At 73.6% G+C, this 113,064-nt stretch carries 104 protein-coding genes and 1 pseudogene (2 of these 105 only partly in view); 63 read left to right on the top strand and 42 right to left on the bottom strand.

What is annotated here, in order from left to right:
• Window positions 1-891: the 5' end (the start) of a hypothetical protein gene (locus DER29_RS28600; RefSeq protein ID WP_233600195.1), read on the bottom strand. Its footprint begins 891 nt before the window's first position; 891 of the gene's 1,782 nt are visible here — the first part of the coding sequence; its start codon is at window positions 889-891; its stop codon lies off the left edge, out of view.
• A gap of 433 nt (window positions 892-1,324) precedes the next feature.
• Window positions 1,325-2,806: an aminopeptidase P family protein gene (locus tag DER29_RS28605; RefSeq protein ID WP_121400736.1), complete on the bottom strand. Its 1,482-nt coding sequence runs from the start codon at window positions 2,804-2,806 to the stop codon at window positions 1,325-1,327.
• A 228-nt stretch (window positions 2,807-3,034) separates the two neighbouring features.
• On the opposite strand from DER29_RS28605, the gene asnB reads away from it, so the two are divergent.
• Complete coding sequence (gene asnB, locus DER29_RS28610) at window positions 3,035-4,996, top strand: asparagine synthase (glutamine-hydrolyzing) (protein WP_121400737.1); 1,962 nt, start codon at window positions 3,035-3,037, stop codon at window positions 4,994-4,996.
• A gap of 117 nt (window positions 4,997-5,113) precedes the next feature.
• Here asnB and DER29_RS28615 read toward each other — a convergent pair whose 3' ends face one another.
• Both DER29_RS28615 and DER29_RS28620 read right to left on the bottom strand, forming a co-directional pair.
• Window positions 5,114-6,232 (bottom strand): lytic polysaccharide monooxygenase, encoded by a 1,119-nt coding sequence (locus DER29_RS28615; protein WP_121400738.1) that lies wholly within the window; start codon window positions 6,230-6,232, stop codon window positions 5,114-5,116.
• 270 nt (window positions 6,233-6,502) lie between these two features.
• Window positions 6,503-6,877, bottom strand: a complete 375-nt coding sequence (locus tag DER29_RS28620) for a nuclear transport factor 2 family protein (protein ID WP_121400739.1) — start codon at window positions 6,875-6,877, stop codon at window positions 6,503-6,505.
• A gap of 65 nt (window positions 6,878-6,942) precedes the next feature.
• On the opposite strand from DER29_RS28620, the gene DER29_RS28625 reads away from it, so the two are divergent.
• Window positions 6,943-7,878, top strand: a complete 936-nt coding sequence (locus DER29_RS28625; protein WP_121400740.1) for a PfkB family carbohydrate kinase — start codon at window positions 6,943-6,945, stop codon at window positions 7,876-7,878.
• Between the two features lie 25 nt (window positions 7,879-7,903).
• Here the strand turns inward: DER29_RS28625 and DER29_RS28630 are convergent, their stop codons facing one another.
• Window positions 7,904-8,731, bottom strand: a complete 828-nt coding sequence (locus tag DER29_RS28630; RefSeq protein WP_121400741.1) for an MBL fold metallo-hydrolase — start codon at window positions 8,729-8,731, stop codon at window positions 7,904-7,906.
• Window positions 8,728-9,138: a thioesterase family protein gene (locus DER29_RS28635; protein WP_370040727.1), complete on the bottom strand. Its 411-nt coding sequence runs from the start codon at window positions 9,136-9,138 to the stop codon at window positions 8,728-8,730. Before DER29_RS28635 ends, DER29_RS28630 begins: the two co-directional genes overlap by 4 nt.
• Window positions 9,139-9,232: 94 nt before the next feature.
• Here DER29_RS28635 and DER29_RS28640 point away from each other — a divergent pair, with 94 nt between their 5' ends.
• Window positions 9,233-10,267: a phosphatase PAP2 family protein gene (locus tag DER29_RS28640; RefSeq protein ID WP_121400743.1), complete on the top strand. Its 1,035-nt coding sequence runs from the start codon at window positions 9,233-9,235 to the stop codon at window positions 10,265-10,267.
• Window positions 10,268-10,282: 15 nt separating this feature from the next.
• On the opposite strand, the gene DER29_RS28645 is transcribed toward DER29_RS28640, so the two are convergent.
• From DER29_RS28645 to DER29_RS28655, 3 genes are read right to left on the bottom strand one after another with little or no spacing between them, the layout of a single operon-like run.
• Complete coding sequence (locus DER29_RS28645; protein ID WP_121400744.1) at window positions 10,283-11,716, bottom strand: PH domain-containing protein; 1,434 nt, start codon at window positions 11,714-11,716, stop codon at window positions 10,283-10,285.
• A complete protein-coding gene (locus DER29_RS28650) occupies window positions 11,713-12,252 on the bottom strand; it encodes a PH domain-containing protein (RefSeq protein ID WP_121400936.1) in 540 nt (179 codons plus the stop codon). The genes DER29_RS28645 and DER29_RS28650 overlap by 4 nt, the downstream gene beginning before the upstream one ends.
• A 22-nt stretch (window positions 12,253-12,274) precedes the next feature.
• Window positions 12,275-12,505: a hypothetical protein gene (locus DER29_RS28655; RefSeq protein WP_121400745.1), complete on the bottom strand. Its 231-nt coding sequence runs from the start codon at window positions 12,503-12,505 to the stop codon at window positions 12,275-12,277.
• Window positions 12,506-12,779: 274 nt separating this feature from the next.
• Here DER29_RS28655 and DER29_RS28660 point away from each other — a divergent pair, with 274 nt between their 5' ends.
• From DER29_RS28660 to DER29_RS28690, 7 genes are all read left to right on the top strand, one after another.
• Window positions 12,780-13,886 carry a MoxR family ATPase gene (locus DER29_RS28660; RefSeq protein WP_121400746.1) on the top strand — a complete coding sequence of 369 codons (1,107 nt, stop codon included), beginning with the start codon at window positions 12,780-12,782 and terminating at the stop codon, window positions 13,884-13,886.
• Window positions 13,865-14,869 carry a DUF58 domain-containing protein gene (locus DER29_RS28665; protein WP_121400747.1) on the top strand — a complete coding sequence of 335 codons (1,005 nt, stop codon included), beginning with the start codon at window positions 13,865-13,867 and terminating at the stop codon, window positions 14,867-14,869. Before DER29_RS28660 ends, DER29_RS28665 begins: the two co-directional genes overlap by 22 nt.
• Window positions 14,866-15,816, top strand: coding sequence for a VWA domain-containing protein (locus DER29_RS28670; RefSeq protein WP_121400748.1), 951 nt, complete (start codon window positions 14,866-14,868; stop codon window positions 15,814-15,816). The genes DER29_RS28665 and DER29_RS28670 overlap by 4 nt, the downstream gene beginning before the upstream one ends.
• Before the next feature lie 648 nt (window positions 15,817-16,464).
• Complete coding sequence (gene fabG / locus DER29_RS28675; protein WP_121400749.1) at window positions 16,465-17,169, top strand: 3-oxoacyl-ACP reductase FabG; 705 nt, start codon at window positions 16,465-16,467, stop codon at window positions 17,167-17,169.
• Between the two features lie 56 nt (window positions 17,170-17,225).
• Window positions 17,226-17,993 carry an enoyl-ACP reductase FabI gene (gene fabI / locus DER29_RS28680; RefSeq protein WP_121400750.1) on the top strand — a complete coding sequence of 256 codons (768 nt, stop codon included), beginning with the start codon at window positions 17,226-17,228 and terminating at the stop codon, window positions 17,991-17,993.
• 100 nt (window positions 17,994-18,093) lie between these two features.
• Window positions 18,094-19,155: a ferrochelatase gene (locus DER29_RS28685; protein ID WP_121400751.1), complete on the top strand. Its 1,062-nt coding sequence runs from the start codon at window positions 18,094-18,096 to the stop codon at window positions 19,153-19,155.
• Window positions 19,156-19,204: 49 nt separating this feature from the next.
• Window positions 19,205-19,984, top strand: coding sequence for an HAD-IIA family hydrolase (locus DER29_RS28690; RefSeq protein ID WP_121400752.1), 780 nt, complete (start codon window positions 19,205-19,207; stop codon window positions 19,982-19,984).
• Between the two features lie 7 nt (window positions 19,985-19,991).
• Here DER29_RS28690 and DER29_RS28695 read toward each other — a convergent pair whose 3' ends face one another.
• On the bottom strand, window positions 19,992-20,786 hold the full coding sequence (locus tag DER29_RS28695) for a hypothetical protein (protein ID WP_121400753.1): 795 nt from the start codon (window positions 20,784-20,786) through the stop codon (window positions 19,992-19,994).
• 239 nt (window positions 20,787-21,025) lie between these two features.
• On the opposite strand from DER29_RS28695, the gene DER29_RS28700 reads away from it, so the two are divergent.
• Window positions 21,026-21,835, top strand: a complete 810-nt coding sequence (locus DER29_RS28700) for a DUF3097 domain-containing protein (protein ID WP_121400754.1) — start codon at window positions 21,026-21,028, stop codon at window positions 21,833-21,835.
• A gap of 70 nt (window positions 21,836-21,905) precedes the next feature.
• Here the strand turns inward: DER29_RS28700 and DER29_RS28705 are convergent, their stop codons facing one another.
• Window positions 21,906-23,222 carry a serine hydrolase gene (locus DER29_RS28705; RefSeq protein WP_121400755.1) on the bottom strand — a complete coding sequence of 439 codons (1,317 nt, stop codon included), beginning with the start codon at window positions 23,220-23,222 and terminating at the stop codon, window positions 21,906-21,908.
• Window positions 23,223-23,333: 111 nt separating this feature from the next.
• On the opposite strand from DER29_RS28705, the gene DER29_RS28710 reads away from it, so the two are divergent.
• From DER29_RS28710 to DER29_RS28730, 5 genes are all read left to right on the top strand, one after another.
• Window positions 23,334-23,807: an NfeD family protein gene (locus DER29_RS28710; protein WP_088999430.1), complete on the top strand. Its 474-nt coding sequence runs from the start codon at window positions 23,334-23,336 to the stop codon at window positions 23,805-23,807.
• A 4-nt stretch (window positions 23,808-23,811) separates the two neighbouring features.
• Window positions 23,812-24,918, top strand: coding sequence for an SPFH domain-containing protein (locus DER29_RS28715; protein ID WP_121400756.1), 1,107 nt, complete (start codon window positions 23,812-23,814; stop codon window positions 24,916-24,918).
• 148 nt (window positions 24,919-25,066) lie between these two features.
• The gene (locus DER29_RS28720; RefSeq protein ID WP_121400757.1) at window positions 25,067-25,861 is read left to right on the top strand and encodes a hypothetical protein; all 795 of its coding nucleotides are present in this window, start codon (window positions 25,067-25,069) and stop codon (window positions 25,859-25,861) included.
• Between the two features lie 180 nt (window positions 25,862-26,041).
• The gene (locus tag DER29_RS28725) at window positions 26,042-28,258 is read left to right on the top strand and encodes a transglycosylase domain-containing protein (protein ID WP_121400758.1); all 2,217 of its coding nucleotides are present in this window, start codon (window positions 26,042-26,044) and stop codon (window positions 28,256-28,258) included.
• 137 nt (window positions 28,259-28,395) lie between these two features.
• A complete protein-coding gene (locus DER29_RS28730) occupies window positions 28,396-28,959 on the top strand; it encodes a dihydrofolate reductase family protein (RefSeq protein WP_121400759.1) in 564 nt (187 codons plus the stop codon).
• 17 nt (window positions 28,960-28,976) lie between these two features.
• Here the strand turns inward: DER29_RS28730 and DER29_RS28735 are convergent, their stop codons facing one another.
• Window positions 28,977-30,848 carry a thiamine pyrophosphate-requiring protein gene (locus tag DER29_RS28735; RefSeq protein ID WP_121400760.1) on the bottom strand — a complete coding sequence of 624 codons (1,872 nt, stop codon included), beginning with the start codon at window positions 30,846-30,848 and terminating at the stop codon, window positions 28,977-28,979.
• 115 nt (window positions 30,849-30,963) lie between these two features.
• Between DER29_RS28735 and DER29_RS28740 the strand changes: the two are divergent.
• Window positions 30,964-31,801, top strand: a pseudogene (locus tag DER29_RS28740) (TrmH family RNA methyltransferase).
• 73 nt (window positions 31,802-31,874) lie between these two features.
• Window positions 31,875-33,326, top strand: coding sequence for an argininosuccinate synthase (argG, locus tag DER29_RS28745; RefSeq protein ID WP_121400762.1), 1,452 nt, complete (start codon window positions 31,875-31,877; stop codon window positions 33,324-33,326).
• 98 nt (window positions 33,327-33,424) lie between these two features.
• Here argG and DER29_RS28750 read toward each other — a convergent pair whose 3' ends face one another.
• Window positions 33,425-34,423: an NADP-dependent oxidoreductase gene (locus DER29_RS28750; RefSeq protein WP_121400763.1), complete on the bottom strand. Its 999-nt coding sequence runs from the start codon at window positions 34,421-34,423 to the stop codon at window positions 33,425-33,427.
• Between the two features lie 107 nt (window positions 34,424-34,530).
• Between DER29_RS28750 and DER29_RS28755 the strand changes: the two genes are divergently transcribed.
• Window positions 34,531-34,932, top strand: a complete 402-nt coding sequence (locus DER29_RS28755; RefSeq protein ID WP_233600197.1) for a MarR family winged helix-turn-helix transcriptional regulator — start codon at window positions 34,531-34,533, stop codon at window positions 34,930-34,932.
• Between the two features lie 112 nt (window positions 34,933-35,044).
• Here the strand turns inward: DER29_RS28755 and DER29_RS28760 are convergent, their stop codons facing one another.
• The 3 genes from DER29_RS28760 to DER29_RS28770 all read right to left on the bottom strand — a co-directional run bounded on the left by DER29_RS28760 (window position 35,045) and on the right by DER29_RS28770 (window position 36,890).
• Window positions 35,045-35,617, bottom strand: coding sequence for a hypothetical protein (locus DER29_RS28760; RefSeq protein WP_121400765.1), 573 nt, complete (start codon window positions 35,615-35,617; stop codon window positions 35,045-35,047).
• A gap of 291 nt (window positions 35,618-35,908) precedes the next feature.
• Window positions 35,909-36,097 carry a DUF397 domain-containing protein gene (locus tag DER29_RS28765; RefSeq protein ID WP_121400766.1) on the bottom strand — a complete coding sequence of 63 codons (189 nt, stop codon included), beginning with the start codon at window positions 36,095-36,097 and terminating at the stop codon, window positions 35,909-35,911.
• Window positions 36,084-36,890: a helix-turn-helix transcriptional regulator gene (locus DER29_RS28770; RefSeq protein WP_370040734.1), complete on the bottom strand. Its 807-nt coding sequence runs from the start codon at window positions 36,888-36,890 to the stop codon at window positions 36,084-36,086. Before DER29_RS28770 ends, DER29_RS28765 begins: the two co-directional genes overlap by 14 nt.
• A gap of 332 nt (window positions 36,891-37,222) precedes the next feature.
• Here DER29_RS28770 and DER29_RS28775 point away from each other — a divergent pair, with 332 nt between their 5' ends.
• The 5 genes from DER29_RS28775 to DER29_RS28785 all read left to right on the top strand — a co-directional run bounded on the left by DER29_RS28775 (window position 37,223) and on the right by DER29_RS28785 (window position 40,610).
• Window positions 37,223-37,402 carry a hypothetical protein gene (locus DER29_RS28775; protein ID WP_121400767.1) on the top strand — a complete coding sequence of 60 codons (180 nt, stop codon included), beginning with the start codon at window positions 37,223-37,225 and terminating at the stop codon, window positions 37,400-37,402.
• Window positions 37,402-37,650, top strand: a complete 249-nt coding sequence (locus tag DER29_RS28780; RefSeq protein ID WP_121400768.1) for a flavin reductase — start codon at window positions 37,402-37,404, stop codon at window positions 37,648-37,650. The genes DER29_RS28775 and DER29_RS28780 overlap by 1 nt, the downstream gene beginning before the upstream one ends.
• A gap of 418 nt (window positions 37,651-38,068) precedes the next feature.
• Entirely contained in the window at window positions 38,069-38,278 is a 210-nt protein-coding gene (locus DER29_RS33965) for a hypothetical protein (protein ID WP_148710112.1), read from the top strand.
• 14 nt (window positions 38,279-38,292) lie between these two features.
• Window positions 38,293-38,493, top strand: coding sequence for a hypothetical protein (locus DER29_RS33970; RefSeq protein WP_148710113.1), 201 nt, complete (start codon window positions 38,293-38,295; stop codon window positions 38,491-38,493).
• A gap of 98 nt (window positions 38,494-38,591) precedes the next feature.
• On the top strand, window positions 38,592-40,610 hold the full coding sequence (locus DER29_RS28785; protein ID WP_370040736.1) for a PucR family transcriptional regulator: 2,019 nt from the start codon (window positions 38,592-38,594) through the stop codon (window positions 40,608-40,610).
• A 195-nt stretch (window positions 40,611-40,805) separates the two neighbouring features.
• On the opposite strand, the gene DER29_RS28790 is transcribed toward DER29_RS28785, so the two are convergent.
• A complete protein-coding gene (locus DER29_RS28790; protein ID WP_121400770.1) occupies window positions 40,806-42,155 on the bottom strand; it encodes a hypothetical protein in 1,350 nt (449 codons plus the stop codon).
• Window positions 42,156-42,245: 90 nt separating this feature from the next.
• On the opposite strand from DER29_RS28790, the gene murD reads away from it, so the two are divergent.
• Window positions 42,246-43,592, top strand: coding sequence for a UDP-N-acetylmuramoyl-L-alanine--D-glutamate ligase (gene murD, locus DER29_RS28795; RefSeq protein WP_121400771.1), 1,347 nt, complete (start codon window positions 42,246-42,248; stop codon window positions 43,590-43,592).
• Between the two features lies 1 nt (window position 43,593).
• Here the strand turns inward: murD and DER29_RS28800 are convergent, their stop codons facing one another.
• From DER29_RS28800 to DER29_RS28810, 3 genes are all read right to left on the bottom strand, one after another.
• On the bottom strand, window positions 43,594-44,139 hold the full coding sequence (locus DER29_RS28800; protein ID WP_233600198.1) for a DUF6114 domain-containing protein: 546 nt from the start codon (window positions 44,137-44,139) through the stop codon (window positions 43,594-43,596).
• A 1-nt stretch (window position 44,140) separates the two neighbouring features.
• Window positions 44,141-44,770: a DUF6230 family protein gene (locus DER29_RS28805; RefSeq protein WP_121400772.1), complete on the bottom strand. Its 630-nt coding sequence runs from the start codon at window positions 44,768-44,770 to the stop codon at window positions 44,141-44,143.
• 177 nt (window positions 44,771-44,947) lie between these two features.
• On the bottom strand, window positions 44,948-45,721 hold the full coding sequence (locus DER29_RS28810; RefSeq protein ID WP_233600199.1) for a TetR/AcrR family transcriptional regulator: 774 nt from the start codon (window positions 45,719-45,721) through the stop codon (window positions 44,948-44,950).
• A 378-nt stretch (window positions 45,722-46,099) separates the two neighbouring features.
• On the opposite strand from DER29_RS28810, the gene DER29_RS28815 reads away from it, so the two are divergent.
• Window positions 46,100-46,795, top strand: coding sequence for a Tat pathway signal sequence domain protein (locus tag DER29_RS28815; RefSeq protein WP_121400774.1), 696 nt, complete (start codon window positions 46,100-46,102; stop codon window positions 46,793-46,795).
• On the opposite strand, the gene DER29_RS28820 is transcribed toward DER29_RS28815, so the two are convergent.
• Window positions 46,783-47,853: a hypothetical protein gene (locus DER29_RS28820; protein WP_233600200.1), complete on the bottom strand. Its 1,071-nt coding sequence runs from the start codon at window positions 47,851-47,853 to the stop codon at window positions 46,783-46,785. The two genes, DER29_RS28815 and DER29_RS28820, sit on opposite strands and share 13 nt — an antisense overlap.
• 166 nt (window positions 47,854-48,019) lie before the next feature.
• Between DER29_RS28820 and DER29_RS34300 the strand changes: the two genes are divergently transcribed.
• Both DER29_RS34300 and DER29_RS28825 read left to right on the top strand, forming a co-directional pair.
• The gene (locus DER29_RS34300) at window positions 48,020-48,172 is read left to right on the top strand and encodes a hypothetical protein (protein WP_158619089.1); all 153 of its coding nucleotides are present in this window, start codon (window positions 48,020-48,022) and stop codon (window positions 48,170-48,172) included.
• Window positions 48,173-48,189: 17 nt separating this feature from the next.
• Window positions 48,190-49,680: a CoA-acylating methylmalonate-semialdehyde dehydrogenase gene (locus tag DER29_RS28825; protein ID WP_121400938.1), complete on the top strand. Its 1,491-nt coding sequence runs from the start codon at window positions 48,190-48,192 to the stop codon at window positions 49,678-49,680.
• Here DER29_RS28825 and DER29_RS28830 read toward each other — a convergent pair.
• Entirely contained in the window at window positions 49,652-51,190 is a 1,539-nt protein-coding gene (locus DER29_RS28830) for an acyltransferase (RefSeq protein WP_121400775.1), read from the bottom strand. The two genes, DER29_RS28825 and DER29_RS28830, sit on opposite strands and share 29 nt — an antisense overlap.
• Window positions 51,191-51,385: 195 nt before the next feature.
• Between DER29_RS28830 and ngcE (DER29_RS28835) the strand changes: the two genes are divergently transcribed.
• From ngcE (DER29_RS28835) to DER29_RS28845, 3 genes are all read left to right on the top strand, one after another.
• Window positions 51,386-52,804: an N-acetylglucosamine/diacetylchitobiose ABC transporter substrate-binding protein gene (ngcE, locus tag DER29_RS28835; protein WP_121400776.1), complete on the top strand. Its 1,419-nt coding sequence runs from the start codon at window positions 51,386-51,388 to the stop codon at window positions 52,802-52,804.
• Window positions 52,805-52,875: 71 nt separating this feature from the next.
• On the top strand, window positions 52,876-53,784 hold the full coding sequence (locus DER29_RS28840; RefSeq protein WP_101411517.1) for a carbohydrate ABC transporter permease: 909 nt from the start codon (window positions 52,876-52,878) through the stop codon (window positions 53,782-53,784).
• A 62-nt stretch (window positions 53,785-53,846) separates the two neighbouring features.
• Window positions 53,847-54,683, top strand: coding sequence for a carbohydrate ABC transporter permease (locus DER29_RS28845; RefSeq protein ID WP_121400939.1), 837 nt, complete (start codon window positions 53,847-53,849; stop codon window positions 54,681-54,683).
• A 326-nt stretch (window positions 54,684-55,009) separates the two neighbouring features.
• Here DER29_RS28845 and DER29_RS28850 read toward each other — a convergent pair whose 3' ends face one another.
• Complete coding sequence (locus DER29_RS28850) at window positions 55,010-55,996, bottom strand: N-acetylglucosamine kinase (RefSeq protein WP_121400777.1); 987 nt, start codon at window positions 55,994-55,996, stop codon at window positions 55,010-55,012.
• Between the two features lie 191 nt (window positions 55,997-56,187).
• On the opposite strand from DER29_RS28850, the gene DER29_RS28855 reads away from it, so the two are divergent.
• The 5 genes from DER29_RS28855 to DER29_RS28875 are packed head-to-tail and all read left to right on the top strand — an operon-like array spanning window position 56,188 to window position 61,213.
• Window positions 56,188-57,150 (top strand): MurR/RpiR family transcriptional regulator, encoded by a 963-nt coding sequence (locus DER29_RS28855; RefSeq protein ID WP_121400778.1) that lies wholly within the window; start codon window positions 56,188-56,190, stop codon window positions 57,148-57,150.
• The gene (locus DER29_RS28860) at window positions 57,147-57,896 is read left to right on the top strand and encodes a sugar isomerase domain-containing protein (RefSeq protein WP_121400779.1); all 750 of its coding nucleotides are present in this window, start codon (window positions 57,147-57,149) and stop codon (window positions 57,894-57,896) included. The genes DER29_RS28855 and DER29_RS28860 overlap by 4 nt, the downstream gene beginning before the upstream one ends.
• A gap of 25 nt (window positions 57,897-57,921) precedes the next feature.
• Window positions 57,922-59,358 (top strand): N-acetylglucosamine/diacetylchitobiose ABC transporter substrate-binding protein, encoded by a 1,437-nt coding sequence (gene ngcE, locus DER29_RS28865; protein WP_121400780.1) that lies wholly within the window; start codon window positions 57,922-57,924, stop codon window positions 59,356-59,358.
• A gap of 20 nt (window positions 59,359-59,378) precedes the next feature.
• Entirely contained in the window at window positions 59,379-60,287 is a 909-nt protein-coding gene (locus tag DER29_RS28870; protein WP_121400781.1) for a carbohydrate ABC transporter permease, read from the top strand.
• Entirely contained in the window at window positions 60,287-61,213 is a 927-nt protein-coding gene (locus tag DER29_RS28875) for a carbohydrate ABC transporter permease (protein WP_121400782.1), read from the top strand. Before DER29_RS28870 ends, DER29_RS28875 begins: the two co-directional genes overlap by 1 nt.
• Window positions 61,214-61,223: 10 nt before the next feature.
• Here the strand turns inward: DER29_RS28875 and DER29_RS28880 are convergent, their stop codons facing one another.
• Together DER29_RS28880 and DER29_RS28885 are read right to left on the bottom strand one after the other, a co-directional pair.
• Window positions 61,224-62,954 carry an ABC transporter ATP-binding protein gene (locus DER29_RS28880; RefSeq protein ID WP_121400783.1) on the bottom strand — a complete coding sequence of 577 codons (1,731 nt, stop codon included), beginning with the start codon at window positions 62,952-62,954 and terminating at the stop codon, window positions 61,224-61,226.
• Entirely contained in the window at window positions 62,951-64,747 is a 1,797-nt protein-coding gene (locus DER29_RS28885) for an ABC transporter ATP-binding protein (protein WP_121400784.1), read from the bottom strand. The genes DER29_RS28880 and DER29_RS28885 overlap by 4 nt, the downstream gene beginning before the upstream one ends.
• A 159-nt stretch (window positions 64,748-64,906) precedes the next feature.
• Here DER29_RS28885 and DER29_RS28890 point away from each other — a divergent pair, with 159 nt between their 5' ends.
• Window positions 64,907-66,580, top strand: a complete 1,674-nt coding sequence (locus DER29_RS28890; RefSeq protein ID WP_370040740.1) for a bifunctional 3'-5' exonuclease/DNA polymerase — start codon at window positions 64,907-64,909, stop codon at window positions 66,578-66,580.
• Between the two features lie 15 nt (window positions 66,581-66,595).
• On the opposite strand, the gene DER29_RS28895 is transcribed toward DER29_RS28890, so the two are convergent.
• Entirely contained in the window at window positions 66,596-67,009 is a 414-nt protein-coding gene (locus DER29_RS28895; RefSeq protein WP_121400786.1) for a helix-turn-helix domain-containing protein, read from the bottom strand.
• Between the two features lie 80 nt (window positions 67,010-67,089).
• Here DER29_RS28895 and DER29_RS28900 point away from each other — a divergent pair, with 80 nt between their 5' ends.
• The 4 genes from DER29_RS28900 to DER29_RS35655 all read left to right on the top strand — a co-directional run bounded on the left by DER29_RS28900 (window position 67,090) and on the right by DER29_RS35655 (window position 70,149).
• Window positions 67,090-67,902: an NAD(P)H-binding protein gene (locus tag DER29_RS28900; protein ID WP_121400787.1), complete on the top strand. Its 813-nt coding sequence runs from the start codon at window positions 67,090-67,092 to the stop codon at window positions 67,900-67,902.
• Window positions 67,903-68,096: 194 nt separating this feature from the next.
• On the top strand, window positions 68,097-68,690 hold the full coding sequence (locus tag DER29_RS28905) for an NTP transferase domain-containing protein (protein WP_121400788.1): 594 nt from the start codon (window positions 68,097-68,099) through the stop codon (window positions 68,688-68,690).
• 109 nt (window positions 68,691-68,799) lie between these two features.
• A complete protein-coding gene (locus DER29_RS28910; protein WP_121400789.1) occupies window positions 68,800-69,327 on the top strand; it encodes a hypothetical protein in 528 nt (175 codons plus the stop codon).
• A gap of 318 nt (window positions 69,328-69,645) precedes the next feature.
• Window positions 69,646-70,149, top strand: a complete 504-nt coding sequence (locus DER29_RS35655; protein WP_233600201.1) for a hypothetical protein — start codon at window positions 69,646-69,648, stop codon at window positions 70,147-70,149.
• Between the two features lie 18 nt (window positions 70,150-70,167).
• On the opposite strand, the gene DER29_RS28920 is transcribed toward DER29_RS35655, so the two are convergent.
• The 3 genes from DER29_RS28920 to DER29_RS28930 form a co-directional block, all read right to left on the bottom strand.
• A complete protein-coding gene (locus DER29_RS28920; RefSeq protein WP_088999461.1) occupies window positions 70,168-70,977 on the bottom strand; it encodes a metal-dependent hydrolase in 810 nt (269 codons plus the stop codon).
• 208 nt (window positions 70,978-71,185) lie between these two features.
• Window positions 71,186-72,517, bottom strand: a complete 1,332-nt coding sequence (locus DER29_RS28925; RefSeq protein WP_121400790.1) for a glycosyltransferase family 4 protein — start codon at window positions 72,515-72,517, stop codon at window positions 71,186-71,188.
• Window positions 72,518-72,656: 139 nt separating this feature from the next.
• On the bottom strand, window positions 72,657-74,600 hold the full coding sequence (locus tag DER29_RS28930; RefSeq protein ID WP_121400791.1) for an amylo-alpha-1,6-glucosidase: 1,944 nt from the start codon (window positions 74,598-74,600) through the stop codon (window positions 72,657-72,659).
• 42 nt (window positions 74,601-74,642) lie between these two features.
• Here DER29_RS28930 and DER29_RS28935 point away from each other — a divergent pair, with 42 nt between their 5' ends.
• From DER29_RS28935 to DER29_RS28945, 3 genes are all read left to right on the top strand, one after another.
• Entirely contained in the window at window positions 74,643-77,351 is a 2,709-nt protein-coding gene (locus DER29_RS28935) for a glucosidase (protein ID WP_121400792.1), read from the top strand.
• A gap of 208 nt (window positions 77,352-77,559) precedes the next feature.
• Window positions 77,560-78,138 (top strand): TetR/AcrR family transcriptional regulator, encoded by a 579-nt coding sequence (locus DER29_RS28940; protein WP_233600202.1) that lies wholly within the window; start codon window positions 77,560-77,562, stop codon window positions 78,136-78,138.
• A gap of 135 nt (window positions 78,139-78,273) precedes the next feature.
• Window positions 78,274-78,981, top strand: coding sequence for an HAD family hydrolase (locus DER29_RS28945; RefSeq protein ID WP_121400794.1), 708 nt, complete (start codon window positions 78,274-78,276; stop codon window positions 78,979-78,981).
• Window positions 78,982-79,459: 478 nt separating this feature from the next.
• On the opposite strand, the gene DER29_RS28950 is transcribed toward DER29_RS28945, so the two are convergent.
• Together DER29_RS28950 and DER29_RS28955 are read right to left on the bottom strand one after the other, a co-directional pair.
• Complete coding sequence (locus DER29_RS28950) at window positions 79,460-79,735, bottom strand: hypothetical protein (protein WP_121400795.1); 276 nt, start codon at window positions 79,733-79,735, stop codon at window positions 79,460-79,462.
• A 49-nt stretch (window positions 79,736-79,784) separates the two neighbouring features.
• Window positions 79,785-80,216, bottom strand: coding sequence for a hypothetical protein (locus DER29_RS28955; protein WP_121400796.1), 432 nt, complete (start codon window positions 80,214-80,216; stop codon window positions 79,785-79,787).
• A 219-nt stretch (window positions 80,217-80,435) separates the two neighbouring features.
• Between DER29_RS28955 and DER29_RS28960 the strand changes: the two genes are divergently transcribed.
• The gene (locus tag DER29_RS28960; RefSeq protein WP_121400797.1) at window positions 80,436-80,912 is read left to right on the top strand and encodes a hypothetical protein; all 477 of its coding nucleotides are present in this window, start codon (window positions 80,436-80,438) and stop codon (window positions 80,910-80,912) included.
• 43 nt (window positions 80,913-80,955) lie between these two features.
• Here the strand turns inward: DER29_RS28960 and DER29_RS28965 are convergent, their stop codons facing one another.
• Window positions 80,956-81,534 carry a DsbA family protein gene (locus tag DER29_RS28965; protein WP_121400798.1) on the bottom strand — a complete coding sequence of 193 codons (579 nt, stop codon included), beginning with the start codon at window positions 81,532-81,534 and terminating at the stop codon, window positions 80,956-80,958.
• Window positions 81,535-81,766: 232 nt separating this feature from the next.
• Here DER29_RS28965 and DER29_RS28970 point away from each other — a divergent pair, with 232 nt between their 5' ends.
• Genes DER29_RS28970 through DER29_RS28985 form a run of 4 tightly spaced genes read left to right on the top strand, consistent with a single transcriptional unit; the run spans window position 81,767 to window position 86,151 of the window.
• Window positions 81,767-83,056 (top strand): ABC transporter substrate-binding protein, encoded by a 1,290-nt coding sequence (locus tag DER29_RS28970; protein ID WP_121400799.1) that lies wholly within the window; start codon window positions 81,767-81,769, stop codon window positions 83,054-83,056.
• A 46-nt stretch (window positions 83,057-83,102) separates the two neighbouring features.
• Window positions 83,103-84,101 (top strand): carbohydrate ABC transporter permease, encoded by a 999-nt coding sequence (locus DER29_RS28975; protein ID WP_121400800.1) that lies wholly within the window; start codon window positions 83,103-83,105, stop codon window positions 84,099-84,101.
• A gap of 1 nt (window position 84,102) precedes the next feature.
• Window positions 84,103-84,936: a carbohydrate ABC transporter permease gene (locus tag DER29_RS28980; protein WP_121400801.1), complete on the top strand. Its 834-nt coding sequence runs from the start codon at window positions 84,103-84,105 to the stop codon at window positions 84,934-84,936.
• Between the two features lie 9 nt (window positions 84,937-84,945).
• Window positions 84,946-86,151 (top strand): ABC transporter ATP-binding protein, encoded by a 1,206-nt coding sequence (locus DER29_RS28985; RefSeq protein ID WP_121400940.1) that lies wholly within the window; start codon window positions 84,946-84,948, stop codon window positions 86,149-86,151.
• Between the two features lie 60 nt (window positions 86,152-86,211).
• Here DER29_RS28985 and DER29_RS28990 read toward each other — a convergent pair whose 3' ends face one another.
• Together DER29_RS28990 and DER29_RS28995 are read right to left on the bottom strand one after the other, a co-directional pair.
• Entirely contained in the window at window positions 86,212-86,946 is a 735-nt protein-coding gene (locus DER29_RS28990) for a YsnF/AvaK domain-containing protein (RefSeq protein WP_121400802.1), read from the bottom strand.
• A 171-nt stretch (window positions 86,947-87,117) separates the two neighbouring features.
• Window positions 87,118-88,227 (bottom strand): winged helix DNA-binding domain-containing protein, encoded by a 1,110-nt coding sequence (locus DER29_RS28995; protein WP_121400803.1) that lies wholly within the window; start codon window positions 88,225-88,227, stop codon window positions 87,118-87,120.
• A 129-nt stretch (window positions 88,228-88,356) separates the two neighbouring features.
• Here DER29_RS28995 and DER29_RS29000 point away from each other — a divergent pair, with 129 nt between their 5' ends.
• The 3 genes from DER29_RS29000 (at window position 88,357) to DER29_RS29010 (ending at window position 89,944) form a co-directional block, all read left to right on the top strand.
• Window positions 88,357-88,752 (top strand): DUF4190 domain-containing protein, encoded by a 396-nt coding sequence (locus DER29_RS29000; RefSeq protein ID WP_121400804.1) that lies wholly within the window; start codon window positions 88,357-88,359, stop codon window positions 88,750-88,752.
• Between the two features lie 68 nt (window positions 88,753-88,820).
• Entirely contained in the window at window positions 88,821-89,579 is a 759-nt protein-coding gene (locus tag DER29_RS29005; RefSeq protein ID WP_121400805.1) for a HipA family kinase, read from the top strand.
• A complete protein-coding gene (locus tag DER29_RS29010; RefSeq protein WP_121400806.1) occupies window positions 89,576-89,944 on the top strand; it encodes a DUF3037 domain-containing protein in 369 nt (122 codons plus the stop codon). Before DER29_RS29005 ends, DER29_RS29010 begins: the two co-directional genes overlap by 4 nt.
• A 213-nt stretch (window positions 89,945-90,157) precedes the next feature.
• Here the strand turns inward: DER29_RS29010 and DER29_RS29015 are convergent, their stop codons facing one another.
• Entirely contained in the window at window positions 90,158-90,646 is a 489-nt protein-coding gene (locus tag DER29_RS29015; RefSeq protein ID WP_121400807.1) for a GNAT family N-acetyltransferase, read from the bottom strand.
• A 116-nt stretch (window positions 90,647-90,762) separates the two neighbouring features.
• Here DER29_RS29015 and wrbA point away from each other — a divergent pair, with 116 nt between their 5' ends.
• Window positions 90,763-91,380, top strand: coding sequence for an NAD(P)H:quinone oxidoreductase (gene wrbA / locus DER29_RS29020; protein ID WP_121400808.1), 618 nt, complete (start codon window positions 90,763-90,765; stop codon window positions 91,378-91,380).
• Window positions 91,381-91,490: 110 nt separating this feature from the next.
• Here the strand turns inward: wrbA and DER29_RS29025 are convergent, their stop codons facing one another.
• Complete coding sequence (locus DER29_RS29025; protein WP_121400809.1) at window positions 91,491-93,431, bottom strand: anthranilate synthase family protein; 1,941 nt, start codon at window positions 93,429-93,431, stop codon at window positions 91,491-91,493.
• A 253-nt stretch (window positions 93,432-93,684) separates the two neighbouring features.
• Here DER29_RS29025 and DER29_RS29030 point away from each other — a divergent pair, with 253 nt between their 5' ends.
• The 3 genes from DER29_RS29030 (at window position 93,685) to DER29_RS29040 (ending at window position 98,117) form a co-directional block, all read left to right on the top strand.
• Entirely contained in the window at window positions 93,685-95,064 is a 1,380-nt protein-coding gene (locus DER29_RS29030; protein WP_121400810.1) for an FGGY family carbohydrate kinase, read from the top strand.
• Window positions 95,065-95,280: 216 nt separating this feature from the next.
• The gene (locus DER29_RS29035; RefSeq protein WP_233600203.1) at window positions 95,281-97,698 is read left to right on the top strand and encodes a nitrate- and nitrite sensing domain-containing protein; all 2,418 of its coding nucleotides are present in this window, start codon (window positions 95,281-95,283) and stop codon (window positions 97,696-97,698) included.
• Window positions 97,699-97,703: 5 nt separating this feature from the next.
• Window positions 97,704-98,117 carry a roadblock/LC7 domain-containing protein gene (locus DER29_RS29040; protein ID WP_197697869.1) on the top strand — a complete coding sequence of 138 codons (414 nt, stop codon included), beginning with the start codon at window positions 97,704-97,706 and terminating at the stop codon, window positions 98,115-98,117.
• Window positions 98,118-98,216: 99 nt separating this feature from the next.
• Here the strand turns inward: DER29_RS29040 and DER29_RS29045 are convergent, their stop codons facing one another.
• Window positions 98,217-99,686, bottom strand: coding sequence for a GH1 family beta-glucosidase (locus tag DER29_RS29045; RefSeq protein WP_121400812.1), 1,470 nt, complete (start codon window positions 99,684-99,686; stop codon window positions 98,217-98,219).
• Window positions 99,687-100,646: 960 nt separating this feature from the next.
• Here DER29_RS29045 and DER29_RS29050 point away from each other — a divergent pair.
• A complete protein-coding gene (locus DER29_RS29050) occupies window positions 100,647-103,538 on the top strand; it encodes a glycoside hydrolase family 48 protein (protein ID WP_199729600.1) in 2,892 nt (963 codons plus the stop codon).
• Window positions 103,539-103,825: 287 nt separating this feature from the next.
• Here the strand turns inward: DER29_RS29050 and DER29_RS29055 are convergent, their stop codons facing one another.
• Window positions 103,826-104,518 (bottom strand): DUF3159 domain-containing protein, encoded by a 693-nt coding sequence (locus DER29_RS29055; protein WP_121400814.1) that lies wholly within the window; start codon window positions 104,516-104,518, stop codon window positions 103,826-103,828.
• 84 nt (window positions 104,519-104,602) lie between these two features.
• On the opposite strand from DER29_RS29055, the gene DER29_RS29060 reads away from it, so the two are divergent.
• Window positions 104,603-105,490: a phosphatase PAP2 family protein gene (locus DER29_RS29060; RefSeq protein ID WP_121400815.1), complete on the top strand. Its 888-nt coding sequence runs from the start codon at window positions 104,603-104,605 to the stop codon at window positions 105,488-105,490.
• A 4-nt stretch (window positions 105,491-105,494) separates the two neighbouring features.
• On the opposite strand, the gene DER29_RS29065 is transcribed toward DER29_RS29060, so the two are convergent.
• Entirely contained in the window at window positions 105,495-105,947 is a 453-nt protein-coding gene (locus tag DER29_RS29065; protein WP_121400816.1) for a YbhB/YbcL family Raf kinase inhibitor-like protein, read from the bottom strand.
• Window positions 105,948-106,018: 71 nt separating this feature from the next.
• On the opposite strand from DER29_RS29065, the gene DER29_RS29070 reads away from it, so the two are divergent.
• Window positions 106,019-106,729: a maleylpyruvate isomerase N-terminal domain-containing protein gene (locus tag DER29_RS29070; RefSeq protein ID WP_121400817.1), complete on the top strand. Its 711-nt coding sequence runs from the start codon at window positions 106,019-106,021 to the stop codon at window positions 106,727-106,729.
• Between the two features lie 118 nt (window positions 106,730-106,847).
• Here the strand turns inward: DER29_RS29070 and DER29_RS29075 are convergent, their stop codons facing one another.
• Genes DER29_RS29075 through DER29_RS29085 form a run of 3 tightly spaced genes read right to left on the bottom strand, consistent with a single transcriptional unit; the run spans window position 106,848 to window position 109,234 of the window.
• Window positions 106,848-107,732 carry a DUF1028 domain-containing protein gene (locus DER29_RS29075; protein WP_121400818.1) on the bottom strand — a complete coding sequence of 295 codons (885 nt, stop codon included), beginning with the start codon at window positions 107,730-107,732 and terminating at the stop codon, window positions 106,848-106,850.
• A 9-nt stretch (window positions 107,733-107,741) separates the two neighbouring features.
• Entirely contained in the window at window positions 107,742-108,506 is a 765-nt protein-coding gene (locus tag DER29_RS29080; RefSeq protein ID WP_121400819.1) for an ABC transporter permease, read from the bottom strand.
• The gene (locus DER29_RS29085; RefSeq protein ID WP_121400820.1) at window positions 108,503-109,234 is read right to left on the bottom strand and encodes an ABC transporter ATP-binding protein; all 732 of its coding nucleotides are present in this window, start codon (window positions 109,232-109,234) and stop codon (window positions 108,503-108,505) included. The genes DER29_RS29080 and DER29_RS29085 overlap by 4 nt, the downstream gene beginning before the upstream one ends.
• A gap of 111 nt (window positions 109,235-109,345) precedes the next feature.
• Here DER29_RS29085 and DER29_RS29090 point away from each other — a divergent pair, with 111 nt between their 5' ends.
• From DER29_RS29090 to DER29_RS29105, 4 genes are all read left to right on the top strand, one after another.
• Window positions 109,346-110,509, top strand: a complete 1,164-nt coding sequence (locus tag DER29_RS29090; protein WP_121400821.1) for a sensor histidine kinase — start codon at window positions 109,346-109,348, stop codon at window positions 110,507-110,509.
• Window positions 110,506-111,150 carry a response regulator transcription factor gene (locus tag DER29_RS29095; protein ID WP_121400822.1) on the top strand — a complete coding sequence of 215 codons (645 nt, stop codon included), beginning with the start codon at window positions 110,506-110,508 and terminating at the stop codon, window positions 111,148-111,150. Before DER29_RS29090 ends, DER29_RS29095 begins: the two co-directional genes overlap by 4 nt.
• 175 nt (window positions 111,151-111,325) lie before the next feature.
• The gene (locus DER29_RS29100; RefSeq protein WP_121400823.1) at window positions 111,326-112,300 is read left to right on the top strand and encodes an LLM class F420-dependent oxidoreductase; all 975 of its coding nucleotides are present in this window, start codon (window positions 111,326-111,328) and stop codon (window positions 112,298-112,300) included.
• Window positions 112,297-113,064, top strand: the 5' portion of a protein-coding gene (locus tag DER29_RS29105) for an SDR family oxidoreductase (protein ID WP_121400824.1). The gene runs 24 nt beyond the window's last position; only the first 768 of its 792 coding nucleotides appear in the window; its start codon is at window positions 112,297-112,299; the stop codon falls past the right edge of the window. The genes DER29_RS29100 and DER29_RS29105 overlap by 4 nt, the downstream gene beginning before the upstream one ends.

Consider the following 113,064-nt stretch of genomic DNA (forward strand, 5'->3'; position numbering starts at 1 on the left):
CTTGCCGTAGTTGGCGATCGCGCCGCCGTTGCCGCTGGCGCTGTTGCGGGTCAGGGTGGTCTTCTCGAGGTAGGCGCGGCCGCCCTTCTCGACCAGCAGCGCACCGCCGTCCTCGCCCTTGTCCTTGTCCTTGTCGTTGTGGTCGCGCGAGGAGTTGGTCGAGACGTTGGCTCCGCGGGACTTGAGCGCGGAGGCCAGGAGGTCCTTCAGCCGCTCCTTCTGCTCCTCGCCCTTGTCGTCCTTCTTGTCCTCGTCGTCGGCGGCCTTGCCGTCCTTGAGGGTCAGGTCCTTCAGGGTCAGGTCACCGCCGTCGGCGACCTTGAAGATCCGAAACGCGTCCTTGGAGTCCCGCTTGATCGTCGCGCCCTGACCCTTGATGGTGATCTCCTGCTTGATCACTGGCAGGCCCGTGCGGGACTTCTTGTCGTTGTCCTTCTTGCCGTCGTGCTTCTTGTCGTCCTTGTTGCCGTCGTCGAACTCGTCGAGTTCGTAGGTGCAGTCCTTGGCAAGCTTCAGGGTGCCCCCGTGACCACGGTTGAGCAGATCGATGGCCTCGACCAGGTCCTCCTCGTCACAGTCCACCTCCCTGACCCGGTCCCCGTCCTTGCCGTCCTGACCGCGCTCACCCCGGCCCTTGCCGTCCTGACCGCGCTCACCCCGGCCCTCGTCGTCCCAGGCATGGTTGTCCCAATCGCCGACGTTGGGGCCCTTGCCGCCCTGCTTGTCGGCACCGACGTGGGACTTCTCGTCGTCAGCCTTGCCGGCGTCGCTGACGGGCTGCTTCGTGGACGATTGCGCGCCCGAGGTTCTATCGGGGCCACCGGGCTTGTCGTCACGAGCGGCCAGGCCGCCCAGTGCTGCCAAGCCGACCACGCCGGTCAGTCCGGCCACGCCGGCAGCCACCCAGAGTTTGCGCCGCCCTGTACTCGGTGTGGCCGCGGTAGCCCAATCGTCGGGAGTCGTTTGGTTGTTGGACATCAGAGCCTTCCGCCCTTTCCTGCTACCAGACGGGGCCGCACCGCATCAGGCGGCGCGACCAGCTACAAATCGGTTGTAGCCTCTAACGCCCACCGTATGAGAACGATCCTCGCGATGTGGACTTATCCGAGAAAACCCCGCATTTCGCTCAGGTCTCGCCAGGTACTCGCAACCGATCGGGGTCGACAGGAAGGGGCGTGACCAGCACAAACGCCCCTGCGGGCAACGAAGGGCCCTCCCGCGAAGGCGGGTTCTAGCGATCCCCGCAACACCCTGGATTTCAGGGAGTTGCGGGGATCGTGTGGTTCGAGGACTTGAAAGGTGAGGTTCTTCGAGGCGTACGGGGTCAGCCGGGCAAGCGGGGACCGGCCTCGCGCTGCTCGGCCAGCCAGGTCTCCACCTCGTCGGCGGCACGCGGCAGCCCGGCGGAGAGGTTCACCGCGCCGGTCGCGGTGACCAGGATGTCGTCCTCGATCCGGACGCCGATCCCGCGCAGCTCCTCGGGAACCAGCTCGTCCTCCGGCTGGAAGTAGAGCCCGGGCTCGACGGTGAGCACGTAGCCCTCGCCCAGCGTGCCGTCCCGGTACTTCTCCTTGCGGGCGTTCGCGCAGTCGTGCACGTCGAGGCCGAGCATGTGGCTGGTGCCGTGCAGCGTCCAGCGCCGGTACACCGTCGACCTGCCGTCCATGGCCTCGTCGACGCTGCCCGGCAGCAGGCCCAGGTCGGACAGCGCCTGGGCGAGCACCCGCATCGAGGCCAGGTGGACCTCCCGGAACGCCACGCCGGGCCGGATGGCGTCGATGCCGGCCTGCTGCGCGGTGTGCACGGCGTCGTAGACCTGGCGCTGCAGCGGGGTGAACCGGCCGTCGACCGGCAGCACCCGCGTGACATCGGCGGTGTAGAGGTTGCGGTTCTCCACGCCCATGTCCATCAGCAGCAGCTCGCCCGGCCGCGTCGTGCCGTGGTTGTGCACCCAGTGCAGGATCGTGGCGTGCTCGCCCGCGCCGACGATCGAGCCGTAGCCGACGTCGTTGCCGTCGTGTCGGGCGCGCAGCGCGAAGATCCCCTCCAGCAGCCGCTCCGACACGCCCCGGTCCGCCGGCAGCGCCCGGGCCACGTCCTCGAAGCCCCGGACGGTCGCGTCGACCGCGTCCTGGAGCTGGGCGATCTCCCACTCGTCCTTGACCAGCTTCAGCTCCGAGATGGCGATCGCCAGCTCCCGGTCGCGGGCCGGCTGGCCCTCGGCGCGGTGGCCGTCGTACGGGCGCACGGCCGCGTCCACCCGCCCGTCGAAGCCGCGCAGCACCCGGGTGCGCCCCGGCGCCAGGTCGGCCAGCGTCGCGTCCAGCTCGGTCAGGTCCGCCGTGGGCAGGCCCAGCTCGGTCGACTTCTCGGCCAGGGTGTGCCGCCGGCCGACCCACAGCTCGCCATGCCGGCTGCGGAAGAACTCGTCGGTCCGCCGCGACGAGCGGGGCCGCATGTGCAGGGTGGCGTCGTGGCCCGACCCGTTCGGCCGCAGCACGAGCACGCCGTCAGGGTCGTGGTCGCCGGTCAGGTAGGCGAAGTCGCTGCCCGGGCGGAACGGGTGGTCGGTGTCGTTGGCGCGTACCTTCTCGCCACCGGTGGGGATCACCAGGGTCTCGCCCGGGAAGGCCGCCGAGAGCGCGGCCCGTCGCTTGGCGTGGTTCGGCACCTCGGGTCGCGGGCCGACCGGCAGGGTGGTGTCCCGCCAGCCCTGCCGCATGAACGCCAGGAACGCCTCGGGGAAGTCCGGGTCGTGAGACTCGGTGCCGTCCGCCGGCCGGCTGTCGGTACGTCCCTCGGTCATGCTCCGCTCCCTCCGCGTCTTCGCAGGTCAGACGGTACCGCGCGGCGCCGGGGCCCGACCGGGCCCCGACGGTGGCGGGTGCCGTAGGCGACGGATGCCACCCGTACGCGCCGTCCGCCGCCCCGGCCGGGCTCCGGACGCGGTCCCGGCCGGCCGCGTGGCGTCGCGGCGGGGGAGAGCCCAGCGGTGCCGCGACGGCCGCTCGGGCCGCGTGGAAAGATGACGACCATGTGCGGACTCCTGGCCTTCTTCAGTGCGCGCGGCGACGCCGCCGCCCACCGCGACAACATCGCCGGGGCGTTGGAATGCCTGCACCACCGCGGACCGGACGAGACCGGTGTCGAGGTGGTCGGCGACGCCTCCGGCCGGTACGCGGACGGGGTGTTCGCGCACAAGCGGTTGGCGATCATCGACGTGGCCTCCAGCCAAGAGCCCCTGTCCTACGCGAACGGGCGCTACCTGCTCACCTTCAACGGCGAGATCTACAACTACATCGAGCTGCGCGAGGAGCTGATCCGGACCTTCGGCGCGCAGTTCGCCACCGCCGGTGACGGCGAGGTGATCGTCGCCGGCTACCACTTCTGGGGCGAGCAGGTGCTCACCCGGCTGCGCGGCATGTTCGCCTTCGTCATCTGGGACCGGCAGGAGCGCCGCGCGTTCGGCGGCCGGGACTACTTCGGCATCAAGCCGCTGCACTACCTGGAGACCGCCGACGGCCTCTACCTGGCCTCGGAGAAGAAGGCGCTGCTGCCCTTCGCCCACTCCAACTACCAGGGCGACGCCGGCATCGACACGGCCAACCTCAGCCACTACCTGACCCTTCAGTACGTGCCCGAGCCCGGCACCCTGCACAAGGGCATCAGCCGGATCGGCTCCGGCGAGTACCTGACCTGGACCCCGGGCGGGCGCATCGACGTGCGCCGGTGGTACCGGCCGGTGTTCCGGCCCACCCCGGTCGACGACGAGCAGCGGCTCTACCACGAGATCCGGGAGACGCTGCGCGAGAGCGTCCGGATGCACATGCGCTCCGACGTGCCGGTCGGCTCGTTCCTCTCCAGCGGCATCGACTCGACCGCCGTGGTGGCCCTGGCCCGGGAGTTCAACCCGAACATCCTCACCTTCACCGTGGGCTACGACGTCCCGGGCTACTCGGAGATCGACGTCGCCCAGGACTCGGCCCGGCACCTCGACGTGACCACCATCCCGACCAAGATCGGGCCGTACGACATGATCGAGGCGCTGCCGAAGATCGTCTGGCACCTCGACGACCCGGTGGCCGACCCGGCCCTGGTGCCCCTCTACTTCGTGGCGAAGAAGGCCGCCGAGCACGTCACCGTGGTGCTCTCCGGCGAGGGCGCCGACGAGTTCTTCGGCGGCTACACCATCTATCGCGAGCCGCTGTCGTTGAGTTCCGTCAACGGGCTGCCCGACGGGGTGCAGAAGGGGCTGCGGGCGGTCTCCAAGGCCATCCCGCAGGGGGTGAAGGGCAAGAGCTTCCTGGAGCGCGGCACCACCCCGATCGAGCAGCGCTACTACGGCAACGCCCGGATGTTCACCGAGGAGGAGAAGCAGCACCTGCTGCGCCGCTACGACCCCTCGGTCCGCTACACGGACGTCACCGCGCCCATCTACGCCGAGTGCACGGAGCTCGACGACGTCACCAAGATGCAGTACGTCGACCTCTACACCTGGCTGCGCGGCGACATCCTGGTCAAGGCCGACCGGATCTCGATGGCCCACTCGCTGGAGGTGCGGGTGCCCTTCCTGGACCGGGCGGTCTTCGACGTGGCGTCCAGGATCCCGGTGGACCTCAAGCTCCCGCCCCGCTCCGACGCCACCAAGTACGCGATGCGCCAGGCGCTGCAGGGCGTGGTGCCGCCGGCCATCGTCAACCGCAAGAAGCTCGGCTTCCCGACCCCCACCCGGGTCTGGCTGCGCGGCGAGATGTACGAGTGGGCCCGGCACGTGCTGTCCACCTCCGGCGCCGGCGACCTGCTCGACCTGTCGTACGCGATGCGGCTGCTGGAGGAGCACAAGCGGGAGGAGGCCGACCACTCCCGCAAGGTGTGGACGGTGCTGATCTTCTGCATCTGGCACGCCATCTTCGTCGCCAAGACCCTCGACCCGGGCATCCAGCGCAACCAGTCCGCCCTGCTCACCAAGCCCGTGGTCGGCTCCATGGTCCGCTGACCCCGGCCCCGCCCGGCGGCCCGCTGTCGATCAAGAGGTTTGCGTCTCCGGAAGCGTTCCCGGAAGACGCAAACCTCTTGATCATTTCAGGGGGCCGGGGGCCGGGTGGGCAGCGTGTCAGCGGCCGGAGCAGGTGACCGTGGGCAGGGTGTTGGTGCCGTTGGTGGTGGCGACGAAGCCGAAGGTCGTGGTGCCCTCCGGGGCTATCGTGCCGTTGTACGGCGCGTTGGTCACGGTGACCGAGGAGCCGGATCCGCTCAGCGTGCCGCTCCACAGGCTGTTGATGGTCTGCCCGCTGGGCCACGTCCAGTTGGCCGTCCACCCCGACCAGGTCGACGCGCTGTGATTCATGATCATGACCTCGCCCTGGAAGCCGCCCGACCAGGTGCCGACCACCTTGAAGACCGGCATGCAGTCACCGCTGTGCGGCGGCGGCGTGGTCGGGTTCGGCGGCGGGGTCGTCGGGTTGGGCGGGGGCGTGGTGGGGTTCGGCGGGGGAGTGGTCGGGTTGGGCGGCGGCGTGCCGCCCGGGCCGACGCCGGTGACCTCGCCGTTGCCGCCGTCGAAGGTGACGTCCGAGCAGCCGAAGAAGTTCTCCTGGCTGTCGGAGCGCACCCAGCGCGAGTAGATGAGGTGCCGCCCGCTCTTGTTGGTGGGCAGGTTGCCGCTGAAGTAGTAGTGCCCGTCGTTGGTGCCGCTCGAGCCGCGCTGCGGCGGGTTGGTCACCGTCAGGAACGGCTCCTCCAGGTCGCTCCAGGCCAGCGGGCGGTCCGGGCTCCAACTGTCCTTCGTGACGTAGAAGTAGAACGTGCCCGGGTGGTGGGCCCAGTTGCTGTAGCGGAAATCCATCCGGGCCCCGGCCGTCAGGTGGGTCAGCGGCCAGTCGGTGCGGGCCAGGTCGTAGCCGGCGAAGCCCGGGTTGCCGCCGCTGCACAGCTTGCCGTCCGGGATGAAGCCGACGGTCCGGCCGCCGGCGTCGGAGCGCAGCACGCTGAACCAGTTGTAGAGCGAGTTGGCCCCGCTCTGGGCCACGGCGGCGGAGCAGGCGGGGTTGTTCGGCTTGATCTCGCCGGTGCTGGTGAGGCCGTCCTTCCAGCAGAGGTAGGTGCGGCTGCCGGGGGCCATCGGGGTGCCGTGCGCGGCGGCGGGGTCAGGCCCCGCCGTCAGGACGACGGCACCCGCGAGAAGGGTCGCGGCCGCGGTGAGCAACGCGGCCGTACGCGATCGGTGGGACACGGGTTCTCCTCACTCGCGGGACGCGGGCGTCCCACGGGCAACGCGCGGGGGCAGCTCCGGCCGCCCCGCTGCGACGCGGGTAAGACGGTCGCGGCGGACGTGCCCGGCGCGGATGGCCGGCGTACGTGCGCCGTCGGCGGCCCGACTGGCGGGCCGGTGCCCTCGCGTGGATGTGAACCCGGCGCCGGCGGCGCGGCAGCCCCCGCACCGCCCGGCAAGCGCCATCCCACCACGGACGACGACGGTGCGCAATAGTCGTTGCTCGATGTGTCAGTAACGCTCGGCGAGGTGCTCGCGGCCGGCCGGCGGCTCGTAGGGCTCGGGCCAGAACTCGGTGACCTCGCGGACCAGACCGGCCTCGTCGAGGTCGAAGAAGCTGGTGGCCGCGAGCCGCGCGCCCTCGTGGGCGCAGGTGATCCAGGTGGCGGCGTGCCGGCCCGCGCCGACCGCCCGGGTCACCGTGAGGTGCCAGCCGTCGGGGTACTCCCGGTTGAACCGCACCACCGCGGAGCGGCCGGTGATCCGCTCGCGGGTCTGCGGCAGGTGGTAGACGACGTCGTCGGCGAGCAGCCGGCCGAAGGCCGCCCAGTCCCGCGCCTCGCACGCCGCCCAGTAGGCCAATACGGTGGCTTCAGCGCTCGTCACGGCCCGTACTGTGCCAGCCTGGTGCGACAAGATCGGTCGGCGCGCGCCGTGGACGGAGGACCGGAATGGGATACGCGGTGGTGCTCGGCGAGGCACTGGTCGACCTGCTCGACACCGAGCGCGACGGCGAGCCGGTCTACCGGCAGGCCGTCGGGGGCGGGCCGCTGAACGTGGCGGTTGCCGTCGCCCGGCTCGGCGGCGCGGTGCAGTTCGTCGGGTCGCTCGGCGACGACCTCCTGGCCGGGCGGATCCGCGACTTCCTGACCGGCGCGGGCGTCGGCCTGGCCGGGGCGGTCACCGTCCCCGCGCCGACCGCGCTGGCGGTGGCCACCTTCGCCGGTCCCGAGCCCGACTTCCGGTTCTACGGCGAGCCGCCCTCCTACGGCCTGCTCGGCCCCGACGACCTCGACGCCGAGCTGGTCGGGGGCGCCGGCGTCGTCTACTGCGGGTCGATCGTGCTGCTCCAGCCACCGGTGCTGGCCGCCGCGCGCCGGGCCTGGGGGCTCGCCTCCGGGCTGCGGGTCTTCGACCCGAACGTCCGCCCCCGGCTGCTCGACGGGCCGGCCGCCCTGGCCGGGCTGCGCGAGGTGGTGGCCGAGTTCGCCGCCGGCGCCCACCTCGTCAAGCTGAGCGCCGCCGACGCGAAGCTGCTCTACCCCGGCGAACCAGAGGAGGGCGTGGCGGCGTACCTGCGGGAACTCGGCGCCGGCACCGTGGTGGTCACCCTCGGCGCCGCCGGCGCGGTGCTCGCCGCCGCCGGTGCCGATCCGGTACGCGTACCCGCGCCGAAGGTCGACGCGGTGGACGCCACCGGCGCCGGCGACTCGGTGATGGGCGCGCTCATCGCGGACCTGCTGGTCGACGGCGAGCCCACCGACCCGGCGGCCTGGCCCGGGCGGGTGGCGTTCGCGCTGCGGGTCGCCGGCCTGGTCTGCGAGTCGCCGGGCGGCGCGACCGCCATGCCCACCCGCGCCGAGGTCCTCGCCCGCTTCGCCCGCTGACCCGCCCCCGCCGCGATCACGCGCGTCAGGCGGTGCCGTCGAGTTCGGCGTAGCCGCGGCGGGCGGCGTACAGGGCGGGACGGGCGCCGAAGGGCGCCTCGGCGGCGACGCGCTCGGGTGGTGCGCCGCCGGTGTGCCCGGCGCGGATGAGCCAGGCCAGCTCGACGAGCTGGGCGTGCTGGGCGCGGACGAACCCGGCGTCCACCGGGTCCCCGTGCCCCGGCACCACCACGGTGGCCGGGGTTGTCATCCGCAGCAGCTCCGCCACCGTGTCGGGCCACTGCAGCGGGTACGACTCCTCGAAGGCGGGCGGGCCGCTCTGCTCCACCAGGTCCCCGGCGACCAGCACGTCGGCGTCCGGCACGTGCACCACCAGGTCACCGGCGGTGTGCCCCCGGCCGGGATGGCGCAGCACCACCCGCCGGCCGCCCACGTCGAGCACGGTCTCCCCGTGCACGGTGTGCGTCGGCGCCAGCAGCGTGGTCCCGGCCACCTCCCCGGCCAGCGCGGGATGCTCGTCGCGCAGCTCCTCGTACGCCTCCCGGAGCAGTCGGTCCGGCTCGCGCATCGCCTCGGCGGCGATCTCGTGCGCGTAGACCGGGCGGGGCGGGTCGGCGGCGAGGGTGGCGTTGCCGAAGCAGTGGTCGAAGTGGTGGTGGGTGTTGACCACCGTCCACGGGGCGGTGGTGACCGCCCTGGCCGCGTCGGCCAGCGCGGCGGCCTGCCCGGCGGTGGAGAGCGTGTCGACCAGCAGCGCGGCCCCGTCGCCGACGACGAGGGTGACGTTGACGTGCAGCAACGGCTCGCGCAGCACGTGCACCCCGTCGGCGACCGCCACGAAGCGGGCGGTCACGACGACCGCGCGGCGCGTTCCACGAAGCGCTGCCGGTCGACCAGCACCCGCTCCACCCGGCCCTCGGCGACCGTCTCGTCGCCGTCGCTGACGCTCACCTCGAAGTGCAGCCGCCGCCCGTCGACCGCGGTCAGCCGCGCCTGCGCCACCACCGTGCGCCCCACGGGGGTGGCGGCCCGGTGGTCGAGCTCGACCCGGGTGCCGACGGTGGTCGACCCGCCGGGCATCCGGGCGGCGGTGGCCGCCACCGTGGCCGCCTCGGCGAGGGCGAGCACGCGGGGCGTGCCCAGGACGGGCACGTCCCCCGAGCCGACCGCCTCGGCGGTGTCGGTGTCGGTGACGGTCAGCTCCACCCGGGCGGTCAGGCCCGGGGTCAGCGCGGACTCCGGCTGCTCCTGCATGGTCAAAGCCTAGACGAGACGGCACCGGGCGGCGGGCGGCCCGCGAGGGACCGGTGGTCGGCGTCGGTCGATGCCGTCCGCGCCGTTAACCTTGACCGCGATGTCTGTCGCGACCGACCCCCAGCCCCCCGCCCGGACCGAGCCGCCCGCCTCGCCCGACGGCGGGCGTCGCCGTGTGGTCGCGATGACGGTGTGGGGGGTCGCCTTCGTCGCCGGCTGGCTCGGCATCGGCCTGCCGACCGACCCGGCGTACGCGTTCCTGTGGATCTGGGCGGCGACGGTCGCCTGGAACAGCAGCCGGCCGTGGCGCAGCCACCTGCGCTTCGCGCGGGACTGGGTGCCGGTGGTGCTGCTGCTGGCCGTCTACAACCTGTCCCGGGGCTTCGCCGACAACGGCGCCACCCCGCACGCGTACGAGCTGATCGTCGCCGACCGGGTGATGTTCGGCTGGGCGACGGGCGGGCAGGTGCCGACGACCTGGCTCCAGGAGCACCTCTACCGGCCCGAGGTGCACTGGTGGGACGTCGCCGTCAGCTGGGTCTACTTCTCCCACTTCGTGGTGGCGCTGGCCGCCGCGGCGGTGCTCTGGCTGCGGGACCGGGGGCGGTGGGCGGCCTTCATGCGCCGCTGGGGCTTCCTCTGCGCCACCGGCCTGATCACCTACTTCCTCTACCCGGCCGCCCCGCCCTGGTGGGCGGCGCAGAACGGGCTGCTGGAGGAGGTCGCCCGGATCTCCACGCGTGGGTGGAAGGCGTTCGGCATGCACGGCGCAGGCAACCTGCTCAACGCCGGGCAGATCGCCTCCAACCCGGTGGCCGCGATGCCCTCGCTGCACACCGCGTTCGCGCTCTTCGTGGTGCTGTTCTTCCTGCGGCAGACCCGCCGCCGCTGGTGGCCGCTGCTGCTGGCGTACCCGCTGGCGATGACGTTCACCCTGGTCTACTCGGGCGAGCACTACGTCATCGACGTGCTGGTCGGCTGGGCGTACGTCGGGATGACCTTCCTCGCGGTCGGCCTGGCCGAGCGCTGGTGGGCGGCCCGCCGGGCCCGCCGGGCCCCGGCGGAGGAGTCCGACGCCGCGCCGACCGATCCGCCGGCGTCGGCCGAGCCGCCGCCGGTGACGGCGACCCGCTGACCGGGCCGGGCGGGGTCAGCCCGCCCGGCGGGCGGCGTGCGCGCGGGCCGTCAGCTCCGCCGCCAGGGCCCACGCCTCGGTGACATCCCGGTCCCGGGCGGCCGCGCCGGCGCCGCCGGCGGTGTCGGCGTGCACCGTGGCCAGCCGCAGCCGCCGCTGCGCCGGCCCCTGCACGACCCGCACGCTCTGGATCCGGGCGTACGGCACGAGCGCCAACTGCCGGGTGAGCAGGCCGGAGCGGACGGCGAAGACCCGGGCGTCGAGCCCGGCGCCGAGCACGCCCCGGCTCAACGGGTTGAGCCAGCGGGCCCGCGTCGGTGGCGGGCTCAGCGGCAGCGCGGCCAGCCGCACCCCGGGCAGCACCTCGGCCACGATCGCCTCGCCGGTCGCCAGGTCACCGACGGGGAGCAGGCGGTCCGGCCGGTTGCGCTCGTCGGCCTCGCCGGCGGAGTAGCCGGCCACCTCCAGGCGCAGCCGCAGCCAGCCCTTGACCCGCCACAGCAGCGGCCAGGTCACCCCGACGGCCTGCACCCGGTCCAGCGGCACGGTCTGCGCGCGGGTCTCCAGCAGCCCGTTGCGGATCCGCAGCGTGCCCTCGTCCCGGGCCAGCCGGAAATTCCAGTCGTCGAGCACCCGCCGTACCGGTTGCAGCAGTACCCCGGCCATGGCGGTGAGGGTGCTCGCCACCGCGATGAACGACCAGGAGTCCTCGGAGAGGAACTGCGCCACCACGAACACCACGCCGAACGGGATCAGAAACGCCTGCGGGGTCAGCAGCTGGCTGACCAGCAGGTCGTTGTTGCCCACGGCGTGCAGCGGCCGGCCGGGCGGCGGCGCCGGCGTGCCCGGCGGACCCGCGGTCACCCCGGGCGGCGGCGCGCTCGTCTCGGCCGCGACCCGCCCGGCGATCGCGAGCAGGCGCTGGCGCAGCGCGGTCGCCTCGGCGACGCTCAGGTAGGCCAGCGGCGCCTCCGTCTTGCCCCCACCCACCACCTCCAGCCGCAGCTCGGCCAGGCCGGTGAGCTGGGCGAGCAGCGGGCGGACCACCTCGACGGCCTGGAGCCGCTCCAGCGGGATCGCCCGGGTACGCCGCCAGAGGAGCCCCTCGTACACCCGCAGCTCGCGGCCCACCACGTGGTAGCCGGTGTAGTACCAGCTCACCACGGCCAGCACCGTGGCGCCCAGGGCCAGCACCACCGCCATGAGGGCGAACCAGCCGAAGCCGACCCGTGACAGCGTCGACCACGACAGCCCGGCGATCACCACGACCAGGGACTTGGCGCCGTGCAGGGCGGGGCTGAGCGGATGCAGCCGCTGCCGCGGCTCGGCGCCCCCCACCGGCCCGGCAGGCCCCGCCGCCGCGACGTGCCCGGCCGGCTCCGGTGGGGCGCCGGGTTCCGCCGGCGTCGGCCCGGGGCGGTCCGTGCCCCGGGCGGCCGGGTCGTTCACAGGCCCTCCGCCCGGTCCTCGCCCAGCGCGGTGAGCCGGTCGCGCAGCCGGGACGCCTCCGCCGGGCGCAGCCCGGGCACCCGGGCGTCGCTCGCCGCCGCGGCCGTGTGCAACTGCACGGTGGCGAGCTTGAACGCGCGCTCCAGCGGCCCCGCGCTGACGTCGACGAACTGCATCCGTGAGTACGGCACGATGGACAGCCGCCGGACCAGCAGCCCGTGCCGGACCAGCAGGTCGTCCTCCCGCTCCGCGTAGCCCCAGGCCCGTACGGCGCGGACGATCGTCACGGCCCGCAGGACGCCGAAGAGCAGCACCGCGCCGAGTGCCGCGCCGAGGTACCCGCTGCCGCTGACCGCCCAGCCGACGCCCAGCCCGAGGGCGAGGACGACCAGCACCATCGCCAGGCGGATCAGCTCCACCCAGATCAGGTCGGCCGAGATCGACTGCCAGCGGACGGTGTCCGGCCACGGCTCCAGGGGGCCCGCCGGCGGAAGGGGTGGCGCCGGCGGCGGGCCGGCGGACCCGTCACCGCTCACCGGGGACATCCGTTGTGCGCGCTCACCCTTCGAGCGTAGGCGATCCGGGCGCCGGTACGACCTCCCGGAGAAAGCCACGGGCGTCGAGGAAGTCACCGAGGGTGGCGCGGTGCGCGGTGCACGCGAGCCAGGTCTTGCGCCGGTCGGGGTCGTGCAGCCGGGGATTGTTCCACCTGAGCGCCCAGTGGGCGGGGGCACGACAGCCGCGGGACGAGCAGACCAGCGGCTCGTCGGCGGGGAGGGGGCTGCTCATCCCGGCCAGTCTAGGGCGGCGGCACCGGAGGTTTGAGCGCCGGGCGGCCACGGGGGGAGCCGCCCGGCGACGGGTGAATGGTACACGCGCCGGGCCCGTCCCTGTCCACCCGTGAGCGGCGATTCCGTACCGCGCGACGGCGTGGCGGGCCCGGGACACGGCATCGGGGACGGGGCGGCGAGAATCGGCTTCTCCCCACCTCGGCACTCAGCCGGGCATGCGAGTCTTGATACGCACCACGCCGCGCGACAACCGATCATGCTGTGGAGGACCGGTGGCCCAGCCGACCACGCCCGACGCCCCGACGCCGAACGGGACGGGCCCGGAGACACCCGAGCCGGTGACCACGCCGGCCGAGGACGCGACCCTGCTCGAGCGGGCGCTGTTCGAGATCAAACGGGTGATCGTCGGGCAGGACCGGATGGTGGAGCGGATGTTCGTCGCGCTGCTCGCGCGGGGCCACTGCCTGCTGGAGGGCGTGCCGGGGGTGGCGAAGACCCTCGCGGTGGAGACCCTCGCGAGGGTGGTCGGCGGCTCCTTCGCCCGGGTGCAGTTCACCCCCGACCTGGTGCCCGCCGACATCATGGGCACCCGCATCTACCGGCAGTCGAGCGAGAAGTTCGACGTCGAGCTGGGCCCGGTGTTCGTCAACTTCCTGCTCGCCGACGAGATCAACCGGGCGCCGGCCAAGGTGCAGTCGGCGCTGCTGGAGGTGATGAGCGAGCGGCAGGTCTCCATCGGCGGCGAGACCCACCGGGTGCCCGACCCGTTCCTGGTGATGGCGACGCAGAACCCGATCGAGCAGGAAGGGGTCTACCCGCTGCCCGAGGCCCAGCGGGACCGCTTCCTCATGAAGATCGTCGTCGGCTACCCGACCGACGCCGAGGAGCGGGAGATCGTCTACCGGATGGGGGTCGCCCCGCCGCAGCCGGCGCCGGTCTTCACCACCCCCGACCTGATCGCCCTGCAACGCAAGGCGGACCAGGTCTTCGTGCACAACGCCCTGGTCGACTACGCGGTCCGGCTGGTGTTGGCCACCCGCGCCCCGGCGGAGCACGGGATGCCGGACGTCGCCCAGCTCATCCAGTACGGGGCCAGCCCGCGCGCCTCGCTCGGCCTGGTCCGGGCCACCCGCGCGCTGGCGCTGCTGCGCGGCCGGGACTACGCCCTGCCGCAGGACGTGCAGGACATCGCGCCGGACATCCTGCGCCACCGGCTCGTGCTCAGCTACGACGCGCTCGCCGACGACGTGCCCGCCGACCACGTGGTGCACCGGGTGATGTCCACCATCCCGCTGCCCTCGGTCGCGCCCAGGCAGCAGGCCAGCCCCACGCCGACCACCGCGCCACCGGGCGCCGGTTGGCCCGGGCAGCGCCCGTGACCTCACCCGCCCGTCGGCCTGCCGACGTCCCCTCGGACCGCACCGAAGCCGTCCTGTCGCGGCTGCAACTGATGGTCACCCGCAAACTCGACGGCCTGCTCCAGGGCGACTACGCCGGCCTGCTGCCCGGGCCGGGCAGCGAGGCGGGGGAGTCCCGGGAGTACCGCCCCGGCGACGACGTACGCCGGATGGACTGGCCGGTCACCGCCCGCACGACGATGCCGCACGTGCGGCGTACGGTGGCCGACCGGGAACTGGAGACGTGGCTGGCGGTGGACCTCTCGGCGAGCCTGGACTTCGGCACCGGCCGGTGGCTCAAGCGCGACGTCGTGGTGGCCGCCGCGGCGGCGCTGGCCCACCTGACCGTCCGGGGCGGCAACCGGATCGGCGCGGTGATCGGCAGCGGCGGCGGCGCGGACGCGCCGGCCCGCCGGTGGCGCGCCGCGCCGCCGGTCGCCGGGCCGGACGTCTACACCCGGCTGCCCGCGCGCTCCGGGCGCAAGGAGGCCCACGCGCTGCTGCGGGCGATCGCCGGCACCGAGATCCGCCCCGGGCGCAGCGACCTGGGCACGCTTGTCGACATGCTCAACCGGCCGCCCCGGCGGCGCGGCGTGGCGGTGGTCATCTCCGACTTCCTCGCCCCGCCGGACCGGTGGGCCCGGCCGCTGCGTAAGCTGCGCGTCCGGCACGACGTGGTGGCGATCGAGGTGGTCGATCCCCGGGAGCTGGAGCTGCCCGACGTCGGGGTGCTGCCGGTGGTCGACCCGGAGACCGGCGAGCTGCACGAGGTGCAGACCGCCGACCCGCGGCTGCGCCACCGCTACGCCGAGGCGGCGGCCGCCCAGCGGGCGGAGATCTCCGCGGCGCTGCGCGGCGCGGGTGCGGCCCACCTGCGACTGCGTACGGACCGAGACTGGCTGCTCGACATGGTGCGTTTCGTGGCCGCGCAGCGGCACGCGCGCACCAGGGGGACGACACGATGATCCGCTTTCTGCAACCGTGGTGGCTGCTGGCCGTGCTGCCGGTGCTCGCCCTCGCCGCGCTCTACGTCTGGCGGCAGCTGCACCGCCGGGCGTACGCGATGCGGTTCACCAACGTGGACCTGCTGCGCACCCTGGCGCCGAAGGGGCTGGGCTGGCGGCGGCACGTGCCCGCCACGGCGTTCCTGCTCTGCCTGCTGGTGCTGGCGACCGCGCTGGCCCGGCCGTCGGTCGACACCCGGGAGCCGCTGGAGCGGGCCACCGTGATGCTCGCCATCGACGTGTCGCTGTCCATGCAGGCCGACGACGTGGCGCCGAACCGGTTGGAGGCGGCGCAGGAGGCGGCCAAGCAGTTCGTCGGCGAGCTGCCGGAGAGCTACAACCTGGGGCTGGTCTCGTTCGCCAAGTCGGCGAACGTGCTGGTGCCGCCGGGCAAGGACCGCGACGCGGTGACCAGCGCGATCGACGGGCTGGTGCTGGCGGAGGCGACGGCGACGGGGGAGGCGGTCTTCACCTGCCTGGAGGCGATCCGGTCGGTGCCGGCGGACGGCGCGGCGGGGATCCCGCCGGCCCGCATCGTGCTGCTCTCCGACGGGTACCGCACCTCGGGCCGGTCGGTGGAGGAGGCGGCCGCGGCCGCGCAGGCGGCGAACGTGCCGGTCTCCACCATCGCATTCGGCACCGACTCGGGGCAGGTGGACATCGGCGGTCAGCTGCAACGGGTGCCGGTGGACCGGCTGGCCCTGGCCGACCTGGCCGAGGCCACCGAGGGCTACTTCTACGAGGCGGCGTCGGTGACCGAGCTGAAGCAGGTCTACCAGGACATGGGCAGCTCGATCGGGTTCCGCACGGAACCCCGCGAGGTCACCCAGTGGTACGCGGGGGTGGCCCTGCTGCTGGCGCTCTGCGCCGGCGCGCTCAACCTGCTGTGGTCCTCGCGGATGCTCTGACCCGCGAGGCGGGGCCGGTGGCGGTCAGTGCGCGCCGCCGCCGGCCAGGACGAAGACGACGGCCACCCAGACGGCGGCGAGGGTGAAGCCCAGCGGGGCGACGTAGCGGCTCATGGACGGCTCCGGGTGGCGACTGGACGGTCCGCGCGTGCGGGGGCGGACCGCAGGGGGTGGATCAGGACGCGCACACGAAGTCGTGACCGGGCGGCTCCCGGCGACCGCCCGGGCGACGGGCGGCGCGGCGCGGTCGTCCGGCGCGGGGCCGGTGACCGGGCGGAGGCGGGGAGCGGAGCTGGGTCAGCTCACCTGCTGAGTCGTGGCTCAGCGGGGCTGACGTTCGGCCCGGCCACGACTGGGAGGATCGCTATCTCGCACAGCGATCACCTCCTGCGGTCGGCGGGGCCCGGAAGCGGACCGTACGGCCCGCAAACGCGGATCATCGTACACCCGCCGGTCGCCGTCGCCGCACTCGGCCGAGCGGCCGGACGGGCCTCGTCCGAGGGGCCCGTCACCCGGACGGCGGGGGCGGGGCGCGGGCCGGTGCCGGGCGACGCCGCGCCGGCCCGGACGTGCCCGCCGTTAGCGCTTACCTGCCGGTAACGCCTAGGCTCCGACCGACCGGGAGATCACTGAACTACAGGGGGAACCGTGGCCCGTACCGTCCTGGTGACCGGCGGCAACCGGGGGATCGGCCTGGCCATCGCGCAGGCCTTCGCCAAGCAGGGCGACCGGGTGGCGGTGACCCACCGCAGCGGCGACGCGCCCGAGGGGCTGTTCGGGGTCCGCTGCGACGTGACCGACTCCGCGTCGGTCGACGCGGCGTTCACCGCGGTCGAGGCCGAGCTGGGGCCGGTGGAGGTGCTCGTCGCCAACGCCGGGATCACCGACGACACGCTGCTGCTGCGGATGTCGGAGGAGCAGTTCACCCGCGTGCTGGACACCAACCTGACGGGCGCGTTCCGGTGCGCCAAGCGCGCCTCGGGCAAGATGCTGCGCGCGAAGTGGGGCCGGATGATCTTCATCTCCTCGGTGGTCGGCCTCTACGGCAGCCCCGGCCAGGTCAACTACGCGGCGAGCAAGGCCGGCCTGGTGGGCGTGGCCCGCTCGATCACCCGCGAGCTGGGCAGCCGCAACATCACGGCCAACGTGGTCGCGCCCGGCTACGTGGAGACCGACATGACCGCGGGCCTGCCCGAGGACCGCAGGACCGAGTACCGCAAGGCCATCCCCGCCAACCGGTTCGCCCAGCCGGACGAGATCGCGGGCGTGGTCACCTGGCTGGCCGGCGACGCCGCCGGCTACGTCTCCGGCGCCGTCATCCCGGTCGACGGCGGCCTCGGCATGGGCCACTGATCAAGCGGCACCGGCCACTGACAAGCGGTCACTGAGAACTACGGAGGAATCCCTGCATGTCCGGACTGCTCGCCGGTAAGCGGCTGCTGGTCACCGGCGTCATCACCGACGCCTCGATCGCCTTCTCGGTGGCGAAGCTCGCCCAGGAGAACGGGGCGCAGGTCGTGCTCACCGGCTACGGCCGGCTCTCCCTGGTGGAGCGGATCGCCAGGCGACTGCCCGAGCCCGCCCCGGTGATCGAGCTGGACGTGACCGACGCCGACCACCTCGCCGGGCTCGGCGACCGCGTGCGCGAGCACGTCGACGGCCTCGACGGGGTGGTGCACTCCATCGGCTTCGCCCCGCAGAGCTGCCTCGGCGGCGGCTTCCTCGACGCCCCGTGGGAGGACGTGGCGACCGCGCTGCACGTCTCCACGTACTCCTACAAGTCCCTGGCCATGGCGGCGCTGCCGCTGATGTCCGCCGGCGGCGCGGTGGTCGGCCTGACCTTCGACGCCACGAAGGCGTGGCCCGTCTACGACTGGATGGGCGTGGCCAAGGCCGGGCTGGAGTCCGCCTCCCGCTACCTGGCGCTGCACCTGGGCAAGCAGGGCATCCGCAGCAACCTGGTCGCCGCCGGGCCGCTGCGCACCATCGCCGCCAAGTCGATCCCCGGCTTCGACCAGTTCGAACAGGCCTGGGCCGATCGCGCGCCGCTGGGTTGGAGCCTCACCGACCAGGAGCCGGCCGCGCGGGCCTGCCTGGCGCTGCTGTCCGACTGGTTCCCGGCCACCACCGGCGAGATCGTGCACGTCGACGGCGGTTACCACGCCATCGGCGCCTGAGGGGAGGGGGCCCCTCCGACCGCCCGCCGCGCACCATCGCCGGACGGGCGGCATCAGGGGGGCCCGCCCGGCGGGCACGGCCACCGGGGAGAATGGGGTCATGGCGTACGACGCGGTGGTCCTGGTGTCCTTCGGCGGACCGGAACGGCCCGAGGACGTGATGCCCTTCCTGCAGAACGTGACCCGGGGGCGGGGCGTGCCGCCGGAGCGGCTGGCGGAGGTTGCCGAGCACTACCAGCACTTCGGTGGCGTCTCGCCGATCAACCAGCAGTGCCGGGAACTGCTCGCGGCGGTCCGGGAGGACTTCGCCGCCAACGGCGTCGACCTGCCCGTCTACTGGGGCAACCGGAACTGGGACCCGATGCTCGCCGACACCGTGGCGCAGATGCGCGACGACGGCGTCACCCACGCCCTGGCGTTCGTGACCAGCGCCTTCGGCGGCTACTCCTCCTGCCGGCAGTACCAGGAGGACATCGCCGCCGCCCGCGCTGCGGTCGGCCCCGACGCCCCGTTGATCGACAAGCTCCGCCAGTTCTGGGACCACCCCGGCTTCGTCGAGCCGCACGCCGACGCGGTGCGGGCGGCGCTGGGCCGGCTCGATCCGGCGAAGCGGAGCGGCACCCGGCTGGTGTTCACCGCGCACTCGGTGCCGAACTCGATGGCCGCCAACGCCGGCCCGCACGGCGGCCGGTACGAGGCGCAGCTCGCCGAGGTCGCCCGGCTGGTGCACGCCGCGGCCGCCCCGGACCTGCCCTGGGACCTGGTCTGGCAGAGCCGCTCCGGCCCGCCGCAGGTGCCGTGGCTGGAGCCGGACGTCAACGACCACCTGCGTACGCTGGCCGAGGCCGGCACCACCGCCGTGGTGGTGAGCCCGATCGGGTTCGTCTCCGACCACCTGGAGGTGGTGTGGGACCTGGACACCGAGGCGCGCCAGACGGCCGGGCAGCTCGGGCTGGACTTCGTCCGGGCGGCCACCCCCGGCACCGACCCCCGGTTCGTGGCGATGGTCCGCGAGCTGATCCGGGAGCGGACCGAGCCCGACGGGGTCGCCCTGCGCCGCCGCCTCGGCGAGCTGCCCATGTGGGACACCTGCCCCACGGTGTGCTGCGTCCCGGCCCGCCGCCCCGCCGCCGCCCCGGAAGCCGGGAACCCGGCCTCCTGACCGCCGCGCCGGCCCCGCCGGCGGCCCGACACCCCTGGAACGAGTGACGATGCAGGACCGCAAGCCGGTGGAGAGCTGGCTGACCGACATGGACGGCGTGCTGGTGCACGAGGGCCAGCCCGTGCCCGGGGCACCGGAGTTCGTCTCCCGGCTGCGCGCCTCCGGCAAGCCGTTCCTGGTGCTCACCAACAACTCGATCTACACGCCCCGCGACCTCACCGCCCGGCTGAGCCGGATGGGCCTCGACGTGCCGGAGCAGGCGATCTGGTCCTCCGCGCTGGCCACCGCCCAGTTCCTGGCCGACCAGCGCCCGGGCGGCACCGCGTACGTGATCGGGGAGGCCGGGCTCACCACGGCGCTGCACGCGGTCGGCTACGTGCTGACCGACTTCGCCCCGGACTACGTGGTCCTGGGCGAGACCCGCACCTACAGCTTCGAGGCGATCACCAAGGCGGTCCGGCTGATCAACGACGGGGCCCGGTTCATCTGCACCAACCCCGACGTGACCGGCCCGTCGGTGGAGGGCGCGCTGCCGGCCGCCGGCTCCGTCGCCGCGATGATCTCCAAGGCGACGGGGATCGAGCCGTACTTCGTCGGCAAGCCCAATCCGATGATGATGCGCTCGGCGCTGAACACGATCAACGCGCACTCCGAGACGACCGCGATGATCGGCGACCGGATGGACACCGACATCCTCTGCGGGCTGGAGGCCGGGCTGGAGACGATCCTGGTGCTGACCGGCATCAGCAGCCGCGCCGAGGCGGAGCGCTACCCGTACCGTCCGTCGCGGATCGTCGACTCCGTCGCCGACCTGGTCGACGAGATCTGACCGGCGTTCAGGGCCGCAGCGGGGCGTTGCAGGCGGCCACCAGTGCCTGCCGGCAGGCGGTGGTCAGCGGGCGCAGCGCGGCGTCGCGCTGCTGGGCCTCGTAGTTGTTGATCGCGCCGCCCGGCGCGGCGTGCCCGGCCAGCGCGAGCACCCGGTCGAGCACGGCGGCCCGGGCGAAGAGCCGCCGGGCGCGCGGGTCGAAACCGGGCGGCAGGTCGGTGCCGCCGTCCGGCCGGCGCAGCGCCTCCAACGCCCCGGCCAGCTCGGGTCGCCACTGGGCGACGTCCAACCGGGTCAGCGCGGCGGTCGTGTCGGCCAGGGCCACCGCCAGCTCGGCCTCGGCCTCGGCCGCGCCGGGCAGGGCGAGGGAGGCGGCCGGGGCGTCGGCCGGCAGCGGGTAGACCCGCCAGAGCACCGTCTCGAAGGTGTCGCCGGAGCCGGACGTGTGCGTGCGCACGTGCGGGATCAGCCCGAGCCCTCCGGCGACGACCGCCTCACCGGCGACCAGCGCCGCGCCGGCGAAGTCACCCGGCCCGGGCAGCCCGCGCGGATCACCGGGAGCGGGCAGCACGAGCCGGATCTCGTCGGGCGAGAGCTTCGCGAGGGTGGGCAGCGCCTGGGGCAGGGGAACGTCGGTCCAGGTGCCGGGCGCGTCGGCGACCAGGTGCTCCTCGTCGCCGGCGATGGCGTCGGCGACCTCGTCGAAGGGCACCAGCCCGGCACGCCACGCGCGTACCCAGGCAACGAACCGGCTCGACCGGCGCGGTGTGAGAGTGGCCGCGCCCGCTGCGGGGGTGGACATGCCGAAAGGGTACGTGGTCACCGCCGCCCCTGTCTCGACTGCCGCTCCGACTGTCCGCAGCCCCGTCGATCATGCATCGCCCACCCCGTCGATCATGCAGTTGTGGCGGGCGGATCGTCAATCTCTGCCCCTTTTGCGGGGCACCACAACTGCATGATCGCCGCGGCGGGGGGTGGGGAGGGGCGGGGTGGGCGGCGTGTCGGGTGCGGGGGGCGGGGTGGGGGGTTAGCTTGATCGGCATGGGGCGGTACGCGGACGATGTGCTGGCGGGGGACTGGCGGCGGCGGAAGGTCACGCCCGAGGTGGACGCCGAGCCGGACCTCGTGGTCGAGGACGCCGACTCCGGCTTCTGCGGGGCGGTGGTCGGCTTCGAGGCAGGCGCGGTGGTGCTGGAGGACCGGCACGGACGCCGGCGCAACTTCCCGCTGCTGCCGGCGGCGTTCCTGCTCGACGGGCGGCCCGTGACGCTGCGCCGGCCGACCCGCGCCCCGGTGCCGGCCGCCAGCCGCCGCACCGCCTCCGGCTCGATCGCCGTCGACGGCGTACGCGCCCAGGTCGCCAAGGCCAGCCGGATCTGGGTGGAGGGCATCCACGACGCCGCCCTGGTCGAGCGGATCTGGGGCGACGACCTGCGCATCGAGGGCGTGGTGGTGCAGCCGCTGGACGGCATCGACGCGCTCGACGCCGAGGTGCGCGACTTCGCCCCGGGCCCCGGCCGGCGCCTCGGCGTGCTCGTCGACCACCTGGTCGCCGGCTCCAAGGAGAGCCGGATCGTCGCGAAGGTGACCTCCCCGCACGTGCTGGTCACCGGGCACCCGTACGTCGACGTGTGGCAGGCGGTGAAGCCGGCGGCGCTGGGCATCCCGGCGTGGCCCGTGGTGCCGCCGGGGCGGCCGTGGAAGGAGGGCGTCTGCGCCGCGCTCGGGGTCGCCGAGCCGGCGGACATGTGGCGGCACATCCTGTCCCGGGTCGACAGCTTCGCCGACGTGGAGACCCCGCTGATCAACGCGATGGAACGACTGATCGACTTCGTCACCGAACCGGCCTGAGCGCCGGGCCGCCGGGCCCGGCCCGCCCCGCGTCAGGGTCGTCGCCTGCCACGGGGCGGAACGTGGGCGGTCAGGGCTCCTGGTCGGGGGTGCGGGTGAAGACGAAGGTGGCGATGTCGAGCGCCACCGCCCGCCCCGACCCGTCGCGCAGCACCGACAGGATCTCGCCGTTCTCCGGGCCGGAGCGGCCCCGCCAGCGGTCCGGCCCCGCCGGGACGAACACGCTCACCCGCTCGCCGCGCACGTACGCGACCAGCTCACCCGCGGCCGCGTCCCAGACGACGTCGAGCGACGCCCCCATCCACCACCAACGACCGGTCACCTCGTCGACCTCGGCGGGCGGGGGAGCGGCGGCCGGCCGCCAGGGCTGCGCGAACGCCGGCTCGGCGTCCAGGACGGTGGTGAGGATCCGTAGCGCGAGCCCGCCGATCCCGCCGGTGCGGAAGCCGTACGAGTTGGCGAAGCCGATCACGCCGGTGCGCGACGGGCGGTGCACCGCCAGGGCGGCCACGTAGCCGGGCATCGAGCCGCCGTGCCCGACGTACACCCGCTCGCCCTGCCGGTAGAGCTCCAGCCCGAGGCCGTGCCCGCCGGTCCACGAGTCGACGTCGCTGATCGACACCGGGACGCACATCTCGGTCAGCGTGTCCGCCGCCAGCACCTCCGGCGCCGGGTCGGCCAGGAAGGCCGCCCACCGGGCCAGGTCCTCGGCGGTGGACCAGAGCTGCCCGGCCGGGGCCATCGCCCCGGTGTCGGTACGCGGCTCCTCCCGCAGCGTGTCGTGCCACGGGTGCACCACGTAGCCGCGGGCGAACGGCTCGGTGGCCGTGTACGTGGTGCGGCGCATGCCGAGCGGCTCCAGCACGCGCTGGCGCAGCAGCTCGGCCCAGGGGGTGCCCGTGATCCGTTCCAGCACGCCGCCGAGCAGCCCGTACGCCAGGTTGGAGTAGTGGTACGAGCGGTGCGGGGGATAGGCGATCTTCTCGGCGCTCACCCCGGCCAGCAGGGTGGTCAGGTCCCCCACCTCGGCGCGCTCCCACCACTGTCCGTCCGGCTCGCGGCGCAGGCCGCTGGCGTGGCCGAGCAGCTGCCGCAGCGTGCGCGTGCCCACACCGGTGCCGGGCAGGTGCTTCTCCAGCGGGTCGTCCAGGGCCAGCCGGCCGGCGTCGCGCTCCTGCATGACCAGGGTGGCGGTCATGGTCTTGCTGATCGACCCGAGGCGGTACTGGAGGTCGGCGTCGGGGCGCGGGTGCTCGCCGGCGGTGGCGAGGTGGGTCAGCGCGCCGTCCCGCACCACGCCGATCAGCAGCGACGGCGTACGGCCGGCGGACTGTGCCCCGGCGACGAGGGCATCGACCTGGCGGGTGGTCTCGGGCAACAGGGACACGGGCTCTCCTCGGGGGATTCCGGTGCCGTCGGGGTGGGCCGCCGGCGTGCCGCCGAGCTTACTGATCTTCGAGAGTGGGCTCCACGTGCTTTGACGTGTCACGATCGGATGGTGGACGCCGTGCTGTGGATCGTGTTGGGTGTCGTTCTGGCGGTCGCTGAGATCTTCACGACGACGCTGTTTCTGATCATGTTCGCGGTCGGGGCCCTGGCCGCCGCGGGAGCGGCGGCGCTCGGCGCCCCGGTCGAGGTGCAGGCGATCGTCTTCGCCGGGGTGTCGGCGCTGACGGTGCTGGGCGTGCGGCCCACCCTGCGCAGGCACCGCCGCTCCGCGCTCGAGAGCGGCGAGCAGCCCTTCGGCGTGGAGGCGATCGAGGGCAGCACGGCGCTGGTGCTGGAGCAGGTCGACGCCGGGCAGGGCATGGTGAAGATCGACGGCGAGCTCTGGCAGGCCCGCTCCTACGACGCGAGTCAGCACTTCGCCCCTGGCGACCGGGTTCAGGTGATCCAGGTGCGGGGCGCCACCGCCCTGGTGTGGCGGGACGACGTTTCCCCTTCCGGCGAGCTACCCGAAGCGAAAAGGTGAGTACATGGAACTTGTGATCCCGGTCCTACTGATCGCCATCGCGCTGATCGGGGTGATCACCCTGGCCAAGGCGGTGCGGATCGTGCCGCAGCAGCGTCAGGACGTGGTCGAGCGGCTCGGCAAGTACAAGCGCACGCTCAACCCGGGGCTGAACATCCTGGTCCCGTTCGTCGACGCGGTGCGTACCAAGGTCGACATGCGTGAGCAGGTGGTCAGCTTCCCGCCGCAGCCGGTGATCACCTCCGACAACCTGGTCGTCTCGATCGACACGGTCCTCTACTTCAAGGTCGTCGACTCGGTCCGGGCCACCTACGAGATCTCGAACTTCCTCCAGGCCATCGAGCAGCTCACCGTCACCACGCTGCGTAACGTGATCGGGTCGCTGGACCTGGAGCGGGCGCTGACCAGCCGCGACCAGATCAACCGTCATCTGTCGGGCGTGCTGGACGAGACGACCGGCCGCTGGGGCATCAAGGTCACCCGGGTGGAGCTCAAGGCGATCGAGCCGCCGGCGAGCATCCGCGACTCGATGGAGAAGCAGATGCGCGCCGAGCGGGACCGCCGGGCGGCGATCCTGAACGCCGAGGGGCACAAGCAGTCGCAGATCCTCACGGCCGAGGGTGAGAAGCAGTCCGCGGTGCTGCGCGCCGACGGTGACCGGCAGGCCCGGATCCTCCAGGCCGAGGGTCAGGCGAAGGCGATCAAGACGGTGTTCGACGCGATCCACCAGGCGAACCCGAGCCAGAAGGTGCTCGCCTACCAGTACCTCCAGGCCCTGCCGCAGATCGCCAACGGCACCGCGAACAAGGTCTGGATCGTGCCGGCCGAGCTGACCAAGGCCCTGGAGGGCATGGGTGGCGCGCTCGGCGGGCTGAGCCGGATGGTCGGCGACGAGCCGACGCCGGAGGCGGCCGGCGGCGCGAGCGAGGTGGAGCGCGAGGCGGCCGAGGCCGCGCAGGCCGCGGCGGCCGCCGCGCAGCAGATCCACGACGAGGTACGCGTCGCCGAGGCGCAGGCCACCGGCGGCAGGCCGCAGGGGCTGCCGGCACCGGAGCCGGTCTCCCCGGCGAGCCTGCTGAACGACCCGGCCGACCAGCGCCAACGGGGCTGACCGGCTCCGGGCGCGACCGCCCGGAAATGCGAGAACCACTCATGGGGCGCTCCGTCGCCTGCCACCATCGGTCCTAGGACGGGCGGTGAGCAGGCATCGGGGCGCCCCGGCGCGTCCCGCACCGCTCGTCGGACGAGCGAGGTGACGCATGAAGGATCCGGCGAAGCGGGTACGGTCCTCGGCCCCGGTGCCCGGCGCGCACGATCCCGCCGGGCCGCTCGGCAGCCGGCGTACCGGCGGGGGGTTCGGGGTGCTGCCCTTCGTCGAGCCGACGCCGATCGGGCCGGCCACGAACGCCACCTGGGCCTGGTCGCTGCGCCGGCTCGCCCGGGGCGCGGTGTGGCTGCTCCCCGCGTACGCCATCCTCTACGCCGTCGTGGCGATGGGCAGCGACGGCGGGGTGGGCAACGACCCGTACCCGGCCGACGGCCGGCCCCTCTACCTGGTGGGCTGGGTGGCGGCGGTGTGGCTCGGGCTGCTCGCCCTGCTGGCGCTGACCGGGCTGCTGGCGGCGGCCCGCAGCCGTCGGGCGGCCGTCGCCGGTCTGCTCGTCTCCATCGCGGGCACGGTGCTCATGCTTCCCTTCGCGGGGCTGGCGGAGCAGACCCCGGTCTTCGGCACCACCGCCCGGACGCTCGTGCTGGTGGGTGCCACCTGCTACAGCCTGGGCTGGCTGCTGACCGGCTGGGCGGTCGCCCGGTCCGGCACGTTCAGCATCGGCGACGGCGCCATGCTGATGATCGCCGCCCCGCTGCTGGGCGTGGGCGGCGCGCTGATCGGCTCGTTGCAGACCTTCGGCGCGATCTTCGTGCTGATCTCCGGCATCGGCATCGGCTACCGCTCCGGCCGCCTGGTGCCCCGGGACATCGCCCGCGACGCCGCCAGCGCGAGCCTCGCCGCCGCGCCGGCCGCTCCCGGCCCGAACGGCCCACTGCCCACCTGACCCGCCGCACCGCCTCCGACGGCCACCGGAACCGGCGCGCGCCGCCGGACCGGGCGCACGGGGCGGGCGGTGGCCGAGGGGCGGGTGGGATGGGAAGTCGCTGGTCACGGGCGGTGAAATTGCTGACAACCGGGCTGCGGGGGTGGTCGGTTGGCCCGTTACGTGGCAATCCTGGGCACCATGGCCCCACCCCGCCCGCCGCTGTCGCGGCTGTTCACCGTGCTGCTCGCCGGCGTGCTCGCCGGCCTCGTCCTGGCGGTCGCCGCGCTACCGGGAAACCTGCTGCTCGGGTTCGCCGCCAAGGCCGCGGTCGGGTCGTACGCCGCGCTGCCCGAGGCGCTGCGAACCCCGGTCACGCCGCAACGCTCCTACCTCTACGCCAACGACGGCAAGACGCTGATCACCACGTTCTACGACGTCAACCGCACCGACGTGCCGCTCGACGAGATCGCCCCGGTGATGCGGCAGGCGATCGTGGCGGCCGAGGACCGGCGCTTCTACGACCACGGCGGCGCCGACCTGCGCGGGCTGCTGCGGGCCGTGGTGTCGAACGTCTCCGGCGGCGGCCAGCAGGGCGGCTCCACGCTGACCATGCAGTACGTCCGCAACGTGCTCAAGACCGACCCCGGCCGCACCGCCGAGGAGCGCGCCGCGGCCACCGAGCAGACCGTCGGGCGCAAGATCCAGGAGATCCGGTACGCCACGGCGCTGGAGCAGCGCCTGAGCAAGGACGAGATCCTCAACCGGTACCTGAACATCGCGTACTTCGGCTCCGGGGCGTACGGCATCGCGGCGGCCAGTCAGCGCTACTTCGCCAAGTCCCCGGCGGAGCTGACCCTCGGCGAGGCGGCCCTGCTCGCCGGCCTGGTGCAGTCGCCGGAGGCGTACAGCCCGATCGACGGTGACGCGGACGCCGCCCTGGAGCGCCGCGGCTACGTGCTGGACTCGATGGTCTCCACCGGCGCGATCGGCGCCGAGGAGGCCGCGCGGGCCAGGACCGAGAAGCTGACGCTGCGCCCCACCGCCCAGCCCAACGGCTGCACCGCCGTCGCCCAGGGGCACGACGACTGGGGCTTCTTCTGCGATTACCTGCGGCAGTGGTGGCTCGCGCAGCCCGAGTTCGGGGCCAGCGTCGAGGAGCGCGAGCAGGCGCTGCGCCGCGGCGGCTACACGGTGGTGACCTCGCTCGACCCGCAGATCCAGGCCACCGCGCAGAAGCAGGCCACCGGCGTCTACTCCTACGACAACAAGCGCGCCCTGCCGATCGCCGCCGTCGAACCGGGCACCGGCCGGGTGCTGGCGATGGCGGTCAACCGGCACTACAGCCTCGACGCCAACCCGGACGGGCAGGCCAACCGCCCCAACACCGTCAACCCGCTGATCTCCGGCGGCGACAGCGTGGACGGCTACCAGGCCGGCTCGACGTTCAAGCTCTTCACCATGCTCGCCGCGCTGGAGGCCGGCAAGCCGCTCGCCACCGGCTTCGACGCGCCCAGCCGGCTGCCCACCCGGTACGCCGCCGAGGGCGAGGGCAGCTGTGACGGCCGGTGGTGCCCGGCCAACGCCAACCCGGAGTGGATGGACGGCTACCGGATGATGTGGGACGGCTTCGGCCGCTCGGTGAACACCTACTTCGTCTGGCTGGCCGAACAGGTCGGGCAGGAGAAGGTGGTCGAGATGGCCAAGCGCCTCGGCATCACCTTCCGGGCCGACGCCGACGCCACCTTCGCCGAGAACGACGCCGCCGACTGGGGCTCGTTCACCCTGGGCGTGACCGCCACCACCCCGCTCGACCTGGCCAACGCGTACGCCACGGTGGCCGCCGAGGGCACGTACTGCGCGCCGCTGCCGGTGGTCTCGGTGACCGCCGCCGACGGCCAGCGGGTGCCGGTCGGCGACCCGTCCTGCCGCCGGGTGCTCGACGCCGACGTGGCCCGGGCCGCCACCGACGCGGCCCGCTGTCCGGTCGGCCAGCAGTCCGCGTTCGCGCAGTGCAACGGGGGCACGGCCACCTCGGTGAACCGGATCCTCGACGGCCGGCCGGTGGCCGGCAAGACCGGTAGCTCGGAGAAGAACGCCACCGAGACCTTCGTCGGCTTCACCCCGCAGGTGGCGGTCGCCGGGATCGCCGCCAACCCGGACGACCCGACCGACTCGGTGGGCGCGGCGGTGCAGGCGAGGGTGATCGACGCGGTCGCCCGGGTCATCGGCACCGCCGTCGCCGGCGAGCCGGAGAAGGCCTTCGCCGCGCCGAGCCGCGAGCTGGTCGGCGACCCGCGCCGCCCGGTGGAGCGCCCGCCGGTCGAACAGCGCCGCCCGTCCGAGCAGCGGCGGCCGTCGCCCTCGGACGACCAGCGCCTGTCCGACCTGCGCCGCTGGCTGGAGCGCCGCGGCTGACCGCGCGCTGTCGAGCTGCCCCGCCCATGGGACCGCCCGGAAAGAAGTCGTCCCGGGCTGTCGGATCCGGCGACGCCGCTCCGACCACCTGGCAAGAACGCCCGCGAGGGGCGACCGAGGCCAGGAGGAGCAGCGGCATGCGGAAAATCATCTACGGGGTGCACCAGTCGCTCGACGGGTTCATCGAGGGACCGAACGGCGAGTTCGACTGGCCGGAGATGGGCCCGGAGCTGTCCGCGTACTCGCTGGCGCAGTGCGACCGGGCCGGCGCGTTCCTCTACGGTCGCCGGGTCTGGGAGTTCATGGCCGCCTACTGGCCGCAGGCCGAGTCGATCTCCGATCACCCGCACGACCTCGCGTTCGCGCCCATCTGGCGGCGTACGCCGAAGGTGGTGGTCTCGCGAACCCTCACCGCCGCCGAGCACGGCGCGCGGGTGGTCGGCGGCGGCGACCTCGGCAAGGAGGTCACCGCGCTCAAGGAGCAGCCGGGCGGCGATCTGCTGCTCAACGGCGGGGCCGGCGCCGCCGGCGCGCTGACCGACCTCGGCCTGGTCGACGAGTACCAGATCTTCGTCCACCCGGTGGTGCTCGGCGGTGGCAAGCCGGTCTTCTCGGTCCCGGGGCGGCTCAACCTGCACCTGGTCGAGTCGCGGACGTTCGACGGCAGGTCGGTGCTGTTGCGCTACCGCCGTGCGGACTGAGCCCCGGCGGGCGTGGCTCAGCCCCGGCCGCGCCCCGGCCGGAGGGTGGCGACCGCCGTGGGCAGGCCCCGCCGGATGATGCCCGCCCAGTCGGTGTCGCCGCGCAGCACGGCGGCGGCGGTGTTGCGGGCCTGCTCGGCGGTGAAGTGCGGCGGCAGCATCAGCTCGGCCGGGTCGACCAGCGCGTTGACGACCACGGGCCGGTCCGCGCTCAGCGCCCGCTCCCAGACGCCCGGCACCTGCTCCGGCGCGTCGACCAGCTCGCCGTGCAGGCCCAGCACCTCCGCCCACCGGTGGTAGCCGATGTCGGGCAGCTGCTGGCTGTCCGGGAACATCGGCGTCCCCTCGCTGGAGCGCTGCTCCCAGCTGACGAAGGCCAGGTCCCGGTTGTTGAGCACGAGCACCACGAAGCGGGGGTCCGACCAGCTCCGCCAGTACTTGGCCACCGTGATCAGCTCGTTGACCCCGTTCATCTGCATCGCGCCGTCGCCGATCAGGGCCACCAGCGGGCGGTCCGGGTGGGCGAACTTGGCGGCCAGCGCGTACGGCATCGCGCCGCCCATCGAGAGCAGGGTGCCGGAGAGGCTGGCCAGCATCCCGGGGCGGACCTGGAGGTGCCGGGCGTACCAGGCGGTCGTGGTGCCGCAGTCGACCGAGATCATCACGTCGTCGGGGAGCCGGTCGCTGAGGGTGGCGAAGAGCAGCTGCGGGTTGACCGGGTCTGCGGCCTGCCCGGCCAGTTCCCGCTGCGTGCGGCGCCAGGCGGTGGTGGCCTTCCCGATCGTCGCCCGCCAGCGGGTCGGTCCCGGGCCGGGGCCGAGCTCGCGCAGCAGGGCCCGCAGGGTGGGGGCGGCGTCCCCGGTCAGGTTCACCTCGGTCGGGTACCGCAGCCCCAACTGCGTGCCGTCCCGGTCGATCTGTACCGCCCGGGCCTGCCCCTGCGGCGGGTAGAACTCCGAGTACGGCATGTTGCTGCCCACGATCAGCAGCCGGTCGCACTCGTTCATCAGCTGCCAGCTGGGTCGGGTGCCGAGCAGGCCGATCGCGCCGGTCACCCACGGCTCCCGGTGGTCCACCGCGGCGAACCCGAGCAGCGCCGCCGCCACCCCCGCGCCGAGCCGGTCGGCGACCGCGCGGACCTCGTCCACCGCGCCGAGCGCGCCCTGCCCCACCAGCATGGCGACCCGCTCGCCGCCGCCCAGCACCTCGGCGGCCCGGCGCAGGTCCGCCTCCGGCGGCACCGTCGGGCCGCTGCTGGGCACGTCGCTGGTGCGGTAGAAGCCGTGCGCGTGCGGTGGCTCCGGCACGGCCGGCGCGTCCTGGATGTCGGACGGCAGCACCAGCGCGGTGACCGTACGCCGGGCCAGCGCCGTGCGGCAGGCCCGGTCGACCAGGTGGCGGACCTGGCTGGGGTGGTCGAGCTGGGCCAGGAAGGCGGCCGCGACGTCCTTGTAGAGGGCGAGCAGGTCCACCTCCTGGTAGTAGCCGCCGCCCTCGGCGGTGAGCGCGGTGTGGCCGACCAGGGCGACCACCGGCTGGTGGTCCAGTTTGGCGTCGTACAGGCCGTTGAGCAGGTGGATCGCGCCGGGGCCGCTGGTCACCAGCGCGCAGCCGAGCGGGCCGCCGCCGTACTTGACGTGCGCCGAGGCCGCGAAGCCGGCGGTCTCCTCGTGCCGGACCTGGACGAACTGCGCCCGTTCCCCGGTGCGTTGCAGCGCCGAGGTCAGGCCGTTGATGCCGTCGCCGGGATAGCCGAAGTAGCGGCGGACGCCCCAGCCGGCCAACCGGTGCACGATGTGGTCGGCCACGGTGGCGTCGCGGGGCAGGGGGCCCAGGTCGACGCGCCATCCGTCCGGGTGGTCGGTGCGGGCCGGCCCCGGCGTGCCCATGGGACGTGCGTTCACCTGACTGTCCTTCCGTCGGTCCGCCGCTCCGGCCCGCCATTCCCCGTCCTACCCGGACAAAACGCCCCGGGTCGCTCCGCCGTCGGGCGACCCGGGGCGGCTGCGGCGCGTCCGGCAGAATCGGGCGGGTGCCCATCCACCCGATCACCGACCCCGACGACGACCGGATCGCCGACTACCGCGCGCTGACCGACGTCGAGCTGCGTACCCGCTGGGAACCGCCGCACGGCCTGTTCATCGCCGAGGGCGAGCTGGTGCTGCGCCGGGCGCTGCGCGCCGGCTACCCGGCCCGGTCGTACCTGGTGGACGCCAGACGGGTCGACCAGCTCGCCGACCTGGACACCGGCGACGCCCCCGTCTACGCCGCCACCCAGGACGTGCTGCAACGGGCCACGGGGTTCCACGTGCACCGGGGCGTGCTGGCGTCGTTCCGGCGCAAGCCGCTGCCGGCCGCCGCCGAGGTGCTGGCCGCCGCGCGCCGGGTGGTGATCCTCGAGGACGTGAACAACCACACGAACCTGGGGGCCATCTTCCGGGCGGTGGCCGCGCTCGGCGTGGACGCCGTGCTGCTCTCGCCGACCTGCGCCGACCCGCTCTACCGGCGCAGCGTCCGGGTCAGCATGGGCGAGGTCTTCGCGATCCCGTACGCGAAGCTGGAGCCCTGGCCGGACGCGCTCGGCGAGGTCCGCGCGGCCGGCTTCACCGTGCTGGCGCTGACCCCGGCGCCGGACGCGGTGCCGATCCAGCGGCTCGACGCGGTGCAGCGGGCCCGCGCGGCGCTGCTCATGGGGGCCGAGGGCGCCGGCCTGACCCGGGCGGCGATGGACGCCAGCGACGTCCGCGTGGTGATCCCGATGCGCCGCGGCGTCGACTCGCTCAACGTCGCCGCCGCCACCGCCGTGGCCTGCTGGGAGCTGGGCCGCGACGACCCGGCCTAGGTGTGCTGCCCGGGAAGGTGGCGACGGCGGGTTCCATTTGCATGGCCATGCGGTCAGGTGCATAATCTTCCCCGTGTCCAAGGTTCTCACCTCCCTGCCCATCGGCGAACGTGTCGGCATCGCCTTCTCCGGCGGCCTCGACACCTCGGTCGCGGTCGCGTGGATGCGCGACAAGGGCGCCGTCCCCTGCGCCTACACGGCCGACATCGGCCAGTACGACGAGCCGGACATCGCCTCGGTGCCCGGTCGCGCGCTCAGCTACGGCGCCGAGGTCGCCCGGCTGGTCGACTGCCGCGCCGCCCTGGTCGAGGAGGGCCTGGCGGCGTTGACCTGCGGGGCCTTCCACATCCGCTCGGGCGGGCGGGCGTACTTCAACACCACCCCGCTGGGCCGGGCCGTGACCGGGACCCTGCTGGTCCGGGCGATGATCTCCGACGACGTCCAGATCTGGGGCGACGGCTCGACCTTCAAGGGCAACGACATCGAGCGGTTCTACCGGTACGGCCTGCTGGCCAACCCGCAGCTGCGCATCTACAAGCCGTGGCTCGACACCGACTTCGTCACCGAACTCGGTGGGCGCAAGGAGATGTCGGAGTGGCTGCTCGAACGCGGCCTGCCGTACCGGGACAGCACCGAGAAGGCGTACTCCACCGACGCCAACATCTGGGGCGCCACGCACGAGGCGAAGACCCTCGAGCACCTCGACACCGGCATCGAGACGGTCAACCCGATCATGGGAGTCCGGTTCTGGGACCCGTCGGTGGAGATCCTGACCGAGGACGTCACGATCGGCTTCGACCAGGGCCGCCCGGTGACGATCAACGGCAAGGAGTTCGGCAGCCCCGTCGACCTGGTGCTGGAGGCCAACGCCATCGGCGGCCGGCACGGCCTGGGCATGTCGGACCAGATCGAGAACCGGATCATCGAGGCCAAGAGCCGGGGCATCTACGAGGCGCCCGGCATGGCGCTGCTGCACGCCGCGTACGAACGGCTGGTCAACGCCATCCACAACGAGGACACCCTGGCGAACTACCACAGCGAGGGCCGCCGCCTCGGCCGCCTGATGTACGAGGGGCGCTGGCTGGACCCGCAGGCGCTGATGCTGCGCGAGTCGTTGCAGCGCTGGGTGGGCACGGCGGTCACCGGCGAGGTGACGTTGCGGCTGCGCCGGGGCGAGGACTACTCGATCCTGGACACCACCGGCCCGGCGTTCAGCTACCACCCCGACAAGCTGTCGATGGAGCGTACCGAGGACTCCGCGTTCGGCCCGTCGGACCGGATCGGCCAGCTCACCATGCGCAACCTGGACATCGCCGACTCGCGGGCGAAGCTGGAGCAGTACGCGACGCTCGGCATGGTCGGCGGCGCGGCCCCGCAGCGGATGGTCGGCGCCGCGCAGGCCGCCTCGACCGGGCTGATCGGTGCGATGCCGCAGGGCGGCGCGGAAGCGATCGCCTCCCGGGGCGTCTCCTCCGCCGACGACGAGGCACTCGACCGCGCCGCGATGGAGTTCGGCGTCGACTGAACGCCGCCCGGCATGTGAGCGTCGCGCGGCGCGAGGGCCCTTCGGCGAAGGGCCCTCGGGCCGCGTCGCTCAGGGAGCCTCGGGCCGTCTGTCGCGTCCTATCCGACCTTGAGGGCCAGCTTCCCGACATAGTGATCATTCAGGGCGCGATGCGCATCCCCGACTCGCGCCAACGGGAAGGTCCGGGCGACGTGGACCTCGAAGGAACTCGCCTCGATGATCGCGTTCAGCCGATCGGTGGCGGCGCGGCTTCGGTCCCCGTCGTAGTGGGACACCGTCGCGCCCGGCGACGTCACCGGCGCGGGTAGGACGCCGTTCGGCCAGGCGATCCGTCCCGACTTCTTGACCGCTCGCAGAGATCGTTCGGCAATCTCGCCTCCCACGGTGACCAGAGCCGCATCGAGCCCGCCTGGCGCGAACTCGAACGCCGCAGCCAGCACGTCGTCCCTGCGACCGTCGACGGCGTCGTCGGCGCCCAGTCGCCGGGCCAGGGCGACACCGTCGTCACCAGAGGCCACGGCCAAGACCCGGATGCCGCTGTGCCGCGCCAGCTGCACGGCCATGTGCCCGATACCCCCACTGGCCCCGAAGACCATGAGCGTCTCGTCCGGCCGCAGGCCGAGCAGGTCGAGACCGCTCAGCGCGGTCAGGGCGTCCCACGCCATCGCGCCGGCCTGTCCGGTCGGCAGCCGGTCGGGCACGCGAGCCACGAACTCCGCCTCGACGACGGCGTACTCGGCGTAGGAGCCGCCACGCGGCACCGGCATCGTCGCGGCGTAGACCCGCTCGCCCACGTCGAACCGGGTGACGTTGCGCCCGACCGCGGCCACCGTGCCGGCCGCGTCCCAGCCGAGGATGTAGGGGAAGGTCGAGGCGACGCCGAAGACGCCGTCGTAGTTCCCCTCCCGCTCGCCCGCGTCCCAGGACCCGACGCCTGCGTACTCCACCCGGATGAGGACGTCGTCGTCGCCGACCTGCGGGAGCGGTATCCGGCGCGACGAGAGTTTGTCGACTCCGCCGAACCGGTCAAGGGCGACCGCGGTCATCTGCGGCGCCACGATCGCGTCGCTCGCTGTGCGCTCGGCTCTGCTCCCCATGGTCCCCCCTCATTTACTTGAGTGCATCAAGGATATTGGACCACAGGTATTTGAGTGAATCAACTAACCCGTCTAGGCTGGGGGACATGGCGCTGCCGAATGGACCCGTGACTCCCTCGTCCGAGGCCGAGGCAGCCCTGTTCGACCTGGTCGACGTGTACGACCGCGCCTACGAGGCGGCGGCAGCCGAGCTGTCGCTCAGCCCGGCGCAGGCATGTGTGCTCGGGCGACTCGATGAGCGACGGGGCATGGGCGCCCTGGCCGAGGAACTCGGCTGCGATGCCTCCAACATCACCCAGATCGTCGTGCGTCTCGAAGCGCTCGGCCTCGTGACCCGCGAACCGAACCCCCGGGACCGCCGCGCACGGCTCGTCGCGAGGACCCCCCGGGGGGACGAGATCAACCACCGGTTCGCGACGGCCTTCACCTTCGCCCGCACGGCGGTCGGACGACTCTCACCCGACGAGCAGGACCAGTTGACGGCGCTGCTGCGCAAGGCACTGGGCTGACTGTGTTTGCGCCCTGACCCGATCGCGCTGGATTCAACGGCTTCACGCGGGCGGGCCAGATCAAGCCCAGGACTCCCGGCCTCTGTGGGGCAACGGCTGTGCGGTTACGCGGTCAACGCTGGACCGTCGTTCCGAGGGCCTCCAGGCGGGTCAGGACATCGAGGTCGTCGAGGTGCGCCAGCGAGACGTCCAGGGTCCGTAGCGCGGGCAGCGACTCCAGCGCCGCCGATCCCGTGCACTTGCCGGTCAGTACCAGTTCCGACAGGGCCGGGTGGCCGGTCAGCGGGGTCAGGTCCAACGGGCCTGGGCGATAGCCGTGGCCGTCCAGGTCCAGGGACCGCAGGCCGGACAGTGCGTGAATGCCCTCCAGCGACGTCACGTTGTAGTCGTCGGACTCGCCGCCGGTGTCGATGTCCAGGGTCTGTTCGATCAGCATGTAGATGTCGCTACCACCGTCGAACTGCAAGTCAGTGATCGCTGCGGCCTCGGCCGGCGGCACCGTGACGGCATGTAACAGCTTCAGCGACGCCTCCAGGCGCGGGCCTGGACCTGGGTAGCCGTCCTCCGGTCCATCGGGGCCGGTCGACTCGATGAGCGCCTTGAGGTCGTCGGCAGCGATCGCGTCGTCCAGCAGGGCGTCCAGGACGCCCAGGTGTAGGCCGAGGTCGGGGAAGATGAGGGTCATGATCCCGACCGTATCTCGTCACTGATTTGCCTCCGGACGCGGAGCGGGTCGTCGTTCGAGTCAGGCGGGGCTGGCGACGGTTCGGAGGCGGCCGGTGCGGTGGGAAGCGGACCAACCGTCGGGTCAGGACGACGACCTGGCCCACTGCGGCATCGCGGCGTGCGTTCGGGATAGCGCTCGTAGCCGCGAACAGTGCGCCATCAGTGGGTGACCCACGACAGGGTGTGCTCCAAGATCCAGGTCTGCTGCATCGAGGAACGCTCGGTGGGAGGCACCCTCGGGCCGTGTCGGTCAGGCGCGCTTGGCGAGGCAGAGGAACGCCGTCCAGGCGGCCGGAGTGAAGGTGAGTGTCGCCCCCGCCGGGTCCTTGCTGTCGCGGACGGCGACGACGCCGGGCAGGTTGTCGGCGACCTCGACGCATTCGCCGCCACTCGACCCGCTGCGGGTGGACGTGCGCCACACGGCGTCACTGAGGTTCATGGTGCGCCTGCACTTCCTTCATCAGGTCGATGGACTGCCGGCGGGGCAGGGCCTCGGTGCGGACATTCTCCCACCGGGCCAGCAGGGCAGCCACCCCGTCCTCGTCGTCGACCACGGCCCCGCCGAGCTGATGTTCCAGGTGCCCGACCCAGCCGCCGTCGGCGGAGCGGGCCAGGGCGAACGGGCCCGACGACCCGATGTGCAGCCCGGTGCTCCTCGGAACGAGGTGGATGTGGACGTGCGGCAGGTCGGCCACCTCGATCAGCCGGCCGACCTGGTCCACCATGATCCCGCTCAGTCCCTCGGCCGTCCGGCTCAGCACCGACTCGTCCACGACCACCACGATCTGCGGCGGGTCCTCCCTGATAAGGATCTCCTGCCGGGCCAGCCGGGCGGTCAGCTTCCGCTCGACCTCGGCCTCGGAGAATGTGTCGTTGAAGCGCAGCACGGCGCGGGCGTAGTTCTCCGTCTGGAACAGGCCGGGGACCAGAGCTGGATTGAAGTATCGGAGCTGCCTGGCGGCGCGTTCGGCCTCCAGCCACGGCCGGAACCACGACGGCTCCCGGTCCCGTTCGGCGATCCGCAGCAGCGCCACGAGCAGGTCACCGGAGCGGAGCACCTCGTCCGCGCGGGCCAGGAACGCCCGGTCGAGCGGGCGGGTGCCCGTCTCCACGGCGGACACCATCGACGCCGAATAGTGCACCATCCGGCCGAACTCCTCCTGGCTGAGGTTGGCGCTCATCCGCATCCGCCGCAGCTGGGTGCGAATCAGGTCGGCGGTCGGCTCCTCCACAGCTCCTCCACACAGGTCGCCTGAGTTCCACTCGGGATTCCGGCCCGGCGTACCGCTGTCGAAGCGCGGCCACGACCGGGCCGAATGCCTTCCGACGGTAGTCGCGCGCTCACCAGACTGTCACGCAGGCGGACCCGCTCGGCGCCCGGAGGGCTCGGGCGGGTCCGCCCCGGCCGTCCGCTTCCGGGCGGCCCGTCCCTGCCGACGGAGGTCGGTGTGTGTGTTTCCAGGGGCCGACGCGAACGCCTCTCGTGGCGGCGCACGTGGCCGGTTCGCCTGACTGGCGGTGCCGGGGGTGCACGGAGCCCTGGCCCTGCCCCGAGCTGCGGGCGATGCCGGATCCCGCGTCGCGGGACCTGCTGCCGGTGATCTCGGCCCTGCTCACCACCGCTATCCGCGATCTCCGCGGCCGCCCGGGCGGCCCCGACCCGATCGACGTGGTACGCCGGTTCCTGTGGTGGCTGCCGTTGAGCCACGACGAGGCCCGCGCCATCGCCCTGCGGATGCGCTGATGGCGTACCGGAGAATTCCGCACCTGACGATGCGCCCGCTCTGGCGGTGCCGCAACTGCGGCGCGGAGTGGCCCTGTCCGCCAGGTCGGCTCGGACTGCTGACGGAGTACCGGGGCGACCGCACCGGCCTGCTGTTCCACCTGGGCGGGCTGATGGCCGAGGCCCACGCCCAGCTCACCCAGCTCAACCCCGAGCGTCCTCTCGACCTGAGGGAACGCTTCCTCGACTGGGCGCGGGCCCGGGACTGACGTGACATCACAAGGATCTGGTAAGGATCGGACTGGATGCTGTAGCGATCACCCCACTGGGCCAAGACCTGGCTGAAGTAGGCATTCGCTCACCCGACACACTCGGGCGGCATCGCAGGGTGGCCAGCCTGCTGCGACGCAGGCCCGTCGCGATATCGTGCGCCGCCGGCCTCGAGAGGAAGCGTGGAGCATGACGACAACGCCTACGGGTGGCGCCCCTCGCGCCGCGAAGGCCAACGCACTGGTCCTGGCGGTCCTGCTTGCGGCTGCATGCACGCGGCCGACGGACACCGCTGAGTTACGGCCTGCCGCCGGCCACTCGCCCAGCAGCAGCCCCAATACCGTTTCGATTTGACTCGACGCGCCCGAGACGCTGCTCGACGGCTGGAACGAATCGATCGACCGACGACTGCACGACATGACCAAGCAGAACATCGGCGGCTTCAAAAGACTTCTCCAGGGTGAGCCGACCAGCGCGGTGGGTACCGCCTACGCGGCGGGGAAGGAAAAGCATTCAGCGGAGCTCGGGGTTCATCGACCCGACGACAGCCGGTTCGTGCTTGTCAGCGGGGTCTCCGGCACTGTGTCGCACCGGAAACGACGCTCGACGCCGTATTCGGCGCGCTGACGGCGGTCGTCGACGTGAAGCCGGTCGCGCCGGGACCGCTGGGCGGCACAGCACGCTGCGGCACCAGCAAGAACGCCGGCATCCGCGTCGAAGTCTGCGGGTGGGCCTCCCCGTACGTCATTGGCGTGATTCACTTCGGAGGCTTCAAGCCGGCCGACAATCCGAGCAAGATGTTTACGCAGGTGCGCGCACAGGTCGAGCACCCGGCATCGTGACCCGTAGCTGACGGCCGACCGACTGACCCCCGCGGGGCCCAGGCGGGCTGTTCGGCTCCCGCGATAACGCCCATCTTCCGGCCGGGTCTCGGCAGCGGATGTCGCACCGGCTGTACGCACTTGGCGGCACGAACCCGGGACGGGGCGGCTGTCCGTGCGGAATCTATGTCACGGACGGTAGCGTGTCGCCCGTGTTCCCTACCGTCCGTGAGGTCCTCGCGCTGGACCCGGTCCGCCACGGTGCTCCGCGCCTGGTCGCCGGGGACGCCGGTCTCGACCGCCCGGTGCGCTGGGTGCACGTGACCGAGGTGCCCGACATCGCCCCGCTGCTCGGCGGTGGCGAGCTGGTGCTCACCACCGGGATCGGGCTGCCCGCCGACGACGCCGGTCTGCGCGCCTTCATCGGCGACCTGGCGGACGTGGGCGTCTCCGGCCTGGTCGTCGAGCTGGGCCGCCGGTACGTCAGCGGGGTGCCCCGGGTGATGGCCGCCGCCGCCGAGCGGCGCGGGCTGCCCCTGGTCGAGCTGCGGCGGGCCACCCCGTTCGTCCGGATCACCGAGGCCGTGCACGCGCTGATCGTCGACGCCCAGCTGACCGAGCTGCGGGCCACGGAGGAGATCCACCAGCGCTTCACGGAGCTGTCGGTGGAGGGCGCCGGCCCCGGCGAGGTGGTGCGGCAGGCCGCCGACCTCTCCGGCTGCCCGGTGGTGCTGGAGAACCTCTCCCGGCAGGTGCTCGCGTACGACCCGGCGGGGGAGAGCGCCGAGCTGCTGCTGGACTGCTGGGAGCAGCACTCGCGGCGGATCCGGCCGGCGGGGCGGACCGCGTACGACGGCGACAACGGGTGGCTGGTGACCACGGTGGGCGCCCGGGGGCAGGACTGGGGGCGGCTGCTGCTGCGCTGGCCCGGCGGGGGCGACCTGGCGGCGGGCCGGCGCGTGTTCGACCCCGCCGAGGAGGGCGGCGCGCCCGTCGGCGTCGCCGCGCCGCCCGTGGTCCCGCCCACCCGGTTGACCATCCTCGTCGAGCGGGCCGCCTCGACGCTGGCCCTGGGCCGGCTGATCCGGCGCGACGCCGAGGGCCTGGAGCGGCAGATCCACCGGACGCTGCTCACCGCCCTGCTCGACCACTCGCTGCCGGTGGACGAGGTCGCCCTGCGGGCCCGGGCGCTCGGCGTGGTGCTGGAGCGCCGGCACCTGGTCGGGGTGGTGGTCCGGCACCGGATCGACGACCCGGCGGGGGAGGGCGGCGCGGCCCCGGACCAGGGGCACCCGGGCGGTCCGGAGGCCGGCCCGGCGCGGCTGCGTGATCTCGCCGAGGCGGTCGGGCAGGCGTTGCACGAGGCGAAGCTGACCGGGCTGTCCAGCGCCATCGACGACCACGCCGTCGGCGTGCTGCTCGCCCTGCCGGAGCCGGCGGCCGAGGAGCGGTCGCTGGCCGCGTTCGCCACCGCGCTGCACCGCACCCGCCCGGACACCCCCGCCCGCTCGGACGGCCATGTCCGCCCGGACGGTCATTCCCGCCTGGGCGGCTCCGCTCGTCCCGACGGCCAGGTCCGCCTGGGCGGCGCCGTCCGTGGTGACGGAGCGGCCTGGTCGGGCCCCGTCCGTGGTGACGGAGCGGCCCGGTCCAACGGCCGGGCGAACGGCGTGGCCCGGCCGGCAGGCGGCGGACTGCTCATCGCGGCCGGTTCCGGCGTGCCCGGCCTGCGGGAGGCGCGTCGGTCGCTGATCGAGGCCCGGCAGGTCGCCGATGCCGCCCGGCGGGACCGGCGGGATCTGCCGGTCTTCCGGCTGCCGCACGTCGGGCTGGCGGGGCTGCTGCACCTGCTGCGCGACGAGCCCCGGTTGCAGACCTTCGTCGAGCGGGAACTCGGCGCACTGCTGACCCACGACGCGCAGCACCCGCGGGAGCAGCTGCTGGGCACCCTACGGGCGTACCTGGAGCAGGGCCGCAACAAGTCGGCGGCGGCCGGGGCGGCACACCTGTCCCGACCGGCCTTCTACGAGCGGCTGGCCCGGATCCGCCGCGTCCTGGACGTGGACCTCGACTCCGTCGAGGCCTGCCTCTCCCTGCACGTGGCCCTGCTGGCCCTCGACGCCATCCGCACCCCCTGACCCGCCAGCCCCCGCAGCTCCCGCCGCCAGCCCCTCTCCGCCAGCTCCCGCCGCCAGCCCCTCTCCGCTGTCGATCATGAGGTTGGCGGGGAGGAATCGCCCGACCTGCGCCGCCAACCTCATGATCGACGCGGGGCGGGGGGCGGGGACGGGGTGGGACGGGGACGGGGACGGGGACGGGGTGAGGTGGGTGGGTCAGGTGAGGGCGGCGAGGGCCTTCGCGTAGGGCGGGGGGACGTGGTTCGGGCCGCCCGGGGTGAAGACGTCGGAGCCGGCGGCGGCCGACCAGGCCGTGTCGGGTACGGCGTCGACGAGGGCGCGCACGACGGGGGCGTCGCGCCACTGGTCCTGCTCGGCCAGCAGGCTCAACGCCACCACGGACTCCTCCACCTCGCCGACGCACTCGAACGGCTTGTGCCCGTCCACGCCCAGCAGCTCCCGGTAGCCGGGGATCTGCGTGGGGTCGGCGAGCAGGTCGCCGCCGAAGATGTGGGTGATCCGCTCGCGCGACATGAACGGCGCCATGGCCAGGAAGACGAACCGGCACTTCGGGCAGTCACGGCACCAGCGCTCGCTGGCGTCGCGCAGCTTGAACGCGGCGTTGCAGCTCGTCACGACGTCGTCGTAGCGGTCGATCTCGGCGAACGACCGGGCGATGTGCAGCTCCGACAGCGAGCGCAGCAGCGAGAAGTACGGCTCGGTCAGCCCGGCGTGCGCGGCCAGCGCGGCCCGCAGCAGCCCCTCCGCCTCCACGCCCTTGGACCACTGGTGGTTGATCTCGTGGCCGTTCCAGACCAGGTTCGGGTCCGACGCCGAGCGCTCGTTGGACATCACCACCGGGCCGAGCCCGTGCAGCACCGCCGTGGCGACGGCGATCAGCGAGTTGATCGCGGTGACCGGGATGTGGCCGTTGAGCGCCCCGGCGGCGTTCAGCTCGAACAGCACCGGGTCGATGCGCCGCCGGGCGGCGAGCGGGGCCAGCCCGGACGCCTCGTTCACCGCGACGATCACGTGGTTCGGGTTGACCGAGAACGGCACCGGGTCGAAGCCCGCCCGGCGCAGGGCCTCCAGGCTGACGATGGAGTCCTTGCCGCCGCCCACCGCGGAGAGCGGACGCCGGTCGGAGTCGTCGTACTCCCGGGCCGGGGAGACCGTGCCGGGCGGCACCTCCGGGCGCAGCTCGAGCACGTGCGGCAGCTGGTTGCGGTACGCGTACTCCGCGAGGCCCTTGGTGTAGACGGCCGTGACCAGCTCGGTGGCGGCCGTGCCCAGCGGCGCCGGCAGCACCAGGCGGGGCGGGGCGGCGGCCTTGTAGTAGCTGACGCCGGCGACCACGTGCAGCAGTTCCAGCACCCGGCCCAGGGTCGCCACGGTCTCGTCCGACGGCGGCGCGTCCGGCAGCGGGAGGGTGACCACCTCGGTGAACCGCTGCTCGCCGTCGGGGCCGGTGAGGGCGTAGTCGAACAACACCTCCCCGGTGGAGAGGTCGATCGAGTAGGACGGGAAGGTGAAGGCGTCCATCCGCCGGAGCTGCTCGTTGGGCACACGCCATACTAGGCCCTGGTTCGTCCGGCCGTGTCCGGCTGCGCCGGACCCGCCCCTGCCCCGCCCGCCAACACCCCCTGAGGAGAGCCCGTGCGCCTGTCTGACCTGCGCGGACGTACCGTCGCCGTCTGGGGGGCCGGCCGGGAGGGCCGGGCCGCGGTGACCGCGATCGCCGCGCACGGCCCGGCCGACCTGGTCGCCGTCGACGACAGCGCCAACTTCCTCAGCCTGCCCTGGGAGGGCCCGCTGGCCGAGGCGGCGCCGCTGGTCACCGGCGAGGAGGGCTTCGCCCGGCTGGCCGCCGCCGACGTGGTGGTCCGCTCGCCCGGCGTGCCGCAGACCCATCCGTGGCTGGTCGAGCTGCGCCGGCGCGGCGTGACCGTGACCCAGGGCACGGCGCTGTGGATGGCCGACCACGCCGCCCGCACCGTCGGCGTCACCGGCAGCAAGGGCAAGAGCACCACCTCCAGCCTGATCAGCCACCTGCTCGCCGCCGTGGACCGGCCGAACGTCTTCGGCGGCAACATCGGCGTGCCGACGCTGGACCTGCCGGAGGCGGAGCTGTACGTGCTGGAGCTCTCCAGCTACCAGTGCAGCGACCTGACCGACTCGCCCCGGGTCGCGGTCGTCACGGCGCTCTTCCCCGAGCACCTCGACGCGCACGGCGGCGAGCGCGAGTACTACCGGGACAAGCTCAACCTGCTCGCGCACGGGCCACGGACCGTGGTGGTCAACGGCGCCGACCCGAGGCTCGCCCTCGAACTGGGCGACCGCGCGGCGGTACGCGCCGGCCTGCCGGACACCGCGCACGTGGCCGGCGGCGCGGACGGCACGCCCTGGTTCCACCTCGGCGACCGGCCGCTGTTCCCGCGCGCGGTGCTGCCGCTGGTCGGCCGGCACAACGAGGGCAACCTCTGCGTCGCCCTCGCCGTGCTCGACGCGCTCGGCGTCGACGTGGTGGCTCGCAGGGACACCCTGGCCGTGGCGGTCGCCGAGTTCCAGGGACTCGCCCACCGGCTCACCGAGATCGCCGACCCGTCCGGTCTCACCTTCGTCGACGACACCCTCGCCACCAGCCCGTACGCGGCCATGCACGCCATCGACGCGTACGAGGGGCGACCGTTGACGGTGATCGTCGGCGGCACCGACCGGGGCCTGGACTACGCGCCGCTGCGCGAGCACCTCGCGGAGCGCGAGCTCACCGTGCTCGGCATCCCCGACAGCGGCGCCCGGATCGTCGAGGCGCTCGCCGGTTTGCCGCAGGTGCGCACCGAGGTGGTCGACGACCTGGTCGACGCCGTGCGGCTGGCCCGCGAGCTGACCCCGGCCGACGGGGTGGTGCTGCTCTCCCCGGCCGCGCCGAGCTACGGGCGGTTCCGTAACTTCGAGCACCGCTCCGAGGTCTTCGCCCAGGCGGTACGCGACACCGCCGGCTGACTCAGCCCCGGTCGGCGGGCGTCGGGTCCGGCGTGCGCGCGCCCGGCAGCCGCGCGCTGCCGTCCTCGTCCTCGGCCGTGCGCGTGCGCGGCAGCAGCGCGCTCTCGTCCTCGGCCGCCGGGTCCGGCGCGCCGGGCGCCCCGGTGGCATCGGTCGGCGGGGGCCGCTTGTCGGGCGTCCAGGCGAAGGCGAGCGCCCCGCCGACCAGGGTCAGCAGCATCCCGACCAGGAAGCCGCCCAGGTTCGAGGTCAACCAGGAGACCAGCCCGAGCAGCAGCGAGAGCACGGCGTAGAAGACCCGCTGCTGCGGAGTGGCGACCAGCAGCACCCCGCAGAGCACCAGGACGGCCGGCACCAGGTACGCGGCCAGCCCCTGCGGCCCGACGTGCAGCAGCACCCCGAGCGGCGCGCGCAGGGTCACGAGCATCTCCGTGCCGCCGAGCGCGATCAGCACCCCGGCGGTGAACGGGCGGCCCCGCCGCCAGCGGCGCCAGCGCCCGCCGGGTCGGCGGGCGGCCGGCACCCGGTGCTGTTCTCCGGCGGTCACGTCAGCATCCGTCGGAGGTGAACGCCATGCGCAGGTCGGGCAGGTTGAACACGGCCGCCGTGGTGGCGTAGTTGTTCTGCCGCAGGTTGGTGATGATCACCGTGTCCGACTGCTGGGCGAAGACACCGGGGTTGCCCCGCACCCCGGGCACCTGGTCGAGGGTGCTGGCGTCCTGCCCGACGTTGATGTTCTTGAACGAGGCGTTGCCGGCGACCTCGTCACCGTCGACGACCAGGGTGCGGGCGGTGACCGGTGTTCCGCCGCCGCCCGCGGTGATCTTCAGGTAGACGCCGCCCAGGTTGATGCTCTGGCAGAGGTTCGTCAGCTCGGCCTTGTCGATCGCCGACACCATCACCAGGACCTGCCCGCCGGTGTCGCCCTGGTTGGGGCTGTCCGGAATCATGTTGTCGATGGTGGCGAACTGCTCGAAGCCCGTGCCCGTGAGCCGGTCGGCGGTGACGGTGAACGGCATGCCGGAGATGGCGAACTGCGCGCCCAGCACGCCCTGGGCGGTCAGCACGACCATGCCGGCGGCACCCGCCACGACGGTGCCCAGCGTGGCGGCGAACCGGCGCCAGCGCACGCCGCTGCGCGGCGGATCGGGTTCGATCGGTGCGATCTGCTCCGACATGGCGGGCTCCCTTTCGAGATCGATTCGTCAGCGACAATGGGAAATCGGCTGGAGGGTCTGCGCAGGCTGAAGTTACCGCCGAGTAAATGGCAGGTCAACGGCAGGTGGGGACTGGTTGAGGCGGTATCTGCCAAATGCGGCCAAAGTGAAAAACCGCTGCGGTTTCCGACCACGCCGTCAGGGGAGCGGGGCGGCCTCGCCGGTCGGCGCGCACGGCGCGGTCGTGCCCGGGCCGTCGGCCGGGCGTGCCAGTCGCGTCGCCCGGGCCGCGCCGTCGGTGCCGAGGAAGGGCGCGGTGGCCGCGTAGGTGAGCACCGGCAGCAGCAGGGGCAGCTCCGTCGCCCGGCCCTGGGCCACCCGGTTGCGGACGGTGGCGTGGATCCCACCGACCACGGTGGACACCAGCGCGTCGCGGTCCACGTCCGCCGTCGGGCCGGGGCCGGCGTCGGCGAAGAACCGGCGGAAGCTGCCGAGCAGGGCGTCGCGCTCCCGGCGGGCGTCCGGGCCCGCCGCGTCCACTTCGACGAGTGCCATCCGGGCGAAGGCAGGTACGCTCGCCAGCACCTCCAGCAGGGTGCGCAGTGCGGCGCGGGCGGCGTCCGACCACGCCGGTCCGGCCTCCCGGTAGGCGTCCTCCATGAGCTGCGACAGCACGGCGACGCCGTGCCGGTACGCGGCGAGGAAGGCGTCCTCCTTGCCGCTGAAGAGGGCGTAGAAGGCGGGCCGGGTCACCCCGGCGGCGTGGCAGATGTCGGTGACCCGGGCGTTGTCGTAGCCCTTCGTAGCCACCTCCCGCACGAGCCCGTCGAAGAGGCGGTCGCGCTGGGTCGCGGCCACCGCCTCGGCGGAGAGTCGGCGCGGACCACGCTTGATCGCGCGATCGGGGTCGCGGCCGGGGCGCGCGCCCGGCAGGGGCGCCGGCGCCGGATGCGGGCGGCGCTGCGTGGTCACCGCGTCCACCTCTCCATTCGATTGACTTTGCGACCCTCCGGGGTTTATAACTTTCTGCACGCTCAGTTGGGATCCCGTCACCATGGGTGATCTTCCGGATGGTCACCCGTCGACTCATCGAAGGAGGGCTCGATGGCTGCCATTATCGCGGAACAGGAGCGCCCTCCCAAGGTCGGAAAGACGCAGGTGACGCCGCTACGCCGCGGCGCCCCACGCCGGCCTGCCCGCTGACGTCGCCGCACCACCACCGCCACCGCCGTCCGGCCCCGACGGCCGTCCGGCACCCTCCACCGCCGTCCATGACGCGACGGCCCCGGTCGCCACGCGGGCACCCCCGCCCGCGCCTGTCGATCTCCCCCGCCCCGGAAAGGACCCACCATGCTCAGGTACGGACGAATCGGCGTGGGCCTCACCACCCTCGCGCTGCTGGCCGGCCTCGCCGCCGCCCCGGGATCAGCCGCCGCTCCGCGCTCCGCCACCCCGGCACCGTTCGCCAACAACGTGCTGACCTACCCGACGCCGGGCGGCACCGCCGTCGCCGTCAACGACGTGATCCGGGCCAGCCTCAGGACCGGCACCAACGCCACCTTCTACTCCTCCGCCACCGGCACCACCGGCGTGAAGTGCGCCGCGTCCAGCTTCAGCGCCACGGTGCTGAGCAACCCGGCGGCCCCGGGCACCGCCACCGAGAGCCTGACCGCGCAGTCCTTCACCAACTGCACCACCAACGTGATCGGCACCACCGGCGTGCAGAGCGTGACCGTGCAGAACCTGCCGTACGCCACCTCGGTCACCAGCGCCGGCGTGGTCAGGATCAGCGGCACGGCGACGGCGCCGATCCAGAGCACCGTCGTGCTGAACTCGCTGCTCGGCGCGATCACCTGCGTCTACCGGACCAGCACCAACAGCCTGACCGGCACGGCGACCAACGCCAACAACTCGATCACCTTCACCAACCAGACGCTGACGAAGTTCTCCGGCCCGAGCCTCTGCTTCGGCACGGCGTACTTCTCCGCGGCGTACTCGCCCGTGCAGGACGCCAGCAAGGGGAACGCTCCCGTCTACGTCAACTGACCGCGGTCCACCGGGCCGGCGTGCGGCGATCCGTCGTGCGCCGGCCCCCGGCCGTGCGCCGGCCGGCCGTCGCCCAGCGCCGTGTGCAGGGCCCGCACGGACCGGATGGCCGAGCGGATCTCCTGGAGGTAGCGACCCGGGGTGAGCGCCGGTTCGGGCAGCCCGGCCAGGTCGGGCAGGGCCGGGTCGACGCCGACGGTCTCGATCGCGCAGCCGTACGGCACGGCGAGGGTGCGCAGCGCGTCGCAGTGCTGGAACGGCACGTAGATCGGCGCGGTCACCATCAGCACCGGGTCGCCCGCGCGCAGGCGGACGTGCTCGGCCCAGAACCGCTGGGTGTCGGCGGTGTGTGCGCGGCGCCGCGCGGGGTCGCCGGACGGGGCGGCGAGCACCCGGACCGGCGGGCCGTCCACGGGCCGGTACGTGCGCGAGGACCAGGAGTGGTGCGGGTGGTCGGCGTCGTGGCCGTCCTCCTCGGCCGGGGCGGCCACCGCGAACTCCCGCCGCACCGCCGCGTCCAGCGCCGCCACCTCCGTGTCGCAGGGCGCGACGCCGGCCGCGTCCAGGGCCCGGCACTCCACGTCGGACAGTGGGCGGAAGCTGCCCAGCACCGCCACCTCGCCACCGATGCGGGTGCCGCCGCGCAGCAGGTGCGCCGCGTACGCGACCCGGCGCTGGCAGGCGTGCGCCAACCCGCCGAGCACGACCAGGTGGGCGTACCGCGAGCGGGCCGGCGCCGCCGGACGCACCATGCCGAGCGCGGCGGCGGTGGCGAGCACCAGCCGCGCCGTGGCCGGGTCGAAGGCCGGTTCCCGGGCGTCCGGGCGCTCCCGGCCACCCCGGAAGTCCCAGTGCCGGCCGGAGAAGTCGTCGAGGCCGGCCAGCACCCCCGCCACGTCCCCGTCCGGCCACTTCCCGCCGAAGTGCCCGACGAGGTCGCGCAGCGGCGCCGAGCCCACCCAGGCCCGTACGCCGGCCGCGAGCGCCTCGACGCTCGTGCCCGCCGCACCGGTCGGCAACGCCGGCGCCCCACGCGGCGCTTCCTCACCGGTCCGCACCGCCGGATCGTACCGGTGCCCGGGCGGCGCACGGGCGGGCCGGCGACGAACGACCGGACCGGGCGACGACGGGCGGCCCCGGTGCCGCGCCCCCTACGACTCTTGTCCCCGCCGCCGGCTGGTGGCAGCGTGCGGTTACCGCGAACGCCGCTGAGAGGGTGCGACGATGACCACCGACGATCTGCTGGCCCGGCACCGGGCCGTGCTCCCGTCCCGGATGCCGCTCCATCACGACGAGCCGATCGAGCTGGTCCCCGGTTGCGGCCGGGGCAACCTGGTCGAGGCGATCCGGTCCGGTGGAGCGGAGGTGGCGGCGTGAGCGCGGCGGAGCACGGCGTGGACGTCATCGGCCACTTCGTCGACGGCAAGCCGTTCAGTGGCTCGTCCGGTCGGCACGGGGACGTCTTCGACCCGGCGACCGGTCGGCGTACCGCCCGGGTGGAGCTGGCCTCGGCGGCGGACGTCGCGGTCGCGGTGGAGGCCGCCGGGCGCGCGGCCCGGCTCTGGCGGGACGCCTCGCTGGCCAGGCGGACGGCCGTGCTGTTCGCCTTCCGGGAGCTGGTGCACGCGCGGCGGGACCGGCTCGCCGAGGTGATCACCGCCGAGCACGGCAAGGTGCTCGCCGACGCCGCCGGCGAGGTGCAGCGCGGCCTGGAGATCATCGAGTACGCCTGCGGCATCCCCTCCGCGCTGCGCGGCGGGTTCAGCGAGAACGTCTCCACCGAGGTCGACTCGTACAGCCTGCGGCAGCCACTCGGCGTGGTCGCGGTGATCTCCCCGTTCAACTTCCCGGCGATGGTGCCGCTGTGGTTCCTTCCCATCGCGGTGGCCTGCGGCAACGCGGTGGTGCTCAAGCCGAGCGAGAAGGACCCGAGCGCGGCGCTGCTGCTGGCGGAGTGGTTCGCCGAGGCGGGCCTGCCCGACGGGGTGCTCAACGTCGTCAACGGCGACGCCGAGGCCGTGGACGCGCTGCTGGAGCATCCCGGCGTGAAGGCCGTGTCGTTCGTCGGCTCCACCCCGGTCGCCCGGCACGTCCACCAGCGCGGCACCGCCGCCGGCAAGCGGGTGCAGGCGTTGGGCGGGGCGAAGAACCACATGGTGGTGCTCCCCGACGCCGACCTGGACCTGGCCGCCGACGCGGCGGTCAACGCCGGTTTCGGCTCGGCGGGGGAGCGGTGCATGGCGATCTCGGCCCTGGTCGCGGTGGAGCCGGTCGCCGATGCCCTGGTCGCCCGGATCGCCGAGCGGATGCGCCGGCTGCGCACCGGCGACGGCCGGCGTGGCTGCGACATGGGCCCGCTGGTCACCGCCGCGCACGCCGCCCGGGTGCGGTCGTACGTCGAGGCGGGGGTGGCCGTTGGCGCGGTGCCGGTGGTGGACGGCCGCGACGTCGAGCCCGACGGCGACGCGAACGGGTTCTGGCTGGGCCCGACGCTGTTCGACCGCGTCACCCCGGACATGTCGATCTACACGGACGAGATCTTCGGTCCGGTGCTCGGCGTCGTGCGGGTCGGCTCGTACGAGGAGGCGGTGGAGCTGGTCAACGCCAACCCGTACGGCAACGGCACGGCGATCTTCACCAACGACGGCGGCGCGGCCCGGCGCTACCAGCACGAGGTGGAGGTCGGCATGGTCGGCGTCAACGTGCCGATCCCGGTGCCGATGGCGTACTACTCCTTCGGCGGCTGGAAGGCCTCGCTCTTCGGCGACCTGCACGCGCACGGCGAGGACGGGGTGCGGTTCTTCACCCGGGGCAAGGTGGTCACCAGCCGCTGGCTGGACCCCCGGCACGGCGGGGTCAACCTCGGCTTCCCCACCCAGACCTGAGCAGGCGCAGGGTGCCGGCCCCGGCCAGGTACGCCACCAGCGCCGGCGCCGGCACGCCCAGCGGTTCGGGCGCCGACCTGGGCGTCTCCGCGTTGACCACCAGGGCGTACACCACGGCGGCGAAACCGGCGGCGGTGAGCGCGGTGCGCGTGGTGGCCCGCCACCCTCGGCCGGCCGGCGCGCGGCCCGACGCGGCCCCGTCGCCGGCCCGCCCTGCGCCCCCGGCGCGCCCGGTGCTGTCGGCCCGCCGGGCGTCCCCGCGGCGCCCGCCGCTGTCGCCGCGGTCGGCGCTGCCGGCGCGACCGGTGCGGGCCTCGACGGGGCCGAAGACGGCGACCAGGGCGGCCAGCACCACGGTCAGCATCAGCACCCAGGGCACCCGCCAGGCCAGCCAGGCCGCCGACCCCACGGGCGGGGTCGGCAGCCACCCGGCCGCGTCCAGCGCGCCGACCAGCAGGATCGCGGCGGTGAGGTGCCAGAGGAAGACGGTGAGCACGACCGCGTTCACCGCGATCACCGCCTGCCAGGGGCGGGGACGGCGCAGCCAGCGCTCCGCAGGGTCGCGCAGCAGCAGGATCAGCCCGAACTGGGCGGCGGTCAGGGTGAGCAGGGCCAGGCTGGGCGGGGCGGCGTTGTCCAGGCGCTCGCCCGGCACGTTGAGCATGCTCACCGGGTACGGTCCGACGGTGGTCAGCAGCACCGTCGCGGCCAGGCCGCCCAGCAGCGCCGCCGCGCCCGCGCGCCGGGACGGCGGCAGCCGGCGTGCGCGCTGCCGGTTCCGCGCGGGTCCGGGGCGCTGCGGGGGCCCGTCCCGCCCGGACGCGGGGCGCGCGGCGGGGTGGGCGTCGTGACGCCCGGCGTCGCCGTCGCGCCAGGCGATGCCGAGCTGGTGCACGGCCAGCCAACCGAAGACGTAGTTCGGCAGCGCCAGCTCGGCCGGGCCCAGCGCCCGCCCCACGTCGCCGGCGACGACAAGCGCGGCCAGCGCCGCCGGCACGAGCAGGCCGAAGCGCCGGTGCAGGGCGTGCATCGCCGGGGTCAGCGGCACCACGATCAGGTAGGCGGCGAGGAACCAGAGCGGGATCGTGGCGAACCAGGCGACGGTACGCACCAGCGTCGCCCCGACCCCGACGAGCGACGCGAGCGCGGCGCCGCCGGCGATCACCAGCAGCAGCGCGGTCGTCGGGCGCAGCAGCCGGGCGCCCCGGTCCAGCAGCCACGCGGTGGCGTCGACGCCGGCGGCCCGGCGGGCGGTCAGCGAAGCGGCGTTGGCGTACCCGCCGACCAGGAAGAAGATCGGCATGACCTGGGCGACCCAGGTGAGCGGGTACGCCCACGGCAGGTCGGGCAGCGCCGAGCGCCCCGTCGGCCGGCCGGCGGCGTCCTCGCCGATCGCGGCGACGGCCCAGTGGCCGAGAACGACCATGCCGATGGCGAGCGCCCGGAGCAGGTCGACGTAACGTTGCCGACCAGCGGGGGTGCGCGCGGCGAGTTGCCGCAGGCGGCGCATGGCACCGAGAGTACGTCAGGCGTGGGCTGGCCGCTGCTGATAACGGTTCGGTCCCCGGGGGTTGAAGTCCGCGCCCTCCTGCCGTAGAAATTCTTCAGCAACACATTGCGAACTGAAGACAAATTCCCCCTGCGCCTCGTGTGGCGGTCACCAGCCCCCATCCGGCGACCGCCCGGACCGATCCGAGGAGAGACCATGAACAGGCGTGACATCCTGCGGCGCACCGCCGCCGCCGGCCTTCTGGCCACCCCCGCCGCCGGCCTGCTGACCGGCTGCGCCACGGGCGGCGGTGACGACGACAAGGGCGACGCCGGCACCTACAAGGGCACCAAGAGCGAGCAGAACCCGCTCGGTGTCAAGGAGGACGCGCCCCTCGAGGTGGTGATCTTCAACGGCGGCTTCGGCGAGGAGTACGCGAAGGCCCACGAGGCCATGTACACCGAGAAGTACCCGAAGGCGAAGATCAACCACTCGGCGACGCAGGAGATCGCGAAGACCCTCCAGCCGCGCTTCGTCGACAACACCCCGCCGGACGTGGTCAACAACTCCGGCGCCAACCAGATCGACTTCAACGGCCTGGTGTCGCAGAACGCCATCGCCGACCTGGGCGAGCTGCTCGCCGCCCCGAGCCTCGACATCCCGGGCAAGACGGTCAAGGACACCCTGCTGCCGGGCGCCGTCGAGGTCGGCTCGTACGACGGCAAGTTCCTGGTGATGAACTACACCTACACCGTCTACGGCATCTGGCACTCCACCAAGCTCTTCAGCGAGCGCAAGTGGGAGTACGCCAAGACCTGGGACGAGCACATCGCGCTGTGCAAGCAGATCAAGGCCGCCGGCATCGCCCCCTGGACGTACGCGGGCCTGCACCCGCGCTACATGAGCTGGCCGCTGATCTCCACCGCGATCAAGTTCGGCGGCCCCTCGGTCGCCACGGCGATCGACAACCTGGAGCCCAACGCCTGGAAGTCCGACGCGATGAAGACCGCGGCCGACGCCTGGCACCAGATCGTCAAGGACAAGTACATCCTCGAGGGCTCGCCCGGCCTCGACCACAAGCAGTCGCAGACCGCGTGGTGCCAGGGCAAGGCGGCCTTCATCTCCTGCGGTTCCTGGCTGGAGAGCGAGCAGAAGGACGTCACCCCGGCCGGGTTCAACATGACCGTCCAGCCGACCCCGAGCCTGGGCAGCGGCGACAAGCTGCCGTTCGAGGCCGTCCGGGGCACCGCCGGCGAGCCGTTCATGGTCCCGGCGAAGGCCAAGAACCTGGCCGGTGGCCTGGAGTTCTTCCGGGTCATGCTCTCCAAGAAGGGCGCGCAGGACTTCACCAGGAAGGTCTCCAGCCTGACCGTGGTGGCCGGCGCCAGCGAGGGCGTCGAGCTGCCGTTCGGGCTGAACACGGTGGTGAAGGCGCTGGAGGCCTCCGGCAGCAACGGCTTCAACTGGGTCTACAACAACTACTACCGCAAGCTGGAGCGCAACCTGGTCGACGCCGCGTGCGGCGAGTTCTTCAGCGGCCGGATCGGCCCCGCGGAGTTCCTCGACCAGTGCCAGAAGGGCGCGGACTCGATCGCCCAGGACAGCTCGATCAAGAAGTACAAGCGGGCCGCCTGACACCCCGGCCGGTGGGGCGGGGTGGACCACCCCGCCCCACCGGGCCGCCGCTGAAGAGGTAGGACCTCATCGTGAGACATGGCAAGTACCCGCTGATCGTCACCTTCCTGGTGCCGCCGGTGCTGCTCTACGTCATCTTCGTCGTGTCGCCGTACCTACAGGCGTTCCAAATCTCCACCACCGACTGGCTCGGCTACTCGGCCGACGCGAACTCGGTCGGGCTGGCGAATTTCAAGACGCTGTGGAACGACGACTACGTCTGGAACGCGTTGAAGAACAACGCGATCCTGCTGGCGCTGGTTCCGGTGCTGACGATCGTGCTCGGCCTCTTCTTCGCCGCCATGCTCAACATGGGCGGCCGCAAGGGGCGGGCGGGGGTCAGCGGGGTGCGCGGCTCGTCGTTCTACCGCACGGTCTACTTCTTCCCCCAGGTGCTCTCGGTCGTGATCATCGCGCTGCTGTGGAAGGAGGTCTACCACCCGAACAAGGGCCTGCTCACCAGCGCCCTGAACAGCGTCGGTCTGGGCGCGCCCACCTGGCTGGGAGATCCGCGGACCGCCTTCTGGTGCGTGCTCGCCGTGATGATCTGGAGCAACGTCGGCTTCTACGTGGTGCTCTTCGGCGCGGCCATGTCGGCCATCCCGAAGGAGATCTACGAGGCGGTCATGCTCGACGGCGCCTCCCGGCTGACCACGCTGTGGAAGGTGACCATCCCGCTGCTGTGGGACACCGTCCAGGTCGCCTGGGTCTACCTGGCCATCTTCGCGCTGGACGGCTTCATCCTGGTGCAGCTGATGACCAACGGCGGCCCCAACTTCTCCACCGACGTCATCGGCGTGCGGATGTACGACACGGCGTTCGGCAGCGAGACCAAGTTCGGTTACGCCTCGGCGATCGGCGTGGTGATGTTCTTCCTGACCCTCACGGTGGCGGTGCTGGCGCTGCGGGCCAGCAAGCGAGACAGGATCGAGTACTCGTGACGACTCTGGACAAGCCGGCCCCGGTGGCGCTGCCCGAGCCTCCCGGCCCCGCCGACCGCCCGATGCGCCGCGAACTCGGCGTCGCCAACGTGCTGTCGCACGGCTTCCTGCTGTTCTGGGGCGCGCTGACCGTGCTGCCGCTGCTCTGGATGTTCATCAGCTCGTTCAAGAGCAACGCGGAGATCCTGGCCGACCCGTGGTCGCTGCCCGGCGCGCTGCGCTTCGACAACTGGTCGCGAGCGTGGAGCGGTGCGCACATCGGCCAGTACTTTCTCAACAGCCTGGTGGTGGTCGCCGGTTCGGTCACCCTGACCATGCTGATGGGCGCCACCGCCGCGTACGTCTTCGCGCGCTACGAGTTCCGGGGCAAGCAGGTCGTCTACTACCTGTTCGTCGGCGGCCTGATGTTCCCCGTCTTCCTCGCCCTCGTGCCCCTGTTCTTCGTGGTGCGTAACGCCGGTCTGTTCGGCACCTGGACCGGGCTGATCCTGGTCTACGCGGCCTACTCGCTGCCGTTCACGGTGTTCTTCCTGACCGCCTTCTTCCGCACCCTGCCCACCGCCGTCGCGGAGGCGGCACTGGTCGACGGCTGCGGTCACTTCCGGCTCTTCTTCCAGGTGATGCTGCCGATGGCGCGTCCGGGACTGATCAGCGTCGCGATCTTCAACTTCCTCAGCCACTGGAACCAGTTCCTGCTGCCCCAGGTGCTCATGCAGGGCGACGAGTCCAAGTGGGTGCTCGCCCAGGGGCTCGCCGCGCTCTCAGTCAACCAGGGCTACGCCGGCGACTACGCGCAGCTCTTCGCCGGCCTCACCATCGCGGTGGTCCCGGTGCTGCTGGTCTACATCCTCTTCCAGCGCCAGGTCCAGTCCGGCCTGACCGCCGGCCAGCTCAAGTGACCCCTTCTGCACTGGACGGTTCTGATCAGCTCGGCAGCGCGACGCGGCGCGTGCGGAGCTGGTCCGGCCGATCGCGGTCTGCGCGCTGTCGAGCTGATGTCGTAGACGATTCGCCAGACGGTGGTGCGGTGGTGCGTCGTCCGGTCCGCTGCGATGAGCGCGGGGGAATGTCACGCGGTGCTGGTGCCGACCGCGTGATGACGTGGACGATTCAGCTCCAAAGCGCCGGGCGAGGCACTCCTCGCCGCTGCGGCGGGGTGCGGATCGACGGCGGTGGCGGCGAACCGAGCGCCCTGTGCAGCCCCTCGCCCGCCCCGTGCGCAGCGTCAGACCGGCGGGACCAGCAGGGCGTGCAGGGTCTGCGGATCCGTCACCTCGGGCAGGTCCCGGGCGGCGAGCCAGGCCGCCGCAGCCGCGCCGTCGCCCGCCGAGTGCAGCGGCGCGTCCGGCCACTGCCGGCCGACCTGCGCCCGTACCGCCGAGGCGAGCGGGGTGTCGCCGGTCAGCAGGCCGCCGCCGAGGACGATGGGGGAGCCGTCGCCGGCGGGTCGGATCCGCGCCGCGCTCTCCGCCAGGTGCGCGGCGGCCTCGTCGATCAGCCCCCGGGCGACCGGCTCGCCGTCGACGGCGGCGGCGACCACGAGGGGCGCGAGCCGGGCCAGTTCCACGGGCGGCCGCCGGGTCACCGCCTGGACCAGGGCGTCGACGGTGTCCCGGGGGCGGGCCGCCACGTCGGCGGAGCCGAGCAGCTCGGTGAGCACCCCGGCCGCCAGCCGGCCCGGCGCGTGCCCCCGGTCGAGGTCGGCCAGCAGCCGGCGGACCGCCTCCCGGCCGAGCCAGAAACCCGAGCCCGCGTCGCCGAGCAGCCAGCCGTGTCCGTCGGCGACCCGGTCCAGTCGTAGCTCCCGGACCGCGGCGGCGATCGCCCCGGTGCCGGCGATCAGCACCGTGCCGTCGGGGCTCGCGGTGCCCGAGGCGTACGCGACCAGCGCGTCGCCGTGCACCGTGTACGGGCAGCGCAGGCCGGCGTCGCGCCAGGCCCGGTCGAAGGCTTCCCGGCCCGCCGGATCGGCGAGCAGCCGGCCCGCCCCGGCCAGCCCGATCGTGCCGCCACGCACCCGGGCGGGATCGACGTCGGTGAGCGCCTCCCGCAGGGCGGCCAGGAGTTCGCCCGCAGCTCGTTCGGCACCGTGGCTGGTGGGGTTACCGCCGCCCGCCCGGCCGCTGCCCAGCCGCCGCCCGTCGAGAGCCAGGGCGGTCGCCCGCGTGGACGTACCCCCGATGTCGAGACCGACCACGACGCTGTCGGACATCCGCACCCACCCCTCGATCGACGGCCGCGTTCATGCTGGTCGGCCCGGCGGCGGCGGGCAAGGGGCGGACAGGTTCCGGGGCTGTGCGCCAGGTAACAGTTTGAAAACTTCGCCCACGGTCTTGACACGGAGGGGCCTTCAGTAAGAACTTTTACCACTAACAGTTAACACTCCTTTCGGAAAGGTGCCCCATGGTTGATCACGAGGTGGACGCCTCCGCGGGGACCGCGGTGGTCGATGCCGGCGCGGTCGACCGGCGGGGTGCGCTCGGGGTCGGCTCCGACGGCGTGCTGGCGCGGGTCCGGGCCGGCGCGGGCGAGCTGACGGGGGCACTGCGCCGCGTCGCCGAGCACGTGCTCAGCGACCCCGAGGCCGCCGCCCGGGCGACCATCGTGGAGCTGGCCGAGCGCAGCGGCACCTCCCCGGCGACGATCACCCGGTTCTGCCGGGCGATGGGCTTCGAGGGCTACGCCGACCTGCGACTCGGCATCGCCGCGGAGACCGGCCGGGCCCGCTCGGCGGGCTGGACCGTCGACATCGGCCGCGAGATCCAGCCGAGCGACCCCCTCTCCCGGGTGCTCGACCAGATCATGGCCGCCGACACCCGCGCCATGCACGACACCGCCGCGTTGCTCGACCTCGCCGAGGTGGAACGGGCCGCCGTCGCCATCGCCGGGGCGTCCCGGGTGAACATCTTCGGGGCCAGCGGCAGCGCCCTGGTCGGCGAGGAGATGCAGTTCAGCCTGCACCGCATCGGGGTGGCGGCCTGGGCCTGGAACGACGTGCACGAGGGCCTCGCCAGTGCGGCCCTGCTGCGCCAGGGCGACGTGGCGCTCGGCATCTCGCACACCGGCCAGACCCGGGAGACCATCGAGATGCTCGCCGAGGCGGGCAGCCGGGGCGCGACCACCGTGGCGCTGACCGGGTTCCCACGCTCGCCGCTGGCGGAGCTGGCCGACATCGTGCTGCTCACCGCCAGCCAGGCCACCACCTTCCGCCCCGACGCGCTCTCCGCCCGGCACCCGCAGCTGGTCGTGCTCGACCTGCTCTACATCGCCGTCGCCCAGCGCACCCACGACCGCGCCCACGCGGCCTTCCGGCGTACCGCCCAGGCCGTCGACGGGCACAAGGCCGCGAAGGGGGCCACCGCATGATCAGCGCCCAGGGGTACGCCGACGCCGTCCGCCCGGTGCTCGACCGGCTCGTCGACGCCAGTGCCGACGGCATCGGCGCCGCCGCCGACCTGATCGCCACCAGCCTGCGCGCCGGCGGGGTGCTCCAGGCGTTCGGCGCCGGCCACTCCGAGGCGTTCGCCGCGGAACTGGTCGCCCGGGCCGGCGGGCTGGTGCCCACCAACCGGCTCTCCCTGCACGACCTGGTGCTGCACGGCGACGCCCCGCGCGACGTGCTCGCCGACCCGAAGCTGGAGCGCGACCCCGCCGTCGCCCACCAGCTCTACGAGCTGGCGGCCCCGCAGCCGCAGGACGTGTTCGTGGTGGCGTCCCAGTCCGGCATCAACGGCTCGGTGGTCGAGCTGGCGACGCTGGTCACCGGACGCGGTCACCCGCTGATCGCGGTCACCTCGGTCGCGCACACCGCACGGGTCGCCCCGCGGCACCCGTCCGGCCGGCGCCTCGCCGACCTCGCCGACGTCGTGCTGGACAACGGCGCACCGTACGGCGACGCACTGCTGCCGCTCGAGGGCGGCGGCGCGGTCTGTGCGGTCTCCTCGGTCACCGCGGCGCTGCTGGCGCAGCTGCTGACCGCCGAGGTCGTACGACGGTTCCACCAGGCCGGGGAGGTACCCCCTATCTACCTCTCCGCCAACGTCCCCGGCGGGGACGAGCACAACCACGCCCTCGAGTCGCGGTACGCCGGGCGCCTCCGGCGCACCGCCTGACCCGAACACACAAGGAGAGACGACGATGTCGATTACCCCCGACAACCCGGCCGACCTGAGCCGCCGGACCGTGCTGCGTCGGGCCGCCGCGGTGGGCCTGCTCGCCACCCCGGCCGCCGGCCTGCTGAGCGCCTGCGCGACCAGCGGCGGCGACGAGAAGAACGAGCAGGTCGAGGGCGGCACCAAGAGCGCCACCAACCCGCTCGGCGTCGCCGAGGACGCCCCCATCGAGGTGGTCATCTTCAACGGTGGCTACGGCGAGAAGTACGCCACCGACGTGCACCAGCCGCTGTACAAGAAGGCGTTCCCGAAGGCCGAGGTCAAGCACCAGTCGACCCAGGCCGTGTCCACGGTGCTCCAGCCGCGGTTCGCCTCGGGCAACCCGCCGGAGTTCGTGAACAACTCCGGCGAGAAGCTGATGGACTTCGGCGCCCTGGTCGCCGACGGTCAGCTCCAGGACCTCACCGAGCTGTGGGACGCCCCGTCGGTCGACGACCCCAACAAGAAGGTCCGCGACACCGTGGTGCCGGGCACCGTCGACGTCGGATCCTTCAACGGCAAGCCGTACGTCCTGTACTACGTCTCCACCGTCTTCGGCATCTGGTACTCGGGCAAGCTGTTCAAGGACAACGGCTGGGCGCCGGCCAAGGACTGGTCGGAGTTCACCGCCCTGCTCGACAAGATCAAGGCCAAGGGCATCACCCCGTACGGCTACGCCGGGGCGAACGCCGCGTACTACCAGTGGAACGTGATCCTCACCCACGCGGCGAAGATCGGCGGCACGGACGTGCTGAAGAACATCGACAACCTGGAGGACGGCGCCTGGCAGCAGGACGCGGTCAAGCAGGCCGCCGAGGCGTGGGCCGAGATCGGCGCCAAGTACGTCGACAAGAGCTTCGAGGGGCTCAAGCACACCGACGTGCAGCTGCGGCAGAACCAGTACAAGCTGGCGTTCTACCCCAGCGGCGACTGGCTGGAGGGCGAGCAGAAGAAGGACACCCCGGCCGGCTTCGACTACCAGCTCATGCCGGTGCCGAGCCTGTCCGCGTCGGACAAGCTGCCGGCGACGGCGCTGCGGGCGACCGCCGGTGAGGGCTACTTCGTCTCGGCCAAGAGCAAGAACCCCAAGGGCGGCCTGGAGTACATGCGCCAGATGCTCTCGGTGGCCGGCGCGAAGGGCTTCACCGAGGTGGTCAAGGCCCCGACCGTGGTCACCGCCGGCTCGGAGGGCTTCGCCTTCCCGCCCGGCGTGGCCAGCTCGCAGGCCGCGCTCAAGGCCGCCGGCCAGGACGTGTTCAACATCTACTTCGACGGCTGGTACAAGGAGCTCGACACGGAGGTCCGCACGGCCACCAACGAGCTGATGTTCGGCCGGATCAAGGCGGACGCCTTCGCGGAGCGCATCCAGAAGCGCGCCGACGCGATCAAGAAGGACAGCTCCATCACCAAGTTCAAGCGCTGATCGATCGGAGCGTAGGGATCATGCGGCACGGCAAGTATCCGTTCGTGATCGGGTTCCTCTTCCTCCCGGTCACGCTGTACGTGGTCTTCGTCATCGCGCCGTACGCGCAGGCGTTCCAGATCTCGATGACCAACTGGCGAGGGCTCTCGGCCCCGCAGTGGGTGGGCTTCGACAACTTCCGGAGGTTGTTCGACGACGACAACTTCTGGAAGGCGGTCCAGCACCACGGCGTACTGCTGCTTGCCCTGCCGCTGATCACCATCGCCATCGCGCTGTTCTTCTCGTTCCTGCTCAACGTGGGCGGCAAGAGCAGCGGCGGGCAACGCCAGGGGGTCTGGGGGTCGAAGTTCTACCGGGTGGTGTTCTTCTTCCCCCAGGTCCTGGCGGTGGCCATCATCGCGGTGCTGTTCCAGATGGTCTACCGGCCCAACGAGTCCGGCCTGATCAACGGCGTGCTGATGAAGCTCGGCTTCGACCCGGTGCTCTTCCTGGTCCGGCCGAACCTGGCGCTCTGGTCGATCATCGGCGTGCTGGTCTGGCAGGCGGTCGGCTTCTACGTGGTGCTCTTCTCGGCGGGCATGGCCTCCATCCCCGGTGAGATCTACGAGGCCGCCGAGGTGGACGGCGCGACCCGGGTGACGCTCTTCTTCCGGGTCACCCTGCCGCTGCTCTGGGACACCCTCCAGGTCGCCTGGGTCTACCTGGGCATCGCCGCGTTCGACGCGTTCGCCATCGTCTCGGTGCTCTCGGTGGACGGCGGCGGCCCGGACGGCGCGACCACCGTCCTGGCGATGGAGATCTACCGCAACGCCTTCGTCTACTCGAAGTACGGCTACGCCTCGGCAATGGGCGTGGCGCTGTTCTTCCTCACCCTCACGTTCGCGGCGTTGACGCTGCGGCTGACCAAGCGGGAAAGCGTGGAGTACTGATGAACCCGCAGACGACGCTGCCGCCGACACCGGCGGCGCTACCGCCGAAGACCGTGAAGCCGGGCGCCGCGGGTGGGCGCGGAGGCAGGGGCCGACGGGAGGTACGGCTCCTCGCCAACCTCGGGCACGTGGCGCTCGCGGTCTGGGCGGTGATCGTGATCGTGCCGATCCTCTGGACCTTCCTCGCCTCCTTCAAGAACACCACGGAGATCTTCAGCAGCCCGTGGACCCTGCCGGCGGAGCTGCGGTTCGAGAACTACGCCCGGGCGTGGACCAAGGCCAACGTCGGGCGCTACTTCCTCAACAGCGTGATCGTGGTGGCGTGCAGCACCTTCGGCACCATGCTGCTCGGCTCGATGGCCGCGTACGTGCTGGCGCGCTACAAGTTCTGGGGCAACCGGGCGATCTACTACCTGTTCGTCTCGGGGCTCGCGTTCCCGGTCTTCCTGGCCCTCGTACCGCTCTTCTTCGTGGTGAAGAACCTGGGACTGCTGGACACCCACACCGGGGTGGTGCTGGTCTACATCGCCTACTCGCTGCCGTTCACGGTGTTCTTCCTGGCCGCGTTCTTCAAGACGCTGCCGTCGTCGGTCGCCGAGGCGGGGATGATCGACGGCTGCTCGCACACCCGGCTCTTCTTCCAGGTGATGATGCCGATGGCGAAGCCGGGCCTGATCAGCGTCGGGATCTTCAACATCATCGGCCAGTGGGGGCAGTACCAGCTGCCGCTCGTACTGCTCTCCAACGCCAAGGACAAGTGGGTGCTCACCCAGGGCATCGCGGACATCTCGGTGAACGCCGGCTACGAGGCGGACTGGTCCGGCCTCTTCGCCGCCCTGACCATCGCCATCCTCCCGATGATCGTCGTGTACGCGATCTTCCAGCGCCAGATCCAGTCCGGTCTCACCTCCGGGGCGGTGAAGTAGACCGGGCGGGTCAGGGGTGCCAGGAACGCCACAGGGCGGCGTACGGGCCGTCGGCCCGGACCAGCTCGTCGTGACTGCCGAGCTCGGTGATCCGGCCCCCCTCCAGCACCGCCACCCGGTCGGCGTCGTGGGCGGTGTTGAGGCGGTGCGCGATCGCGATGACCGTCCGTCCGGTCAGCAGGGCGGCCAGGGCCCGCTCGGTGCGCCGGGCGGTGGTCGGGTCGAGAGCGGCGGTCGCCTCGTCGAGGATCAGCGTGTGCGGGTCGGCGAGCACCAGCCGGGCCAGCGCGAGCTGCTGGGCCTCGGCCGCCCCGAGCTGGTGCGCCCCGTCGCCGAGGGGGGTGTCGAGGCCGTCGGGCAGGCGGGCGTACCAGTCGGCGCCGACCGTGGCCAGCGCCGCGCGCATCCGGTCGTCGGAGGCGTCCGGGGCGGCGAACGCGAGGTTGTCGCGTAGCGAGCCGATGAAGACGTGGTGCTCCTGGGTGACCAGGGCGATGCGCCGCCGGCGCTCGGCCGGGTGCAGGTCGGTCACGGGGCAGCCGCCGACGCTGACGACCCCCTCCCGGGGCGCGTCGATCCCGGCGAGCAGCCGCGCCAGGGTGGACTTCCCGGCCCCCGACGGCCCGACGAGCGCCAACCGCTCGCCGGGCCGCACCTCGAGGTCGATGCCGTGCAGCACGTCGGGTCCGCCGCCGTACGCGAACCGGGCTCCCCGGACGACCAGCCGCTCGTCCACCGGCACGGCGGCCCGGCCCGGCCGCTCCGGCGGCACCTGGCCGACGCCGAGCACCCGGGCGAACGAGGCGAAGCCGCGCTGTGCCTGCTCCGTCCACTGGAGGATCCGGTCCAGCGGCTCGATCGCCTGCTGCAGGTAGAGCGTGGCGGTGACCACCGCGCCGAGGGACACCTCGCCCCGCGTGAGCAGGAGCCCACCGACCAGCAGCAGCGCGGCCACGGGCAGCGGGTAGCTGGCCTCCACCACGGTGAAGAACACGGTGCGCAGCGCCAGGGTCGCCCGCCGGGCGCCCCAGACCCGGGCGATGCGCGCGGTGCCGTGCCCGATGCGTTCGTCGGCGAGGCGCAACGCCTCGACCGTACGGGTGCCCTCCGCGGTGGTCGTCAGCGTCTCGGTCAGCTCGGCGGCGGCCGCCCCCTCGGCCAGGTACGCCGGGCTGGCGCGCCGCAGGTACCACCGGGTCACCAGCGCGATCGTCGGTAGCCCGGTGAGCGCGGCCAGCCCGAGCAGCGGGTGCAGCAGGAACACCGCGCCGAACAGCAGCGCCAGCTGCACCGAGGCGATGACGATGGTGGGCACGACGTCCCGGACGGTGGTGCCGACCGTCGCCACGTCGACCGAGCTGCGGGTCGCCAGGTCCCCTGAGCCGGCGCGCTCGACGACGCCGACGGGCAGGTTCAGCGTCCGCTCGACGAACTCCTCGCGCAGCCGGGCCACGGCGCGCTCGCCGAAGCGGTGGCCGGCGTACCGCGCGTAGCGCGACAGCAGCGTCTGGACCAGCACGGCCCCGCCGATCGCCAGGGCGAGCCGGTCGACGGTGGCGACCCCGGCCCCGGCGGACACCCGGTCGACGATGGTGCCGAGCAGCCACGGCGGGGCGAGCCCGGCGACCGTGGCGATGGCGTGCAGCGCCAGCACGACCGCGACGGCGCGCCGGTCCCGGGCGATCAGCCCGCGTGTCGCCCGGCGCACGGTGGCCCGGTCGGCGACCGGCAGCCCGCTCACCGCAGCGCCCGCTCGGCGTCGGCGTCGCCACGGGCCACGAGCCGCCGGTAGCCCGGGTCCCGGTCGAGCAGGTCGGCGTGGGTGCCGGTGGCGGCGACCCGCCCCGCGACCAGGTGCGCGACCTCGTCGGCCCGCCCCAGCAGCAGCGGCGAGGTGGTGAGCACGACCGTGGTCCGCCCGGCCCGCGCTCGGCGCAGCCGCTCGGCGATCCGCGCCTCGGTGTGCGCGTCCACCGCCGAGGTCGGCTCGACGAGGATCAGCACCTCCGGCTCGGCGAGCAACGCCCGGGCCAGCCGGATCCGTTGCCGCTGGCCGCCGGAGAGGGAGCGGGCGCGGGTGTCCAGCGGGGTGTCGAGCCCGCGCGGCAGGGCGTCGACGACGTCCTCGGCCGACGCGGCGTGCAGGGCGGCGGCGATCCGCTCGCGGTAACCGTCGGGCCGGGCCCCGCGCAGCACCTCCCGCAGTGCCCCGGCGAACAGGTAGGCGTCGTGGTCGGCGACCAGGATGCGGGCCCGCACCTGCTCCAGCCCGACGCCGGTCAGCGGCACGCCGCCCCAGGTGGCGTCGCTGACGGTGTACCGGCCGAGCCGGTCGGCCAAGGCGAGGGCGTCGGCCGGGTCGGCGGCGGCCACCGCGGTCAGGCGGCCGGCCCGGACGGTCAGCCCGCTCGACCGGTCGTGCAGGTCGGCGGGGCCGCCGGGGGCCGGGACCGGGGCGGCGGGGCCGGCCGGCTGCCGGCTGCCGGGAACCGTCGCCGCGCCGGCACGGGTGGGTGTGTCGCGCGGCCCGCCGACGTCGTCCGGCGTGACGGCGAGCAGGGCGACGATCCGGCGGGCCGCGACCCGGCCCCGGATCAGCTGGTGGCCGCCCTCCAGCAGGAACCAGACCGGCACGACGAGTGTCGCGACGTAGCCGTAGACGGCGACCAGTTCCCCGACGCTGATGTCGCCGGTGACCGTCATCCGGGCCGACAGCCACACCACCGCCGCGAGGAACAGCCCGGGTATGGCCACCGTCGCCGCGTCGATCCAGCTGTTCACGGCGCCGACCCGGTATCCCTCGACGAGCAGGTCCCGGGAGCGGGCCGCGTACCGGTGGGCGAACAGGCCCCGGCCGCCCACCCCGGCGAGCACCCGCAGCCCGGCCACGATGTCGCCCGACCGGGCGGTCAGCTCACCCTGCTGCTGCCGGTAGACCGACTCCGCCCGCTCTAGCCGGCGCAGCAGGGGGGCGACGACCAGGACGACCGCCGGCACACCCACCAGCACGCAGAGCGCGAGCAGGGGCGAGATCGACCAGAGCACGACGGCGACGACCAGGTACGCGACCACCGCGCCGACGCCGGGCCCGGTCACCGTCATCACCTGCGCCACCCGGTCGATGTCGGTGCCGCCGACCGTGGCCACCTCGCCCGCCGCGGCCCGGCGCGGCAGCACGGCGCCGACCCGGGACAGCTGGCGGAGCACCACGGCGGCGGAGCGCGCCTTCGCGTCCTCCCGGATGAAGGTCATCGTGCGGTGCCGCATGATGCCCAGCCAGGACAGCGCCACGCCGGCGACGACGATCGCCGCCACCCACTGGGCCAGGGCCCGGGTGTCGCCGGTGCGCAGTCCGTCGTCCACGGCGCGGGAGATCAGGTAGGGCCGGACCGACAGGGCGGTCATCCAGGCCGCGCCGAACAGGCTGCCGCGCAGCACCCGCCACGGCTGGGAGCGGACCAGCCACCACAGGTACCGCAACGGGCCCCGGACGTCCGGAGTGCCGGGCTCGGGATGGGGGATCCGTGGTGGCACCGGCCTACGCTAACGAGCCGGCCACCGTCGCACCGCCCCGTTTCCGCCGAACCGCCGGCCGACGTCTCGTCGCCGGCGGTCGCGGCCGACCCGCCCGGCCCGGGGCGCGGCGGGTGGCCGGCGCGTGAAGTGTCGCAGGGGCGAGGCAGAATCGCATCCGTGCTGGTGGCGGTGGTCTCGGACGAGCGGGGCGGGGGAGCGCTGCAATCCCTCGACGCCGCCGGGCTGCCCGTCGGCCCGGTGCGGCCGGTCGGCGACCTGGCCGCGGCCGTCGCGGCGCGCGAGGCGGCGGACCGGCCGCGCTGGGTGTGGGCCTCCGGCGCGAGCGTCTACCCGGCGCTGCTGCGCGCCGGGGTGCGGGTCGAGCGCTGCCACGACGTCGAGCTGACCGAGGCCCTGCTGCTCGGCCACGCCGGCCGCTGGGGCGAGCCCCGCTCGTTCGCGGCGGCCTGGGCCCGGCTGACCGGCGCGCCGGTGCCGCCCGACCCGCCACCCCGTCCGGCCGCGCCGCCCGGCCACGGGCAGGGCGCGCTCTTCGACGCCCTGCCCGGCCCGGCGGGCCCCGGCGTCGAGGCACTGGCCCGCGTCTACGCCGACCAGCTCGCCCGGATCGCCGCGACCGAGCATCCCGGCCGGTTCCGGCTGCTGGTCGCCGCCGAGTCGGCCGGCGCGCTGATCGCCGTGGAGATGGGAGCCGCCGGGCTGCCCTGGCGGGCCGACGTGCACGACGAGATCCTCGCCGAGCTGCTCGGCGAGCCGTCGCCGGTGGGCGGCCCGCCGCGCCGGCTGGCCGAGCTGGCCGCGCGGATCGCCGACGCGTTCGGCGTACGCCAGCTGCACACCGACTCCCCGGCGGAGCTGCTGCGGGCGTTCGCCCGGGCCGGGGTGGACCTGCCCAACACCCGGGCCTGGGTGCTGCGCGGGGTGGACCACCCGGCGGTGCCGCTGGTCCTGGAATACAAGGAGCTCTACCGGATCTGGACGGCGCACGGCTGGGCCTGGCGCGACGCCTGGGTGCGCGACGGCCGGTTCCAGCCGGAGTACGTCCCGGGCGGGGTCGTTTCCGGCCGCTGGGCAACCCGGGGCGGCGGCGCGTTGCAGATCCCCAAGGTGATCCGGCGGGCGGTGGTGGCCGATCCGGGCTGGCGGTTCGTGGTCGCCGACGCCGGCCAGCTGGAGCCGAGGGTGCTCGCCGCGGTCTCCGGCGACGCCCGGCTCGCCGCCGCCGGTGGTGCCGGCGACCTCTACGCCGCCCTCGCCCAGGACGCCTTCGGCGGCGACCGGCCCCGGGCCAAGGTGGCGCTGCTCGGCGCGATGTACGGGCAGACCGGCGGGGCGGCGGTGCCGGCGCTGGCGGTGCTGCGGCGCAACTACCCGACGGCCTTCGGCTACGTGGAGGCGGCCGCCCGCACGGGGGAGGCCGGCGGGCTGGTCCGCTCCTGGCTGGGGCGCACCTGCCCGCCCGGCACGGCCGGGTTCGGCGACGCCGAGGCCGACCTCCCCGACGGCGGCGGCGACCCGCAGTCGCCGCGGGCGCGGGCGGCCCGCTCCCGGGGCCGGTTCACCCGCAACTTCGTCATCCAGGCCACCGCCGCCGAGTGGGCCTCGACCCTGCTGGCGACGCTGCGCGGCCGGCTCGCCGACGCCGGCGGCGAGCTGGTCTTCTTCCAGCACGACGAGGTGATCGTGCACTGCCCGGCGGAGCGGGCCGACGCGGTCGCCGACGCTGTCACCCGGTGCGGTGCGCAGGCCGCCGCGCTGCTCTTCGGCGACACCCCGGTCCGTTTCCCGCTGGACCTGTCCATCGTGGACTGCTACGCCGACGCGGCGTGACGGCTCCCGCCCGGGTCAGGAGACGCCGGATCCGGGGTTGGCGGCGTCCCACGCGTGCCGCGACTCGGCGATGGCGTCCTTGTGCGCCAGCGACCAGTCGGCCAACTGCCGCACCAGGTGGGTCAGGCTCCTGCCGCGCTCGGTCAGCTCGTAGGTCACGGTCACCGGGACGGTCGGGTACGCGGTGCGCAGCACCAGGCCGTCGCGCTCCAGGCGGCGCAGGGTCAGGGTGAGCATCCGCTGCGAGATGCCGTGGATGGCCCGTTGCAGCTCCCGGAACCGGCGGACGCCGGAGGAGAGTTCGACGATCGCGAGCACCGACCACTTGTCGCCGATGCGGTCGAGCACGTCGCGGATGCCGCAGTCCGGATGCTCCGGCAGGCCGCAGGGCGCGAGCGCGTCGGTTACCGCCGTGTGCCCTGCCGACATCGAAGTGCCTCCTTGTGGCCGCTGCCGTGGTTTCCGACGATGAGGTTAGTTCCGATTCGGTACCACCGAAAGGCTCCCTCATGCTGCTGGTCACCGGTGCCTCCGGGCACCTGGGTTCGCTCATCCACGCCGGGCTGGTCGAGCGGGGCCTGGCCCCGCTCGCCGGCACCCGTACCCCCGGTCGCTTCGGCGCCGTCGGGCGGGTCGTGGACTTCGACGACCTGGCGGGGCCGGACCTGGCGGGCGTACGCGTGCTGGTGCTGGTCTCCGCCGGCTACGGCGAGGACGACGTCGTCCTCGCCCGCCACGACCGGGTGATCGCATCCGCGGAGCGGCACGGGGTGGCGCACGTGGTCTACACGAGCCTGGTCGGCGCCGGCGACCACCTGGCCTTCGCGCTCGCGCACCGGTGGACGGAGCGTCGGCTGCGGGAGAGCCGGCTGGGCTGGACGATCCTGCGCAACGGGCTCTACGCCGAGCTGTTCGGTCAGCTGGCCGCCCCGGTCGACGGCGCGGTCACGGCCCCGTTCGGCACGGGAGCGCTGGCCGCCGTGGCCCGACAGGATCTGGCCGACGCCGCCGTGCGGGTGGCCGCCGATCCCGCCGCCCACCGTGGCCGCACGTACGAGCTGACCGGGCCCGTCGCGCTCACCGCGGCCGGTCTGGCCGCCGAGTTGGGCGTGCCCTACCGCCCGGTGTCGTTGGGCGAGCGGCGGGCCGCCCTGGCGGGCCCGGGCCTGCTGCCGTTCCAGCCGGCCATGCTCATGTCGATCTACTCCGCCACGGCGGCCGGCTTCCTCGCGCGGACTGACGGGGACCTGGCGCGCCTGCTGTCGCGTCCGCGCCGCGACCCGATGCCGGTCGCGGTGGCCGCCGCCGAGGCGCCGTCCTGACCGTACGCACAGCCCGTGACGGCGAGGCGGTGCGGTTCCGCGCCGGTAACAGTTGCACTATTTTCCCTTTTCGCCCCGCTACCCGGTCCGCCTTGTCCTCGTTGCTCCCGATGTCCGTACGACGGAGCGGGCCGTGTCCTCGCGCCACGGCCCGCTCCACGGTGGAGGGGGCCCAGCTGAACCGGATCGCAGGAATGATCATCGCCGCGGGCGGGGGGCGCCGCATCGGCGGTCCCGAGGCGCTGCTGCACCAGGGGGAGAAGCCCCTGGTGAACCAGATGATCGACACGATGACCGAGGCGGGCTGCGAGCGGATCGTGGTCGTGCTCGGCGCCGCGGCCGACCAGGTCCGCGAGACGGCGGACCTGAGCCGGGCCACGGTGGTGATCAACCGGGCGTGGGGGACCGGCGTCGGCTCGTCCATCCGGGCCGGCCTGGCCGCGCTCGACGACGAGGGCATCGAGGCGGTCGTGGTGGTGCCGGTCGACATGCCCGGCCTGACCGCCACCGCCGTGCGTCGGGTGGTCGCGCTGCCGTACCCCGACGTGCTGGTCTGCGCCACCTACGACGGGCTGCGCGGCTACCCGATGCTGTTCGGACGCCGGCACTGGTCCGGCATCGCCACCCTGGCCAGCGCCGACGTGGGCGCCCGGCCCTACCTGCTCGCGCACAAGGACCAGATCGTCGACATCTCCTGCGACTCGGTGGCCGACGGCAGCCGGGTCGACACCCCGGAACTGATGGCGCTCTACGGGCTGACCGTCCCACCCCAGCGCGTCGGCGTCTGACCCGCCCCCACGGCCGCTGCTCCCTCCGCTAGCGTCGGCGGGGCGCGGCACCCGTCGCCGCGCGCGACGCCGGTCGGCCGTGGCCCGCCGGCAACGGGGAGGCCCGCCGATGATCGGAACGTTGATCCGGCACGTCGCCGGGGCGGTCGCCGCCTGGCTGGTGTACGTCGCCGAGGGGTGGGTCGGCCTCTTGGCGCGGCTCGCGTTGGCCCTGGTCGCCGACGCCGGCCCGGGCGGGCCACCGGCCAGGCCCTTCATGGTGCTGGAGGCCGCCCTGCCGGGTGCCGTCCTGGTGCTGCTCGTGGTGGTGCCGGCGGTCGTCATCGGCGACGTCGCCCTCGCCCGCCGTGGCGCGCTCGCCCGCACGCTGGCGGCCTGCGGGGTGGCCGTGTTCCTCGTCGGCCTGTACGTCGCCGGCATTGCGACGGTCACCGGGGCGGTCGTCGCCGACGCGGCGCTGGCCTGGTTCCTCACGACGGCGGTCGCGCTCTGCCCGGTGGTGGCCCACGCGGCCGTGGTGCGGGGGACACGGGCGGCGACCGGGTGGCTGGCCCGCTGGAGCCGCCCCGGCTCGCCGGTCACGCTCGCTCCGTCCGCCTCCCCGGTGGCCCGTCCCGGCGGTCCCGAGGCCCCGTGACCGCGTCCCGACCGCCGACCGACCTGGTCCCCGTCGACGCGCCGGCCGAGCAGCTCACCCACAACACGCTCAACGGGGTGACCGGCGGCATCTGGCGCACCCGCCGGGACGGGCGGTCGGCCGTGCTGAAACTTCTCACCCCGCCCGCCCGGCCGCCCCGGCCCGGCACACTGGGCCGGCAGCGACGATCCGGGGCACTGGAACTACTGGCGGCGCGAGGTCGAGGCGTACCGCAGCGGCCTGGCCACCGCCGCGTACGCCGACGCCGGGCTGGCCGCGCCGACGCCGCTGGCGGTCGACGACCGGCCGGACGGCTCGGTGGCGCTGTGGCTGTCCGAGGCGGACGGTCGGCGGGGCATCGCCTGCACGCCCGCCGACCTCGGCGAGGTGGCCTTCCGGCTCGGCGTCGGGCACGCCCGCCGGCTCGGCGACCCCGAGGCACGGGAGCTGTCGCCCGGTCGTCGGCCGCCGGACTGGCTGGCGCGCGACTGGTTGCGCGACTACACGCTGAGCCGGCCCGTGGCCGCGCCGGTGCCGTGGGAGCACCCGGTCGCCGTCGCGCTGCTCGACGAGGTGGCCGCCGCCGTGGTCGACCGCTACGCCGAGGGGCTGCGCGGCGCCGTCGCGCCGGAGGAGGTGGCCCGGGCCGTCCGGCTCACGGGGGCGGCCAAGTACTTCTGGCTGGCGCCGATGATGCTCGGTCGGCTCGGCCGCTGCGCCATCAGCCAGACCTACGACGCCCGCGACGAGACGGAGATGATGGCGGGCCGCCGGCCCGTGCTGGAGCTGCTCGCCCGCTGGGCCGCCGAGGCGCTGGGCTGACCGGGCGCCGAAAGGCCGTCAGACGTCGATGTTGAAGCGTTGCAGCACCGACGGGGCGACCAGCCCGGCCGCCGCGAGCACCGAGATCGCGGTCAGCACGGTCCGGACGACGACCACCTCGGTCTTGCCGCCGGCCCGCAGGGCGATCTTGTTCGGCAGCCCGATCGGCGTCCACATCCGACGCTTGATCGGGATGGGCCAGAGGATGGGCACCCCGGCCCGGGTGATCATGTCGCCGAGGATGTGCACGAAGCAGCCCACCCCCACGGCGGTGCCGATCAGCGGGTAGCCCCGGCCGCCGGGCAGGTTGGCGAAGGTGTACCAGGCGGCGGCGGCCGACGCGAGGGTGACGATGACCCAGCCGGCGCGCTCCGCCCACTTGTCGAACAGGCCGCGCAGCGCCAGGCCGAACATGAAGAACAGGATGCCGATGACGGCCCACTTGCCGTACGCGGCGCAGAGCGTGGTGGTGCCCCAGCCGACCAGCAGGGTGAACGGGATGGTGTGGGTCAACGTCCGGTGACCGTTGTTGCGGCGCGGATCCTTGCTGAGTTTCGTCGCGTAGTAGACCCCGAGCGAGACCTTTTCCATCACCTCGGCGATGAAGAGCGAGAACACGCCGAAGGTGCGGGCGACGGTCGCCCCGCCCTGGTTGCGGGTCACCTTGCCGGACAGGTCGAGGTCGGGGAAGAGCGCCCCACCGGCGCAGACCGCGGTGCCGACGGCGAGTTCCAGCGGCGACTGGTGGTAGTCGGCGAACTGTTGCAGCGCCCAGGACCCGGCCAGCCACACCGCCGCGCCGGACAGCGCGTGGGACGGTCCCATCATGTCTGCTCACCCTCCCCAGGGATCTTGAGCGCCAAACTACGCCACTGTAGTTCGCCGGCGCTCCGCAGGGGCATCGCCCGGACGGTCCACCGGGGACGGTGGCGGGGAGGAGTGGGTGGCGCTGCCGTATCGGCAGGAATTATGCCGTCGCCGGGCGGCGGACGGGGCCGTCTGTCGGCCACCGGACTGCGGACGCGGCGCGGACCGCTCAGCGGGCGGCGCCGCCGACGGCGAGCAGGTTCCCCTCCGGGATGGTGATCTTCTGACGGGCTCCGCCGAGCCGGGCGGCGGCGCGCCGGGCCTGCGTCGGGCCGTGCTCGCGGCACGCCGTCGCGTAGGTGCCGGCGGTCCGGGCGGCGATGGTCGCCCAGCCGTACCGCTGGCCGACCATGGTGCGCGCCCGCCGGGCCACCCGCCTGGCGAAGACCTCGTCGCCGAGGAGCTGGTCGACCGCCTCGCCGAGGGCGCCTGGGTCGCTGTGTGGGAAGGTCACCCCGGTCACGCCCGGCTCGACGATCTCGGCGAGGCCGCCGGTGCGGGCCACGGCCAGAGGCGCGCCGGCCGCCGCGGCCTCCAGGGCCACCATCCCGAACGGCTCGTAGAGGCTGGGCACCACGGTCGTGTCGGTGGCGCCGAGCAGCGCCGGAAGCCGGGTCGAGTCGAGAAAGCCCGCGAAGCGTACGGTCTGCCCGAGCCCGAGGCGGCGGGTCTGCTCCTCCAACTCGGCGCGGTAGGGACCGTCGCCCGCGATCACCACCCGCAGCCCGGGGTACCGGTCGCGCAGGTACGGCACGGCGTGCACCAGGTGCTGCACGCCCTTCTCGTAGACCAGCCGTCCGGCGTACCCGACGAGCGGGCCGTCGCCGGCGAACCGGGCCCGGGCGGCGGTGACCGCCCCCGGCCGGGCGCGCCAGGCCCGGTCGTCGACGCCGTTGGGCACCACGTCGATCTGCCCGGCCGGCACGTCGAAGAGTGTGGTGACCTGGTCGCGCATGTAGCCCGAGCAGGCGATCACCCGGGCGGAGGCGTTGCTCAGCCAGTGTTCGACGCCGTGGATGGTGCGGTTCATCTCCTCGGGCAGCCAGCCCTGGTGCCGGCCGGCCTCGGTGGCGTGGATGGTGGTCACCAGGGGCAGGTCGAGGTGCTCGCGCAGGGTCGTCGCGGTGTGGGCGACGAGCCAGTCGTGGGCGTGGATGACGTCGTAGGTGCCGGCCTCGGTGGCGCGCAGCGCGGCGCGGGTGAGGGTGTGGTTGAACGCCATGGTCCAGGCCAGCAGGGAGGAGGTGGCCAGGGGGAAGGTGACGGGGTCCTCGGCGGCGCGGACGATGCGGACGCCGTCGGCGTACTCCTCCAGGGGTGCGCCGTCGGTGTGTCGGGTGACGACGGTGACCTCGTGCCCGGCGGCGGCGAGGGCGACCGAGAGGGCGTGCACGTGCCGGCCGAGGCCGCCGACCAGGACCGGCGGGTACTCCCAGGAGAGCATCAGCACCCGCTGCGGCCGGGCGGGATGGATGTCGATCACGTCGGCGTCAGGTGACATGCGGCCCCCTTTGAGTTGTCCCCGGGTGCGCGCCGACGGCACCGGAGCGGTGCCCGTGACGGTCGCGACTGGATCGGGACCCATCCTGCTGGTGGCTGACTAACCGGCGGAGACGCCGCCGTTGCGGTCGTGTAAAGCGCTACCGGCCGTTCCTGCGGGCGCGCAGCAGCTCGGCGACCGACCACGCCTGGAACGGGCACCCGGTGGCGGCGTGCGGCGCGAGGCCGTCGGCCGTCTCACTCACCGATCCTAGGCCATATTCGGTCAGATGGGCCTCGATGCCGACGAAAAGGTCATCGACCGGCATCTTGGCCCGCCGGGCGGCGTCGGCGTACGGGCCGAGCAGCCAGGGCCAGACGGTGCCCTGGTGGTAGGCGCCGTCCCGCTCGGCCGGACCGCCCCGGTGCCGACCGACGAACTCGGGCGCGTCGGGGGAGAGGCTGCGCGGGCCCAGCGGGGTGAGCAGCCCGCCGGCGACCCGGCGCACGGTGGGCTCGTCGGGCTCCAGCGGGGCGTATGGCAGCGACCAGGCCAGCAGCTGGTTGGGGCGGAGCAGGTCGTCGTCGTGGTGCGCGGCGCCACCCAGCGGGTACGCCGGCGCGGGCGCGTCCACCACGTCGTGCAGCCAGCCCGTCGGGGCCGGGAACCGCTCCCGGAACGCGGCGCCGGCCCGCTCGTGCAGCCGCCACAGCTCGCCCGCGTCCCGCCCCGCCAGCTCGGTCAGCTCGGCCAGGCCGGCCAGCCCGTTGACCCAGAGCGCGTTGACCTCGACCGGCTTGCCCGTACGCGGGGTGACCGGCACCCCGTACACCCGGGCGTCCATCCAGGTCAGCGCCGTGCCCGGGGTGCCGCCCTGGGTGAGCAGCCCGTCGGCCGGGTCGACGGCGATGCCGAACCGGGTGCCGGCCAGGTGCGCGGCGACCACCCCGTGCAGCGCGGGCAGCAACTCGTCGCCGAGGTCGGTGTCGCCGGTGACGGTGACGTGCCGGCTGACCGCGTGCAGGAACCACAGCGTCGCGTCGACGGTGTTGTACTCCACCCGCCCGGTGTCGGCGGTGTTGGCGAGCATCCCCTCCGACAGCGTCGCCGCGTACGCCCGCAGCAGCTCCCGGCCCTCGTCGGCCCGGTTCATGCAGAGGAACAGCCCCTCGTAGGAGATCATCGTGTCCCGCGACCAGGCGCCGAACCACGGATAGCCGGCCACCACGTCCGGACCGGTGGAGGTGCGGACCACGAACGCGTCGGCGGCCAGCGTGAGCGTCGCCTCGACCGGGTCGGCCGGCTTCGCCGCGGCCACCACCCGCCGGTTGCGGGCCCGGGCCGCCGCGACGACCTCGGTCGCCGGTGGCGGCTCCTCGGCCAGCTCGCCGGCCCAGGCGAGCACCGACACCGTGTCGCCCGGGCGTTCCAGCCCGCCCGAGAACCGGCCCGCGTACCAGAGGTCCTCGTCGGGGTTCAGGCCCCGCGCCGCCTCCTCCCGGTGGTGCGCGCCGAGCCACCACTGGCCCTGCGGGGTCCAGTCCGGCCCGGCGAGCCGGAACGCGCCCTCGACCACGGCCCCGCCCGGCACCGGCTCCACCCGGGGGTCCGGGCCGTCCGCGCGGCGCTCGCCGTGCGCGTCCCGCCAGGTGCAGACCGCCGCCAGGTCGAGGCGCACCGGCCCGCCGGAGACCAGCCGGTGCACGACGGCGACGCAGGAGCGGCCGTGCGTCATCGCCAGCTCCCGCTCGATCACCACGTCGCCGATGCGCCAGCGCCACCGGGGCAGGCCGTCGGTCAGGTCGAACCGCTCCAGCAGCTCGAAGCCGCGCGGGTCGACGTCGCCGGAGGCCCACTCGTGCGCGCCCAGGCGCACGCGGGCGCCGGAGGGGAACAGCACGGCCGGGTCCAGGCCGACCAGTCCCACGCGGCGGGACGCCGGCGTCTCGCCGGCCACCACGAGCAGTCCGTGGTACCGGCGGGTGCGCAGCCCGCTCACCGTGCCGGTGGCGTAGCCGCCGAGACCGTCGGTGACCAGCCACTCCCGGGCGGCGCCGCCGGTCAGGTCGCCGCAGACCTGCGGGCCGAAGCGAATGTCGATCAACTTTCCTCCACCGGCGGCGGGGTGCAACACGCCACGACGAGAATGGCTCCTGTGGTGAAGTCCCCCGTCGGCGTCGAAGATGTGCGAGTGATCACCGACGTGCCGACCCCCGACGACTCCGCGCCCGACCCCGAACGGCTCCGGCTGGCTCAGGCCGACGCCGGGGAGCAGGACTGGCGCGCATGGGGTCCCTATCTGTCCGAGCGGGCGTGGGGGACGGTACGGGAGGACTACAGCGAGCACGGTACGGCCTGGGACTACTTCCCGCACGACCACGCGCGGTCCAGAGCCTACCGGTGGAGCGAGGACGGCATGGCGGGCGTCTGCGACGACCGGCAGACGTTCTGCTTCGCCCTCGCCCTGTGGAACGGCAGGGACCCGATCCTCAAGGAGCGGATGTTCGGCCTCGGCGGCGACGGCGGCAACCACGGCGAGGACGCCAAGGAGTACTGGTGGTACGAGGACTCCACCCCCACCCACTCGTGGATGCGCTGGCGCTACCACTACCCGCAGGCCGCCTTCCCGTACGACGAGCTGGTCGCGGTCAACGCGCTGCGCGGCCGGGACGACACCGAGTACGAGCTGGTCGACACCGGCATCTTCGACGACGACCGGTACTGGGCGGTGACGGTCGACTACGCCAAGGCCACGCCGACGGACCTGTGCGTCGTCGTCACCGTCGCCAACCGGGGCGACCGGGCGGCCACCCTGCACGTGCTGCCCACCCTCTGGTTCCGCAACACCTGGGCGTGGGGGCTGCCCGGCGGTGACCGGGTGCCCCGGCTGGTCGGCGAGGGGTCGCGACTCGTCGGCGAGCACCGGGTGCTCGGTCAGCTGCTGCTCGAGGGCGACGGCGAGCCCACGCCGCTGCTCTGCGACAACGACACCAACGCCGAGCGGCTCTGGGGGCTGCCCGGCCGCTCCCCGTACCCGAAGGACGGCATCAACGACCACGTGGTCGACGGCGCCCCGACGGTCAACCCGGCCCGGGAGGGCACCAAGGGCGCGCTGCACTACGTGCTGGACGTGCCGGCCGGGGCGCAGCGGCGCATCCGGCTGCGGCTGACCCGCACCGCCCCGCCGCCCGGCGGCACCCCGCCGCCGCCGGCCGACCTCGGCGACGGCTTCGACGCGGTGGTGTGGGCCCGGCGGGCCGAGGCGAACCGGTTCTTCGCCGGGGTCATCCCGGCCGCCGCGACACCGGACGAGGCCCTGATCGCCCGGCAGGCGATCGCCGGGCTGATGTGGGGCAAGCAGTTCTACCACTTCGACGTCAAGCGCTGGCTGGAGGGCGATCCCGGCTCCCCGCCCCCGCCCTCGGGCCGCCGGCACGGGCGCAACAGCGCCTGGTGGCACATGACGAGCTTCGACGTGATCTCCATGCCGGACCCGTGGGAGTATCCCTGGTACGCGGCCTGGGACCTGGCCTTCCACTGCGTCAGCATCGCCCGGGCCGACCCCGGCTTCGCCAAGGAGCAACTGCTGCTCCTGCTCCGCGAGTGGTACCTGCACCCCAACGGCCAGATCCCCGCGTACGAGTGGGCGTTCGGCGACGTGAACCCGCCGGTGCACGCGTGGGCGGCGCTGAAGGTCTTCGAGATCGACGGCAGCCGGGACCACGACTTCCTGGCCCGGGTGATGCACAAGCTGCTGCTCAACTTCACCTGGTGGGTCAACCGCAAGGACACCGTCGGCAACAACGTCTTCGAGGGCGGCTTCCTCGGGCTGGACAACGTCGGCCCGTTCGACCGCTCGGCGGCGCTGCCGGTGGCCGGCGTGCTGGAGCAGTCCGACGGCACGGCCTGGATGGCCATGTACGCGCTGAACCTGCTGGACATCGCCGTCGTGCTGGCCGAGCACGACCGCACGTGGGTCGACACCGCCACCAAGTTCTTCGAGCACTTCGCCTACATCGCCGCCGCCGCGTACGAGCAGGGCCTGTGGGACGCCGAGGACGAGTTCTTCTACGACGTGCTGCGCCTCGCCGACGGCTCGAAGGTGCCCCTGAGGGTCCGCTCGGTCGTCGGCCTGCTGCCCCTGGCCGCGACGACCCGGCTCACCGCCCACACCCTGCACCGGCTGCCCGAGCTGCACGCCCGGTTGCGCTGGTTCCTCGCCAACCGCCCCGAGTACGCCGACGTCATCGGCGCCCGGCGGCTCGGCCCCGACGGCCGCCAGCACCGGCTGCTGTCCATGGTCGGCCCGGAGCAGATCGTCCGGCTGCTCGCCCGGATGCTCGACACCGACGAGTTCCTCTCCGAGTACGGCCTGCGCACGCTGTCGCGGGCGCACCTCGACAAGCCGTTCTCGGTGACCCTCGGCGGCCAGGAGTTCAGCGTCGGCTACGAACCGGCCGAGTCGACCAGCGGCCTGTTCGGGGGCAACTCGAACTGGCGCGGCCCGATCTGGATGCCGACCAACTTCCTGCTGATCAGCGCGCTGCGCGACTACGCCGCCTTCTTCGGCGACGACCTCCAGGTGGAGTATCCGACGCGGTCCGGGGTGAAGCGGACCCTCGACGAGATCGCCGACGACCTCTCCGCGCGGCTGATCTCGCTGTTCACCCGTGACGGCTGGGGTCGGCGGCCGATCTACGGGGCCGCCCAGCTCTTCCAGACCCACCCGGACTGGCGGGACCTGATCTGCTTCCCCGAGTACTTCCACGGCGACAACGGCGCCGGGCTGGGCGCCTGGCACCAGACCGGCTGGACGGCCCTGGTCGCCGACCTGATCCTCACCCTGCGCCGCTGACGGCCCGTCCCGCGCCCTCGTCCTGTCCCGCTGCCCTCATCGTGTCCCGCCGCGCCCGTCCCGCCGCCGCCCGGCTCGTCCCGTCCCGCCGCCGCCCGGCTCGTCCTGGCGCGGCTCGGCCGGCCCGATCCATGCGGCCAGCCGGGCGCAGAGTCGTCAATCCGTCGCGAGTCCCTCACGGATGGTGACGGTCGCTAGCATCGGCGGCGTGTCGCCAGCAGAGGGAACAGACGCCGCGCCGGCCGAGCGTGAGCGCGTGGTCCTGGCCGCTCGCCAGTTGGCCGAGGCCGAGGGGTGGCCGGCGGTGACCCACCGCCGGCTGGCCGAGCGGATCGGGATCGACATCGAGGTCGTCTACCGTCGGTTCCCGGACCCGGCCGCGTTGATGTCCGCCGTGGCGGTGCTCGGCTTCGCTGATCTGGCCGCCGCGCTCGCCGCCGCCCGGGACACCGCCACCGGGGGCGGACGCGGGGAGTGGCCGGCCGTGGTGACGGCCTACCTGGACTTCGCGTACGCCAGTCCCGAGGTCTACGACGCGATGCTCGCCCACACCTCGGACCTCACCCTGGGCCGCGACCCGGGGCCCGGGGCGCCTCGGGCGGCCTTCGCCGAGCTGCGCTCGGCCCTGACGCCATTGGCTGCCGGCCGCGACCCCGACACCCTCGCCGAACTCGGCTGGGCGCTGCTGCACGGCACGGTCATGCTCACCCGGGGCGGGCGGCTGCGCCCGGACAAGCAGGAACAGCGCGAGGAAATGATCATGGCGAGGTTGCTCGCCGGCCCGTGACCGCGCGGCCCCACAACCCGCTTGCCGCTCGGAATCTTGGACAGCTACGGTGCGCACCGCACGGGAACTGTCCAAGATCAGATGGGTGCGCCCCCGCCAGCCTGGCTCGGAGCCGCATCGCGGGGAGGGGGAGGCATGGGAGACACGCCGCGCCGGCGTGACGGGCAGGTGCTCGTCTTCGACGCTGACGACACGCTCTGGGAGAACAACGTCCTGTTCGAGCGGGTGATCGACGATTTCCTGGAGTGGCTGGACCATCCGACCCTCGACCGGGCCGAGACCCGGGCCATCCTGGACGACATCGAGCGGGCCAACGCTGTCGCGCACGGCTACGGCAGCAAGGTGTTCCTGCGCAGCCTGGGGGAGTGCCTGGAGCGGTTGCGGCAGCGGCCCGCGACCGAGGCGGAGCGGCGCGAGATCGAGGAGCTGGCGGCGGCCCTGGTCGCGCACCGGGTCGAGCTGATGCCGGGGGTGGCCGAGGCGCTGGACGCCCTGGCCGCCCGGCACGAGCTGCTGCTGCTGACCAAGGGCGAACGCGAGGAGCAGCAGCGCAAGCTCGACGCCTCCGGGCTGCTGCACCACTTCCGGGCCGCGCACATCGTGCGGGAGAAGGACGTCGACACCTACCGGTGGTTGGTCCGGGAGCACGGCGTCGACCCCGCCGTCACCTGGATGATCGGCAACTCCCCGAAGTCCGACATCCGGCCCGCCCGCGTCGCCGGGCTGAACGCCGTGTTCATCCCCAACGACAACACCTGGGTGCTGGAGCACGACGAGCTGGACCCGGCCGACCCGGGCGTGCTGCGGCTGTCCGCGTTCCCCGAACTGCTGCACCACTTCTGAGCCGCACCCGGGCCGCCGGGAGCGGCGGCGACGCACCGGACGCACTTGTCGCCTCGACGGGAAACAGCGTTTGCCCGGGGGCCGCGTTACGTCGACATGCCGCATTTTCGCCTTGGCATCAATCACGCTGGTTCGGCCCCGGTTCGTCCTTGTCCGTGCCCCGGCGGCACGCCTAGCCTGATTCGGCGCTCACGGCTCTTCGGGGTGAGTCGGGAGCGTGCCGAAGTCCGGCAGGTGGGCACCATGGAGCTGAGTGCAGGCGGCAGGCTCGCCGCGTTGAGCCCGGCGTGGGCGGCGTGCCACGCCCACGCGCTCATCCGGTGCGTCCGCTACCACGCCGGACGGCTGGGGACAGGACCGGGGAGTTGCGGCCCCGGTCCTGACACCCCGCGAGCGGCGGCTCCGGCCGTCGCCCGGCACGGACGACGAACCCCGCGGAACGACGAACCCCGGGACGACGAACCGTGGCGGCGACGCCTCAGGAGACCTCGCCGCGCACGATCGCCACCGCCACCCGGCAGAACTCGTCCATGTCCGGGTTGAAGCCGGCGGCGATGTCGGGGTGCAGCCCTGACCGCGTCTCGTCCAGCAACCGCTGGCAGACCTGCTCCACCGGCTCGCCGGCGTAGCTGGCGCTGATCCGCTCCGTGGCGGCCTGCAGCGCCGAGGTCAGCTGGTCCTCCAGCGGGCCCTGCAGCTTCTGCTGCACGGGATCGAGCCCGCGAGGGTCCAGCGTGACATGTGGCTCGGACATCGGCGCGCTCCCTTCGTCGGCGTCCGCGGTACCCCACCGCGGCCGTCGGTCAAACCACGTTCGGTACGGCGGCGACCCGAACCTGGTACGAGAAGTCCTCCGCCGGCTTCTCCGCGTACGACAGTCGCCGGATCTGCCGGTCGTCGTCGTAGAGGGCGACGTCCACCAGGACGCCGAGGTGCGCCAGGCCGATGCTGGCCACCCGCTTCTTGTCCTGGAGCACCGCGCACACCCCGCCGAGCAGGGTGCTGGCGTCGGAGGTGCGGTGCCCCGGCGGGCAGCGCAGCACGAGGTCCACCTCGATCGGCCCGGACAGCGGGGTCCAGCCGGTGCGCTGGGCCGCGGCGCAGGCCGCCTCGAGCAGGGCGCGGACCCTCGTCGCCTGCCGGTGCCCGGCGGCGAAGACGGACAGCGCCTCGGTCTTGACCGGTGGCAGGCCGCTCACCTCGAACGTCAGGGCGAGAGCGCGGGTGTCCCGCACGACGGCACCTCCTCGTTGGGACCGATCCTGCCCAAAGAGGCCCACCGGCGAAGGGTGATTCCCACGAGAACCCACCGATCGGGGCGCACCGGCCCACCCCTGGGCGACTGCCCGCCCCACCACGTTGTCGATCATGAGGTTGGCCGGAACGAAACGGACGAGACGCACCGCCAACCTCATGATCGTCCAGGTGGGGCGCGATCTTGTTACGGTGGGGCCGTGGCGGACGGGGTGGGCGGCTGGGGGATGAGGTTCCTGCTCTGGCTGGGGCTTCCCCTCCTCGCCCTCCTCGGGCTGGGCCTCGGCGTGCCCGACGTCGCTGCGGCCTGGCGGGCGAAGTCCGGTGGCGGCACGGCGGGCACCTTCACCGCACTGCACGAGGAGTGCAGCCGCAACTGCGTCTGGCACGGCGACTTCGTTCCGGACGGGGGCGGGACGCCGCGTCACGACGTCATCGTCTACGACGGGCCTGACAGGTTGACCCCTGGCGCCACCGTGGCGGCGCGCGACACCGGCGCCCGCAGGGGCGTCTTCGCCGCCCGGGGCGGCGACACCTGGCTGATCTTCTCCGGGCTCGCGGTGGCCGGCGTGCTCGCCCCGATCGGCTGGGTGGTCCTGCTGGTGCGCGCGGCGACCAACCGGCGCCGGATCGCGCCCGGGCCGGGGGCAGCCGGTCACCCCGTCTCGCGCGGGTGAGGCGCCCCCGACCGGGGATGACCACGACGTTGCCGGCGAAGGGTCAGTGGCGGGCGCGCTTGACCTCGTGGAAGGCGGGCATCCGGATCAGGGGTAGCAGCGAGTCCCAGATCGTCAGGGCGTCGTCGGTGCCGGGGACCTCGGTCAGGATCGGGCCGTGGACGCCCCGCTCGGCGCCCGGAACCATGAGCACCGGCGCGCCGATGTCCGGGCCGGCCGAGGCGTACGCCAGGGCGTGCGACTCGCGTACCGCCTCGTCCCAGCGGTCGTCGTCGAGCGCCGGCGCGGCGGCTTGCAGGCCCGCCGCCTCGACGGCCGCGTCCACGATCTTCGCCGACAGCGGGTTGCCCGCGTCGTGGCTGCGGGCGCCGATCTCGGCGTAGAACCGGGCGGCGTCGTCGTGGCGGCCCTCGGCGCGCAGCGCCTCCACCAACCGCAGCGCGCGGCTGGAGGCGGTCATCGCGTCGGCGTACTCCGGCGGCACCCGCCCCGAGTTCAGGATGGCCAGGCTGAACGCCCGCCACTCGATGTGCAGGCCCCGGGCGTCGGCGACCGCGACGAGCCAGCGGGAGGTGCGCCAGGTCCACGGGCAGGCGGGGTCGAGGAAGAAGGTGGCGTCCATCGGCCGAGCCTACGGGCGGCCGGGCCGGTCCGCACGGCGTGATCCGCGCCACACCCCGTGGTGTCGGCGCCGTCCCGTCAGCGTCAGGTTTCGCAACTTCGCAGGTCGGGCAGTGTTGGGGCCACGAAACGTCCGGGACGACGGAACCGCTGGTCAGACGCCCCGAACGGCTCGCCGTGCGCCGGGGCGCGGAGCCTCACCCCGGCCTTTGGCCGACACGAGGGGAGGGGTGATGAGCGACCCTGACAAGGCCCGACGCCGACGGCGGCCACGCGTGCGCGCGGTGGCTGCCGCCGCGGCGTTGACGCTGGTGGCGCCGATGGCGGCCGCCTGCGGTTCCGGCGGGGACGGCGGTACGCCCACGATCAACCTGTACTACCCGCCGGAGCAGAACCTGCAGAAGGTCGTCGACGACTGCAACGCGCAGGCCCAGGGGCGCTACAAGATCGTCTACCGGGTGCTGCCCCGGCAGGCCGACGACCAGCGGGTGCAGATGGTCCGCCGGCTGGCCGCGCAGGACAGCGGGATGGACGTCCTCGGCCTCGACGTCACCTGGACCCAGGAGTTCGCCAGCGCCGACTGGATCAGGGAGTGGACCGGGCAGGACCGCGCGGAGGTCGAGCAGGGCACCCTCGCCGGCCCGCTGGAGACCGCCCGCTACGAGGACAAGCTCTACGGCGCGCCGAAGAACACAAACGTCCAGCTGCTCTGGTACCGCAAGGACCTGGTGCCGCAGCCGCCGAAGACGTGGGACCAGATGATCTCCACCGCCCAGGAGCTGAAGCAGCAGGGCAAGCCGTACCAGGTACTCACCATGGGCGCCCAGTACGAGGGCCTCGTCGTCCTCTACAACACCCTCGCCGAGAGCGCCGGCGGCAAGATCCTCAGCGACGACGGCAAGCAGGCCGTGATGGACGAGGGCACCGTCCGGGCGCTGGAGCAGCTCCAGCGCTTCGCCACGTCGGGCGTGACGTCACCGTCGTTCAGCAACGCCACCGAGGACCCGGTCCGGCTGGAGTTCCAGTCCGGCGACGGCGCGTTCCAGGTCAACTGGCCGTTCGTCTACCCGGCCATGCAGGAGGCCAACCCGGAGCTGGCCAAGCAGGTCGGCTGGGCCCGGATCCCGGGCGTCGACGAGAACACGCCGAGCAAGGTCACCATCGGCGGGATCAACATGGCGGTCAGCGCCTACTCGAAGCACCCCGAGGAGTCCTTCGAGGCGGCCCGCTGCATCCGCAACGAGAAGAACCAGAAGTTCTCCGCCGTCAACGACGGCGTGCCGCCGACCATCGAGAAGGTCTACGACGACCCGGAGATGGCCGAGGCGTACCCGATGCGGGACACCATCCTCGAAGAACTCAAGGAGCCGGCGGTCCGGCCGCTGACCCCGGCGTACCAGAGCATCTCCACCGTCATGTCGGCGATCCTGTCGCCGCCGTCGGCGATCCGGCCCGAGCAGACCGCCGACGAGCTGCGCGACGCCATCGCTGACGCCCTCGAATCGAAGGGGGTCCTGCCGTGATCGAGCGCATCCGGCGACTCGACGCCGACCGCCCGGAGGTGGCGGCATGAGCGTCAACGCCACGCCGGCGGGCGCCGACGTGGCCGCCGACGAGACGGCCGCCCGGCCCGGCCGGGACGCCAGGGTGCCGGTCCAGCGCGCCGGTCGGGGCCGCAAAGCCCCGCTGAGCGAGAACAAGAAGGCCGAGCGCCGGCTGGGCTGGCTGCTCTGCGCGCCCGCCGCGCTGGTCATGGTGCTGGTGACCGCGTACCCGATCATCTACTCGGTCTGGCTGTCGCTGCAGCGCTACGACCTGCGCTTCCCCGCCGAGCGCGAGTTCGTCGGGCTGGAGAACTACGCGACCGTGCTGACCAACGAGTTCTGGTGGACGGCGTTCGGGGTCACCGCGCTGATCACGGTGGTCACCGTCGCCGTCGAGCTGGTGCTCGGCATGGGACTGGCGCTGATCATGCACCGCACGCTGGTCGGCCGGGGCATCGTGCGGACCGCGGCGCTGATCCCGTACGGCATCGTCACGGTCGTGGCGGCCTTCTCCTGGCGGTACGCGTGGACGCCCGGCACCGGCTACCTGGCCAACCTGTTCAGCGACGGCGCACCGCTGACGGAACGGGCCAGCTCGCTGGCGATCATCATGCTGGCCGAGATCTGGAAGACCACGCCGTTCATGGCGCTGCTGCTCATGGCCGGCCTCGCCCTGGTGCCGGAGGACCTGCTCAAGGCCGCCTCCACCGACGGCGCCACCTCCTGGCAGCGGTTCACGAAGGTGATGCTGCCGGTGATGAAGCCGGCGATCCTGGTCGCGCTGCTGTTCCGCACCCTGGACGCGTTCCGGGTGTTCGACAACATCTTCGTGCTGACCGCGGGCGGCAACGAGACCTCGTCGGTGTCGATGCTCGCCTACAACAACCTGATCCGGGGCCTGAACCTCGGCATCGGGTCGACGATGTCGGTGCTGATCTTCCTCACCGTGGCGATCATCGCCTTCGTCTTCGTGAAGCTGTTCGGTACCGCTGCCCCCGGCAGCGACGACGGGGAGAGGCGTTGAGATGGCTGACACCACCACCCGGGCCAAGCTGCGCTGGGGCCTGCTGGACGCCATCGTGGTCGTCTTCGCGCTGGTGCCGGTGCTCTGGATCATGTCGCTGTCGTTCAAGACGCCGGCGACCCTGACCGACGGGAAGTTCATCCCGCAGGAGTGGACGCTGGACAACTACCGGACGATCTTCCAGACCGACCAGTTCGTCCGGGCCCTGGTCAACTCGATCGGCATCGCGCTGATCGCCACCGTGATCGCCGTGGTGCTCGGCGCCATGGCCGCGTACGCGATCTCCCGGCTGGACTTCCCCGGCAAGCGGCTGCTGGTCGGGGTCTCCCTGCTTATCGCGATGTTCCCGCAGGTGTCCCTGGTGTCGCCGCTGTTCGAGATCGAGCGGCAGCTCGGCCTCTTCGACACCTGGCCGGGCCTGATCCTGCCGTACATCACCTTCGCGCTGCCGCTGGCGATCTACACGCTGTCGGCGTTCTTCAAGCAGATCCCGTGGGACCTGGAGAAGGCGGCGAAGATGGACGGCGCGACGCAGGCCCAGGCGTTCCGGCGGGTCATCGCCCCGCTCGCCGCGCCGGGGCTGTTCACCACGGCGATCCTGGTCTTCATCTTCTGCTGGAACGACTTCCTCTTCGCCATCACGCTGACCTCCACCGAGCGGGCGCGCACGGTGCCGGTGGCGCTGTCGTTCTTCACCGGCGAGTCGCAGTTCGAGGACCCCACCGGGGCGATCTGCGCCGCCGCCGTGGTGATCACCGTTCCGATCATCCTGTTCGTCCTCTTCTTCCAGCGCCGCATCGTCTCCGGCCTGACCTCCGGCGCAGTCAAGGGATAGGTGGTACTCATGGCTGACATCGTGCTCGACAAGGTGAGCAAGAAGTTCCCGGACGGGACCGTCGCGGTGGCCGACGTCGACCTGGAGATCGCCGACGGCGAGTTCGTCATCCTGGTCGGCCCGTCCGGCTGCGGGAAGTCCACCACCCTCAACATGATCGCGGGCCTGGAGGACATCAGCTCCGGCGAACTGCGCATCGGCGGCCAGCGGGTCAACGACAAGGCCCCCCGGGACCGGGACATCGCGATGGTGTTCCAGTCCTACGCCCTCTACCCGAACATGACCGTCCGGGAGAACATGGCGTTCCCGCTGCGGCTGGCGAAGCTGGACAAGGAGACGATCAACCGGAAGGTCGAGGAGGCGGCGAAGGTCCTGGAGCTGTCCGCCCTGCTGGACCGCAAGCCGGCCAACCTCTCGGGCGGCCAGCGTCAGCGGGTCGCGATGGGCCGCGCGATCGTCCGGCAGCCCAAGGCGTTCCTGATGGACGAGCCGCTGTCCAACCTGGACGCCAAGCTGCGGGTGCAGATGCGCACCGTCGTGTCGCGCCTGCAGAAGAAGCTGGGCACCACCACCGTCTACGTGACCCACGACCAGACCGAGGCGATGACCCTCGGCGACCGCGTGGTGATCATGCGCGGCGGCGCGGTGCAGCAGGTCGGCCCGCCGCAGGAGCTGTACGACCACCCGCGCAACCTCTTCGTCGCCGGCTTCATCGGCTCGCCGTCGATGAACTTCCTGCACGCCGCCGTCGAGGACGGCAAGCTGCGTACGGCGCTGGGCGACGTGCCGATCGGCGAGCGGATCCGGCGCGAGCTGGAGAGTGCGGACGCCCCACGCGAGCTGATCCTCGGCATCCGGCCGGAGCACTTCGAGGACGCCGCGCTGGTCGACGACGACACCCGCCGCCGGGGCGCGGAGTTCGAGGCGCCGGTCGACATCGTCGAGTCCATGGGCTCCGACAAGTACGTCTACTTCAGCGTCGAGGGGGAGCGGGCCAGCGCCGCCGAACTGGAGGAGCTGGCGGCCGACGCGGGCGCCGACTTCAGCGGCGGGGGGACCAGCCTGGTGACCCGGCTGTCGGCCGAGTCCCCGGTCGAGGAGGGGCAGACCCGGCGCGTCTGGTTCAACCTGGAGAAGATCCACCTGTTCGACCCGTCCAACGGGCGCAACCTGACCCTGCACGAGGGACGGGCGGCCGGCGCGCTCGCCGACTGACGTACGCCGCGACGGGCGGGTGGGTCGAACCGACCCACCCGCCCGCTGTCGTGCCAGCGGTCAGCGGCGTCGCCGGCTGCGCTCCGGGATGTCCGCGTCCACCCGCTCCCGGCGGATCTGGTCGTCGATGGGCTGCTCCTCGACGACCTCCTCCTTGGCCAGGTGGACCCGCTCGACGGGCACCGTCTCCTTGCCGACCACCGGCCGCTCGGCCCGCAGGGTCATCTCCTGCTCGGCCTCGCCGATGTCGGCGCGCATGCCACGCGCGTCGCGGGCGGCGATGGGCTCCCGCTCCACGCGCACCTCGTCGTGCTCAACGGGCACGGTGGTGTGCACGTCCTCGGTGACCACGTACTTGCGCAGCCGCGCGGCGCCGGCGGGCTGGCTCTCCGTGCCGACCCGCAGCCGCTCCTCGGACCGGACTAGGTCCTCGCCCGCTGCCGGCGCCCGTCCGCGGTCAGCCTTCGGCGGGGCCTGCGGCGTCAGGCGGTAGTGGGCGTAGAGCTGCTCGATCTGATCCGTGTTCAGCGGCTGGTCGGTGCCGGCGTCCACGGCCGGGGCGTCCTTCACGGTGGACTTGTCGTAGTCGACCGCGAGCCCGCCGTCGGTGATTCGGGCCTTCTCCAGCGGAGCCATCGACTCCTTGTGGCCCATCAGGCCGGTCTTCACACTGACCCAGGTCGGTTCACCGGCGGCGTCGGCCCAGATCTGGCCCACGCTCCCGATCTTCGACCCCGAGCGGTCCTTGACGTCCTGCCCGTACAGCGAGTTGGCCTGCTGTTCGTTGAGCCTCATGGTCGTCATACCTCCCTCTCGGTTCACGGCCCGGTTACCCGGCCGGCCGGCCGGGATTCGTCGACGACCGGACGGATAGGAGCAGCGCCGAAAGGCCGGCGAGCGCGGCGTGACGACTGGGGCCAGCGCGCCCGGTGGGGCCCGTGGGAGGGGCGCGCCGGCGCCCGCCGGTCAGCCGGGCCAGTCGATCCGGAGCGGCAGGCCCAGGAAGTCGGCGTAACGGCCCAGCGCGCCCGCCACGCGGGCCCGGGTCGGCTCGTCGAGGGGCACCAGCGGAAACACCGTGACCGTCACCCGGGTCCTGCCGACCGTGCGCTTCCAGGTGCCGACGACCCGCCCGTCGCGCACGACCGTGGCCTGGAAGACGCCGTTGCGCCCCGGCACGATCGCGTCGGCGTGGGCGGGATCCAGCATCAGCGAGCGGTCCTTGAAGCCCAGCAGGTACTCGTCGAAGCCGGGCAGCACCAGCAGGTCGTCGACCGGCGCGCGGGGCGCGTCGAGCAGGGCCGCGTCGACGAGCGCCTCCTGCCCGTCGATCCGCACCGTCGTGAGGGCGTCGCCGGCCGCCGCAAAGCCCCGGCGCGCGTCGGTGAGCGTCAGCCCCGTCCAGCCGGCGAACTCCCGGGCGGTGACCGGCCCGTGCCCACGCACGTAACGGCGGGCGAGGATCGCGAGGGCCTCGTCCCGCTCCGGCCGGCGCGCGTCGGGCGCCCACTCGTCGAGCAGGGCGAAGGTCTGCTCGGTGCCGACGTTGGGCGCGAGGCACGTGACGCCGCGGACGCTGGCGTACCAGAGCAGGTGGTAGCCGCGCTGCTCGCCCGTGTCGATGCCGGCCGCCTCGAGCGCGGCCAGACACCGGGCCCGGGTGAGTCGGCCGCCGCCGGCCAGCGCGGCGCCGAGCACGTCGAGCGCGCGGTCCGCGTCGGTCTCGGTCAGCCCGAGCTGCGCGCGGCGGGTGGCGGCGCCGGCCAGCGAGCGTACGCCGGTCAGCTCCAGCATCCAGCGGGCGTCGCGGGGCGGCACGAGGTGCACGGTGCCCCGCATCGGCCAGGTGCGCAGCGCCTCCCGGCGCTCCAGCGCGGCGTGCACGTCGGCGTGGCCGAGCGCGGGCAGCCGCACCCCGAGCGACCACATGCCGCTGGCCAGGTCCTGCGCCTGCATGGCCCCGAACCACTCCACCACGCCCGCCACCCCGGCGGGGCGCACCGTGGGGTGCGGGCGCAGCAGCAGGCCGGTCATGCGTAGCGCGAGCGCCTCGCGTCCGCCGAGGTCCACCGTCATCGCGCTCCCTTCACGAAAGGTCGGCGCCAGCCTAGGGCCGCCCACCGACCTGTTGACGCGCATAGAGGCGGCCACAGTGGGAAAGCGCCCGGCCGAGATACGTGCATCGGTGCGCGTGGAGGGAGCGACATGACTGCGTCCAGTGAGCCGTCCCGGCGTGGCGCCGTACCGCTACATCCCGGCGAGGGCCGGGCCGGCACATCGGCCAAGACCAGCGCCGCCGCCGCCTTCGCCCTGGTCTTCGGGGTGGCCGCGCTGATCAGCGTGCTGACCGTGATCCTGTCCTGGATCGGCCTGCTGCTCGGCATCATCGGCGTGATCCTGGGCATCGTCGGGCTCAAGATGGCCGGCCGACCCGGGGTGACCGGACGGGGCGTGGCGATCGGCGGCCTGGTGCTCAGCGCCCTGGCGGTGCTGATCGGGCTGGCCTTCGCCGCCGGGGTCACCACCTTCCTCAACAACGAGGGCGGCGTGGACCGGATCCAGCAGGAGGTCGACGACCTGCGCGACCGCCTCGACAACTGACCGGCGGCCCCTGCCGCGGCAGGCCGGGGCGCGCGGTGCGGGCATGTGCGCCCGACTAGGGTGGTCCCGTGCTCCGAGAGGTCTGCGGAATCCGGTACGTCACCCCGCTGCGCGAGGGCGGCTCGCTGCCCGGCGTGGTGGAGGCCGACGACCTCGGCACGTACGTGGCGAAGTTCCGGGGCGCCGGGCAGGGGCCCAAGGCGCTGGTCGCCGAGGTGGTCTGCGGCGAGCTGGCCCGTCGGCTGGGCCTGGCGGTGCCGCCGCTGGTGGTGCTCGACATCGACCCGGTGATCGGGCGCGCGGAGCCCGACCAGGAGGTGCAGGAGCTGCTGCGCAACAGTGGCGGCGCCAACCTGGGCATGGACTTCCTGCCCGGGGCGCTGGGCTACGACCCGGTCGCGCACCCCGTCGAGCCGGCGCTCGCCTCGCGGGTGCTCTGGTTCGACGCGTACGTGGAGAACGTCGACCGCAGCTGGCGCAACCCGAACCTGCTCGTCTGGCACCGCGAACTCTGGCTGATCGACCACGGCGCCTGCCTGTACTTCCACCACAACTGGCCACGCGCAGAGGCGGCGGTGCACCGGCCGTACCGGGCCGACGACCACGTGCTGTCGTCCTACGCGACCCGGGTGGCCGAGGCGGATGCCGAGTTGGCCCCGCGGGTGACCCGGGACCTGCTGGGCGAGGTGCTGGCGCTGGTGCCCGACGGCTGGCTGGCCGGCGCCGACTTCGACTCCGCCGACGCGGCCCGCGCGACGTACGTGGACCATCTGGCCCGCCGGGTCGCGCGCAGGGACGACTGGCTGCCGCAGAGGAGCGCGGCGTGAGGGAACCCTTCGAGTACGCCGTCGTGCGGCTGGTGCCCCGGGTGGAACGCGGCGAGCAGGTCAACGTCGGCGTGCTGCTCTACTGCCAGCGGCGGGACTTCCTCGGTGTGCGTACCCATCTGGACGCCGGCCGGGTGCGGGCGCTGGCCCCGCAGGTCGACCTGGCCGCGGTGGCGGCCGTGCTGGATTCCTGGGACCGGACCTGCGCCGGCGACGGCCCGTCGGGCGCGATGCGACTGGGGGAGCGGTTCCGCTGGCTGGCCGCCCCGCGCAGCACGATGATCCAGACCGGGCCGGTGCACACCGGGCTGACCGCCGATCCGCCGGCCGAGCTGGAGCGGCTGATGGACGCGCTGGTGCGCTGACCCGGCTTTCCTGATCGCGCTTCGCCGGCGACGCTGCCGGCGCAGCGCGATCCCCCGTTCAGGGTGTCCGGTGCCGGGCGGTTGCCGGTCCGCCCGCGCCGTGGGACCAGCATCCCCGGGCCGGCGGTCGGCCGGCACCGGAACACATCGAAACTTGCGGACATCTTGAGCTACCGCCGGCGGCGGGACCGTCACCGTCGGGGCAGCGGGACGTCACAGTCGGCGGTGCATGACGAGCAGGTCCACGAAGCCCCGGCCGGGGTGCCGGAACGCCTCCGGCACCCGCCCGACCACCTCGAAGCCGAGGGACCGCCAGAGCGCCACCGCGCGGGTGTTGGTCGCCACGACGGCGTTGAACTGCATGGCCCGGTAACCCTCGGCGCGGGCGAGCGCCAGCACGTGCTCGCCGAGGGCCCGCCCCACCCCGCGCCCACCGGCGGCCGGGGCGACCATGAAGCTGGCGTTGGCGACGTGGTCGCCCGGTCCGAGCTGGTTGGGCGCCAGCTTGGCCGAGCCGAGCACCGTGCCGTCCGGGTCGACCGCGACGACCGTGCGGCCCGGCGGCGGCACCAGCCACATCGCCCGGGCCCGCTCCTCGTCGACGTCCCGGGGCCAGGTGTACGTCTCGCCGGCCGCCACGATCTCCCGCAGGAAGGGCCAGATCAGCGGCCAGTCGTCGGTCGTCGCGGCTCTGATCTCCATGTCCCCAGCATCGCCCGCGGCGAGCGGGCCGGGGCCCGCGATCCCCGGATGACCGTTTGACGGCGCAAACATCGGGTAGTCGCCGGAGCTGACCCGACATGAGGAGGGAACACCCGATGGCTGCCCAGACCAAGGTCGCGGTGATCTACTACAGCGCCACCGGCATCACGTACCAGATGGCGCAGGCGGCGTGCGAAGCCGCCGGCGAGGCGGGTGCCGAGGTGCGGCTGCGCAAGGTGCGCGAGCTGGCGCCCGACGAGGCGATCCGTTCCAACTCGGGTTGGCACGCGCACCACATGGAGACCCAGGACGTCCCCGAGGTGCAGCTGGACGACCTGTCGTGGGCCGACGTGGTGATCTTCGGGACCCCGACCCGGTACGGCGTGATGGCCGCCCAGCTCAAGCAGTTCATGGACACCACCGGGCCGCTGTGGTCGCAGGGCGCGCTGGCGAACAAGGTCTATTCCGCGTTCTGCTCGACGGCCACCTCGCACGGCGGGCAGGAGGCCACCCTGCTGTCGATGTTCAACGTCTTCTACCACTGGGGCGGGGTGGTGGTGACTCCCGGCTACACCGACCCGAGCCAGTTCGTCGCCGGCAACCCCTACGGCGCCTCGCACACCAGCAACAACGGCGAGACGGCGCCGGACGACATCGCGCTCGGCGCCTGCGCGTTGACCGCAAGGCGCGCGGTACAGATCGGCGCGGCGCTCAAGGCGGGCCTGGCCGGCTGAGCCGGCGTTGCCGGTCGGTCGGCTGAGCCGGCGCGACCGGCGGCTCGGGCGGGGGCTCTTGACCCGTCCGGGCCGCCGGTCGCAGCACCCCCTACCCCCGATCGGGCCGGCTATGCGCGCTCGGTCGCACCCGACAACCTCCCGGCCGCCGTCGACGGATGTCCCGCCGGCGCCGGCAGCAGCCCGCGCAGCAGGTCGGCGAGAACGGCCACGCCGTCGGGGCTGAGCACCGACTCCGGATGGAACTGCACCCCCGCGAACCCCCGCCCGCGCAGCGCGTGCACCGCGCCGTCCGCCGGGTCCCGGGCCAGCTCCACCGGGCCGTACGGGGTGGTCAGCCGGTCGGCCTCGGCACGCGCGGTGAAGGTGGAGTAGAAGCCGACCCGGCGGCGCGTGCCGAAGACGTCCACCTCCCGCTGGAGCCCCTGGTAGGGCGCGTCCCGCCGGTGCGGCGCCAGCCCGAGCAGGCCGGCGAGCAACTGGTGGCCCAGGCAGACGGCCAGGGTCGGGCGGCCCTCGGCGAGCAGCCCGGCGAGCAGCCCGCGCATCGTGCGCATCTTCGGCTCGGTGGCGCTGCCCGGGTCGCCCGGGCCGGGGCCGACCACCACCAGGTCGTGGCCGTCCATCGGGCCGGCGGCGTGCCACGGCCGCAGCGCCACGGCCAGGCCGAGTGCGCCCAGCTGGTGGGCCAGCATGCCGGTGAAGGTGTCCTCGCCGTCGACGATCAGCGCCCGCCGGCCGGCCAGCCCGGGCAGGCCACCGGCGCCCGGCGAACGCTGGTCCAGCCAGAACCGGGCCAGCGGCGCGTTGCGCGCGGCCAGCGCGGCCCGTACCTCCGGGTCGTCGGCGAGGCGTACGGCGGGCTCCGGGCCGCCTGCGGGCGCCTGCGGGCCGAGGCCCAGCGCGGCGAGCACGCCGGCCGCCTTGGCGTGCGTCTCGGCCACCTCGCCCTCGGCCGTCGAGTGTCGCACCAGGGTGGCCCCGACCGGCACCCGCAGCTCGCCGGCGGGGGAGATCTCGGCGGTCCGGATCAGGATCGGCGCGTCCAGGGTCTGCCGGCCGGCGTCGTCGCGGCCGAGCAGCGCCAGCACCCCGGCGTAGTAGCGCCGCCCGGTGCGCTCGTGCCGGGCGATGACCCGGCAGGCGTTCTCCATCGGGCTGCCCGTGACGGTGGGCGCGAACATGGTCTCCCGCAGCACCTCGCGTACGTCCTTCGTGCCCCGGCCGGCGAGCAGGTACTCCGTGTGGGCCAGGTGGGACATCTCCTTGAGGTGGGGCCCGACCACCTGGCCGCCGTGCTCGGCGACCGTGGCCATCATCTTCAGCTCCTCGTCGAGCACCATGTACAGCTCCTCGACCTCCTTGGGGTCGGCGAGGAAGCGCAGCAGCGCGGCCCGGTCGGCGCCCGCGCCGGTGTGCCGGAAGGTGCCGCTGATCGGGTTCATCATGACCAGGCCGTCGTCGACGCTGACGTGCCGTTCCGGGCTGGCCCCGACCAGGATCCGGGTGCCGGTGTGCACCAGGAAGGTCCAGTACGCCCCGCGCTCGCCCCGCAGCAGCCGGCGCAACGCGGCCAGCGCGGCGACCAGCGGCGGGCCCTGCACGGTGGCGCGCAGGCAGCGGTGGATGACGAAGTTGGCGCCCTCGCCGCGCCCGATCTCCTCGGCGAGCACCCGGCCGACGGTGGCGGCGTACTCGTCGTCGGTGACGTCGAAGCCGGCGTCGGCGGTGCGTACGGGCACGTCGGGCAGCGCGGCGAGCGCCTCGGCCAGCCCGATCCGCTCGTGCCGGGCGATCTCGAGGAACTCCAGCGGGACGCCGTCGTCGACGCAGGCGAAGCCCCGCTCGGTGATCTGCCGGTAGGGCACCAGCGCCAGCGTCCGGGGGCCGGGCGTCCCGTCGGGCAGGGGGACGTCGGCGAGCCGGTCCGCCGTGCGTACCGCGCCGGTGAACAGCTCCAGGTGCGCGGCGCCCTCGCGGCGGACGAGCGCGAACGGGCCGGGGTCGCCGCCGCCGACGGCGGTGGCGAGCAGCTCGGTCAGGTCGGTCATGGGTCTCCTCGGGCCGGGCGGCGCCCGATGGGGCGACCGGGAGGGCCGGGGAGAGACCGGCGGCCGCCTCGTCGGGCGGCCGCGTGGGAAGCTACGCGCGGGGGATGGCCGCCGGGTCGGCGGGCCACCAGCAGGACAGGTGCGCGAGCATGCGATCACCCTACGGCCCCGCGCGGGCACCGGAAAGCCGATCGGGCGTACGGCCCACCCGCTGGGACGCCGCGGCGCGGCGCACCGGGTAACTTGACCCGCGATGAACATTCTCGCGCTCGACCTGGGCACCTCCTCGGTACGCGGACTCGTGCTGGACAGGGACGCCCGTCCGCTGCCCGGCGCGCTGGCCCGGCGCAAGGTGAGCCTCGTCGTGCACGACGACGGCACCGGCACGCTGGACGGCCCCGGTTACCTGGCCTGCCTGGCGGCGTGCCTGGACGAGCTGGCCGCCGCTGGGCATTTGCGCGACGTGTCGCTGGTGGCGACGTCCGCGCAGTGGCACTCGGTGGTCCCGATCGGCGCCGACGGCGCGCCCCTCGGCGCGGTGCTGACCTGGTTGGACACCCGCCCCGAGGCCCTCGCCGGTGCGGCCGGCCCGGCCGACCCGGACGACTTCCACCAGCGCACCGGCACGTGGTGGCACCGCTGCTACTGGTCGGTCCGGCTGCCCTGGTTGCGCGGGCACACCGGCGGGCGGATCGCCCGCTTCGCGGGCCTGGCCGAGTACGTGCTGGGCGAGCTGCTCGACTCGGCACCCATGTCGATCTCCCAGGCCTCCGGCACGGGCCTGCTGGACCTGCGGACGCTGGACTGGGACGCCGAGGCGTGCGAGCTGGCCGGCAGCCGCGCCGCCGAGCTGCCCGAGCTGGCGCCGAACGGGTGGCGGGGCCGGCTGCGGCCGGCGTACGCGCGGCGCTGGCCGCAGCTCGCCGACGTGCCCTGGGCCGGCCCGGTGGGCGACGGCGCGGCGTCGAACGTCGGCTCGGGCTGCGTCGAGCCGGGCCGGGCCGCGGTGACGGTCGGCACGTCGGCGGCGGTCCGGCTGGTGCAGCGCGTCCCGGCGGGGCAGGCGATGCCGCCGCTGCCGGGGGAGCTCTGGCGCTACCGGGTCGACCACGACCACGTGGTGACCGGCGCCGCGTACTCCTCCGGGGGGAACCTCTTCGCCTGGGCCGACCGTGAGCTGCGGCTGCCCGGGGGCAGCGAGCTGGAGGCCGCCCTGGCCCGGGTGCCGCACGGGGGCGGCCTGCCGGTGAACGTCCGCTTCGGCGGGGACCGGCCGCCCGGGATGGCCCCGGCCGGCTCGGGCGCGCTGGGTGGCCTGAGCTTCGGCACCAGCGCGGTGGAGATCCTGGCCGGGCTGATGCGGGGTCTGTGCGACCTGGTCGCCGACGACCTCGTCGTGCTGGAGTCCACCGTCGACGAGCCGGTCGAGGTGGTGCTCGGCGGGGGCGCGATGGCCGCCTCCCGCTGGTGGCGTGGAACGTTCGCCGCGGCGCTCGCGCCCCGGCCGGTGTGGTACGGGAGCAACCCGGAGGTCGGGGCGAGCGGCGCGGCGCTGGTGGCCCTGGGCCGCGTCGGCGACGCCTCCCGGCTCGCCGCCATCGTCCGGACGGACGAGACCGCCTCACCCTCCTGATTGGCACCTCAGCCCGCCCCGTTGACACGGCTCGCGGGCCTGGTTGGATGGACTCCGCTCCCCGGCTCGCGGCGGACGCGGGACTGGGAGGGGGTACGTGTGGGGGCAGGTCCGGAACCGCCCGACGACACGGCGTCGGCGCATCGCCGGCGCCGGTTCGACGTCCGGGTGGTACCGCACCGTCGCCGTTCCCCGTTCCGGCTGCGGGACTGGCGGATGCGCACCAAGCTCGTGACCGTGCTGGTCATCCCGTCGGTCGCGTTCCTGGTGCTGGCCGGCGTGCAGACCCACACCCTGGTGGGGCGGACGACCGCGCTGGGCGACTTCGCCCAGCAGGTCGGCATCGGCCGGGAGATCGTCGCGCTGGTGCACCAGCTCCAGCAGGAACGCGACCGGGCGGCCGGTGAGCTGGGCGAGCTGCGCCGAGGTGGCGCGGGGGCCGACCGGGACGCGGCGATCGTCGTGCTGAAGCCCTTGCAGGCGGCCACCGACCAGGCGTTGCGCGACCTGCGCCGGGCCGCCGGGCCGCTGGCCGACGCCGACGCCTCCTGGCGGGTCGCCTACTCCGAGGTGCTGGAGGCCTACGAACAGGTCGCCTACATCCGGGCCGCGATCCCCCCGGCGGTGCTGGGCAGCGACACCATCCTGAGCAACTACCACCGGGCCGTCGACGCGCTGCTGCGCCTGCTCGCCGAGCCCACGCCGGGCGAGGACCGGCCGGCGCTCAGCGACGCGGTGCTGCGCTACGTGCAGCTCGCCCGGGTCAAGGAACTCTCCTCCCGGGTCCGGGCCCAGCTCTACGAGGCCGCCCGCGCCGGCCGGTACGGCTTGGAGGACCAGGTGGTCCTGACCGACCTGCGCGCCCAGCAGTTGACCGCCCTGGGCGCGTTCCGGGTCGCAGCCACCGCCGAGCAGGTCCGCCGCTACGACGAGACCTCGACGGATCCGGCGTTCCAGGCGGCGACCCGGCTGGAGGAGCAGAGCCTGGCGACCGGGGCCGCCACGCCGAGCGTGCTGCCCGCGCCACAGTGGTGGGCGGCCGGCGAGCAGCGTCAGGAGCTGCTCCGTCGCATCGAGGCGTCGGTGCTCGACGACGCCGTACGGCAGGCCGACGAGGTGAGCGCGACGCAGCTGCGGACCACGCTGCTGGTCGTCGGCAGCATCCTCTCGGTGCTGCTGGTGGCCCTGCTCATCTCCGTGCTCGTCGGGCGTTCCATCGCCCGGTCGATGCGGCTGCTGCGCGGCCAGGCGCTGCGGATCGCCCAGCTGGAGCTGCCGGACGCCCTGGACCGGCTGCGTACGGTGACCGGGGGTGTCCCGACCATCGAGGTCCCGCCGGCGGTGGTCCGGTCGCTCGACGAGATCGGCGAGCTGGCGGAGGCGTTCGTCGCGGTGCACCGCAGCGCGGTCAACGTCGCCGTCGAGCAGGCGACCACCCGGCGCAACGTCAACGCGATGTTCGTCAACCTCGCCCGGCGCAGCCAGGTGCTCGTGGAGCGCCAGTTGGAGCTGCTCGACGACCTGGAGCGCGAGGAGAGCGATCCGGACCAGCTGGAGAACCTCTTCAAGCTCGACCACCTGGCTGCCCGCATGCGACGCAACGACGACAGCCTGCTGGTGCTGGCCGGGACCGAGTCGACCCGCCGGTGGAACCGGCCGGTGGGGCTCGGCGCGATGCTGCTCGCCGCCAGCGCCGAGATCGAGCAGTACCAGCGGGTGCGGCACGGCGCGGTCGCCGACCTGCGCGTCGTCGGCCACGCCGTCGGTGAGCTGGTCCACGTCCTGGCCGAGCTGCTGGAGAACGCCACCTCCTTCTCCCGTCCCGACACGGTCGTGGCGGTCACCGCCCGGGCCGAGGGCGCCGGCGCGCTCATCGAGATCGTCGACCGGGGGCTCGGCATGAGCCAGGCCGCGCTGGCCGAGGCGAACGCCGTCCTCGCCACCCCGCCGGCGGCCGACGTGGCGACGGTCGAGCGGATGGGCCTGTTCGTGGTGAGCCACCTGGCCGCCCGACTGCGCGTCGAGGTGCGCCTGGACGGCGGCGAGGACGGCCTTGTCGCCCGGGTGCGGCTGCCCGGTGACCTGCTGGCGCCGGCACCCGAGCGGGAGGCGCCCGCCCCGGCCCGGATGCTGACCGCCTCGGCGGCCGGCACGAGCTGGGACGAAGTGCCCGTGGTCGGGCGGCCGCCGGTGTGGGGCGGTGCGCGGCCCGCGGGCGAGCTGCCGGTGGCCGGGCGCCGGCCCGAGGTCCCGCCCTGGCAGGCCCGGTCGGTGCCGGTGCGGGCCGAGGACGTGCTCGCCCCGGCGGCCCGGCCGCCCGCGTCGACCGGCGGGGGCTGGTGGTCCCGGCAGGGGCCGTCGCCCGGTCCGGTGCCGGGGACCTCGCCCACGCCGCCGGCCGTCCCGGTCACCGGCGGGACCAACGAGCGCGGCCTGCCCGTCCGGGTGCCGATGGCGCAGCTCTCCGCCGTCACACGGCCGGAGCAGCCGGCGGTACGCCACGACCCGGACCCGGAGGCGGTCGGGGGAATGCTGTCCCGGCTCTACAGCGGGGTACGGCGGGCCGAGGCCGAGGACACCACGGAGATTTCCATGCCGCCGGGCGGCGTACACAGCGAAGGGGGACAGCGATGACGACGTTGAGCCGGGAGGCCCGCGACCTGAGCTGGCTGGTCAGCGGATTCGCGGAGCGGGTGCCGGGGGTGGTGCACGCCATCGTGGTCTCCTCCGACGGTCTGCTGGTCGCGATCTCCGACCACCTGCCCCGCGACCACGCCGACAAGCTCGCCGCCGTGACCTCGGGGCTGATGAGCATCACCGCGGGCGCGGCGCAGATGTTCGACGGGGACATCGTCAAGCAGACGGTCGTCGAGATGGGGCGCGGCTACTTCCTGGTGATGCAGGTGCGGGACGGGTCCATCCTGGCCACGCTGGCCGGGGCGGAGGCCGACATCGGTGTGGTCGGTTACGAGATGGCGCGGCTGGCCAAGCAGGCGGGGGAGATGCTCACCCCGGCGCTGCGGGCGGAACTCCAGCAGGCGCTGCCCCGCTGAGCGGGTCGGCGCGCCCGCCCGGCGTCCACCCCGGCGGGACCGCCGACGGGATCCGCCCCGGCGCCGCCGAGCGGCGCCGGGGCGGCGGTCGTCCGGGGGTCAGAGGCCGTTGGCGGCGATGACCTGGCGGTACCAGTGCGCGCTGCGCTTGAGCACGCGTCGCTGGGTCTGGTAGTCCACGTAGACCAGGCCCCAGCGCTCGTCGTAGCCCGCGTCCCACTCAAAGTTGTCGAGCAGGGACCAGACGTGGTAGCTCTCCAGCGGCACGCCGGCGGCCATGGCCCGGTGGACTGCGGCGAGGTGGTCGCGCAGGAAGGTGACCCGCCCGGCGTCGTCGACCGTGCCGTCGGCGTCGAGGACGTCCGGGGTGGGCAGCCCGTTCTCGGTGACGGTCAGCGGGATCGGGCCGTAGTCGCGGGTCACCCGGGTCAGGATGTCGTACATCCCGTCGGGGTGGATCTGCTGCCAGGAGGCCTGGGAGGTGGGCCAGCGCCCGGTCGTCGCGCCGTCGCCGGTGACGTAGTACGGCGTGTAGTACTGCACGGCGAGCAGGTCGACCGGCGCGGAGATGGTCGCCAGGTCGCCGTCGCGGATGCCGCGGACCAGCCGGCTGTCGGGGCCGAGGTCGTCCAGCACGTCCTGCGGGTAGCGGCCGGTGAGGATCGGGTCGAGGTAGAGGCGGTTCTCGTAGCCGTCGTAGAGCCGGGCGGCCAGGGCGGCCTCGGGCGAGTCGTCGGCCGGGTAGCAGGGGTGCAGGTTGAGCGCCGGGCCGATCCGGCCGGAGCCGGTGGCGCGGTACGCCGCGACGGCGAGCCCGTGGGCCAGCTGGAGATGGTGGGCGACCAGGTACGCGGCGTCCGGGTCCTGCCGGCCGGGGGCGTGGTGACCTTCGAGGTAGCCGTTCTGCACCACCGTCTTCGGCTCGTTGACGGTGAGCCAAACCGGCACCCGGTCGCCGAGCGCGCGGAAGACGATCTCGGCGTAGTCGGCGAACCGGTGGGCGACGTCGCGCGACTCCCAGCCGCCGGCGTCCTGGAGGGCCTGCGGCAGGTCCCAGTGGAACAGCGTCGCCATCGGCGCGATGCCCCGCTCGTGCAGCCCGTCGATGAGACGGCGGTAGAAGTCGAGCCCGCGCTGGTTGGGTGCGCCGGTGCCGTCGGCCTGTACGCGCGGCCAGGAGATGGAGAACCGGTAGCTGTCCAGCCCGATGTCGCGCATCAGGTCCAGGTCCTCGGCGTACCGGTGGTAGTGGTCGGCGGCGACGTCGCCGGTGTCGCCGTTGCGGGTGCGCCCCGGCGTGCGGCTGAAGGTGTCCCAGATCGACTCGCCCCGGCCGTCCTCCTTGGCCGCGCCCTCGATCTGGTAGGCGGAGGTGGCCGCCCCCCAGCCGAAGCCCGGAGGGAAGCGCAGGCCGGCCGCCGGCGTCTCGTCGGGGCGCGGCGCGGGGCCGTCGGTCCGGTGCCCGTCGCCCGCCACGGCGGCGGCGTGTGTCGCGGTGCCGGTCGTGGTGGCGGGGGCGGTGGCGGAGAGCGCGGCGCCGTGGGGCGGGCGCGGGGTGGGCATCGACATCGGTTCTCCTCATGGTGTGCGTGGCCACCGCCGGGCCGGGAGCGCTCCCAGCATAGGGCAGGAGCCGCCAACCGGTCGCCTCCGCCCGGCCGGTCGGGCGGAGGCGATCGGGGACGGCGGAGGGGTGTGTCGTGCGCCCGTGGCGGCGGTGCGGGAGCGGGGGCGCGCGGTGGCGCCGGCGCTCGGGTGGCCGGCCGCGGGACGCGGGGCGCCGGGGCGCGGGGCGTCGACCGGGCGGTACGGGCGGACAGCGGACGAGGCCGGTCGGAACGGCGACACGGCCAGTCCCGTCGGCCTCTTTTCCCGTTGTGGCGGGGGGTCTAGTGTGTGGGGACGGGGGAGGGCAACCCCCGTCCCCACCATTGCTGCACACGCACGGGCGGAATTGGCGTCCTGTCGTGCGTGTCGCGCGGGAGCCGGGCCACGCGAGTGGCTAGAGGATCCACCTCCCTCCGTGTCGGTGGGAACGGCTGACGGCGGTGTCCGGGCTGGCCCGCCGTCAGCCCTCGGGCTGACTCCCCGGGCTCCGTCGTCGACGGACCCCGGGTGATCTTCTAATTGCATCTCTGTCGATGGAAGCGCTCCCATCGACCGATGCTGCGACTGTAACGCCCGTCACGGCTTTGTGAAAGCCCCAAAACGAGATCGAAACATGTTGCTGCTTCGGTGCGCCTCCGGCCATTGTGGGAGCGCTTCCATGCATGGCACACTGTCGCCACCGCGACGCGGAGCCAGATCGCGCAAGCGTGGGTCGCCGAGGGCAGCCGGTCGTCTCCGGTACGGCATCCGACGCAGTCGGTGGAGCAGCCGTCCCGCAGGGGCCGCCGCCCGCCGTACCCCGGCCTCGGGCCGGGGCGACCACCATCCCCGGGCGCCCCGCATCCCCGTTCGCGGGAGGGCGCCCCGCCGGGGCCCTTCGTCCCCGGCCAGGTCCGAGGAGACACCGCGCACATGAGAAATCTGGCAAGACGTCGCCGCCTGGCGATGGTCGCCGCCGCCGCGCTCGCCGTCGGCGGGGTGACCCTGCCGGCCGGCGCCGCCCAGGCCGCCCCCGCCTGCGACGTGGTCTACGCGACCAGCGACTGGAACAACGGCTTCACCGCCAACGTCACCATCAAGAACCTCGGCGACCCGATCAACGGCTGGACGTTGAAGTTCGCCTTCCCCGGCGACCAGCGGGTGACCCAGGGCTGGTCGGCCAAGTGGAGCCAGACCGGCAACCAGGTCACGGCCACCAACGAGTCCTACAACGGCAACCTCGGCACCGGCGCCTCCACCAGCATCGGCTTCAACGGCACGCACGGCGGCACCAACCCGAAGCCGACGTCCTTCTCGGTCAACGGCGTGACCTGCGGCGGCACCCAGCAGCAGCCGCCGACGGTCGGGCTGACCGTGCCGGCCGGCCCCTTCGAGGCCCCCGCCGACGTGCCGCTGAGCGCCACCGCCAGCGACCCGGACGGGACCATCAGCAAGGTCGAGTTCTACCGCAACGGCCTGCTGGTCAACACCGACACCACCGCCCCGTACGGCTACACGCTCGAAGACCTGCCCGCCGGCGCGTACACGGTGCAGGCCAAGGCGTACGACAACGCGAACCTGACCGCCACCGCGGAGAAGTCCTTCACCGTCACGGCGGCGTCCGGGCCGGTGCTGGTCGCCACCCCGTCGGCGGTGAGCGTGACCGAGGGCGCCAGCTCGACGGTCAACCTCAAGCTCAGCGCCGCGCCGACGGCCAACGTGCCGGTCTCCCTCGCCCGCACCGGCGACACCGACATCACCGTCTCGCCGGCCTCGGTGACGCTGACCCCGAGCAACTGGAACACCGGGGTGAACGTGACCGTCGCCGCGGCGGAGGACGCTGACACGCTCGGCGGCACCGCCACCGTCACCGCCTCGGCCATCGGCTACGCGCCGCTGGCGATCACCGCCACCGAGATCGACAACGACAACGGCGGCGGGGACAACACCTACGTCAAGCGGTTCCTCGACCAGTACGGCAAGATCAAGAACTCCGGCTACTTCAGCCCCGAGGGCGTGCCGTACCACTCGATCGAGACGCTGATCGTCGAGGCGCCCGACCACGGCCACGAGACGACCTCCGAGGCGTTCAGCTTCTGGCTCTGGCTGGAGGCCCAGTACGGGCGGGTGACCCAGAACTGGGCGCCGTTCAACAACGCCTGGAACGTCATGGAGAAGTACATCATCCCGTCGCACGCCGACCAGCCCACCGCGGGCGCGGCCGGCACCGCCCAGTACGCCGCCGAGCACGACCTGCCCAGCCAGTACCCGTCGCAGCTGGAGCCGAACGTGCCGGTCGGCCAGGACCCGCTGCGCTCGGAGCTGCAGAACACCTACGGCACCGGTGACATCTACGGCATGCACTGGCTGCTCGACGTGGACAACACCTACGGCTACGGCCGCTGCGGCGACGGCACCACCCGGCCGGCGTACATCAACACCTTCCAGCGGGGCACCCAGGAGTCGGTGTGGGAGACCGTGCCGCAGCCGTCCTGCGACACCTTCGCCCACGGCGGTCGCAACGGCTACCTCGACCTGTTCGTGAAGGAGGCGAACGCACCGGCGAAGCAGTGGAAGTACACCAACGCCCCCGACGCCGACGCCCGCGCCGTGCAGGCCGCGTACTGGGCCCTGACGTGGGCCAAGGAGCAGGGCAAGGAGGCCGACGTGGCGGCCACCGTGGCCAAGGCCGCGAAGATGGGTGACTACCTGCGCTACGCCATGTTCGACAAGTACTTCAAGAAGATCGGCAACTGCGTCGGGGCCGCCACCTGCCCGGCCGGCACCGGCAAGGACTCGGCGCACTACCTGATGTCCTGGTACTACGCCTGGGGCGGCGCGTACGAGCCGAACCAGAACTGGTCGTGGCGGATCGGCTCCAGCCACAACCACTTCGGCTACCAGAACCCGTTCGCGGCCTGGGCGCTGACCAACGTCAACGAGCTCAAGCCGAAGTCGCCGACCGCGGTCACCGACTGGACCAAGAGCCTGGAGCGGCAGCTGGAGTTCTACACCTGGCTCCAGTCCGCCGAGGGCGGCATCGCCGGCGGCGCGACCAACAGCTGGGGCGGCCACTACGGCCAGCCCCCGGCCGGCACGTCGACCTTCTACGGCATGTACTACGACGTCGACCCGGTCTACAACGACCCGCCGTCGAACCAGTGGTTCGGCATGCAGGCCTGGTCGATGCAGCGCATCGCCGAGCTGTACCTGGAGACCGGAAACGCCAAGGCCAAGGCGCTGCTGGACAAGTGGGTGCCGTGGGCGATCGCCAACACCACGCTGGGCACCAACTGGTCGATCCCGTCGGACATGAAGTGGACCGGCCAGCCGACCACCTGGAACCCGGCCAACCCGCAGCCCAACACCAACCTGCACGTCGAGGTCACGGTGAAGGGCCAGGACGTCGGCATCGCCGCCGCCTACGCCCGCACCCTCATCGCGTACGCGGCGAAGTCGGGCAACGTGGCGGCGAAGAACACCGCCAAGGGGCTGCTGGACGCGCTGCACGCGGCCAGCGACGCCCAGGGCGTGTCCACGGTGGAGAAGCGCGGCGACTACCGCCGCTTCGACGACGTCTACGACGCCAGCACCGGTCAGGGCCTCTACGTGCCGCCGGGCTGGACGGGGACCATGGCCAACGGTGACCCCATCGCCGCGGGCAAGAGCTTCCTCGACATCCGCTCCTTCTACAAGAACGACCCGGCCTGGCCGAAGGTCCAGGCGTACCTGGACGGCGGTCCCGAGCCGGAGTTCAAGTACCACCGGTTCTGGGCCCAGGCGGACGTCGCCATGGCGTACGCCGACTACGGAAAGCTGTTCCCCAACGGCTGACCGACTCCTCCGGGTGGGTGGCGCGGCCCGCCCGCCCGGAGGCCGGCCGGGCGGGCCTGGGGGAAACGGAGACGCCCGGTCGGCGGACGGCCTGACTCCCACGGTCAGGCCGGGGTGGGCCGGTCAACCGGCCGACGCAGCGGGGCAACCGGCCCACCCCACCGCACCCGGATATGCACCGGGTGCGAAAACGCCCGAAAAACCGGCCAACACGGGATCACGCGCGGGGCCGGGACGGAGTAACGTACGTCACCGGAGAGGCCGCTCCCCCCGTGGCGGCCTCTCCCTTACTTTCCCGCCGGCTCCACCGGCGCGGCGGCCGGCACAACCGGGTGGCGCAGCCCCGGGTGACCGGCCGGCAACGTCCGGCGCACCACCACCCAGCTCACCGCGAGCACCGCCGCCACCAGCGGCCAGGACAGCGCGACCCGGGCCACCGTCAGCGCGACCACCTGACCGCCGAGCCACAGCGGCAGGAACACCGCCACCCGCAGCACGTAGGACGCCGCCCAGACCCAGCTGCCCCGGCCGTACGCGCGCAGCAGCGCCGGATCCCGCCGCCACCGGGTCCGCTGGCCGAGCGCGACGCCCACCACCACCCCGAGCAGCGGCCAGCGCACCACGATGCTGACCACCCAGGCGAGGGTGCTCGCCGCGTTGGACAGCAGCTGGACGAGGAAGAAGTCCTCGGCGCGGCCGGTGCGCAACGCGACAAGCGCGGCCACGCAGACGGCCAGCAGCCCGATCAGCACCGAACGCGGCCGGTCGCCCCGGTGCAGCCGCCAGCCGGCCAGCGCGGCGCCGGTGACCACCGCCGCGCCCACCCCGCCCCACAGCGAGTGCCCGCCGAGCAGCCAGCCGAGGGCGAAGGCCACCGGCGGCAGGCTGGCGTCGACCGCGCCCCGGCGCCCGCCGAGCAGGTCCGCGAGCGTCTCCGGCCGGTCCGTCGGGGCCGCCGCACGCTCCGGTGTACGCGTCACCGCACCCTCCTCACGTCCGCCACCAACCTAGCCGTACCCGAGCGACAGGCCACCCGCCGACCGGGCTGCGCCTGCCGCTACGGTGTGCGGGTGCGAGCGACGGCAAGGGGTTGGACCGCAGTCTGGTTGGTCGTTTTGGCGATCGTCCAGGCGGCGGCCTTCCTCGCGGTGTGGCGGGTCGCCGTGCACGTCGAGATCGGCCAGTGGGTCGACACCGTCGCCCTGACCGGCAACCGGATCGGGCAGGACCGCATCGACGGTCCGGTGGACCGGATCCTCAACGCCATGTCGGTCGTCTCGCTGCTGGCGGCGACCGCGGTGATCGGCTTCATCGCCCTGATCCGGGGCCGGATCGCCCTGGCCGTCACGGCCACCCTGCTGATCGCCGGCGCCAACGCCACCACCCAGTTGCTCAAGTACGGCCTGACCCGGCCCGACTTCGGCATCGACCCCGAACGGATCTACGCCGGCAACAGCCTGCCCAGCGGGCACGCCACGGTCGCCGCCTCGGTCGCGGTGGCCCTGGTGCTCGTCCTGCCGCGCACGGTACGGGTCTTCGGCGCGTTCCTCGGCGCCGGCTACGCCGCGATCGCCGGGGTGGCCACCCTCTCCGCTGGCTGGCACCGGCCCAGCGACGCGGTGGCCGCGTTCCTGGTGGTCGGGGTCTGGGCGGCGCTGGCCGGGCTGGTGCTGCTGATCACCCAGCGGGAACAGGCGCAGGTGGAGTCGGCCGACGCCCACCGGGTCGCCGCGACGGTGCTCGGCGTCGGCGGCGTACTGGCGGTGGTGGCCTGCGGGCTGGCCCTCGCCTGGCTGGTCGACCTGCGCGGCACCGCGCCCAGCGAGCTGGCCCGCCGGCCCCTGCTCGTCGGCTACGCCGGCACCGCCGCCGGGATCGTCGGCACGATGGGCGTGGTGATGGCGCTGGTGCTCGCCGCCGTGCACCGGCTGGTGCCCCGGGTCAAGGGCTGACCGCTCAGCGGGAGTAGGTGCCGACCATCGTCCCGCTCGCGAGGTCCCGCTCGACGAGCAGGCGGTGCACCTCGTCCGCCCGCGGCGTCCCGGGCAGCTCCAGCGGCCGGTCCAGCGCGTAGAGCCGGAAGAAGTACCGGTGCGGATCGTCGCCCTGGGGCGGGTGCGGGCCGCCCCACCCCGTGGTGCCGAAGTCGTTGGGCCACTCGCGGCCGCCCAGGGGCACGCCGCCCTCCGGTGACCCGGCGGCGCTCGGCGCGATCCCGGTGACCAGCCAGTGCAGGAACGGCGTCCTGCCCGCGTCGGGGTCCTCGACGAAGAGGACCAGCTCGGCCGCGGACTCCGGCACCCGCTCCCACTCCAGCGGCGGTGACACGTTGCCGCCTTCCTTGGAGAAGCGGGTCGGCAGCATGTCGTGGTCGTTGAACGCGGTGCTGCGCAGCATGATCCCGGCCATCCCTGGCACTCCTCTCGTCGGCCCGGCCGCGCGTACCCGCCGGTGCGACGCCGAAACGGGCGAACCCCGGTGTGAGAGGGTCGACGGCGGAAGGTGCGGGACGGGGGAGGACCGTGGAGAGCGTACGGGCGGGGTTCCGGGACGAGTGCGAGCGGCTCGGCGAGGCGCTGCGCGGCGTCGACGAGGCGGATCTCGACCGGCCGACCGACTGCCGGCCGTGGACCGTACGCGAACTGCTGGCCCACGTACGCACCGGCGCGGGCCGGCTGGTCGACATGCTCGCCGCGCCGGCCCCGCCCCGCGCCGAGGTCGACGCCGCCGCCTACTACGGCGCCGCCAAGTTCACCCCGCCCGTGGACGCTGCCCGCGTCGACGCCGGCCGGCGGGAGGCCCGGGAACTCGACGGTCCGGCCCTGGTGGCCGACTTCGACCGGGCCTGGCGGGCCGCCCTCGACGCCGTCGACGCCGCACCGCCGGATCGGGTGGTACGCACCCGCCACGGCGACGCGATGGCGCTCGGCGAGTTCCTGCGTACCCGCGTGGTGGAGGTCGGCGTGCACGGCCTGGACCTGGCGGCGGCGCTCGACCGGCGGCCGTGGCTGACGCCCACCGCGGCGGAGGTCGTCGCCGATTTGCTCACCGGCGGGCGGGCGGTCCCGCCCGGGCTGGGCTGGGACCGGCTCACGCTGATCCGCAAGGCGACCGGCCGGGCCGGCCTCACCGACCGCGAGCGGGCCGTCGTCGACGCCGCCGGCTTCCGCTGGCTCTCCTTCGGCGGCTGATCCGGGCAGAGCCCCGATCCTGGACCCGGGCCCGTCCCCACCGCAGGCCCCGTGCCAGCCGCGCCGCAGAGCCCGTGCCTGCCGCGCGGCCCGCCTCGGGGGATGCCCGCCGAGCGGGTCAGGCGTCGGCGCCGAGCGGGTCCGACTCCGGGCGCGGGGCGGGCACGTGCGGGGCGGCCTTACGCAGGTGGTCCAGCACGACCGGGTCGATCCGGCCGGGCACCAGGCGCTCCTCCAGGTTCTCCAGGCCGGCCCAGGAGAAGAGCGCCTCCTCCGGCCGCGCCGGGTCGACCGGGTGGCCGAGCGCCCCCAGCAGCGCGCCGACCTCGGCGGCGACCGCGCCCGTCAGGTCGAGCAGGGTGGCCGGGTCGGGCCGGCTGAAGAGCAGGGTGTGCACCGCGAGCAGCCGGCCCAGCTCGGTCACCGGATCGGGGTGGTCGTCGACCCGCAGGTCGACCAGCACGTCGCCCGTGCCGTCGTACCCGCCGCCGCGCTCGACCACCAGCAGCCCGGCGCTCTGCCGGCCGCGCCGGTCGCCGCCGGCCCGGTCCCCGGCGCGCAGCGCGGCCAGCAGCCGGTCGGGGAACGGCAGCGCCGTCCCGCCCAGCCAGGCGTCCCGGACCGCGTCGATCACCTGCGGGCCGACCAGGATGTTGCCCTGCGCCGCCCAGCCGTCCCCGGCCTGACCCCCGGCCCAGGGATGGCAGCTCGGCCCGGTCCAGGTGGCGCCGGCACCGGTGGCGGCGACCACCCCGAGCTGGCGGTGGTCCCGGTCCGGGTCGGCGGCGACCAGCCCGGCCACCACGTCGGCCGCCGCCACCCCGGTGCGCAGCAGCGTCAGCCCCTGCGGGCGGTAGGCGAGGTTGACGTGGGCCTGGGTGGCGAGCGCGCCGACCTCGGCCTCGGCGGCCGGCACCAGCGCGCCGGCGGCGAGGAACCGGCTGGCCACGACGACGCCGTGCCGGCGGCCGTCGTCGGAGCGGGCGACGAGCGAGAAGGTCACGCCTGGAGACTAGTTCCAGCGGAACAGGAACGCGGCGACGGTCGCACCGACGACCGCGGTGATCGCCAGGCCCGCCAGGTTCGACGCGTCGACCGGGGCCCCCGCCCAGGCGCTGGAGAGCGCCTCGACAGTGGCGCCGAACGGCAGCCACGAGGCGGCCCGGGCCACCGGCTCCGGCAGGGAGGCGGTGCCGCCGAACAACCCGCCGACGGCCCCGAGGGCGAAGAAGGCGATCAGGCCGATGGCGACCGCCGAATTCGGGGTGGGCGCGACCGAGGCGACGATCATGCCCAGCCCGTACATCGCGGCCACGGAGAGCCCGACCACGGCGAGCGCCATGCCGACGTCGGCCGGCGGCCGGGCGTCGAAGCCGACGACAGCGACGGCGTACGCCAGCCCGATCCCCGCCACCACCTGCGCCAGGCTCACCACCATCTGGGCGACGAGCACCATCGCCGGCGACGCCGGGGTGACCGCGAGCCGGCGCAGCACCCCGCTGCGGCGGTAGTAGGCCAGGAAACTCGGCATGTTCACGATGCCGATCGTGGCGAGGACGATGGTGAAGACCAGCGGAAGGACGAAGAGGTCCAGCGCCGAGCGCCCGCCGGCGACCTCCTGGTCACCGGCGGTGGCGGCATTCATGACCAGGATCAACAGCGGCAGCCCGATCGGTACGACCAGCCCGGCCGTGTCCCGGACGACCATCCTCGCCTCGCACCCGATCAGGGTCAGCCACGAGCCCGCCCCGGGCCGTCGTACGGTCACCTCGTTCATGCGTTCTCCTCCGTGACGAGTTCCTTGCCCGTGAGGCGGACGAACGCCTCCTCCAGGTCCGCGGCGCCGGCCCGGGCGACCAGCCCGGCCGGTGTGTCCAGGGCGACGATCCGGCCGGCGTCGAGCAGCACGACCCGGTCGCAGAGCCGTTGGACCTCGTCCATCGCGTGGCTGACCAGCAGCACGGTCTCGTCGCGCAGCCCCTCCACACCCGCCCAGATGCGCCTGCGGGCGCGGGGATCCAGCCCGGTGGTGAGTTCGTCGAGGATCACCACCCGCGGGCGGCCGACCAGGGCGAGAGCTATGGAGAGGCGCTGCTGCTGGCCGCCGGAGAGCTTCTCGAACCGCGTCCTGGCCTGCCCCCGCAGGTCGACCAGGTCGAGCAGTTCGTCGGCGGGCCGCGGGTCGGGGTAGAAGCTGCGGTAGAGGCCGAGCAGCTCACCGACGGTCAGCGCCGCGTGCAGCTCGGCCTTCTGCAACTGCACGCCGAGCAGCTGGCGTACGGCGGCGCGATCCCGGCGCGGGTCCCGGCCGAGCACCCGGACGCGCCCCCGGTCGGGGACGCGCAGGCCGGCGATCAGCTCGATCATCGTCGTCTTGCCGGCCCCGTTGGCGCCCAGGACACCCAGCACCTCACCGGGGGCCACCGTCAGGCTGACGTCGTCGACGGCGACGACGTCGCCGTACCGTTTGTGCAGGTTGACGACCTCGATGGCGGGTTGGTTCATGTCCCAATGCTGGTCGGCGCCACCCGTCCGCCGCCTGTGCCGAAGGTCAGCCCCGCCGGCCATGACTTTCGGCACCCGTGGCCCGCCGGCCGCGGCGGCTAGGGTGGCCGCATGCGTCGGCTGGGACTCGATGAGTGGTCCGGCCTGGTGATGCTCGTCGTGTGCGTGGGCGTCGGGTCGCCGGTGATGCTCGGCCTGGTCGAACCAGACATCCCGGCGCCGGTGTGGGTGGGGCTCTTCGTGGTCACCCTCGGCGCGGCGCTCGTCGCCGTGGCCGAATGGGGCGCACCGGTGCTGAGGTGGGCGGCCTACGGCACGGCGGTGGTCGCCGGCTGGGGCGTGGTCGCGACCGCCCCCCGCGCCGGCATGCTGCCGATCCTGCTGGTGGTGATCGCCGCGCTCGGGCCGGAGGCCGTTCGGTTGCCGGTCAACCTGCTGGTGGTCGCGCTGAACACGGCCGTGATCGCCCTGACCGTCAGCCGGATCCACGACGGCCCGGTCGAGCCGCTCGCCGCCGCGGTGTTCTACGGGCTGATCCAGATCGCGACGGCGTTCAGCGTCACCGCGGTCCGACGGGAGCAGCAGCACCGTCAGGAGCTCACCCGGGCGCACATCGAGCTGCGCGCGGCCAGCCTGCTGCTGGCCGGGTCCGCGCGCACGGCGGAACGGCTGCGCATCTCCCGCGAGCTGCACGATCTGCTCGGCCACCAGCTCACCGTCCTCACCCTGGAGCTGGAGGCGGCCCGGCACCGGGAGGGCGACCCCGCGCGGGAGCACGTCGAACGGGCCGGGAGGGTGGCCCGTGAGGTGCTCGCGGACGTCCGCGACACCGTCAGCGCGCTGCGCGCCGGGTCGGCCGCCGACCTGGCCGAGGCGCTGCGCGACGTCGGCCGCGACATTCCCGGACTCGACGTGACGGTCGAGGTGGGGGAGGACGTCGAGGCGGACGAGGAACAGACCGCGGCACTCGTCCGGGCCGTACAGGAGATCATCACCAACACCCTCCGGCACGCCTGCGCGCGCGAGCTGGGTGTCACGATCGTCCGCCACGACGACGCGATCCGACTGGCCGCGGTCGACGACGGGCAGGGCGCTCGGAACGTGCTTCCCGGCAACGGACTGCGGGGCCTCGCGGAGCGGTTCGCGGCACTCGGCGGGGAGATCGCGTACGACGGCAGCTCGGGCTTCCGGGTGATCGCCCGGATGCCGGCCCGGCGACCGGCATGGTCGGTCCAGACGACCCGTGCCGCCGAAACGACCGGAGTGCCGGCGTGACCAGGGTCGTCGTGGTCGACGACCAGACGCTGGTCCGGCAGGGCGTCCGCACCCTGCTCGACATGGCCGGCATCGAGGTGGTCGGCGAGGCAGACGACGGCGAGGCGGCCCTGGACGTGATCGACGCGACCCGGCCCGACGTCGTCCTGCTCGACCTGCGCATGCCGCGTCGGGACGGCATCTGGGCCCTTCGGCGGCTACGTGAGCGCGGGAGGGACGTACCGGTGCTGGTGCTCACCACCTTCGACGACGACACCCTCGTCCTCGACGCCCTCCGCGCGGGAGCGCGGGGCTACCTGCTCAAGGACGTCACGCTGGAGCAGCTGACCCGGGCGGTCGAGACCCTCGCCGCGGGCGGAACGCTCATCGCCGTGTCGATCACCGACCGGCTCCTGCGCGCCATCCGCTCGGCGCCGTCCCCGATCGGGGTGAGCGCTCCGCCATCGCAGGAACTCACCGAGCGGGAGCTGGACGTGCTGCGGCTGGTCGCCGAGGGCTACACCAACCGGGAGATCGCCGGCCTGCTCTTCCTCGCGGAGGGAACGGTCAAGAACCACGTGTCGGCGATCCTGCTCAAGCTCGGCGCCCGGGACCGCACCAACGCGGTGCTGCGGGCGCTGCACGAGGGCGTCCTGCGGTAGCGCCGACCGTGGCCTGCCCGCCGTCCCGTCCGGTCGTCCGGGCCGACCTTCGTGCCACCGCTTCGCCACAGCCACGCGCACTTCTGCGGGCTTCGATGCGTGTGGGATCCCCGACGGGATCTTGCTCTGCGCCACGCCGAGCGGGCACGATCGACCGATGACGACGCGTTGGGGCATGACCGTACCGCTGGACGGCATCCCGCTCGCCGAGCACGCCGCGGTCTACGCGGCCCTCGACCGGGCCGGATTCACCGACGTCTGGTCCTCCGAGGTCAACGGGGCGGACGCGTTCACCCCGTTGGCGCTCGCCGCCGCCTGGCAGCCCCGGCTGCGCCTGGGCACCGCGATCACGCCGGTCTTCACCCGGGGCCCGGGCCTGCTGGCGATGAGCGCGGCGGCGCTGGCCGACGCCGCCCCCGGCCGGTTCGCGCTCGGCATCGGCGCGTCCTCGCCGGTCGTCGTCCGCAACTGGAACGCCGTGCCGTTCGACGAACCGTTCCGGCGCACCCGCGACGTGCTGCGGTTCCTGCGCGCGGCGCTGTCCGGGGCGACCGTCGACGAGGAGTACGACACCTTCACCGTGCGCCGCTTCACCCTGGACCGCAAGCCGGCCGTGCCGCCGCCGGTGCTGCTCGCCGCGCTGCGCCCCGGGATGCTGCGGCTGGCCGGCGCCGAGGCCGACGGCGTCATCCTCAACTGGCTGGCCGCCGCCGACGTGCCCCGGGCGCTCGCCGAGGTCGGCGAGCGGCGCCCCGGCTACGAGGTGGTCGCCCGGATCTTCGTCTGCCCGACCGAGGACGCCGCGCACGCCCGCGCCCTGGGCCGCCGGCTGATCACCAGCTACCTGACCGTCCCCGCGTACGCCGAGTTCCACCGCTGGCTCGGCCGGGAGGAGGTGCTCGGGCCGATGTGGCGGGCCTGGGCCGCCGGGGACCGGCGCGGCGCGGGCGCGGCGGTGCCCGACGACGTGGTCGACGCGTTGGTGCTGCACGGCTCGCCGGAGCACTGCCGCGAGCAGGTCCGCCGCTACGCCGACGCCGGCGTGGACGTGCCGGTGCTGGCGCTGCTGCCCACCCCCGAGCTCGCCGCCGGTGGCGCGGCGGCGCTGGCGGACCTGATCACGCGCCTGGGCGGGGGTGGGGCGCGGTGAACCTCACCGACCGGGTGGCCGTGATCACCGGTGGGGCCGGCGGCATCGGCTCCGCCCTGGCCCGCCGCTTCGCCGCCGAGGGCGCCGCCGCCGTGGTGGTGGCCGACCTCGACGCCGACGCGGCCCGTGCGGTGGCCGACGGCCTCGGCCCGGTCGCCCACGCCGTCGGGCTGGACGTGACCGACGAGGAGCAGGTCCGCGCCCTGGTCGCCGACACCGAGCGGCGGTACGGGCGCATCGACCTGTTCTGCGCCAACGCGGGCGTCACCTCCGGTGGCGGGATGGAGATCGACGACGCCGGCTGGGACCGCGCCTGGCGGGTCAACGTGCTCTCGCACGTCTACGCGGCCCGCGCGGTGCTGCCGGCGATGCTCGCCCGGGGCGGCGGCTACCTGCTGCACACCTGTTCGGCGGCGGGCGTGCTGACCTCGGTCGGTGACGCCCCGTACGCCACGACCAAGCACGCCGCCGTCGGCTTCGCCGAGTGGCTCTCCGTCACCTACCGCGACCAGGGCGTCCGGATCAGCGCGCTGTGCCCGCAGGGCGTGGACACGCCGATGCTCGCCGACGGGCTGGCCGCCGGTCACCTGGGCGCGCGGGTCGTGGCCGCCTCCGGTGCGGTACTCACCGCCGACCAGGTGGCGGATGCGGTGGTCGCCGGCCTCGCCGAGGAGCGCTTCCTGATCCTGCCGCACCCCGAGGTCGCCGGGTACGCCCGCCGCAAGGCGGAGGACCCGGACGGCTGGCAGTCCGGCCTGCGCAAA

Origin of the sequence: Micromonospora sp. M71_S20, assembly GCF_003664255.1 — a bacterium.
In the GTDB taxonomy this organism is placed as follows: Bacteria; Actinomycetota; Actinomycetes; order Mycobacteriales; family Micromonosporaceae; genus Micromonospora.

Excerpts from the sequence above, each read along its gene's own strand:
- DER29_RS28905 (WP_121400788.1), top strand. The coding sequence starts at position 68,097 with ATGATCATCGCCGCGGGCGGGGGGCGCCGCATCGGCGGTCCCGAGGCG.
- DER29_RS28720 (WP_121400757.1), top strand. The coding sequence starts at position 25,067 with ATGAAGGATCCGGCGAAGCGGGTACGGTCCTCGGCCCCGGTGCCCGGC.
- DER29_RS29065 (WP_121400816.1), bottom strand. The coding sequence starts at position 105,947 with ATGGCCGGGATCATGCTGCGCAGCACCGCGTTCAACGACCACGACATG.
- DER29_RS28805 (WP_121400772.1), bottom strand. The coding sequence starts at position 44,770 with ATGTCGGAGCAGATCGCACCGATCGAACCCGATCCGCCGCGCAGCGGC.
- DER29_RS28990 (WP_121400802.1), bottom strand. The coding sequence starts at position 86,946 with ATGAGGCTCAACGAACAGCAGGCCAACTCGCTGTACGGGCAGGACGTC.
- DER29_RS28910 (WP_121400789.1), top strand. The coding sequence starts at position 68,800 with ATGATCGGAACGTTGATCCGGCACGTCGCCGGGGCGGTCGCCGCCTGG.
- DER29_RS28625 (WP_121400740.1), top strand. The coding sequence starts at position 6,943 with ATGGGATACGCGGTGGTGCTCGGCGAGGCACTGGTCGACCTGCTCGAC.
- DER29_RS28750 (WP_121400763.1), bottom strand. The coding sequence starts at position 34,423 with ATGGGGAGCAGAGCCGAGCGCACAGCGAGCGACGCGATCGTGGCGCCG.
- DER29_RS28700 (WP_121400754.1), top strand. The coding sequence starts at position 21,026 with ATGGGGCGGTACGCGGACGATGTGCTGGCGGGGGACTGGCGGCGGCGG.
- DER29_RS28925 (WP_121400790.1), bottom strand. The coding sequence starts at position 72,517 with ATGTCACCTGACGCCGACGTGATCGACATCCATCCCGCCCGGCCGCAG.
- ngcE (WP_121400780.1), top strand. The coding sequence starts at position 57,922 with ATGTCGATTACCCCCGACAACCCGGCCGACCTGAGCCGCCGGACCGTG.
- DER29_RS29080 (WP_121400819.1), bottom strand. The coding sequence starts at position 108,506 with ATGAACGAGGTGACCGTACGACGGCCCGGGGCGGGCTCGTGGCTGACC.
- DER29_RS28605 (WP_121400736.1), bottom strand. The coding sequence starts at position 2,806 with ATGACCGAGGGACGTACCGACAGCCGGCCGGCGGACGGCACCGAGTCT.
- DER29_RS28985 (WP_121400940.1), top strand. The coding sequence starts at position 84,946 with ATGGCTGACATCGTGCTCGACAAGGTGAGCAAGAAGTTCCCGGACGGG.
- DER29_RS29000 (WP_121400804.1), top strand. The coding sequence starts at position 88,357 with ATGACTGCGTCCAGTGAGCCGTCCCGGCGTGGCGCCGTACCGCTACAT.
- DER29_RS28690 (WP_121400752.1), top strand. The coding sequence starts at position 19,205 with ATGCAGGACCGCAAGCCGGTGGAGAGCTGGCTGACCGACATGGACGGC.
- DER29_RS28730 (WP_121400759.1), top strand. The coding sequence starts at position 28,396 with ATGCGGAAAATCATCTACGGGGTGCACCAGTCGCTCGACGGGTTCATC.
- asnB (WP_121400737.1), top strand. The coding sequence starts at position 3,035 with ATGTGCGGACTCCTGGCCTTCTTCAGTGCGCGCGGCGACGCCGCCGCC.
- DER29_RS28830 (WP_121400775.1), bottom strand. The coding sequence starts at position 51,190 with ATGCGCCGCCTGCGGCAACTCGCCGCGCGCACCCCCGCTGGTCGGCAA.
- DER29_RS29030 (WP_121400810.1), top strand. The coding sequence starts at position 93,685 with ATGAACATTCTCGCGCTCGACCTGGGCACCTCCTCGGTACGCGGACTC.
- DER29_RS29090 (WP_121400821.1), top strand. The coding sequence starts at position 109,346 with ATGCGTCGGCTGGGACTCGATGAGTGGTCCGGCCTGGTGATGCTCGTC.
- wrbA (WP_121400808.1), top strand. The coding sequence starts at position 90,763 with ATGGCTGCCCAGACCAAGGTCGCGGTGATCTACTACAGCGCCACCGGC.
- DER29_RS28995 (WP_121400803.1), bottom strand. The coding sequence starts at position 88,227 with ATGACGGTGGACCTCGGCGGACGCGAGGCGCTCGCGCTACGCATGACC.
- DER29_RS28850 (WP_121400777.1), bottom strand. The coding sequence starts at position 55,996 with ATGTCCGACAGCGTCGTGGTCGGTCTCGACATCGGGGGTACGTCCACG.
- DER29_RS28980 (WP_121400801.1), top strand. The coding sequence starts at position 84,103 with ATGGCTGACACCACCACCCGGGCCAAGCTGCGCTGGGGCCTGCTGGAC.
- DER29_RS28815 (WP_121400774.1), top strand. The coding sequence starts at position 46,100 with ATGCTCAGGTACGGACGAATCGGCGTGGGCCTCACCACCCTCGCGCTG.
- DER29_RS28765 (WP_121400766.1), bottom strand. The coding sequence starts at position 36,097 with ATGAACCTCAGTGACGCCGTGTGGCGCACGTCCACCCGCAGCGGGTCG.
- DER29_RS28975 (WP_121400800.1), top strand. The coding sequence starts at position 83,103 with ATGAGCGTCAACGCCACGCCGGCGGGCGCCGACGTGGCCGCCGACGAG.
- DER29_RS28685 (WP_121400751.1), top strand. The coding sequence starts at position 18,094 with ATGGCGTACGACGCGGTGGTCCTGGTGTCCTTCGGCGGACCGGAACGG.
- fabI (WP_121400750.1), top strand. The coding sequence starts at position 17,226 with ATGTCCGGACTGCTCGCCGGTAAGCGGCTGCTGGTCACCGGCGTCATC.
- DER29_RS28860 (WP_121400779.1), top strand. The coding sequence starts at position 57,147 with ATGATCAGCGCCCAGGGGTACGCCGACGCCGTCCGCCCGGTGCTCGAC.
- DER29_RS28875 (WP_121400782.1), top strand. The coding sequence starts at position 60,287 with ATGAACCCGCAGACGACGCTGCCGCCGACACCGGCGGCGCTACCGCCG.
- DER29_RS28760 (WP_121400765.1), bottom strand. The coding sequence starts at position 35,617 with ATGACCCTCATCTTCCCCGACCTCGGCCTACACCTGGGCGTCCTGGAC.
- DER29_RS28695 (WP_121400753.1), bottom strand. The coding sequence starts at position 20,786 with ATGTCCACCCCCGCAGCGGGCGCGGCCACTCTCACACCGCGCCGGTCG.
- DER29_RS28670 (WP_121400748.1), top strand. The coding sequence starts at position 14,866 with ATGATCCGCTTTCTGCAACCGTGGTGGCTGCTGGCCGTGCTGCCGGTG.
- DER29_RS28900 (WP_121400787.1), top strand. The coding sequence starts at position 67,090 with ATGCTGCTGGTCACCGGTGCCTCCGGGCACCTGGGTTCGCTCATCCAC.
- DER29_RS28640 (WP_121400743.1), top strand. The coding sequence starts at position 9,233 with ATGTCTGTCGCGACCGACCCCCAGCCCCCCGCCCGGACCGAGCCGCCC.
- DER29_RS28715 (WP_121400756.1), top strand. The coding sequence starts at position 23,812 with ATGGAACTTGTGATCCCGGTCCTACTGATCGCCATCGCGCTGATCGGG.
- DER29_RS28785 (WP_370040736.1), top strand. The coding sequence starts at position 38,592 with ATGTCGCACCGGCTGTACGCACTTGGCGGCACGAACCCGGGACGGGGC.
- DER29_RS29035 (WP_233600203.1), top strand. The coding sequence starts at position 95,281 with ATGCGCACCAAGCTCGTGACCGTGCTGGTCATCCCGTCGGTCGCGTTC.
- DER29_RS28780 (WP_121400768.1), top strand. The coding sequence starts at position 37,402 with ATGGCGTACCGGAGAATTCCGCACCTGACGATGCGCCCGCTCTGGCGG.
- DER29_RS28735 (WP_121400760.1), bottom strand. The coding sequence starts at position 30,848 with ATGGGCACGCCGGGGCCGGCCCGCACCGACCACCCGGACGGATGGCGC.
- DER29_RS29045 (WP_121400812.1), bottom strand. The coding sequence starts at position 99,686 with ATGTCGATGCCCACCCCGCGCCCGCCCCACGGCGCCGCGCTCTCCGCC.
- DER29_RS28965 (WP_121400798.1), bottom strand. The coding sequence starts at position 81,534 with ATGGACGCCACCTTCTTCCTCGACCCCGCCTGCCCGTGGACCTGGCGC.
- DER29_RS29100 (WP_121400823.1), top strand. The coding sequence starts at position 111,326 with ATGACCGTACCGCTGGACGGCATCCCGCTCGCCGAGCACGCCGCGGTC.
- DER29_RS28870 (WP_121400781.1), top strand. The coding sequence starts at position 59,379 with ATGCGGCACGGCAAGTATCCGTTCGTGATCGGGTTCCTCTTCCTCCCG.
- DER29_RS28945 (WP_121400794.1), top strand. The coding sequence starts at position 78,274 with ATGGGAGACACGCCGCGCCGGCGTGACGGGCAGGTGCTCGTCTTCGAC.
- DER29_RS29085 (WP_121400820.1), bottom strand. The coding sequence starts at position 109,234 with ATGAACCAACCCGCCATCGAGGTCGTCAACCTGCACAAACGGTACGGC.
- DER29_RS28775 (WP_121400767.1), top strand. The coding sequence starts at position 37,223 with ATGCCGGATCCCGCGTCGCGGGACCTGCTGCCGGTGATCTCGGCCCTG.
- DER29_RS28725 (WP_121400758.1), top strand. The coding sequence starts at position 26,042 with ATGGCCCCACCCCGCCCGCCGCTGTCGCGGCTGTTCACCGTGCTGCTC.
- DER29_RS28950 (WP_121400795.1), bottom strand. The coding sequence starts at position 79,735 with ATGTCCGAGCCACATGTCACGCTGGACCCTCGCGGGCTCGATCCCGTG.
- DER29_RS28935 (WP_121400792.1), top strand. The coding sequence starts at position 74,643 with ATGGCTCCTGTGGTGAAGTCCCCCGTCGGCGTCGAAGATGTGCGAGTG.
- DER29_RS28895 (WP_121400786.1), bottom strand. The coding sequence starts at position 67,009 with ATGTCGGCAGGGCACACGGCGGTAACCGACGCGCTCGCGCCCTGCGGC.
- DER29_RS28920 (WP_088999461.1), bottom strand. The coding sequence starts at position 70,977 with ATGATGGGACCGTCCCACGCGCTGTCCGGCGCGGCGGTGTGGCTGGCC.
- DER29_RS28855 (WP_121400778.1), top strand. The coding sequence starts at position 56,188 with ATGGTTGATCACGAGGTGGACGCCTCCGCGGGGACCGCGGTGGTCGAT.
- DER29_RS33965 (WP_148710112.1), top strand. The coding sequence starts at position 38,069 with ATGACCAAGCAGAACATCGGCGGCTTCAAAAGACTTCTCCAGGGTGAG.
- DER29_RS28845 (WP_121400939.1), top strand. The coding sequence starts at position 53,847 with ATGCGCCGCGAACTCGGCGTCGCCAACGTGCTGTCGCACGGCTTCCTG.
- ngcE (WP_121400776.1), top strand. The coding sequence starts at position 51,386 with ATGAACAGGCGTGACATCCTGCGGCGCACCGCCGCCGCCGGCCTTCTG.
- DER29_RS29025 (WP_121400809.1), bottom strand. The coding sequence starts at position 93,431 with ATGACCGACCTGACCGAGCTGCTCGCCACCGCCGTCGGCGGCGGCGAC.
- DER29_RS28655 (WP_121400745.1), bottom strand. The coding sequence starts at position 12,505 with ATGAGCAGCCCCCTCCCCGCCGACGAGCCGCTGGTCTGCTCGTCCCGC.
- DER29_RS34300 (WP_158619089.1), top strand. The coding sequence starts at position 48,020 with ATGACCACCGACGATCTGCTGGCCCGGCACCGGGCCGTGCTCCCGTCC.
- DER29_RS28970 (WP_121400799.1), top strand. The coding sequence starts at position 81,767 with ATGAGCGACCCTGACAAGGCCCGACGCCGACGGCGGCCACGCGTGCGC.
- DER29_RS29015 (WP_121400807.1), bottom strand. The coding sequence starts at position 90,646 with ATGGAGATCAGAGCCGCGACGACCGACGACTGGCCGCTGATCTGGCCC.